The following is a 112572-nucleotide window of genomic DNA, read 5'->3' as shown; positions in this document are numbered from 1 at the left end:
GACCGCGTTCATGCCATGACCTCCATCGAGGTGTCAGTGGTGGCCGCTGCGTCATTGACGTGCGGCGCGATGAGCGAGAGGTAGGTGTCCTCGAGCGACGGCCTGCTGACCGCGAGCTCGGGGACCTCGCCGCCGAGCCGCTGCGAGAGCCGGGCCACCTCGAGGGTGGGGGTCGCCGAGCGGAGGCTTCGCCGCCGGCCCCCTTCGGTCCACGAGACCGTGGCCTCCTCGGAGGCGCGGCCGCCGAGGTTGGCCGGGGTGTCGAGCGCGAGGAGCGTGCCGGCGGCGATGACGCCGACCCGGTCGGCGAGCTGCTCGGCCTCGTCCAGGTAGTGGGTCGTGAGCAGGATCGTCGTGCCCTCGGCGGCGAGGCTGCGGATGAGGCCCCAGAAGTCCCGGCGCGCCTGCGGGTCGAAGCCGGTCGTGGGCTCGTCGAGGAAGAGCAGCTCGGGTCGGCCGATGATGCCGAGCGCGACGTCGAGCCGCCGACGCTGCCCACCCGAGAGCCCGGCGATCCGCGCATCGGCCTTCTCCTCGAGACCGACGGCCGCGATGACCTCGTCGACGGTGCGAGGCGTCGAGTAGGTGCGGGCGGTCGACGCGAGGATCTCGCGCGGCGTGAGGAGGTCAAGCCCGGACGAGCTCTGCAGGACGATGCCGATCCGGTTGCGCCACAACCGGTTTGCGGACTGAGGATCCTCACCCAGGACGCTCACCTCACCGGAGTCGCGGGTCCGGAAGCCCTCGAGGATCTCGACGGTCGTCGTCTTGCCGGCACCGTTGGGACCGAGGAGCGAGAAGACCTCACCGGCCTCGATGTCGAGGTCGAGGTCCGCCACGGCCCGTTTGGTGCCGTAGTCCTTGACGAGGCCACGCACGCTGATCGCTGTCATGTCCTCAGCATCGCGCGCTCAGGTGCGCTGCCGCACCGACCGGCGGGTGGATACGTCGTCCACCGATCGGTGGACTCCCGCCCGAACCCGGAGGGCGGCCGTGGCCGCGATGAGGAGCCCGACGACACCACAGACGACGTATGCCGTCCGCGCACCGACCTGGGTGCCGAGGACTCCGCCGATGGCCAGGGCACCGATGGTCGCCGTCCGGGACAGGCCGCTGACGAGCGCGAGCACCTTGCCGCGGTCGCCCTCGGCGATCTCGCGCAGGAGGAGCGCGAAGATCGCAGCGTTGACGACGCCGAGAGCGAGGCCGACCGCAAAGGCGGCCACGGCATACACCCAGACCTCCGGAGCCAGACCCTGTCCGATCTGCAGCAGCGGGACGACCGCGAGGCCGATGAGGATGGCACGGACCCGGTCGTCGCGTGTCCGCAGCGCCGCCGCGGCAAAGGCGCCGACCACGGCGCCCACCCCACCGGCGGCTTCGGCAAGACCGAACTGCGCCGGTGAGGCCCCGAGCTCACCTCGCACGAGGAAGACCTCGACGGCGTTGACGGCCTCCAGCGTGAGGATGATGGGGATGACACCCAGCACCAGCGCGCTCATGACTGGGTCCGCACGAAGGACCCGGAGGCCGTCTCGGGGCAGCAGCGAGTGTCGGCTCTCGACCGTGGAGCGGTTGACGCGCAACGCCAGGGCAGCAGCGATGACTGCGAGGAAGGTCGCCGCGTTGACCCCGAGTGCCGCCCGAGTCCCCCACTGCTGGACGACGACCCCAGCCAGTGCAGCACCCAGCGGCGAGGCGACCGCTCGCAGGCCCTGCGCCAACGAGACGTAGGTGCCGGAGAGCTCGTCCCCGACGACGAGGGGCATCACGGCATTCCAGACCGGCATGGCGAAGGCGAAGCCGGTCTGCATGACGAGGACGCCGATGCACGTCCAGACGAGCGACGGCGCCATGACGAGTCCCAGGGCACCCACGGCCTGCGCCGACAGGGCCACGAGCAGGACCAGACGCGGCGGGTGGGAGTCGGCGACCGAACCGGCGAGACCCATGGTGAGGACGAGCGGGAGGGCGAAGCAGATGAGCAGAGTCATGACGGCATACGGGCCGTGGCCCCGGTCGTGCAGGTGAAGCAGGAGCGCCACCATCGCCATGACGTCTCCGATAAGCGACCCCACCGTGGCACCGAGCACGAGGCGTGCCTGACCGATCGTCAGGACCCGATGATATTCGTGAAGTAGTTGCTTCATAGTTGTGAAGGTAATGCTTCACGTTTCCCGCGTCAACACCTAGACTCGAACCATGGCGACCAAGCGACCCGACGAGCTGCGGATCACCGACCCGCGAGCGCTCCGTGCGCTGGCCCATCCCGCCCGGCAGCGCCTCATCACCGAGCTGTTCTCGGGCGAGGTCCTCACCGCGACGGAGGCGGCGCGGCTCGTGGGCCTCACACCGTCGGCGACGAGCTATCACCTGCGGGCGCTCGAGAAGTGGGGCGCCGTCGAACGTGACTCCTCGAGCGACGGACGCGAACGACCCTGGCGTTCGACCGCGAACACGATCTCGATCCTTCCCGAGGCGCACCGGGCCGCCGGGCGTGACCTCAGCCGGACCTCGCTGGCGAAGTGGTTCGTCGGGCTCGACGCGGGACTCGACCGGCTCGCCGCCTCCCTCGAGTCCGCGACCGAGACCGGCATGACCTCGCGCGGGCGGCTGTGGATCACCGACGACGAGCTCGTGGAGCTCAAGGAGCAGCTCGACGAGCTGTTCCGCAAGCACCGCGGCCGCACGCGGCGCGACCACCCCGAGGACGCGCAGCCGTGGGACGTCTACGCGCTGATCCTCCCGTCGGAGAAGTGAACGGAACCGATCGGGTGCGCGCAGAGGTCCAAGCACCATGAGAGCTTCAGTTAGGCGCGCCTGGACCGTGGTCGCGGTGGTCGCGGCAGTCCTGCTCGGTGCTGCGTATGCCGTGTCGTCCACTCGTGGTGTGGCATCAAACGACGCGGGCTGGCTCGACTCCCTCGACGGCGTGCAGGGCGAGTGGGTGTCGAACGCCGGTTTCGCCTACGACGGCACCGAGCCCTGGTCTGCGCCCGTGCGGCTCTCGATCTCGGGCGACGACATGCGTTTCCATGCCGGTTGCAATCAGCTGAGTGCAGAGGTGGCCGTCGAGGACCATCGACTCGTCGCGGTCGACGGCATCGTGTCGACGGAGATCGGCTGCCCCGCCGAGCTGACCGCACGGGACGCGTGGCTGGCCGCCCTCATCGACGACCGTGCCACCGTGCAGCTCAAGGGGCCGATGCTCGCGTTCGACACCGACGCGGGATGGATCGGCTTCGCACGGGGCGACCAGTAGCCGGCGAGCCGACCACCTCTCCCTGCCCGGCTCATCAAGAAGTGGTCGCCTCGAGTCCTGGGTCACAGTCAGACGGGCGCGCCCTGGCGGAGGACGATGCGGGTCCACGACCCGAGGTAGAGCACGGCGCCGGAACCGATCGGAAGACCGGCGTCGATCGGGTCGTCGGGGATGTCGCCGACGACGTTGCTGACATAGGTGCCGTTCGCTGACCCCAGGTCCTCGACGACCCAGCCCAAGTTGTGGCGCGTGAGCTGTGCATGCCGGCGGCTCACCCCGGCGTCGAGCTCGCAGTCGATGTGGGGCGTGATCGCCTTGATCTCACTGTGCCGGCCGATGAGGACCTGGCTGCCGCGCAACGGGACGACCGTCGGCGGGCGCGGGTCGGGAAGGCGGTCGGGGCTGCTCTGGCACTCATACCACTGCGGGTCGACCCAGACCTCGGCCACCCATGGCTGTGCCGCGCCTGCTTGGCGCCCTCCCCCCAGGACCGACATGCCGAAGTCAGCCGCGCGGCGGGGGCGGGACGTCGCCGGGCGTCGTAGCGTCGATCGGCTGCGTGGCCTCCACCGGGGCGGACGGAGCGGCCGGGGTGGCTGGGGTGGTCGCCGGGGACGCCGGCGCAGGCGGGGTCGACGCGGAAGGTGACGGGGCGGCATACCCGCTCGGCGGCGGGATCGTCGCGTCGCGCTGGCCGAAGTCGACCCTGGGTGCCTCGCGCTGCTCGCCGACGGCCTCGAAGTACTCGGCCTGCTTGATGCCGAAGACCCGGGCCACGAAGTTCGTCGGGACCGTCTCGACCTTGGTGTTGAGGTCACGCACGGTCGCGTTGTAGTAGCGACGGGAGGACGCGATGCGGTCCTCGGTGCTCGTGAGCTCCTGCTGCAGCGCCATGAAGTTCTGGTTCGCCTTGAGGTCGGGGTAGGCCTCCGCGATCGCCAGCAGACGCCCCAACGCCTGGCTGAGCATGTTCTCGCTCTCGGCCTGCTGGACCGGCGACTGGCCCGGAGCCATGGCCGCGCTGCGCGCCTTGATGACGTCCTCGAGCGTGCCTCGCTCGTGCGCTGCGTAGCCCTTGACCGTCTCGACGAGGTTGCCGATGAGGTCGTGGCGCCGGGTCAGCTCGACGTCGATCTGGCGCCACGCCTCCTGGACGAGATTGCGCAGCTTGATGAGGCCGTTGTACATGCCGACGACGACCAACCCGAGGACGACGACGACGGCAACGATGATGATGGTGGTGATCATGGGAGCTCCCCTGTTGATGGCCTCTCGGTCGCGATCCTAGAGCCTGTATGCCGTGTGGTCCGGGATGCACGGACGGTCAGGTCCGGTGCCGGGCGAGGCCCAGGCGGGGCCTCAGGCGAGGCCGAGGTCGGTGAGGCCGTAGGCGTGCCGATACTCGAGGCCGGCGTCGGCGAAGACCTGTGCCGCACCGGTGGCGCGGTCGGCGATGGTCGCGACGGCGACGACGGTGGCCCCGGCGTCCTGGGCGGCCTTCGCGGCGTCCAGCGGGGAGGCCCCGGTGGTCGAGGTGTCCTCGACGATGAGCACGCGACGACCCTCGATCGAGGGACCCTCGATGCGCTGCTGCAGACCGTGCGCCTTGCCGGCCTTGCGCACGACGAACGCGTCGAGCCGCTCACCGGCGGCGGCCGCGGCGTGGAGCATCGACGTCGCGACCGGGTCGGCGCCGAGCGTCAGGCCGCCGACGGCGTCGAAGTCGAGGTCAGCGGCCAGGTCGCGCATGACTCGCCCGACGAGCGGGCTGCCCTCCCCGTCGAGCGTGATGCGGCGCAGGTCGACGTAGTAGTCGGCCTCCTTGCCGGAGGAGAGCGTCACCCGGCCATGGACGATGGCCTTGTCCCTGATGATCTCCAGCAGGCGGGCCCGGTCGGCGGCGATGTCAGTCACGGCCCCGAGGCTACCGATCGCTCGCGGCCCGGGCGAGAGCGGTGATCGCGGGCCAGTTCTCGGTGATGACGAGATCGGGTGGGGTGAGCCACGAACCGCCCACACACGGAACCCGGTCGAGCTCGAGGTATGCCGGTGCGCTGGCCTGCGTGATCCCTCCCGTCGGGCAGATGCGGACACCGGCGACCGGTCCCAGCAGGGCCTTGAGGAAGGCGGGCCCACCCAACGGCTCAGCCGGGAAGACCTTGATCTCGGCGTGACCGGCATCCCTGAGCTCGAGGACCTCACTCACCGAGCCGGCACCCGGCAGCACGGGGACGTCGACGTCGCCGAGTGCGGCGCGCAGGGCCTGTGATGTCCCGGGCGTGACGATGAACTGGGCTCCGGCGGTGAGGGACGCGTCCAGCCCGCCGACGTCGAGGACACTGCCCGCCCCGACGAGGATCTCCGGAACCTGCTCACGGATGGAACGGATCGCCCGGACCGCGCCCTCGGTCCTCAGCGTCACCTCGATGATGGCGACGCCACCGGCGACCAGCGCTCGAGCCAGCGCCACCCCGGCCACGGAGGGGTCGGGGTGAGTGGGGAGCTGGACGACGGGGATGACCGGGGAGACGTCCAGCGGCGAGGCGACGCTCATCCGGCGTCCTCCTCGACCACCGGGCTGCCGAGGATCGCCGAGATGGCGCCGGCGGTGGTGGCGACCATCGAGCCGAGCTGTTCGACCTCCGCCCCGGTCACGTCGAAGGCCAGGGACGACACCGACACCCCTCCGATCGGCTCCCCACGGTGGTTGACCACGGCAGCGCCGACGCAACGGGTGTGTGCCTCGTTCTCCTCGTCGTCCACGGCATACGCCCTCTTGCGCACCTTGGCGAGGTGGCGCAGGAGCACGCTCACGTCCGTCATCGTGCGAGCGGTGAGAGGGGGCAGACCCGTCCGGGCGGCAAGCTGGCGCACATCGGCATCGGCCATCTGCGCCAGCACAGCCTTGCCGATCGCCGTGCAGTGCAACGGAAGCGTCATCCCGATGCGGGACCTCATCGAGTAGGCGCGAGTGCCCTCGTGCTTGTCGAGGTAGACGAGCTGGTCTCCGTCGAGGACGGCGAAGTGCACCGTGCGTCCGCTCGCCTGGCAGAGCTGCCGCAGCTGGGGGCGCGCCAGCCTGGCGAGGTCATCGGTCCCCGTCGAGCGTGAGGGCAGGGAGAGCAGCCGTGCGCCCATCGCGTAGGTCCGGCCGTCCTCCTCGCGTGCCCACCCCACGCCGACGAGCTCCTGAAGGATCCGATGCACAGTCGAGACCGGGAGGCCGGTGTGGCGCGCGATGTCGCTGAGCCGGCGCTCGTGGGCCAGGGCCTCGACCACGGCGATGGCCTTCTCGAGGGCCGAGAGCTGGGTCATCGGGCCATCCACCCACCGTCGACCGTCAGCACGTGACCATGCACGTATGCCGCTGCCGGACTCGCGAGGTAGACGACCGCTGGCGCGATGTCGTCCGGTGTCGCCCACCGTCCCGCCGGGATGCGGGCCGAGATGGACTCGAAGCGGTCCTGGTCCGCCCGAAGTGCCGCGGTGTTGTTGGTCTCCACGTAGCCCGGTGCCACCGCGTTGACGCGCACGCCCGAGGCGGCCCACTCGTTCGCGAACGCCTTGGTGAGACCGGCAACGGCATGCTTCGTCGCGGCATATCCCGGCACGTTGACGCCGCCCTGGAAGGTGAGGAGAGAGGCGATGGTGACCACCGCGCCGTCCCCTCGAGAGACCATCGCCGCACCCAGTGTCTGGGTGAGGATCCACACCGAGTCGAGGTTGACGACGCGCACGAGGTCCCAGTCGGCCAAGGACATCTGGGCGGCTGGTGTGCGCCGGATCGTGCCGGCGTTGTTGACGAGGATGTCGACCTGGTGCTCGGCCGCGACCTCGGAGGCACGTGCCTGCACGGCGTCACGGTCCGCGATGTCGGCTGCCACGCCAAAGGCCCTGCGCCCCAACGCTTCCACTTCGGCGGCGACCTCGTCGCAGTCGCCCTCGGAGCGACCCCAGAGCACCACGTCCGCCCCGGCCGAGGCCAGCGCGAGGGCGCAGGCACGACCGATGCCGGTGCGTGCGCCCGTGACGAGAGCCGTGCGCCCGGACAGGCCGAACTGCTGCTCGAGCCAGCTCTCGCCCTGCGGCTCGACGGTCATCGCAGGTCCGTCGTCGCCACCGCGTCCATGTCGTCGTAGGCGAGGTTCTCACCGGCGGTCGACCAGACGAACTTGTAGGAGGAGGTGCCCGCACCGAAGTGCACGGACCACGGCGGCGAGATGATCGCCTGCCGGTCGGCGACGACCATGCTCTTGGTCTGTCCGGGCTGACCGGCGATGTGGATGACCCGCTCGTCCTCCGGGAGGCCGAAGTAGAGGTAGCACTCGGTCCGCCGGTCGTGGGTGTGGCACGGCATCGTGTTCCAGACGTTGCCGGGCTCGATCGTCGTGATGCCCAGGGCGAGCTCGCACGACGCGACCCCCTGGTCATGGACGTACTTGCGGAGCGTCCGACGGCTGGCCTTCTCCTCGTCACCGATCTCGACCGCCTGGGAGTCAGCCCGGCGGATCAGGGTTGACGGGTGCGCGAGGTGGGCCGGGGCACTGACGAGATAGAACGCCGCCTCCCCCGACAACGTGACCTGCCCAGTGCCACAACCGATGTAGACGATGTCCTCGGCCTCGACGGCATACGTCTCGCCGCCTTCGACGGCCACCGAACCGGAGCCGTCCAGGCAGACGACACCGAGCTCGCGGCGGTCCGTCAGCGTCCCCTTCGAGCGGATCTCGTGGGGAGCCTCCAGGGTCAGCGACCCGCCGCCGGGGAGGGCTCCGCCGAGGAGGATGCGGTCACTCTGGCTGAGCATCCACCGGACCTCGCCCTCGACGAACAGGCCCTCCACGAGGAAGCGCTCACGCATCTCGTCGGGCGTGAGGCGGACGAACTCCGTCGGGTGCGTGGCGATACGGACGTCGGTCATTGCTCTCCTGGGCTCGAGGATTCTTTTCCGTCCAGCGGGAATGACTTCCCTTGACGCTGAATATGGAACCACTATGCACCAACGGCAACGTCGCCGCCAGAGCCCTCCGGCGGACGGCCCGCGCACAGCACAGGAGATTCCGATGCGTTCGACCCTCATCACCGGCCTGGCGGCAGTGAGCATCGCCGCCCTTGCGGCCTGTGCCCCCGGCACCACCGAGTCCGACTCCCCCGATGCGGCGGCGCCCAGCGCCTCCGGCTCCGTGGACCTGAGCTCGTTCAAGGGCAAGACGATCACCTACCTCTACTTCACCGACGGCCCGGACGAGGCAGCGACCCGCAACCTGCTCAAGGAGTTCGAGACGAAGTCCGGCGGGAAGGTGAACCTGCAGATCGTCCCGTTCGCCGACCTCCAGCAGTCGCTCCAGGCACGGCTCTCCGGCGGCAACGCCCCGGACGTCGCCCGACTCGCGGACCTCGGGCCCTTCCGCGCCGACCTCATGGACCTCTCCGGGGTCGTGGGCAAGGACTACGCCAACGAGTTCCTCGCCGGACCCGCAACCGCCATCAAGGACGGCGAGAAGATCATCGCCGTCCCCAACGACCTCACGATGAACGGGCCCTTCGTCAACGTCGACCTCTTCAAGAAGGCCGGCGTCCCGGTGCCCACGAAGTGGAGCTTCGACGAGATGGTCGCGGCCGCCAAGAAGGTGCAGGCCGCCACCAAGACCGAGGCGGGCATCGCCATCGACAAGTCCGGGCACCGCCTCTCGACGATCCTCAGCCAGAACGGCACGACGATGGTCGGCAAGGACCTGACCAACACCCTCGACGTGGCCAAGGCCACCAAGGCCATCGACAGCCTCCTCACCCTCATCGAGGACGGCACGATCCCCAAGGACTTCTGGATCGAGTCGGGCAGCAAGTACAAGGGCGCCAACGAGATCTTCCTCGCGCAGCAGGCCCCGATCTACATCTCCGGCAACTGGCAGGTCGCCCAGTTCGCGAAGTCGGCGAAGTTCGCGTGGCAGGCCGTCCCCAACGCCTGCGCAGAGCGCTGCGGCGGCTTCCCCGGCGGCAAGTACACCGTCGGTCTGAGCCAGTCCAAGGAGCCGCAGATGGCAGCCGCGCTCGTCCAGTTCCTCAACTCCAAGGAGTCGCAGGCCAAGATGGACGCGCAGTCGATGTGGCTGCCCACCCGCAACGACCTCATCGAGGGTGACGGTGTCACCTACCCCGAGCGTCAGGCCGACATGGAGGTCTTCACGGCGGACGTCGCCGAGACCCCTGCCGACACCTACGACGCCGTGGCCTCCCCGGCCTTCGGACCGTCGGCGACGGTGCTCGTCGAGGAGTTCGCCAAGGCCGTGGCCGGACAACAGGACGCCGCGACGACGGCCAAGAACCTCAAGGCGGGGATCGAAAAGGTCATCGCCGACAGCAAGTGAGCGCGACCACCGTCGCGGGCGGCCCGGACACCGGGCGCCCGTCGGCGGAGTCGGGGGCGCCTCGCCCCAGCCGCATGAGGTCCAGGTCGCGCTGGGCGCCCTACCTGTTCGTCGCGCCCAACATGATCGTCTTCGCGATCTTCACGATCTACCCGGCGATCAACGGCTTCAACATCTCGTTCTTCGACAGCCGCAACGGTCGCACGTTCGAACCCGTCGGCACGGGCAACTACACCCGGATCCTCGGTGACGGCGAGTTCTGGGGCGTGGTGCGGCACACCGCGATCTTCGTCATCGCCTTCGTCGTCGTAACGATGGTGCTGTCGACGGCGCTGGCGCTCATGCTCAACTCGCAGCAACGCGGTCGCGGTGTCCTGCGAGCGGCATACTTCCTGCCCGTCCTGCTCTCCCCCGTCGTCGTCGGTCTCATCTGGGGCTGGGCCCTCGAGCGCCGCGTCGGCCTCGTCAACACGATCACCGACGCGATCGGTCTCGGGCAGCCCGGCTGGCTCATCGACCCCACCCTCGCGATGACGTGCACGGTCCTCGTCGGGGTCTGGACCCACCTCGGCTTCTACGCCCTCATCCTGCTGTCCGGGCTCCAGGGCATCGACGGCAACGTCTACGAGGCGGCGCGGCTCGACGGCGCCGACACCGGGCAGACGATCCGGCTCATCACCCTGCCGCTGCTGCGGCCCACGATGCTCGTCGTCCTCATCCTGTCGACGATCGCCGGGTTCCAGGCCTTCGACTTCATCTACACGCTGACCGGTGGCGGGCCGACCGGGTCGACCACCCTCATCGTCCAGTACATCTACGAGCAGGCCTTCGAGTCCCCGATCCGCTACGGGTTGGCCAGTGCGGCCGGCGTCATCCTCTTCATCACGATCTTCGGGATCACGCTGCTCAACTACCTGCTCGGCCGACGTCAGGAGGCGGTGTGAGCACCGCGACCGAGACCGCCCCCACGGCGGCCACCCCCGCACCCGTCAGCTCCGGCGTCCGCAAGCCGCCGAGCACGGGCACGATCATCCGGACGACCCTGCTCATCACGGGCGCGATCATCATGCTCATCCCCGTGGTGTGGGCCGTGCTGTCGTCCTTCAAGGACACGTCCGAGCTGGCCCAGCGCCCGCCGACGATCATCCCCAGGGACCCGACGTTCTCGAACTACACCGAGGCGCTCACGAGCTTCAACTTCCTCACGTACTTCAAGAACAGCGTCATCGTCACCGTTGCCGCGACCGCGCTCACCCTGCTCATCAACTCGATGGCGGCGTTCGCGCTCTCCAAGTACAACTTCCGAGGCCGCAACGCCCTCTTCCTGCTCACGCTCGCGACGATCATGATCCCGCTGCAGGTCATCCTCCTGCCGGTCTACCAGGTGGTCGCGAACCTCGGTCTCGTCAACAGCCTGTGGGGTCTCATCATCCCGCCGGCCGCGACGCCGACCGGCGTGTTCCTGCTGCGGCAGTACATGCTGACGATCCCCGACGACCTCATCGAGGCGGCCCGGATCGACGGCGCCTCGGAGTGGCGGATCTTCTGGCGGATCATGATGCCGCTCTGCCGTCCGGCGCTGGCGGTGGTCGCGATCTTCTCGATCATCTGGCGCTGGAACGACTTCCTCTGGCCGCTGATCATCGCCCAGGACGAGAGCGTCTACACCTTGCCCGTGGCGCTCGCCCGCTTCAACGGCCAGCAGGTCGTCCCGTTCAACCTCGTGCTCGCGATGTCGGTGCTGACGATCCTCCCGGTGGTCATCATCTTCCTCGTGCTCCAGCGCCACATCCTCACCGGAATCGCCCAGACGGGCCTGAAATGACAGGACTGAAGTGAGCCGTACCGTCCATCGCCTCGGTCCCGACGGAGCGATCCTCGACTGGCTCGTCGGTCCCGTCTGGGAGGCACCCTGCACGGCACTCGACGAGGTCGTCCCACCCGACGGTCCGCCGTGGGACGACGACGGTCGACCAGGCCGGTGGAGGTTGACCAACGGCCCGGACGCCGCCGTCGTCAAGGACGCCCTGTATGCCGTCCGCGCACCTTCCGTCCCCCCGTCGCCTCCGTCGTCGGAGCCTGCCGAGGGCGTCGACTTCACGTGGCCCTCACCCTTCGCGGACGAGGAGCTGCACGGGACCTGGGAACGGCACCGGACGGCACGCGACGGAGTCCTTGAACGAAGCACGTTCTGCTACACCCCGACGGAGCGAGCCTTCGTCGCCGCGACCCGGGTCGAGGTGGACCAGCCGGAGGTGCGACGCCTCGTCGTGCGGAGCACCGGCCCGCTGCGGGTGTGGCTGCGGGGCGAGCTGGTGCTCGACCATGACGAGTTCGGCTACATGCAGCCGTGGACCCGGGTCGTCGAGACCCTGCTGCCCTCGGGGACGAGCGACCTCCTCGTCGCCTCCTGGAACGTCGCGCTGCGCGAGGTCCGCCAGACCGTCTCGGTGCGGGTCGAGGGCCTGCCCCTGCGGGTCGTCATCCCGTCCGAGGGTGCGGACGAGCACCGCGACAGCGTCGGCGAGGGACTCCTCGACGCGGTGGCCGTCCGGCAGTGGGAGACGGCCGATGGCGTCGCCACCCTGCACGGCCCACCCGGGCTCCGAGTGCGGGTCGACGTCGGCGGCCGGCCGGTCCCACCTGTCACCTTCGACGAGAGCGGCTCTGCCGAGGTCCCGCTCGTGGCAGCCGACGCGGACAGCGAGCAGGCGTCGATGCTCGGCACCGGTGAGGTCACCCTGACGGTGCAGGTCGACGACCAGACGTGCCGCTCACGGCGCCAGCTGCTCGTGGGCCACCTTCCGTGGCGACAGCGACACGAACCCGAGGGCGCACCGGAGACATGGCGCACCGAGCTGCTCGAGCACGTGAAGGGCCGCAGCGGGTCGGCGCGGGCCCTGGCCCGTCACGCCCTCGCCGGGGACAGCGCTGCCGTGAGCGTCCTGCCCGAGGACCTGACCGCGGCGCTGCGGTTCATCACCAGCAGGTCCGACTGCGCCGACTTCGAGGCCGTCGGGCTCATGCTGCTGTGGCACCGGGTGCCTGAGACGCGCTGGGACCCGTCCGCGCGGACATCGGTGCGAGAGGCACTCCTCGACTTCAAGTACTGGATCGACCAACCCGGCAACGACGCCATGTGCTACTTCACCGAGAACCACCAGATGGTGTGGCACACCGCTGAAACCCTTGTGGGAGAGGCTTTCTCGGACGAGAAGTTCAGCAACACGGGCTGGACCGGCACGGAGCATGCCGACCACGGGCGCGAGCTGGCCCGCGCCTGGATCCAGCGCAAGCTCACGTCCGGGTTCAGCGAGTTCGACTCCAACGCCTACCTGGCCATCGACGCGCTGGCCCTCGTGGCGCTCGTGGACCATGCCGTCGACGAGGACCTCCGGCGCTCGGCCGAGGCTCTGCTCGACAAGATCCTGCTCACCCTGGCCTGCAACTCGTGGCGAGGCACCCACGGTTCTGCCCATGGCCGCAGCTACACCCCCACGCTGCGGGCGTCGTGCCTCGAGGAGACCGCCGCCATCATGTGGCTGTTCTGGGGCCTGGGCGCGCTCAACGAGGCGGCCCTGCCGGCCACCGCACTGGCGACGAGCACGGCATACGTCCTCCCGGAGGCGGTCCGGGCGATCGCTTCCGAGCCCGACCACGAGTGGACCGGCACCCAGCACTACCGCGGCGACTACGCGATGGAGCGCGACCTGCTCACCCGCAGCTATGCGTCCACGGTGGTCGTGCGACGCGGGCCGGGCGGAATGGTGTCCTCGGCCCAGGACTACCGCGTCGGGCTTCCCGGCCTCCAGGAGCACATCTGGGGAATCACGCTGCCCGGGTCACTGCAGGTCTGGGCGACGAATCCTGCTGCGGAGAACCACGGCTCGCACACGCGACCGAGTGGTTGGGTCGGTCACCGGGTGCTGCCGCGGGTGCGCCAGCACGGTCGGACCGTCATCGCCCTGCACCGCGGCGACCGGCTCGCCGAGCAGGTCCACCTATGGTTCCCGGCTGCTCGGTTCGACGAGTGGGAGGCGCGCGGTGAGTGGCTCATCGGGCGCAAGACCGACGGGCTCGTCGCGGTCGCCACTCCGGGAGGTTTCGACCCCACCACGACGGGCGACGAGGCGTGGCAGCGATGGGTTCCGCGCCAGGCACCCCTGCTCGTCGCCATGCACGCCCACACCGGTCAGTGCGCCGACCTCGCCGAGTTCGCCGAGTCGCTGCCCGAGGTCGGGTGGCGGGTCGAGCACGGCGGTGTGCGGGTGAGCCCGCTCGACGGCCCGACCCTCGAGCTGGCCTGGACCGGACCGTTCCTCGTCGACGACCGTCCCGTCGACGTGGCCGCTGGGCTCCCGGTCGTGCCGCCGCACCTCGACAACCCGGCCACGACGGTGGCGGCCCCCACCGACCCGGTGCTGGTCGACTGGGCCGGGCACCGCCTCGAGATCGACCCCGTCGCAGGACGCCGGCTGGTCCCCGCGAGCGGCATCGACGGTGAGCCCCGTGGCGGCTGAGGACACCGACAACGCCCGGCTGGCCGTCCCACCCCGGCCCGGCTGGGCCGTCGAGGACGTGGCGCCCGACTCGTTGCGGCGGGTCACGAGCGAGGTCGCAGCCGCGACGTGGCGACTCGGGCTGCGCCGTTGGTTCTGGGGCGAGGGGGTGTGCCTCCTCGGTCTCGTGCGCGCGGCCGAAGCCTTCGACGAGCCGGTGCCACAGCCCGTCCTCGACTGGTACGACACCCACCTCGCCGACCCGTCGTCCGACCCGACCGCCCTGCTCGACCACGTCAACGAGGTCGCCCCGGGCACAGCGGCCGTCCACCTGGTCACGCACGCCGGGCGGACGGCATACCGGCCGGCCCTCGACCGGCTGCTCGACTGGACCCGCCGACCCGAGGTGACGCGCGACGGCACCGGCGCGATCGAGCACTGGCCGGGTGGGGTGTGGGCCGACACGATGGTCATGGTCGGTGCCTTCCTCCTGCGGCTGGGCGAGGAGCGGCGGGACCGCGACCTCGTCGCCGACGGAGTCGCCCAGGTTCTCGCCCATGCCGAGGTGCTGCAGGCCGACAACGGCCTGTTCGTCCACGGCTCGCACCAGGGTGCGGCGATCCCGTGCCACTGGGGACGGGCCAACGCCTGGGCCGCCCTCGCCATCGTCGAAGCCCTCGAGATCGACCGCGACCTCGTCGACCCCGGGGCGCGCGACGAGCTGCGTCGTCGGCTCGACCTGCAGCTCTCGGCCCTGGCCAGCACCCAGCCCGGGCACGGCATCTGGGACGTCCTCGTCGACGGCCACCCCGAGACGTCCGGCATCATCGAGACGTCTGCCGCCGCCGGCATCGCTGCCGCCATGCTCCGCTCCGTGCCGTTGCTGGGGACGGACCGGTATGCCGCTCCGGGATGGCGCGCGCTTCGCGGAGTCCTCGGACAGGTCGACGACGGGGTGCTCACCCGCGTGAGCGCCGGCACGGTGTTGCAGCTGATCCCGTTCGGCTACAGCGTGATCCGAGACGACCGCCCCCAGCCCTGGGGCCAGGGACTGCTCCTCCTCGGGCTCGCCGCCGCGGGCGAGTCACTGGCTCGCGGGGAGTCCGTGCGATGACCCCACCGACCATCCTGTGCTGTGGTGAACCGCTCGTCGTGGTGACACCACACGCTGGTGAGGACCTCGTGACCGCGCACGAGCTGTCGATCGGAGTCGCCGGAGCCGAGCTCAACGTCGCGCTGCACCTTGCCCGGCTCGGCCTCGACGTGCGCTACGCCGGTGCGGTGGGCACCGATCCGTTCGGCAAGCGCATCCGCAGCGTGCTCGTCGCCGAGGGCGTCGACGACCGCGCCCTCCACGAGGTGGCCGACCGCCCGACCGGCGTCTACTTCAAGCAGGCCGCCGGTGATTCCGGCAACGGCAGCAGCGTGCACTACTACCGCGAGGGGTCCGCCGCAGCCGGAGCCTGGGAGCTGACCGGTGAGGACCTCGCGCCAGTCGGACACGTCCACGTCAGCGGCGTGGCGGCAGCCGTGTCGGACGAGTTCGTCGCGCGGCTCGAGGCGCTGACCGCTCCCGGTCGGACGTGGACCGTCTCGTTCGACGTCAACCACCGACCCGCCCTGTGGACGCCCGGGTCGGCGCCCGAGGTGCTGCTCCGGATCGCCCGCCGCTGCGACATCGTCTTCGTCGGGCTCGACGAGGCCGCCGAGGTCTGGGGAGCGCAGACGCCGGACGCGATCCGCGCGCTCATGCCTGGCGTGAGGGAGCTCGTCGTCAAGGACGGCCCGGAGCCGGCCGTGGTGTGGGTCGACGGCGCCTGGTCAGCGAGCGAGCCGGTGCCGGTGGTCGTCGTGGAGCTGGTGGGAGCGGGGGACGCGTTCGCCGCGGCCTACCTCGCCTCCCGGCTGTCGGGTCACGGTGTGGGGGCGTCCATGCAGGCCGGCCACATCCTCGCCTCCCACGTCATCTCGGAGACCGGCGACCAGGGCTCGCCCGAGGCCGAGGCCTACGCCCAGATCCGCGACATCCTGCCGGCGCGCACCGTCGCCCGTTAGCCGCTCGGGCGGTGGGCCGAGCGGGCCCGCGACCGCACGAGGGGACGCGGGAGGACGCGCAGTGCCGTGACGATCGCCTTGTACTGACGCCCCGGCACGGACACGACCTTGCCCTTGTCGACATCGGCGAGGGCGTCGCGCACCAGCCGCGGCGCGTCCAGCCACATGAACTTCGGCAGCCTCGACATGTCGAGCTCGGCCCGCTCGTGGAACTCGGTGTGGGTGAACCCCGGGCACAGTGCCGTCGCGGTCACCCCCGACCCCGCGAGCTCGGACGCCAGCCCCTCGGTGAAGACCGTGACGAAGGCCTTGTTGGCGCTGTAGGTCCCGGACGTGATGAACGACGCCACCGACGAGACGTTGATGATCGCGCCATGCCCCCGAGAGCGCATGGCCCGGCCGGCCGCGTGGGACAGCACGAGCACGGCCCTCGACAGCACGTCGAACAGCGCCTCCTCATCGGACACCTCGTTGTCGAGGAACGACTTCTTGAGCGAGTAGCCCGCGTTGTTGACGAGCACGTCGACGGGCGCATCGCTCGAGGCGAGCCGGTCCGCCACCCTGGCGACGTCCTCCCGACGGGTGAGATCGGCCGAGAGCACCTCGACCTCCACGCCGCGTGAGGTCCGGAGCTCGGCAGCCAACGCCTCGAGACGCGCCACGTCCCTCGCCACGAGGACGAGGTCGTCGCCACGCGCAGCGAGCTGGAGGGCGAACTCGCGGCCGATGCCGGCGGTGGCGCCCGTGACGAGGGAGGTGCTCATGCCACGACCCTAAGCACCCGGCATACCCGTGGGTAGGGTGAGGTGGTGCGCATCGCCACCTGGAACGTCAACTCCATCCGTTCACGCATCGACCGCGTGGAGGCGTGGCTCCAACGCACCGACGTCGACGTCCTGGCGATCCAGGAGACGAAGTGCCGCGAGGACCAGTTCCCGCACGATCGCTTCGAGGCCCTCGGGTATGCCGTGGCGCACCACGGTCTGAGCCACTGGAACGGCGTCGCGATCGTCTCCCGCGTGGGTCTCGACGACGTGAGCCGCGGCCTACCGGACCTGCCGCACTGGGGCGAGCCGGCCGTCGCAGAGGCGCGCGCGATCGGGGCCACCTGCAACGGCGTCCGCCTCTGGTCCCTCTACGTCCCCAACGGCCGCGCGCTCGGCGACCCGCACATGGACTACAAGCTCGCCTGGCTCGAGCAGCTCCGCGTCCAGACCGCCGCGTGGGCTGCCACCGACCAGCCCTTCGCGCTCATGGGCGACTGGAACATCGCACCACAGGACGAGGACGTGTGGTCGATGGAGTACTACCTCGACAAGACCCACGTCAGCCCGCCCGAGCGAGCCGCGTTCCAGGCGGTGCTCGACGCTGGTGTCAGCGATGTCGTGCGACCCCACACCTCCGAGCCGGGCACCTTCACCTACTGGGACTACACGCGCCTCGCCTTCCAGAAGCGCCGTGGCATGCGCATCGACTTCATCCTGGCCTCGGACCCGCTGGCGCAGCGCGTCCGCGGCGCGGCGATCGACCGCGAGGAGCGCAAGGGCAAGGGCGCGAGCGACCACGCGCCCGTCGTCATCGAGGTGGAGGACTGATGACCACCCCACAGGGGGGCGGCACGACGACCGCGCCGAGTCGCACGCTGTCGATCCCAGCGGCCCACGGTGGCATGCTCGCGGCCACCGAGTTCCTCCCCACGTCCCCGCCCGTCCCCGACGTGCCGACGCTGGTCCTGGCCCACGGCTGGACGCTCACCCGCGCGGCGTGGGAGCCGGTGGTCCGAGAAGTCCAGTCGCACAGGGCTGTTCGCGTCGTCACCTATGACCAGCGCGGCCACGGACGATCCACGTGGGGCTCCGTTAGGACCCAATCGATCAAGGCCCTCGCCGACGACCTCGCCACCGTGATCGCCGCGACGGCCTCCACCGGGCCGCTCGTCCTCGGCGGCCACTCGATGGGAGGCATGACAGTCCTTGCGTATGCCGGTGCGCACAGCTCCGACTTCCGCGAACGTGTCCGTGGGGTCGCCCTCATCGCGACGACCGCCTCGATCGACGGCCGCCCCGACGTTCGCGGCGAGGCCCTCGCGATGGCCCTCGCCGCGCGAGTTCCGTTGCTGCGCACCGGGATGCTCATCCCGCGCCGGGTGCTGCGCGACCTCAACTTCGGCGCCGACGCCGACCAGGCCAGCGTGCGCGCCATGACCAGCCTCATGCGCAGGACCTCGCTGGCGACGACAGGTCGCTACTTCTCCTCCATCCGCGACCACGACGAGACCGACGCCCTGACCGAGCTCGCGCAGACCCCGACCCGCATCCTCGTCGGGAGCAAGGACCGGCTCACCCCGGCCAGGTGGGCACGCAGCCTGCACGACGGCATACCGGGTTCTCGACTCACCGTGCTGCCCGGCAAGGGGCACATGCTCACCCACGAGGCGACCGACGCCGTCGCCGACGCGCTCATCGAGCTCGTCGACGAAGGCCGGGCCTCAGCGGGATCCGTAGCGTAGGAGCGCGATGCCCGAGACGAAGGCCTTCGTCTCGAGGAGCTCCAGACCTCCGAGCTCGAAACCCTCGGGGAAGAGCCTGCGCCCTCCCCCCTGCACGACGGGATAGACGAACAGGCGGTACCCGTCGACCAGGTCGGCAGCGATCATGGCGTGCCCGAGGCGGATGCTGCCGGTGAGGACGATGTCCTTGCCGTCACGCTCCTTGAGGGATCGCACCTGCTCGACGACGTCACCACAGACGACCTCGGTGCGGTCCCAGTCGGGGTCGGTCATCGTCGAGGACACGACGTGCTTGTCCACTGCGTTGAGGTGGTCGCTGACGCCCGTCTCGTCGTCCTGCAGGTCGCGCCAGTAGCCGCGCATGTCCTCGAACGTCCGACGACCGACCAAGAGAGCACCGGACTGCCTCTGCTGGCGGCCGATCTCCTCGAGCACGTCCGACATGTCGGCCTGGCCTTGGGGGTCGAACCAGTCGCCGAGCATCTCGATCGACCCGTCGAGGGTGATGTTCTGGGTGATGACCAGCCGGCGCACGACGCCCCGGTCTCAGGGCCGCGCCGTCGACGCGAGGGCGTCCCCGGCTCCGAAGGTGCTCAGGAGGACGTTGGCCGCACCGATCGCACCGTTGGGACCGGTCCAGAACTGGGCCGCCCGCGGGTCGAGGGCGACGACCGACCCGTCGCCGGTCACCGTCGCCGAGGCACCGGCCGGGATCCGGAGCGCGGTGTCCTCACTAATGCCCCACGCCACCTGCCCGGGTGCGAGCGCACCGAGGTCGTAGAGCTTGCCCCAGCGGTAGTCCAGCGTCAGCGACGGGACCAGCGAGCCCGTCACGAGGCCGAGTCCGCGCTGCCAGGCACCATCGCCCGTGCGGAAGTTCGCGATCGCCTCGTCCTCGTAGTTGGTCTCCGTCGGGTCGGCCTTCGTCGAGAACCACGTACCCAGACCGGCGGTGAGGTGACGGTCGGCCAGGACGACCGGCAAGGTGAGGACGGCCGTGCGCACCATCGCGGCGAAGGTGGGATCGGCCAGCGCCGTGGCGACGCTCGCCGGGGTCTCACCGACGAGGACGGCACCGGCGGCGCCGCCGAGCACCACGCGGGACTTCCTGCCCTGCTCGACGACCTCGGTCCGACCGGTCCACCCGGCTGCCACGAGCGCGTCCGTGTAGGCCCTGGTCGCCTTCTTGTCCTTGGACGACGCAGCGAGCACGACGATCCGCGGCTGCGCACCCGCAGCCACTGCCGCCGTGGCGTCCGCGACCACCTGGCTCACGACGGCCGTCGAGCCACCTCCGACGACGTCACCACCGAGATGGACGGCGCCCGCCGCACCCGGGACCGTCGGACCGGTCAGGGGTGCCGGGGTCGGCGTGGCGACGGGGGCTCCTGCCCGGGTCACCGTCCGCGTCGTGAGGTCGTATGCCGTCGCGTTGCCTGCGCTGTCCGGTGGCAGCAGGTGCGTGACGACGTTGCGGGTCGAGAGCACCTTGTGGGGCCCGACCCATGCGATGGGCGACGACAGCGACTCGAGGTCGAGGACGGCGGTCGAGGAGGCGCCGAAGGTCCGCGCAAGGGTCGTGTCGGCGGTGTTGTGGATGCCCGTGGCGTAGTCGACCCCGACGCCGACCTTGCTCACCCCGCCGAAACGGGCGTCCGAGGTCGCCAGGGTCGAGAGCAGGCGCCCGAAGCGCCCACGCTGGTAGAAGTGCTGGTCGTAGATCGCCCGGTCGGACCCGAACCGCAGGCCACGCTCACGGTCGGCGTCATCTCCCCACCAGATGATCGAGCTGCCCTGTCGCAGACCGTCCCACGGCCCGAGGTCACCGACGTAGCCGTTGATCATCGTGCGCGACTCGACCGCCGCCCCGGCGCTCGTGCCACCCACGGCCGCACCGCGGTTGAAGGCCGCCTCCATCGCCGCCTCCGCCGGAGAGTCCGCGAGGATCGACATGGCCAGGCCCTGGTCGCCGCCGAGGATGAAGAAGCCGTCGGTCTGGTCGGTGATCATCGCCGAGCTGGTTGGGTCGTCGGCGTCGGCGCGGTTGAGCAGGGGCGCGAGGACAGCCGTGCAGCCGGTGAACGGCGCTGCGACGACCGCGTCGCAGGCGGCGTCGACCTCGTCGGTCCGCTGCTGCGCGAGCACGAGGTTCTCCTCGCGGTCGGCGGGCGCGTCGCCGTAGGACGAGGGGACGACGACGATGTCGACGGTGGGACCGCTGGCTCCGTCCGCCGCCGCCCGGCCGAAGCCCTGCAGCGTCTCGAGGGTGTAGCCACCCCCGATGGGGGTCATCGTCGTGGGATCGGCGGCCTGGGCCGCGCCTCCCCCGAGGGCGAGTCCGCACGCGGCGACGGTTGCGAAGGCAAGGACGTGGGCTGCACGGGAGCGAGAGGTGAGGGCCATGGACCCAACCTAGGTCGGCCGGTGAAGTTACGCCCGGGTAGAGCCGGACCCGGGCAACCTCCGGTTGAGCGAGAACAGTCGACCCAGCACGGGCATGAGCACGATGTTGAGCCCGTGCAGGATGCCGATGACGAGCAGGATCCCGCCGATCCGCTGGAGCTCGAACTTCACCTGCGCGGCGGTGACGTCGTCGATCGGCTGCACCACCGACCAGTCGGTCTCGGGCGCGACCTTGAGGGTGAAGAGGATGTAGGCCGCGAAGATCAGGTAGTAGACGATGTCCGTCAGCACGATGTAGCTCTTGCCCGTGAGCGGGTTGTCGTGGAAGACGTCGGCGGCGTACGCCCTGCCGAACCGCTTGATGAACGGGCCGAGCCACAGGGCGATGGCGACGAGGACGAGGTTCGTGGCGACTTCGAGGATCCACCAGGGCATGGCGAGGGTTCCGTTCACTCGGGGGGTGAGGATGAGGACGGCCGTGGTGGCCAGGACGACGACGAGCAGCCCGGCGACCGACCACTGAAGGACGGCGCGACGGCGGACCCGGTCGGCCGCGATGCTCTCGACGACACGGTCGAAGAGGTCAGGTGAGGGTTCCATCGGATACTCGGACAGGGCCTTGGTGAGCCGGTCTTCCAGGTTGCTCATCGGTTGGCCTCCAGGGTCTGGGCGAGGGTGGCGAGCCCGCGTTGCAGGTGGGTCTTGACGGTGTTGGCGGACAGTCCGAGCGTCTCGGCGATGTCGGGGATCCCGAGGTCGAGGTAGTAGCGAAGGGTGACGCAGTCACGCTGGCGGCGGGGCAGGGACCGGAGCGCGTCGATGACTGCCTGCCGTTCGGCGCGGGCGTGCGCGTCCTCCTCCGCGGAGGGTGCGTCCGGGACGGCCGGGGGCCGGTGACGCAGGGAGACGAGTCCGCGGCGGTTGTGGTCACGGGCCAGGTTGATGACGATCGAACGCAGGTATGCCGCCGCGCTGCCACCGTGCCGGATCCGTCCCGACGAGCGTGACAGCCGGATGAAGGCCTCCTGCACGAGGTCCTCGGCAGCAGTGCGGTCATCGAGGTAGAACCGGGCCAGCCGGGTGAGGGAGCCAGCCTCCACGGCGAACAGCGCGACGACGTCGAGGCCCGGCACCCCGACGTCGATCGGGTCGATCTGCATCTCGGCGACGGTCTCCATCGCCCCGACAGACGGTTGGGCGGGGCCGTTCGGGTGACGTGGTGGACCACCTTTTTCTCGTGGGTCCGGGCTGTCACCCGAGGGCACCGCAGGTGCGTCTGCATCCGTGTCGACACCCTGTCGACGTCGAAGAAGGGACACCGCGATGCTCACCTCCTCACCGCTCAGGACTGCCGTCGGCGCCACCGCCATCGTCCTCCTGACAGCCACCCCCGCGCTGGCACTTGGCCCGTTCCTGCGCACCAGCGGTCTGCTCAGCGACTTCGCGCCCAGTGCGCCGGGACCGTTCGACGGGGCGAGTGCCCGCGTCCAGCTGGTCGAGTCGGCCCGCGGCAGCCACGCCGTGCTCACGGTCAACGGAATCGACCGCTCGGCTGACGGCCGGACGTTCGGGGCCCACCTGCACGACGGGCCGTGCGTGGCCGGCAACGGCCCTGCTGCCGGTCCGCACTACAACTCGCACGTCCACGGCCAGACACCGGTCGCCGGCATCAACGACCGAACCGAGGTGTGGCTCGACTTCACCGCCTCGGAGGGCTCGGGGACGGGCACCGCGAGCGTGCCGTTCGTGCCCGAGCCCGGGTCGCGGTCGGTCGTCATCCACGCCCTGCCGACCAACCCGGCCACGGGCGGGGCCGGCGACCGCCTCGCCTGCCTCACGGTGGCGTGGTGAGGTTCATCCGGCACCTCGGAGCCGGTCTGGCGCTCGGAGTCCTCACGGGAGTGGTGGCGCGCGGCTTCATGGCGCTGCTCACGGCCAACCCTCAGTTCAGCTGGGCTGGCACGGGCTTCATCCTCGGCGTCTTCGCGCTGGCCGGTCTCAGCCTCGCTGCGACCCGTGCCCTCAGGACCAGCGGACGGTCCCGCTGGTGGGCGCTGGTGGCACTCCCCACCGCCGTTCTCGGCTTCGGCCCGGGCGCGCTCATGGTCCCGCCCATCGCCGGCATGGTCCTCGTCGGGTCGCGCCGCCGCTGGGTCCAGGCCTGCGGGGTCGTGGTCCTCCTGGCCTTCCTGGCCCTCATGCCCAAGATCGTCGAGTCGTCGGACGAGCCGTTCACCGCCCGCACCGCCGTGGGCTTCGTCGTCATGTTCGCTGTGTGCGCAGCGGTCGCCGTCGGAGTCCGGAGCGCCCTGGCGGGTTGGGCGCCCCGAGGCTCAGGCGCGGCGGTGGCCCCTGCCGAGGCCGAGCGCGAGGGAGGCGAGAGCACCGACGGCGGCCGCGACCGCCGCGCCGCGGAAGACCCACTCGACCTGGACGACCGCCGCGTCGAGCAGGGCCTGCCCGTCGGTCTGGTCGGGCAGGTCGGCGACGGCGGCGTAGTACTGGTGGAGACCGATCGCGGTCAGTAGGGCGAGGCCGACGACCATGCCGATCATCCGGGCGACGACCACGAGCGCACTGGCCGTGCCGTGGGCGTCCCCGGGTGAGTCGGCAAGGGCTGCGTTGTTGACGGGCGCGAGGGCAAGGCCGATGCCCAGGCCCACGAGCGCCAGGACCAGGGTCGACGTGAGCTCGGCCAGGGACCCGCGACCCCAGGTCGACATGACGACCAGCCCGGCGGCCGTGAGCGCCAGCCCCACCCCGCTCACCAGCCCATCACCCAGCCAGCGCAACGACCAGCCGCCCAGGAGCGCGCCGACGGGCACGGCGACGAGGAAGCGGACGAGCACGAACGCCGCGACGGTCTCGCTCTCGGTGTGCACCAGGCGGGCGAGCAGTGGCACATCGACGATGACCGCGACGAGCGCGATGCCGACGCAGAGGCTCACGAGCAGAGCCCAGCGCGCCCGGCCGACGACGACGCCGCGCGGGACCAGGGGCTGCGCCGCCCGCCGGTGGTGGAGCAGATAGAGCCCTGCGAGCACCGCAGCCACCGGCAGCAGCGCGAAACCGAGAGGGCCGACGACCTCCTTCTCGGGGTCGGCGGCGGCAAAGGTCAGCACGACGCACCCCAGCGCACCCCCCAGGAGGAGGGCTCCGAGGAGGTCGGCACGACGCAGCACCGGCCAGGCACCCCGGACCCACAGCGCGACCGCGGCTGCCACGAGCACGAGCGCGACGACCCCGACGGGTGTCGTCAGGCGTGAGGTGGACGAACCGAACGGCACGAACGGCACGCCCAGCGACACGCTGGTCACGAGCGCCTCGGGCGCGGCCAGCGCCAGCCAGCCGACGAACGCCGCCACGAGCGAGACGACCACCGGGAGCAGACGGGGGCGCGACGGCATACCCCCTCCGACGACGACCACGGCGCCGGCGAGTACGACCCCGAGCACGGCGTTGAGCCAGAAGATCGCCCGCCAGTCGGCGACGGCAAGCACGGCGGCGCCGAGCACCGGCCCCACCACGGAACCGAGCTCCTGCACCGCGCCCACGACCCCCAGCGGGGTGCCTCGCCGGTCGCGGTCCCACAGCTGCGCGACGATCGCCAGGGTGGCCGGCACGAGACCACCGCCGCCGATGCCCTGGATGACGCGGCCGGCCACCAGCACGGGCAGCTCGACCGCGAGCGCCGTGATCGCCGATCCGACGACGAAGATCGCCAGGCATCCGAGCAGCACCCGCTGTCGCTCGGTGAGGTCGGCCAGGCGACCGATGAGCGGCAGCACCGCGATGTAGCCGAGGAGGAAGCCCGAGATGATCGGCGTGGCCCGTTGCAGGGAGTCGATGCCGATGCCGACCCCGGACATCATGTCCGTCAGGGCGAGGACGACGACGTAGGTGTCTGCGGCCGCCAGGGCCACCGCGACGGACGCCGTCGCGAGCAACGCCCTAGGGGCGGGTGATCTCAACAGGCTTCCCGTAGTCCTTGAGCCGCAGGGTGAACGTCGAGGTCGACCCCTTGAAGAACGGACCGACCACCTCGGCGAGCTGCAGCCGGTCCCCCTCGGCGATGCCGTAGGTCACCGTGAACTCGCCCTTGCCGTCGCCGAGGTTGAGCAGCGACTTGACCCGCGCGCCGGGCAGCGTGCCGGTGTACTGCTGCAGCACCGTCGCTCCGTCCCGGATCTTGTCGCCGACGGTCGGGTCACCGGTCTCGACGAGGAGCTGGGAGATGCCCTGCGCGGGGTGGAAGAAGTTCGACGGGTTGGGGGCGCCGAGCTCGGCGAGGTCGGCAGGGTTGTAGGTCGGCGTGAAGAACTTCATGTATGCCGCGTCACCGATCGTGATGACCTCGGCCGAGCCCCCCACGCCCTTGATCGTCGCAGTGACCGTGCCCTTGAACTTCGGCTCCGTGGCACTGATCGCACCGGTGCCGAGGGCGCCGGTGACGCCGTTCTCCGTCTTGGGCACGTCCTTGCTCGACAGCGTGAGCCCGACGAACTTCGCCTCGTCGAAGACCTTCTTGGCCGCTGCCAGAGAAGCCTTGGGATCGGTCGCCGCCGCCGGCTCATCGCCCCCGGAGCAGCCGACCAAGAGGGCGACGACCAGGGTGCCCGAACCGGTCAGCAGAGCGCGTCGTCGCATGACGCCCACCCTACTGGCCGGTCAGTCCCGCAGAACCAACCCGCCGCCATCGCGGTCGACCGTCACCTTCTGGCCGTCACGGACCTCGCCGGCGAGGAGGGCGCGCGCGAGCCGGTCGCCGATCTCCTTCTGGACGAGCCTGCGGAGCGGACGAGCCCCGTATGCCGGGTCGTAGCCGGCCTCCGCGAGCCACCCGCGTGCCGCGTCGGTGACCTCGAGGTCGATCCGTCGGTCGCTGAGCCGCATGGCGAGAGAGCGCACCTGGAGCTCGACGATGTGCGCGAGCTCGTCACGGCTGAGGGGGTCGAAGATGACGACCTCGTCGAGGCGGTTGAGGAACTCCGGCTTGAAGGCGGTGCGCACCGCAGCCATGACGGCGTCGCGCTTGACCTCGGGCTCCAGCGTCGGGTCGATGAGGAACTGGCTGCCGAGGTTGCTCGTCATGACGAGGATGACGTTGCGGAAGTCGACGGTGCGACCCTGGCCGTCGGTGAGGCGTCCGTCGTCGAGCACCTGGAGCAGGATGTCGAACGTCTCGGGATGGGCCTTCTCGACCTCGTCGAGGAGGACGACGGAGTAGGGGCGTCGCCGGACGGCCTCGGTCAGCTGCCCGCCCTCCTCGTGCCCGACGTAGCCGGGCGGCGCACCGATGAGGCGGGCGACGGCGTGCCGCTCGGAGTACTCGCTCATGTCGATCCGGACCATCGCGCGCTCGTCGTCGAAGAGGAAGTCGGCCAGGGACTTGGCGAGCTCGGTCTTGCCGACACCGGTCGGCCCGAGGAAGAGGAAGCTGCCGGTGGGTCGGTCCGGGTCCGCGATGCCGGCGCGACTGCGCCGCACGGCATCCGACACGGCCTGGACGGCGCTCGCCTGCCCGATGAGGCGCGAGCCGATGATCGACTCCATCGACAGGAGCTTCTCGGTCTCGCCCTGGAGGAGGCGGCCCGCGGGGATGCCGGTCCAGGCCGAGATGACCTCTGCGATGTCGTCGGCTCCGACTCGCTCCTTGACCATGAGGTCGGCCTGTCCGGACTGGTCGGCGGCGCTGTCCACGGCCGCGGCGAGCTGCTGCTCGAGCTCGGGGATCTCGCCGAATTCGATCCGGCTGGCGGTCTCGAAGTCGTACTCGCGGCGAGCCTTCTCGAGGCGGGTGCGGGCCTCGTCGACCTGGGCCTTGAGGTCGCCGACGCGGTTGAGGCCGGACTTCTCGGCGTCCCACCGGGCGTTGAGGGCGGTCAGCTCCTCAGACTTCTCGGCGAGGTCCGAGCGGAGCCGGGCCAGCCGCTCGACGCTGGCGTCGTCGGTCTCGCGCTCGAGGTGCAGCTCCTCCATCTTGAGGCGGTCGACGGCGCGGCGGAGCTGGTCGATCTCGACCGGACTGGAGTCGATCTCCATGCGCAGGCGCGACGCAGCCTCGTCGACGAGGTCGATGGCCTTGTCGGGCAGCTGCCGCCCGGTGATGTAGCGGTCGGAGAGCGAGGCGGAGGCGACGAGCGCGGCGTCCTCGATCTCGACCTTGTGGTGGGCCTCGTAGCGCTCCTTGAGACCGCGAAGGATGGCGATGGTGTCCTCGACGGAGGGCTCCCCCACATAGACCTGCTGGAAGCGACGTTCGAGCGCCGGGTCCTTCTCGACGTGCTCGCGGAACTCGTCGAGCGTCGTCGCCCCGACGAGCCGCAGCTCGCCCCGGGCGAGCATCGGCTTGAGCATGTTGCTCGCGTCCATCGCACCCTCACCGGTGGCGCCGGCACCGACGACGGTGTGGAGCTCGTCGATGAAGGTGACGATCTGCCCGTTGCTCGACCTGATCTCCTCGAGGACCGCCTTGAGGCGCTCCTCGAACTCGCCACGGAACTTCGCGCCGGCCACCATCGCGCCGAGGTCGAGGCTGATGAGCCGCTTGTCGCGGAGCGACTCGGGGACGTCACCGTCGACGATGCGCTGCGCCAGCCCCTCGACGACGGCGGTCTTGCCGACGCCGGGGTCGCCGATGAGGACCGGGTTGTTCTTGGTCCGGCGCGAGAGCACCTGGACGACCCGGCGGATCTCGGAGTCCCTGCCGATGACCGGGTCGAGGTGGCCGTCACGAGCCCGGGCGGTGAGGTCGGTGCCGTACTTCTCGAGCGACTCGCTGCCGCTCTCCTGGGCCTCGGACGTGACCTTGCGTCCGCCGCGCAGCTCGTCGATGCGAGCCTCGACCGCTCCGGCGACACCGGGACCGCCCACGCCGGGAAGTGCGCCCTTCTCGATGAGGGCCAGGACGAGCAGGTCGGTCGCGAGATGGGTGTCGCCCTTGGCGGACATGAGCGTGCTCGCCTGCTGGAGCACACCGAGCGCCGCCTGGTCGAGCGAGGGTGTGACCGCGCTGGGACCGGAGCTGACCGGCAAACGGGAGAGCGCGGAGCGCGCCGCGGAGGCGACCGCTGCAGCCGTGGTGCCTGCAGCGTCCAGCAGCGCCGGGGTCGACGTGTCGGGCTGCTCGGCGAGGGCCAGGGCGAGGTGGTCGGGGGTGATCTCGGGGTGACCGGCGCTCTGCGCGAGCCGCTGGGCGACGGCGAGAGCCTCGGCGACCTTGGTCGTCGGGGTGAGGTCCATGTGTTCGGTCTCCTGAACGGGTGCGTGAGGTGACGGATTCCTCCGTAGCAACGAGCACAGAGTTGAGTCCATTCCACTCAACTTCACTTTTCAGCAGGCGGTCGCGATGTCCTCGATCTCGTCGGTCGGCTCGGACGGTGTCGGGGTGCTTCCGGGGGTGCTCGGCGTCGCGCTCGGGACCGACGTGCTCGGCCTCGCGCTCGGCGCGGGTGCCGGGTCGATCGCGGACTGGACGAGGTCGCGGATCTTGTCGTAGTCGGGGTCGGCGACCTTGACCACCTTGTTGGTGATGGGCAGGCTCCGGATCGACCCCTTGCTCTGCAGGGTTCCCACGAGCTGCGCCCAGGCCGGCAGCTCGGACTGGGGGATGTCGAGGGTGATGTTGTCCTTGACCACCTCGGCGAGGGACGGGTAGTTGCGCAGGAGCTGGACCGGGTTCGCCTGGTTGAGGATGGCGCCGGTGACGCAACGCTGGCGGCGCATGCGGCTGAAGTCGTCGCTGCCGGCACGCGACCGGGCGTACCAGAGCGCGAGGTTGCCGTTCAGGTGCTGCTCACCCGTCTCGATCCACTTCTCCTGGCCCCGCGCGAAGACGATGCGGCCGCCCACGAGCTTGCAGTCGACGCAGACCCGCTCCTTGACGTTGATGTCGACCCCGCCCATGGCGTCGACCAGCGCACGGAAACCCTGGAGGTTGACGACGAGACTGCGGTCGATCTCGAGACCGAGGATCTCGCTGATGACGTCGCGGGTCGTCGTGAGGCCGGGGTTGTCGTCGCCCGGGAAGAGGTCGAGGTTGTCGGTCGCCAGCGTCCACACGCCGTTGAGCAGGCACTCGTCGCCACAGTCGTAGCCGTTCGGGTAGAGCTTCGAGAGCGGGTTCGACGACGGGATGGGGGCGAACTCGAGGTTGCGGGGCAGGCCGAAGAGCACCGTGTCACCGGAGCTGGTGTCGATCGAGGCCACCATCATCGAGTCGGTGCGCACGCCGACCCGGTCATCCCCGGCATCGGAGCCGAGGAGCAGGACGTTGACGCGGGGCTTGTCCGCCCACGCGTTGGCCTCGGCACCACCCCCGCCGCCGCCGCCGGTCTCGTCCGCGCCGTCCGTGAGAACGCTGATGACGTCGCGCTGGATCGTCAGGTAGCGCACGGCCGTGGCCGCCGGCGCGATGACGATGATGCAGCAGAGCGCTGCGAAGGCCGCGCGCCAGCCGGCCCCGGGGCCGCGGGGTAAGGTCTCGCGGGCGGTGAGCAGGATGCCCGCACACCAGAGCAGCGCGATCGTGACCGTGGCGAGAAGCATCGCCAGGAGGACACGCGGTCGCACGGCGAGGTCGAGAGCCGCCGTGACGAACCCCTTGCGCCAGGCGTAGAAGAGGAACAGGGCGCCGAGGAGGAGGGTGCCCAGCAGGAGCGCGAGGCCGAACGCCCGGCGTCGCGTCGGGAGAAGTCCCGCGCCCGGCAGCAGCGTGCTCAGCGCGGTGAGCCCGAAGAAGCGACCGGCACCCTCGCGACCGTCGTACTCGTCGTAGTCGTCGTAGCCGTCGCTGGCGTCGCTGGCGTCGTCGACGTCCTCGTGGGTGGGCACCCCGCCATCATGCCGCCCGGACGCCGAAGTTCACCGAGTCGACGCAGAACTCGCCGTCAGATCGTTGCCGACGTCGAACCACGGGAAGGTCGCAGCCGGCCGCACCGGAACCGACCACTTGGGGGCGGCGAGCTCGCGCCGCGAGGCGCCGGTGGCCCAGCGGGCGAGGTGCGGTGCGGCGTGGACCCGCCACCACTCAGCCTCGTCGGCCACGACCCGCGCCCACTGCGACGGCGCCGCAGGCTCGAGGTCGGGCGCTCGTGACATGTCGACCCCGAGGAGCTGCGACACCTGGACGGCCAGACGTCGGTGACCGAGCGGTGACGGGTGGACCCGGTCCCCCGCCCACAGGCGCGGATCCCTCCACACCCCGCGCTCCGAGACGTCTGCGACGAGGGCGCCGCGATGACCGGCGATCTCGCACAGGTCGGCATTGAGAGCCCGCACCCGGGCACGCAGCGGAGCCAGGACGGGTGACCCGCTGACCTCGAAGCCGGTGAACACGATGACGGTCGCCGTCGCCGCGAGCTGGGCGAGCGCCTGGTCCAGCGGCTGCAGCACGTCGTCGAGCCTCAGTCGCGGCCGCAGGATGTCGTTGCCACCGGCCCAGATCGAGACGATGTCCGGCTTCATCGCCAGCGCGGCGGGGAGCTGTTGCTCGGCCATGTCACGAGCGGTCCTGCCGCGCAGCGCGAGGTTCGCGTAGTCGGTGCTCGGATCACGGTCGGCGAGCGCAGCCGCCACGAGGTCGGCCCAGCCGCGCCACCCGTTGGGCCACGCGGGATGGGGGTCACCGACCCCTTCGGTGAGTGAGTCGCCGAGGGCGACGAACCTGGCCACGAGCGGACGGTATGCCGTGTGCCGGCTGTCTTCGTGACGCCCGGGCGACGGGAGCCGCACACTTGCGCGAACAACAGCCGACGAGGGGTGCGCGGGGTTGAGCTCCGACGGGCTCTGTGAGAGTGATGTCCCATGCAGCCCGGTCGCTTCGTCGCCCTCGGCGACTCCTTCACCGAGGGCGTCGGCGACCCGAACCTCCACTACCCCAACGGCTTCCGGGGGTGGGCCGACCGGATGGCGCGACAGCTGGGACGAGCCGACCGGCGGTGGGAGTACGCCAACCTCGCCATCCGCAGCAAGGTCCTCGACCAGGTCGTGGCCGACCAGCTGGACGATGCGCTTGCCCTTGCCCCGACCCACGTCTCCTTCTATGCCGGGGGCAACGACCTCCTGTCGCTGCGGTCGGATGTCGACACGCTCATGGCTCGCTACGAGGACGCGCTGGCCCGGCTCACCGCCAGCGGTGCGCACGTCCTCGTGTTCACGGCCTTCGACACGCGGACGACGGCCCTGCTCGAGCCGCTCCGGCGTCGGGTGCTGACCTTCAACGACGCCGTGCGCGATCTCGCCGCCACACACGAAGCGACCTTGCTCGACCACACGGTGATGCGTGAGTACGACGACCGCCGCCTGTGGGCGCCCGACAAGATCCACATGAACCGGTTGGGGCACAAGCGGATGGCGGCATTCGTCCTGGGCCGGCTCGGGGTGCCGCACACCCTCAAGGTCCGCGACCTCGACGACTGGGAGCCGAGGGGCTGGCGACGGGCCATCGCCGACGAGGGGCGGTTCCTGCGCACCGAGGTGGCTCCTCTGGTGCGCCGACGGCTGACCGGACGGTCCGAGGGCGACCTGGCGCTGCCCAAGTGGCCCGAGCCCATCCGGCCCGCCGACGGCATGAAGCGGCTTGCCCGCGAACGCGCCCTGGCGAGAACCGACACCGAGGCACTGCGCCGCGCGGGCGGCATACCCCGTCGTTGACCTACGCGGTCAGCCTGCGGAATAGGCCTTCGGGAGACGCATCCCACGCTCGGCGAGGATGTCGCGCAGGCGGTCGGGGTAGTCGGTGATGATGCCGTCCACGCCCATGTCGATGAGCGCCTCCATCGTCGCGGGGTCGTCACACGTCCACGGGACCACCTTGAGCCCGCGCGCGTGCGCGTCGGCGACCATCTGCTCGCTCGGGTAGAAGCGGAAACCGGGGTCACCGACCTTGCCGCTCTGCGGGAATCCGTAGTTCGGCGACAGCGCCGTGACGCCCTCGACCGAGTCGGCCGCGGCGACGAGGTCCCCGCCGAAGTCGTCGGCGTCGATGCCCCCGAGCCACGGTGACGCCCCGGGCCTGCCCACCTGGAGGAAGTCGAAGTTCGTCAGTGCCACGAGCGGGCGGGTCGGTGCGAGGCGGTGCATCTCCATGAGCGAGCCCCAGTCGAACGACTGCACCGTCACCTGCCGGGCCAGCCCGCTCGCCTCGATCTCCTCGTGGACGCGCCGGACGAAGAGCTCACGCGGGGCGGTCTGCTCGGGCGCACCGGCCTCGACCTTGGTCTCGATGTTGAGGGTGACCTGACGGGCGTTGTGCGCCCTGACGACATCGAAGACCTCACGCAGCTCGACGATGCGGGCGCCGTCGACCTGCTCCTGCTGCGGGTGACCGGGCAGCTGCTGGAAGCCGCAGTCGAGCGTCTGGACCTGGGCCAGGGTGAGGTCCTTGACGTAGTCGCGGACGTAGGGGAACTCGGGGTCGCCCGCGAACGCCGGTGCCGTGTCGACGCACTTCTGGGCGCTCACCTGGCGGTCATGGGTGACGACGACCTTCTCGTCCTGGGTCACCTGGGTGTCGAGCTCGAGGGTGGTGACTCCGAGCTCGAGCGCCTTGGCGAAGCCCTGCGGTGTGCTCTCCGTGGTGAGGCCGAGCCCACCCCGGTGGGCCTGCACGTCGAAGTGCGCCTTCTGGGGCAGGACCACGGTGCCGGTCGGTCGCTCCGGGGAGGCGAACGCGGGTCCGGCGACGAGGGTGAGCGGGAGGCAGGCAGCGGCGAGGGTGGCAACGGAGCGCAGTGGGGTCATGGCGTGACGGTAGGCCGGGCCAGGCGACCGGGAAGCGGCGACGAGGTGACGTCCGGCCGAACTTCAGCGAGCGTCAGCTGCCCGCGGCCGAGTCGCGACGCACGATGTCGAGCCACGTGAGCGCACGCTCGACGAGGTCCTCGGGCGGCTGCCCGATGTCGAGGACGAGGCCGCTCTCGTCGGGCTCGAGAGCCTCGAGTGTGTCTATCTGCGACTGGAGCAGGCTGGCAGGCATGAAGTGACCCTCACGCTTCGACATCCGCCCCTTGATGACCTCGACCGGTCCGTCGAGGTGCAGGAAGTCCACCGAGGGAGGCCCGTCCCTCAGCACGTCGCGGTAGGTCCGCTTGAGCGCCGAGCACGTGATGATCGTCGAGACTCCCGCGTCCGCCTTCTCGTCCATCCACGCGGCCAGCGAGCGCAGCCAGGGCCACCGGTCCTCGTCGGTCAGGGGGATGCCGCGCTCCATGGTGGCGATGTTCGCGGCTGAGTGGAACGCATCCGCCTCGGCGAACTCGAGACCGGTCGCGTCGGCGACGCCACGCGCGATCGTCGTCTTGCCGCTGCCCGACACCCCCATGACGACGACGTGTCGCGTCCGGTCACCAGTCATGAACCGTTCCGTCCTTCAGTCGGTTGAACGGCAGGTAGGCCGCCTGGTACGGGTGGGCGGCCGCCGCCTCCAGGTCGATCTCGACCCCGAGGCCGGGCTGCTCCCCCGGGTGAAGGTACCCATCCTCGAAGCTGAACGACTGCTGGAACACCTCATTGGTGAGCGCGCCGTGCTGCATGTACTCCTGGATCCCGAAGTTGTGGATCGCCAGGTCGAGGTGCAGCGCTGCCGCCATGCCCACGGGCGAGATGTCGGTGGGGCCGTGGATGCCGGACTTCACCTGGTACTGCGCGGCGAAGTCGAGGATCTTCTTGAGCGCCGTGATGCCACCGGTGTGCGTGACGGCCGAGCGCACGTAGTCGATGAGCTGCTCCTGAATGAGCGTCTGGTAGTCCCACACGGTGTTGAAGATCTCGCCGATCGCGAGTGGGGTCGTCGTGTGGTGGCGGACGAGGCGCAAGGCGTCCTGGTTCTCGGCGGGCGTGCAGTCCTCGAGCCAGAACAGGTCGTAGGGCTCGAGCGACTTCCCGAGCCTCGCGGCCTGGATCGGCGTCATCCGGTGGTGCCCGTCATGGAGCAGCGGCAGCTCCGGACCGAACTCGGAGCGGACCGCCTCGAACACGCTGGGGATGTGCCGGAGGTAGGCCCGGGTGTCCCAGTCCTCCTCGGCGGGCAGCGGAGTGCGCTGGGCCGGCTCGTAGTCGTAGCGCGTCCCGTCGGCACTGGGCTGGGCGGCGACGCCATAGACGGCGTTGATCCCCGGCACCGCCGTCTGCACCCGGATCGACCGGTAGCCGAGGGCGAGGTGCTTCCGGATGGAGTCGAAGAGCTCCTCCGTGTCGCGACCCGACGCGTGGCCATAGGCCATGATCCCGGTCCGGGACGCTCCGCCGAGGAGCTGGTAGAGCGGCATACCCGCGGCCTTGGCCTTGATGTCCCACAGCGCGACGTCGACCGCTGCGATGGCCGCCATCGTGACCGGTCCGCGGCGCCAGTAGGCCGACCGGTAGAGGAACTGCCAGGCGTCCTCGATCCGGTGCGGGTCGCGGCCGATGAGCAGCGGGACGACGTGGTCCTTGAGGTAGGACGCGACGGCGAGCTCGCGCCCGTTGAGCGTGCCGTCACCCAGGCCGGTGATGCCCTCGTCGGTCGTGATCTGCAGCGTCACGAAGTTGCGGTCGGGGCTGGAGACGATGACGTCTGCGGCGACGATCTGCACGAGCTGTCCTCTCGAGTTGCGTTGTGGTCAGGTGACATTCATCTTGTATGCCGTGTGCGGATCGGCCGCTCCGGTCTCCATCACCACTCCGCGAACGTTCCGTCGGGGTGACGCCACACCGGGCCCCGCCACGCGTGCCCGGTCTTGTCGGCGGCACGCACGGCGGTCTCGTCGATCTCGATGCCGAGTCCGGGACCGGTGAGGCGGGCGACGTGACCGTCGACGAACTCCAGCGGCGCGGTGTCGACGAGGTAGTCGAGGACGTCGGCGCCGAGGTTGTAGTGGATGCCGATGCTCTGCTCCTGGATGAGGTGGTTCGTCGTCGCGAACGCCACCTGGAGCGAGGACGCCAGGGCCAGCGGCCCCAGCGGGCAGTGCGGCGCCAGGGCCGCGTCGAAGGTCTCGGCGAGCGAGGCGATCTTGCGCACCTCGGTGATCCCACCGGCGTGCGACAGGTCCGGCTGGACGACGGCGACCCCGGCCTGCAGCACCGGCAGGAACTCCTGGCGGCCATAGAGCCGCTCCCCCGTCGACACCGGAGTCGTCGTGGAACGGACGAACTCCCCGATGAGGTGCGAGTTCTCCGGCGTCACCGGCTCCTCGAGGAACATCGGCCGATAGGGCTCGAGCAGGGGCGCCACCCGGCGGGCGTTGGCCAAGGTGAAGCGACCGTGGAAGTCGACGGCCACGTCGCCGTGGTCACCGAGCACCTCCCGCGCCGCCGCCACGCGAGCGACCACGCCGTCGATCTCGGCCACCGTGCCAAGCGGCGACATGCGCCCGCTCGCGTTCATCTTGACCGCGGTGAGGCCGGCCTCGACCTGCTCGGCGATGTGGTCACGCACCTCGTTCGGCTCGTCACCGCCCACCCAGCCGTAGACGCGGACCCGGTCACGCACGGCCCCGCCGAGCAGCTGGTGCACCGGCACGGCATACCTCTTGCCCTTGATGTCCCAGAGCGCCTGGTCGATGCCGGAGACAGCGCTGCCCAGGATGGGGCCGCCGCGGTAGAACGACCCCTTGGTCATCACCGCCCAGTGGTCCTCGATGCGCTCCGGGTCACCACCGAGGACCATCTCGGCGAGCTGGTGCACTGCGGTGCGGACCGTCTCGGAGCGGCCCTCACACGTGGCCTCGCCCCAGCCCACGAGACCGTCGGAGGTCTCGATCCGGACGAAGAGCCACCGGGGTGCCACGAGGAAGGTCTCGACCCGCTCGATCGTCGACGCCATCGCCGATCAGCCCTTGGTCGCACCGGCGGTGAGGCCGGAGACGACGTACTTCTGGGCGAGGAGGGCGATGACCATGATCGGCACCGTGACGACGGTCGCGGCAGCCATGAGGCCACCCCAGTCGATCGCGGCATACCCGACGAAGTCGAAGATCGCGACGGGCAACGTCTTGGTCTTGGCACCGGAGAGCACGAGCGCGAACATGAAGTTGTTCCAGGAGAAGATGAACGCGAGGATGCCCGCGGTCGCGATGCCGGGCGTCGACAGCGGCAGGGTGATCATGCGGAACGCGCCGATGGGGGTGAGCCCGTCGACCTGCCCCGACTCCTCCAGCTCGAGCGGCATGCCGTCGAAGAACCCCATCATGATGTAGACGACGAGGGGCAGCGACACGAACATGTGGCTGAGGACGAGGACCGTGAAGCCGCCCACGAGCTTGAGGTTCGAGAAGACGTAGAACCAGGGCACGAGCAGCGAGACGCCGGGGATGACTCGCGCCATGAGCACCACGAGCGCCGAGCGCTTCATCGTGAAACGGCTCATCGAGTAGGCCGCCGGGACACCGAGAAGCAGCGACAGCACGGTCGACGCGAACGCGACCCAGAGGCTGTTGATGATGAAGGTGACGTAGTTGGCCTGGTCGAGGACGGTCGTGTAGTTCTCCATCGTCGGCGAGAAGAGCAGCGCCTTGCTCGTGTCATAGATGTCGACGTTCGTCTTGAGCGATGCTGCGACCATCCAGATGAGGGGCAGAAGCAGCCCGACGACGACGAGGACCAGCGCCCCGACGCGAAAGACCTTGTATGCCGTTCCGCTGCGCATCAGTGGTCCGCCTTCCGACGCGAGGTGAGGACCCACATGGAGCCGATGATGAGGAGGAAGAAGATGATGAGCACGGTCGAGCTGGTGCCGTACTCGTTGTAGTCGAAGCTCAGGCCGTAGGCGTAGACGTTGAGCGTCTCGACCTCGTGGTAGCTCCCGCCGCCCTTGCCCTTGGTGGCATAGAGGATGTCGAAGGTCTTGAGCGCGTCGATGCCACGGAGCAGGATCGCGACGATGACGGTCGACCTCATCAGCGGAAGGGTGATGTAGCGGAAGCGCTGCCAGCCGTTCGCGCCGTCGATGAGGGCGGCCTCCTGCGGCTCGTCCGACAGCGACGTCAGGCCGGCGAGGAGGATGAGGACCACCATCGGTGTCCACTGCCAGATGTCGATGAACATCGTCGTCCACAGCGCGGAGGTCTCACCGGCGAGCCACGGCTGCGCCGGGATCCCGAACCAGCCGAGGACCTGGTTGGCCAGGCCGATGTTGGGGTCGAAGATGAGTCGCCACATCATGCCGACGGCGACGGGCGTGGCGACGAGGGGCATGAGGATCGCGACCCGGACCCACTTCTCCCCACGGAACGGCCGCCACAGGAGCAGGGCGATGGCCATGCCCAGGACGACCTCGACGAGGAGGACGACACCGGTGAACTGCACGGTGCGCCACACCGCCGGCCAGAAGCGGGCCGTGTCGGTGAGGACGTCGAGGTAGTTCTGGGCCCCGACGAACTCCTTCTCGGCCCGCACCGACCCCTCGGCGTCGGTGAGGCTGAGATAGAGGGTCCAGGCGACCGGGAAGATGATGAGCACTGCGACGAACGCCATGGCCGGGGAGGCAAAGAGCCACTTGCGGTGGGTGTTCGCCCAGCGCGAGAACCCCGAGGTTCCCGTCACGGGGAGCGCGTCAGCTGACATGAGTGGTTCGCCTTCGATGCGGTGGGATCGGGTGGATCGTGCCGGGGTCCGGTGCCGGGCGCGCGCTGGCGCCCGGCACCGGGACCCGTGACCTCAGGACCGGGGTGAGGTCGAGGCGGTCACTTCGCCTCGTCGTCGAGCAGGGCCTGGAAGGCCTTGGCGGCCTCGTCCGCAGCAGCGGCCGAGTCCTTGCCGGTGATGGCGTCGACGATCGGCAGGCCGACGAGCTCGCGGGCCTCGGGGACCTTGACGACCTGGGGCCGGTCGAAGCCCACGCCGTTCTTGGCGCCGGCGGCGGACGCCTCGACGAGGTCCTTCGGGTAGGTCGACGTCGCGTCCGCGTCACTGGCGACCGACGTGCGGGCACCCGGGACTCCGGCCTTCTGGTTCGCGAGGGTCTGCTCCTTGGTGGTGGCCCACTCGATGAACTTCCACGCGTTGTCCTTGTTCTCGGACGCCTCGTTGATCCCGAGGGCCCACGAGGGGACGTTGTAGGGCTTGGAACCGGCCGGACCCTCCGGGAAGGGGGCGAAGCCGACGGTCTCGGCGACCTTGGACTTGGCCGGGTCGGTGGCGTTCTTGTAGAGCGAGCTCGCCTCGGGGTAGAAGGCCGCCTGACCCTGCGTGAAGATGGCCATGGCCTCGGGCCAGCTCATGTCGGTGCTGACGTTCTTGGGGCCGTGGTCGTGCAGCAGACCGCCGTAGTAGGCGTAGGCCTGCTTGGCCTCGGCCGAGTTCACCGCTGCCTTGCCGCTGTCATCGACCCATCCGCCACCGAAGCTGTAGAGGAAGCTCGAGAACTGGGTGACGGCGGCGGTCTTGCCGGTGCGGGCGACGAAGCCGGCGACCCCGGGGTTGGCGGCCTGGACCTTGGCGGCCGCCTCCTTGAGCTCGTCGAGGGTCTTGGGCGGTGCCGAGTAGCCGGCCTTCGCGAGGAGGTCCTTGCGGTAGTAGAGGACCTCGGTCTCGGTGATGAGCGGGACGCCGACGACCTTGTCCTCATAGGTAGTGGCCTCGACCGGACCCGGCTGGAAGTCACCCCAGTTCCAGTCGCTGGCGCCCTTGACGTCCTCGGAGAGGTCGGAGAGGTAGCCGTTCTTGCCGAAGAGCTTGCCCTCCTGGAGGGGGCGGTACATCATCACGTCGAGGTCGCTCGTGCCTGCGTTGAGCTTGACGTTGTACTGGTCCGAGAGCTGGTCCTCGCCGAGCTGGGTGAGCTCGACCTTGAGGCCCGAGGACTTCTCGAACTCCGGCAGGGCCGCCTTGAGGTTCTCGGTCCACACGTGGTTGGCCAGGGTCACCTGGATGGTCTTGGAGCCGGTGCCCTCCTCGTCGCCGCCGCCGCAGGCCGACAGGCTGAGCGCCGCGGCGAGGGCGAGAACGGATCCGGCTGCTGTGCGTCGCAACACGTCGATCTCCTTGGGTGTCGTGGCCGCCCCGTCGTTGGAGCCGTCGCCGCAGCGGACCACTACGTCCGTCTAATTCGGAATCCTAGGTTCATAAGTATGACTTAGGCAAGGGTTGCCCGTGGATGCGTATGATTTGTCGCATGGCCTCCGCCCCCCTTCCCGTCGCCGACGTCAGCGGCCTGCACGGGCGGCTCATCGAGAGCCTCGGGCTGGCCATCTGCGGCGGGTCCCTGACACCCGGCACCGTGCTCTTCATCGACGAGCTCGTCTCCGAGCACGCGGTCTCGCGCTCGGTGGTGCGCGAGGCGCTGCGGGTGCTCTCGTCGATGGGCCTCGTCGCCTCACGACGCCGCGTCGGCACCCTCGTGCTCGACGCGGGCGCGTGGAACGTCTATGACCCCCTGGTCATCCGCTGGCGCCTGGCAACCTCGGGACGCCTCATCCAGCTCCGGTCGATCACCGAGCTGCGGACGGCGGTCGAGCCCCAGGCAGCACGGCTCGCGGCCGAGCGCGCCCAGCCGCTCGAGGCGAGTGGGCTGGTCACCCTCGCCGGCCAGCTGTGGGCCGCCGGGCAGGACGGTCGCATGGATGACTTCCTCGAGCTCGACATCGAGTTCCACCGACGTGTCCTCGCCGCGTCCGGCAACGAGATGTTCGAGCATCTCCACCGGCAGGTCGCCGAGGTGCTCACCGGCCGGCACGCCTACGGCCTCATGCCGCACCACCCCCACGTCGACGCGCTGCAGCTGCACACCGACGTCGCCTCGTCGATCCAGCGGGGAGATGGCGACATGGCCCATGCCGCAATGGTCGCCATCATGAACCGCACCATGGGCGAGACCAAACAGCTCTGGGCCGAGCAGGAGCAAGGCCCGACCTCGCGAACGTGAGCGGACGGCATACCGCGGCAGCTCGCCCGGTCCACAACGCGATCGGCCCCGTCACCGAGAAGGTGACGGGGCCGATCGAGTCGTGGACCGAAGCGGTCTCAGCTCACTGGGTGAGCTTGGACAGCGTCGGGTCGTTGGCGTAGGCCTCCTTGGCGTTCGCCTTGGTGACGATGAGCGGCTTGAGCAGGTTCGCCGGGACGACCTTGACCTTGTTGTTGTAGGACTCGGTGTCGGTGACCGTGGGCTTCTCACCCTTCTGGAGCGCCTGGACCATCTTGATGGTCTCCGCGACGAGGTTGCGGGTGTCCTTGTTGATCGTGGAGTACTGCTCGCCGGCCATGATCGACTTCACCGACTCGACCTCGGAGTCCTGCCCGGTGATGACCGGAAGCGGCTTGCCGGCTGCCTTCACCGAGGTGATCACAGCGCGGGCGAGGGTGTCGTTCGGGGACAGGACACCGTCGAGGGCTGCGGACGAGTACGACGCCGAGAGCAAGGTGTCTGCGCGCCGCTGCGCGTTCTCTGCCTTCCAGCCCTGGGTGACGGCCTGGTTGAAGCTCGTCTGACCCGAGACCACCTTGAGGGTGCCGTCGTCGATCTTCGGCTTGAGCACGCTCATCGCGCCGTCGAAGAAGACCTTGGCGTTGGCGTCGTCGGGGGAACCCGCGAACAGCTCGATGTTGTAGGGACCGGCCGGCTTCTTGGCGGCCATGCCCTCGAGGAGCGCGTTGCCCTGGAGGACTCCGACCTCGAAGTTGTCGTAGGCGACGTAGTAGTCGACGGCGTCGGTGTTGAGCAGGAGGCGGTCGTAGGCGATGACCGTCGCGCCGGAGTCCTTGGCGGCCTTGACCTGGGTGCCGAGCTGGGCACCGTCGATCGCGCCGACGACGACGACCTTGGCGCCCTTGGTGACCATGGACTGGATCTGGTTCTGCTGCTCGCCGACACCACCGTTCGCGAACTGCACGTCGCCCTTGAAGCCGGCCTCGGCGAGGCCGTCCTTGAAGAGGCTCTCGGCGAGGACCCAGTTCTCGGAGGTCTTCTGTGGCAGCGAGACACCGATGAGGGCGTCCTTCGGGAAGGCCTCGGCTGCGCCGCTGGCGCCACCGCTGGCCGTGTCGGTGGGGGTGTCCTCGTCGGCCCGGCCGCAGCCGGTCAGCGCGAGTGCGGCGACGGCCGAGGCCGCCATCAGCTTGGTGAGGGAACGCATGTCGTCTCTTTCTTTCGTATGCCGTGACGCGCCCGGGGCGGAGACGTCACCTGTGCTGCGTATGAAGTTGTGTGGCGCGGCGAGCCCGGGTCAGGACTCCTGCTTCACCGTCTCGGTCGTGTCCTGGGTCGCTCGTCGACCGAAGTTCTGGGTGAGCAGGCCGGTGATGGAGCGCCGACCTTGGGACTTGTTGTAGACGTCGAAGGCGACGGCTGCGAGGAGGACGAGGCCCTTGATGATCTGGGTCATGTCGGCGCCGACTCCGAGCAGCTGGAGCCCGTTGTTGAGCACGGCCATGACGAGGCCACCGATGACGGCCCCCACGACCGTGCCGACACCACCGGTGACGGCGGCACCACCGATGAAGACGGCGGCGATGGCGTCGAGCTCCCAGCCGACACCGTCGAACGGGCCGGAGGCGTTGGAGCGGGCGACGAACATCATGCCGGCCAGCGACGCGAGGATCGCCATGTTCATCATCACGAGGAAGTTGACGCGCTTCGACCGCACACCGGACAGCTCAGCGGCGTGGCGGTTGCCACCGACGGCATAGATGTGGCGGCCGATGATCGTGCGGGTCGAGATGAACCCGTAGAGCAGGACGAGACCACCGAGGATGAGGGCCGAGATCGGCAGGGACGTCCCGCGCCGACCCGACGCCATGAGGAACGCGACCGCGAGGATGGCGACACTGATGAGGGCCAGCCTCATCCACATGACCATGGGGTCGCCGAGCTCGGCACCGATCTTCTTCTGGTTGCGGCGGTTGCGCAGCGTGCCGAACACGATGGCGGCGCAGACGAGGATCCCGATGAGCACGGTGAGGTTGTTGTAGCCGGTGCGGGGTCCCCACTCAGGGAGGTAGCCGGCACCGATCCTCTGGAACTCCTCGCCCACGGGGACGGTGTTGGACTTGCCGACGTACTGGTTGGCGCCGCGGAAGATGAGCATGCCGGCGAGGGTGACGATGAAGGCGGGGATGCCGACGACCGCGACCCAGAAGCCCTGCCAGGCGCCGACGACGGCACCGATGCCCAGGCCGAGGAGGATGCCGAGCCACCACGGGATGCCCCAGTCACGCATCGCGATCGCCACGACGATGCCCGCGAAGGCCGCGATCGACCCGACCGAGAGGTCGATGTGACCGGCGATGATGACGAGCACCATCCCGATCGCCATGACGAGGATGTAGCTGTTGCCCTGGAAGATGTTGATGACGTTGCCGGGGTCGAGCGTCAACCCGTCCGTGAGGAACTGGAAGAGCACGATGAGGAAGACGAGGGCGAAGATCATCCCGAACTGACGGGTGTCTCCCCCGAAGATCTCCTTGAGCTTGTTCATGCTGCGTCCTTCGGGGTGGATTCAGGGGCGGAGCTCGCTGAGCCGGTCTTGGTCATGAGGCGCATGAGGGACTCCTGGTCCGCTGCGGCCTTGTCGAGGACACCGGTGATCCGGCCCTCGCTGATCGTGTAGATGCGGTCGCTGAGCCCGAGCAGCTCGGGCAGCTCGGAGCTGACGACGATGACACCCTTGCCCTCGCTCGCGAGGCGCTGGATGATCCCGTAGATCTCGAACTTCGCACCGACGTCGATGCCGCGCGTGGGCTCGTCGAGGATGAGCAGGTCGGGGTCGGTGAAGAGCCACTTGGCCAGGACGACCTTCTGCTGGTTGCCGCCCGAGAGCTTGGCCACGCCGTAGTCGACCGACGGGGTCTTGGTGCGCAGCGCCTTGCGGTACTCGTCGGCCGCCGTGTGCTCGGCCCTGCGGTCGATGACGAGGTTGTGGGCGATCTTCTGCAGCTTGGCCGACACGGTCGTCGACTTGATGTCGTCGAGAAGGTTGAGGCCCAGGCTCTTGCGGTCCTCGGTGACATAGCCGATCCCGGCGTCGATCGCGGCCGGCACGGTGCGCAGGTCGACCCGCTTGCCGTTGAGCGTCATCTCGCCGCTCTGCCACGTGCCGTAGGAGTGGCCGAAGATCGAGCGCATGAGCTCGGTCCGACCCGAGCCCATGAGCCCGGCGAAGCCGACGATCTCACCGCGGCGGACGAAGAACTCGGACTGCTTGGCGACGAGCCGGTCGGGGACCTGCGGGTGAGCCACGGTCCAGTTCTTGACCTCGAACATCACCTCGCCGATGTCGGGCGTGTGGTCGGGGAAGCGCGACTCCAGCGAACGGCCGACCATGCCGCGGATGATGCGGTCCTCGTCGACGGCGCCCTCGCGCACGTCGAGGGTCTCGACCGTCTGCCCGTCGCGGATGATCGTGATCGCGTCCGCGATCGCCTCGATCTCGTTGAGCTTGTGGCTGATCATGATCGAGGTGATGCCCCGGCCCTGCAGGCCCCTGATGAGGTCGAGCAGGTGACGTGAGTCCTCCTCGTTGAGCGCTGCCGTGGGCTCGTCGAGGATGAGCAGCTGGACGTCCTTGGCCAGGGCCTTGGCGATCTCGACGAGCTGCTGCTTGCCCACGCCGATGTTCTTGATCGGCGTCTCGGGGTCCTCCTCGAGGCCGACCCGCGCCAGCAGGTCGCGAGCGCGGTTGTTGGTCTTCACCCAGTCGATGGCCCCGCGCCTGGTCTCCTCGTTGCCGAGGAAGATGTTCTCGGCGATGGAGAGCTCGGGGATGAGCGCCAGCTCCTGGTGGATGATCACGATGCCGGCGTGCTCGGAGTCGCGGATGTTGTTGAACGTGACGTCGGCACCGTTGAAGCGGATCGTCCCGTCGTAGGTGCCGTGGGGGTGGACGCCGGACAGCACCTTCATCAGGGTCGACTTGCCCGCACCGTTCTCACCGCAGATGGCGTGGACGTCACCGCGGCGCACGGTGAGGGTGACGTCGGAGAGGGCCTTGACACCGGGGAAGGTCTTGGTGATGCCCGTCATCTCCAGGATGGGCGCCGATCCAGCCACATCGTCTCCTCGTCGCGTCACACCCGAGGACCTCGCTGGCCTCAGTGAGCCGATGTTAGACCCGCGACCTGTTGATTCCTCAACGTTGGCGGGAGGACGCGCACCCTTGTCCGGTGGACAAGGACAATCGGACAAAAGCGGGCTCTTCGCCGCCTGACAGCGGGGTCTGCCTCATGACAGGGGACCGGAGAGGGTGACACGCTGCCTCGATCCACAAGCTTCGGATTCGGATCCACGCTCGAGTCGCCCAGTCACAGACCGACGGAGGTCACCTCGGCGAACCCGCTGGGAGGTGTTCTCAGGCGTCGGGCTCGGGGTCGTACCAGCCGTGGTGCTCCTCCGCGAGGGCGGTGAAGCGGTCGCGCAGGCCGCTCTCCACCGGGCCCGCCTGGTCCTCGACCATGTCCTCACGGACGTGCACGCCCCAGTCGTGGTCCTCGGAGTCGTCTTCACCCGCGTGAGCGACCCGCAGGACGCGGACCTCGGAGAAGCCCTCGTCGGCGAGCTCGCTCGCGATCTGCTCGGCGGTGTCGCGTTCGGGGAAGAGGAGGAGATGCTCGGTCACGGCGCCAGTATGCAGCTCACGGCCCTTCCAGCGCTGCAGCCAGCCGTCCGTCGAGCCGGCCGCCAGCGGGAACCACAGCCCGTGGCCGTCGACCGGGAGGGCCTCGGCGCTGTGACCGATCAGGGGCGCCAGAGGACGAGCGCCTGCGACGCCGACCCGCCACCGGGTCTGCGCCGCGGTCGCTCGCCCAGCCGGCTGGCGAAGATCTCGCCGCCCGGGCCGACGGAGAACACCCGTGAGCCGACCGCTGCGAGACGGAGCCGCTCGGCCTCGTCGCTGACCTCGGCGAGGCGCGCGCGCAGCTCGTCGACCTGGTTCTCGAGCTCGAGGATGCGCGCCACCCCGGCGAGGCTGACTCCCTCCTCCTGCGAGAGGCGCTGCACCTCGCGGAGGAGCTCGACGTCGCGCGCGGAGTATCGACGCCCGCCACCTCGGGTCCGTGAGGGGGTAACCAGACCGAGGCGGTCGTACTGACGCAGGGTCTGGGCGTGCATGCCCGCGAGCTCGGCCGCGACGGAGATGACGAAGAGCGGAGCCTCGTCATCTCGCCGCGGCCTGGGCTGGCGGGCAGCCACGGTCAGACCTTCGCCCGGTCGGCGAGCTCGGCTCGGGGGTCGAGACCCTCGCTCTCGGCCTGCAGGACCTCGACGGCCTCACGAGCCTTGTCGGACAGGGCATCCGGGACGATGACCTGCACCTTGGCCAGCAGGTCGCCGGTGGCGTTCTTGCCGGCGACGCCGCGCCCCTTGACGCGCAGGACCCGACCCGACGGAGTGCCGGGGGCGATGCGTACCTTGACCTGGCTGCCGTCGAGGGTCGGAACGGCCACGGTGGCGCCGAGCGCAGCCTCGGCGAAGGTCACCGGCAGGTCGATCGTCAGGTGGTCACCCTCACGCCCGAAGACCGGGTGCTTCTCCACCGAGACGGCCAGCAGCAGGTCGCCCGCCGCAGCACCGGGCTCGCCCGGCTGCCCCTTGCCCCGGAGGCGGATCTTCTGGCCGTCCCTGACGCCGGCCGGGATACGCGCGGTGATCGTGCGCCCCTCAGCCGTCCGCAGCGTCACCGTCGAGCCCTCGACGGCGTCGCGGAACGGCAGGGTCGTGGAGGCCTGGACGTCCGCGCCCTTGCGGGGTCCGCGGGCGGCGCCGTACCCGGCATACCCCGGCTGTCCACCCCGGCCGGGGGCACCCCCGGCAGCCCCACCGAACATCTGGGCCAACAGGTCGTTGATGTCCTCGCCGCCGCCTCCGCCGGGGTAGCCGCCGTAGGACGACCCGCCACCGGTGTCGAATCGGACGCGGGACCCGCCGCCGCCACCGAACGCGCTGAAGACGTCGTCAAAGCCGCCGTTGCCACCGGCGCCGCCGGCGGTGAAACGGGCGCCGCCCTGAGCCATCTGGCGCACCGCGTCGTACTCCTCGCGCTGCTTGGGGTCGGACAGCACGGCGTTGGCCTCGCCGATGTCCTTGAACTTCCGCTCGGCCGCCGCGTCACCGGGGTTCTTGTCCGGGTGATGAGTGCGAGCAAGCTTGCGGTAGGCCTTCTTGATCGCACCTGCATCGGCGTCCTTGGGGACGCCGAGGATCGCGTAGAAGTCCTTCTCGAACCAGTCCTGGCTGGCCATCAGCGCCTCCTTCCGGTCGCTCGAGTCACTCAGGGTCGGCGACGGCCACACGCGCGGGGCGCAGGACCTGGTCGCCGGTGCGATATCCGGGCTGCAGCACCTGGACGACAGTCGTGCTCGTCGCGTCGCTCGGCAGCTCGGGGTTCGTGCTGTCCCACGCGGCGTGCATGAGGGCCTCGTGCCGCGTCGGGTCGAACGCCTCGCCGACGCTGCCGAAGCGGGTCAGGCCGAACTTGCCGAGGCTGGCCTCGAGCTTGTCCGCGATCGCCGCGAACGGACCCTCGGTGAGGTCGCCGTGGTCACGGGCCAGCTGGATGTCGTCGAGCACCGGCAGGACCGTCTCGAGGACGTCGCGCACCGCCCGCTCCTGGACGGCCGCCCGGTCGCGGTCGACGCGACGCTTGTAGTTGACGTACTCCGCGTTGAGCCGCTGGAGGTCGTCGAGCCGCTGGGCCGCGAGCGCCGTGTCCGGGTGCCCACCGCCGACGTGACCAGCGTCGCCGGTGTCGATGGCGTCGATCTGGTCCGCGAGCGAGGCGGTGGCCCCGGGCGCTGCCGGGGCCCCCTCCTCGCCGTCGTTCACGGACTCGGTGTTGATCGCGTCGGCGTCCGACGTGTCGGACGTCTGCTCGGCGGCATCGTCTCCGTCCACGATCTCGGCATCCACGATCTCGCCGTCGAAGACCTCGTCCTCACCCGGCATACGAGCGTCTGTCACTTCTTGTCCTCGGTGTCGTCGTCCTCGACGACCTCTGCGTCGACGACGTCGTCGTCGGACCCAGTGCCATCGGAGGCCGGGGCACCCTCGGAGCCGTCGCCGGCCGGCGCGTCACCGGACTCGCCCTGCTCGGCCGCCGCGGCATACATCGCGGCGCCCATCTTCTGGGACTCCTCGTTGAGGGTGTCGATCTTGGACTGGATGTCCTCGCGCGACGTCTGCGCCTCGGGCTTGAGAGCGTCCTTGAGGGCGACGAGCGCCTCGTCGACGGGCCCCCGCGCTTCGTCGCTGAGCTTGTCGCCGGACTCGGCGAGGAACTTCTCGGTCGAGAAGACGAGCGACTCGGCCTGGTTGCGGGTCTCGGTCTCCTCGCGGCGGGCCTTGTCCTCCTCGGCGTGGGCCTCGGCGTCCTTGACCATGCGCTCGATCTCCTCCTTGGACAGCGCACTGCCGCCCGAGATGGTGATCTTCTGCTCCTTGCCGGTGCCGCGGTCCTTGGCCGTCACGTGGACGATGCCGTTGGCGTCGATGTCGAAGGTGACCTCGACCTGCGGCACGCCACGGGGGGCGGGCGCGATGCCGGAGAGCTCGAAGGTGCCGAGCGCCTTGTTCTGCTGGGCGATCTCGCGCTCACCCTGGAAGACCTGGATGAGGACGCTCGGCTGGTTGTCCTCGGCCGTCGAGAAGACCTCGGAGCGCTTGGTCGGGATGGCCGTGTTGCGCTCGATGAGCTTGGTGAAGAGCCCACCCTTGGTCTCGATGCCGAGCGAGAGCGGAGTGACGTCGATGAGGAGGACGTCCTTGCGCTCGCCCTTGAGGACACCAGCCTGGAGGGCGGCGCCGAGCGCCACGACCTCGTCGGGGTTGACGCCCTTGTTGGGCTCCTTGCCACCGGTCAGCTCCTTGACGAGCGAGCTCACGGAGGGCATGCGGGTCGAGCCACCGACGAGGACCACGTGGTCGATGTCGGCGACGTTGATGCCGGCGTCCTTGATGACGTTCTGGAACGGCTGCTTGGTGCGGTCGAGCAGGTCCTTGGTCATCTGCTCGAACTGGGCGCGGGTCAGCGTCTCATCGAGGTGGATGGGGCCGTTCTCGCTCATCGAGAGGTACTGCATCGAGATGTTGGTCGAGCTGGCCGAGGAGAGCTCCTTCTTGGCCTGCTCGGCGGCGTCGCGCAGCCGCTGCATCGCGATCTTGTCCTTCGCGAGGTCGACGCCGGTGTTGTTCTTGACCGTGGTGAGGAGGTGCTGGACGACGCGGTCGTCCCAGTCGTCACCACCGAGCTGGTTGTCACCGCTCGTCGCACGGACCTGGATGGTGGCGAAGCCGTCCTCCGGGTCCTTGCCGACCTCGAGGAGGGACACGTCGAAGGTGCCACCACCAAGGTCGAAGACGAGGATGAGCTCGTCCTCCTTGCCCTTGTCGAGGCCGTAGGCGAGGGCCGCGGCAGTGGGCTCGTTGACGATGCGCAGGACGTTGAGGCCCGCGATCTCACCGGCCTCCTTGGTGGCCTGGCGCTCGGCGTCGTCGAAGTAGGCGGGGACGGTGATGACGGCGTCGGTGACCGGCTCACCCAGGTAGGACTCGGCGTCGCGCTTGAGCTTCTGGAGCGTGCGGGCGCTGATCTCCTGCGAGTTGTACTTCTTGCCGTCGATGTCCTCGCTGCGCCAGTCGGTGCCGATGTGGCGCTTGACGGAGCGGAGGGTGCGGTCGGCGTTGGTCACGGCCTGGCGCTTCGCGATCTCGCCGACGAGGACCTCACCGCCCTTGGTGAAGGCGACGACCGACGGCGTGGTGCGACCCCCCTCGGAGTTCGCGATGATCGTGGGCTCGCCACCCTCGAGGACGGCGACGGCTGAGTTCGTGGTTCCGAGGTCGATACCGACTGCACGGGCCATGGTGGGATCTCCTTGTGTTGCTGGGTTGAGTTGCCTGCACTCAAGTTAGGAGCCGGTATGCCGCTTGGCAAATTCGCGCTTCCAAACTTGCGTTCACTCGACTCAACTCTCAACGGCGGGCGGGTGTTCCCGGACCCTGGCTGCGCGTGGGCGGCCGCGGCTGACAGGGTGGCCCCATGTCTTACGACCCCGGCCCTCGGTTCCTCGGCTCGCTCGTCCTCGTCACCGGGGCCGCCCACGGCATCGGGCGCGCCTGCGTCGAGTGGTTCGCCGCAGAGGGTGCCCGTGTCGTCGTCGCCGACCTCGACATCGAGACGGCCCGCGAGGTCGTCGAAGCGCTCGGCGGCTCCGGTCAGGAGCACCTGGCCGTCGAGGTGGACGTCACCGAGGACGGCTCGGTCCGAGCCTGCGTCGAGGCCGCGTCGGACCATCTCGGCGGCATCGACGTCCTCGTCAACGTGGCCGGCGGTGGGATCCCGAACAAGGACTTCGAGAGCACGGGCGACGACATGTGGGCCCGGGCAATGGAGCTCAACCTCATGGGCACCGTGAGGTCCATCCGCGCGTCCCTCCCCCACCTGCGGCGCAGCACGCGACACCCCGCGATCGTGTCGGTGAGCTCGGTCAACGCCCTGGTGGCGCTCGGGGGTGAGCCCTACTCCGCTGCGAAGCTCGGGCTCGTCTCGCTCACCCGCGGGCTCGCCGTCGAGCTCGGGCCGGCCGGCATACGCGTCAACGCGGTCGCACCGGGCACCATCCGCAGCCGCGTGTGGGACAACCAGGAGGGCGGCGCCGACCGCATGCTGCCGCTCTACCCGCTGGGCCGGGTGGGTGAGCCCGACGACATCGCTGGCGCGGTCACCTTCCTCGCCTCCCGGGACGCGAGCTGGATCACCGGCCACACCCTTCCGGTGGACGGCGGACTGCTCACCGGGCACCGCCAGGTGTGATCCGCCCGGCCTGACGGCGGCATGCGTTTCCGACGGCATACCTGTGTGCAGTCGTCCCGCGTGTCCCTAGAATCCGTGCCATGGGGGAGAACACCACCGCGAGTCGCGGGGTCCTGGGCCGGGCGCGCGGCTTCGTCGCGGGCCGTCCCGCGACCCAGAAGGTCGGGGGCGGCGTGGCTGCCGCACTGCTCGCGAGCGCGCCGTTCGGTGGGCTGGCCAGCACCCCCGAACCCGGACCCGAGCCCCTGCGACTCGACCAGCCGATCATGGTCGGCCCCTACAAGGTGGTCATCGACCAGGTCGTCGAGATCCCCGACCTCGCACCGGCGGTCAAGCCCGAGCCACCCGAGCGGCTCCTCCTGCTCGACGCCGAGGTCACCCTCACGGGCGACCGACCGGAGTATGCCGTGACGCTCACCCAGAACCTGCACGTCGCCGGGGGTGACGTGGAGGTGTCCACGCAGCCGGAGCTCTACTTCGTCGAGGACGGAACGCAGCCGCGGAGCTTCAACCCCGGCATCACCTACCGTCTGGCGATCACCTGGACCACGTCGGGCGGGTGGCAGGGCGACACGGCTGAGGTGAGTGCGGACCTCGTGGAGTTCCGCGAGGAGGACAGAGCGACCCTCAACCCGAATGCCTGGGTCGGACGTGACGAGATCCTCTGGCAGGGCACCCTCCCGGTGGTGAGGAGATCATGAGGCGCAGCATCGGGACAGGCGCGTTCGTCATCGCCGCCATGGCCCTGGGTCGCCTCATCACCGACCACGTGCCGCTCGACGAGGCCGCCGACAAGCCGTTCGTCCGCACCGGCGCCGTGGGCAGGGGCGTGGCCCTCGAGTACGCCGACGTGACCGTCACCGGGTTCCACGTCACTCCGACGATCATGGGCGACCCCGCCTCGGCCGCGGGCGGGCGCTGGCTCGTCATCGACACCGAGCTCGTCGCGCGCGACAAGCCGCTGACGATGGCGGGTTTCTTCCTCGTCGACGGGCAGGACCGGCGCTACGTCGCGTCCAACCGTGGTAGCGAGTGCGCGACGAGCGCCAACCTGTCCACGGGTGTGCGCACCTACGCCAGCATCTGCTTCGACATCCCCGAGCGCGCCCTCGAGGGTGCGCGCCTCTTCGCCACGCGTGGCCAGTGGGACAGCCACGAGTCCGAGTTCCGGCGCGACGACCTCGCCGACATCGACCTCGGCATCACGGCGTCCGAGGTCGACACGCTGTGGGCCCAGAAGGACGCGGTCAACGTCAAGGCGGTCAGCGTGATGCCACCGTCGAAGGACCGCCGATGAGCACCGCCACAACGCCTGACGTGGAGGAGCCGGACCCGGCACCGTCCGTCACTGCCCCTCGCGGTCCGAGCCGCTGGTGGATCGCCGCGGTCCCGGTCGCCATCGTGGTCATGCTTGCCGCGAACGGCTACCGCGTCCCGGTGTTCTGGTACCAGTCGGGGCTGCACCATGAGATCGCGAGCGCCGACTCCGGCACGTGGGCCCGGGTCACGGAGAAGTACGCCGACGGCCAGGGCGACACCACCCGGCGCTACTCGGTGAGGTTCGCGGGGCTGGGAGGTGCGGACCCGGCATACGAGGACCGCTCCGGGGACGACATCACCCTCCCGGACGGGATGGTCGCCCGGACGGTCACCCTCGACTTCGAGGCCGAGCCCGACCAGGTCCTCAAGAACTGCGCCGTCACGCTGATCGACGACCGCGGACGCGAGTACAGGGTGGGCGGTGCGTCCGACGCCATCGGACCCGGCACCACCGCCTGCGTCCCCGAGGACACCCCCGGCCCGAGCCTTCCCGTGCTCAGGAACGAACCCCGCGGAGCCATCCCGGAGGACGAGGAGCCGCGGCCACGGACGTGGTCGACGGCGACGAGGATCCCGGTCCCGGAGGATGCCACCTTCGTCGAGCTGCGGATCTCGTTCGAGAACCCGGACTACGTCACGCTCCGGCTTCCGCGCTGACCTGACGCGCGGCGCCCGGCGCCGGGTCGCCCGCCGGGGCAGCCGCGAGCTTCGGGGCGAGCAGCCAGTCGATGGCCGCGGCCAGCAGGGCGGCAGCCAGGACCATGGTGACCGCGAGACCGACCGACTTCTCCATCGGCGAGATCGCCAGCCAGTTGTCCGTCTGCTGCGGGCCGATGGCGAGCCGCAGCAGCTGACCCACGGCCCACGGGATGCGGATGACGAGGAGGAAGGCCAGGCAGAAGGTGAGCATCGGCAGCAGGCCGGCGGTCGCCATCATCCGCAGGCCGTTCCAGAAGGCCGAGAAGCGCTCGCGCAGGTCGCCGACGAGCCCGCTCCCGACGCGGCGGACCGGGGCGGGGATGCGCTCCCAGCGCTCGCGGTGCGGCAGCCGGGGCTCGGGCGCCTCGGGGGGCTCGAGCTTGTGGCCCAGGACGACGGCGCCGACGGTGAGCCAGGCGAGCGGCACGATGACGACGGCGTCGACGGCACCCAGCAGGCCGAAGAGCCAGGCCGTCGCCGTGTCGACCGGGTTCGCGAGCGGCCCGAGCGTCGAGACCACCTGGTCGTACTGCTCCAGCACGAGCTGGGAGGCTCGCCGGTCCTGGACCCACGCGAGCCCGGCCTCGCGCATCTCGGTGACCTTCTGCGCGACCTGGGACGTGTAGTAGACCTCCACCAGCGCCCCGAGGAACGCCAGACCGAGGAAGCGGGTGGCACTCTCGATCTTGCCGAGCGCGAAGCGCAGCACCCACGCGATGGCCACGATGGCGACGACGACCTGCCAGTCATAGATCGCCAGGCGGCTGGCGAAGTCGACGTCGGGCGGACCGTCGAGGCTGAACTGGTTGAACTCGTCGAAGGCCGCCTCGTTGGTGAACCGGTAGAGGTCCTCCTGCAGCAGCCCGTAGGACACGTAGACCGCGAGGAAGGGCACCAGCACACTGACCGCGACGTCGACGAGCCGCAGCTCGCGCTTCTCGGTGGTCGCCTGGCGGGCCTCGCGCTGCGACAGCTCGGCCACGTTGGGCAGGGCGCCACGGGTGAGGTAGAGCATGGCGATCATCGCGAGCAGGAAGCCGAGCGGTGCGATGACGAGGATGAGCTGGGCGAGGAACGCGTTGTGGTCGCTGACCTCGACGGCGACCCAGAGCGCCCCGCTGCGGACCGCGAGCCCCAGACAGGCGATGACGACGAACGGCGCCCAGTAGCGGCGCAGGATCCGTGCCGCCGACACGAGCACGGCCGGGATGTCCCTGACCCGCATCTCGTCGTTCATCGCGCACCCCCGACCGTCGCCCCCAGGGGCACTCCCAACCTGACGACCGGAGCATATCCACTCGAGGCTGCCGCAGGAGCCGGGCGGACGACACCGGGTCCGGGTGGGATCGCGGCGTGTCCGCCCCGGGCTGACCCTAGCCGCGGGCCATCAGTCCGGCGATGGCCGAGTGCCCTGCCAGCTGGCCACCCGCCGCCGCCATGACGACCGACGCCATCGGCATCGGGAAGGCGGCGAGGTGGGCGAGGTCACCGCCAGCAGTCACACCGGGCACGCTCGTGCGGCCGAACTCGTCGATCCTGACGGCGCCCGAGGGGTTGAGCTCGAGGCCGAGCTGCTCCGCGAACGGCGCGGACTGGTGCAGGGTCGGCACGACGAACAGCACGGCCACGTCCTGCGTCGAGCCGTCGTCCAGGCTCACTCGCAGTGCTTCTCCGACCCGCTCGATGCCCGTCATCCGCGCCTCGATGACCGGCGCATCCGTGGTCACCCCCTCGGGCAGCTCCTGGCCCTCGGCGAAGACCACGAACTGGCCCGCGACGGGGCCCATGAGTGCCGTGTAGTGACCGGCAGCAGCCGCACCGATGATGCCGATGCGCTGGCCCCGGAACTCGAACGCGTGGCAGAACGGGCACTGCGCCGCCAGGTCGCCCCAGATCTCCTGTAGGCCGGGGATGGGCGGAAGCTCGTCGCGGACCCCGGTGGCGAGCACGACGGCATACGCAGAGAGCACCTCACCACTGGTGAGGGTGAGCCGGAAGGCGTCAACGTCCCGCTCGATCGTCTCGACGCGCTCCTCGCGCACGGAAACCGTGTCGTATGCCGTGAGCTCACGCCGCGCGGTCGCGCGGAAGTCGGCGGGCGGGGTGCCGTCGTGGGTGAGCACGTTGTGCATGTGGCTCACCGTGGCGTTGCGGTAGGTGCCGTCGTCGAACACGGTCGCCTGGCGGCGGACCCGCCCCGCAGTGAGTGCTGCCTGGAGCCCGGCTGGGCCCCCGCCGATGATCGCGATGTCGGTGTGTTGGAGGTTCATGACTCGATCGTGAACCTTCAGGTTGACCTGAAGGCAAGTGGAACCTGCCCACCCGTGCAATCGTTGACTCCTGAAGATCCCGACTCAAGGAGCGAAAAAACCATGGCCGGTCTCAAGAAGCTCGGTGCTCTCGCCGCAGCGGCGAAGGCTGCACAACGCTATGTGCGAGAGAACCCCGACAAGGCGGACCAGTACATCGGCAAGGCGGCGGAGTTCGCCGACAAGCGCACCAAGGGCAAGTACTCGCGCCAGATCAGCGGGGCCTCGTCCAAGGCCCGCAGCGCGGCCCTCGGCAAGAACCGGGCGGTCGGCGGCGATGCCGCTCCGACCCCCACGAACCCGGTGAACCCCGAGCCCGGCAACCCCGGCTCGCCCGATCCGCAGGGCCGCACGCAGCCCGGAGGCTGGTGACCCCGGCCTAGGGTGGCGCTGCCGCCGGACCACCCCGACCGGTCGTGCGGGGCTGCTCGTAGCCGCCCACGGGCGGGACCATCTCGGCGCGGACGCCCAGCAGCCGGATCGGCCGCTGGTCATCGAGCCCGCGCAGGAGATCGACCGCCGTCGCCGCGATGAGGCCCGGGTCGAACGTCGGCTCAGGCAGCTTGCGGATCCGGGTCGTCGTGAAGAACGGCGCGAACCGGACCTTGAGGTGGACCCGCACGCAGGCGCGCTCCTCGCGTCGGATGTCGCCGACGACCTGCTCGGACAGGGACAGGATCGCCGCCTCGATCTCGGCGGGCTCGGTGAGGTTGGTCTGGTAGGTCGTCTCGCGGCCGTGCGCCCTCGCGACCCACGGGGTGTCGTCGATGACGTTCGGGCCGAGGCCGCGGCCGAGCCGGCGGTAGTGCGGCCCCATGCGTGGTCCGAACTCCGCGGTGAGGACCTCGTCGTCGGCGTCGGCGAGCTGCTGGACCGTCGCGTAGCCGTGCGACGTCAACCGTGTCGCGATGCGGTTGCCGACACCCCAGAGCGCCGTCGTCGGCCGCTCGCCCATGACCTCGAACCAGTTGTCCGCGGTGAGGACGAAGGTGCCCTGAGGTTTGCCGAAGTCCGTGGCGATCTTGGCGCGCACGGTGGTGTCGCCGACGCCGACCGAGCAGTGCAGCAGGGATGCCTCGAGCACCTCGGCCCGGATCGCGTCCGCGTGGGCGACGGCGTGGGCCAGCGCCTGCGCCGGGTCGTCCCCGACCGTCTCGATCCCGACGAACGCCTCGTCCCACCCGAGCACCTGGACGACCGCACCCTCGTGCGCCCGCAGCGTCTCCATGACCACGGCCGAGGCGGCGTCGTAGGCGGGGCCGTCGACCGGGAGGAACACGGCATCGGGGATCTTGCGCACGGCCGTCCTGAGCGGCATACCCGATCGGACGCCGAAGGCGCGGGCCTCGTAGGACGCCGTCGAGACCACTGCCCGCTCGGTCGGGTCGCCGCGACCACCGACGACGACGGGCAGACCGGCGAGCTCGGGGCGGCGCAGGATCTCGACCGCCGCGATGAACTGGTCGAGGTCGACGTGGAGCACCCATCGGGCCATGGCCCCAGTCTGCCGTCCCTCTCCGACACAGGCAGGGCACAAAGGCAGACGGCCCAACGTTGAGGTTCACGTGAAGGATGCCCCGGACGACAACTGGACCATCAGCGACCTGGCCCGCCGCTTCGACCTGCCGACCCACGTCCTGCGTCACTGGGAGTCGATCGGGCTGCTCGAGCCACGGCGCGACGTGTCGGGCTATCGCCGCTACGGCCAGGACGACCTCGTGCGCATCGCGATCATCCAGCGCAACAAGCTCGCCGGCATGTCGCTCGAGCAGATCCGGGTGCTCCTCGACGCCGAGGCCAAGGACCGGCACGAGGTGCTGGAGGGTCACCTGCGCGACCTCGACGAGCGCCTGCTGGCCCTTGAGCGATCCCGCGAGATGACGGAGCACGCCCTGCGCTGCCGCGCCCACGACATCACGTCGTGCCCCCGTTTCGTCGCGGCCGTCCAGGACGTCATCGACGGGCGCGCCCACTTCGAGGTCACGACGGCCTGACCGCTGCCCAACCGCCACGGAGATGGGATTGGATGGGTCCATGCGTGACGTCATCGTCGTCGGAGGCGGGATCGTCGGTCTCGCGACGGCATACGAGGTCCTGCGCAGGCGACCGGGCGCGGACGTCCTGGTCGTCGAGAAGGAGACCGAGGTCGCCCGACACCAGAGCGGCCACAACAGCGGCGTCATCCATGCCGGCGTCTACTACGCCCCCGGCAGCCTCAAGGCGCGCTTCTGTCGTGAGGGCGCGGCCCGGACCCGGGACTACTGCACCGAGAAGCAGATCCCGTTCGCCGACACCGGGAAGCTCGTCGTGGCGACGACACCCACGGAGGTCCAGCGACTGCAGGACCTGACCGAGCGGGCCCGCGCCAACGGGCTCACCGTCACCCCGCTGACCGCCGTCGCCCTGCGTGAGCGCGAGCCCCACATCACCGGGCTGGCCGCCCTGCACGTGCCCGCCAGCGGGATCACGGACTACGCCGCCGTCTGCCGTGCGCTCGCCTCCGACATCTCGGCCGCCGGTGGTGTCGTGCGCACCTCCACCGCAGTCACCGCGATCACCGAGTCGGTCACGTCGGTGGCGCTAAGCCTCGACGAGGACGGCTGGCACAGCGTCGAGTCCGCGCGCCAGGTCATCGTCTGTGGTGGGCTCCAGGCCGACCGCCTCGCGGCGATGTCGGGCCTCAACCGCGGCGCCGAGAGCTTCGAGATCGTGCCGTTCCGCGGGGAGTACCACCGCCTGCCCGCGTCCCGGAACCACCTCATCGACTCGCTCATCTATCCCGTCCCCGACCCGGACCTGCCCTTCCTCGGCGTCCACCTCACGCGCACCATCGACGGCGGCGTGACGGTCGGCCCCAACGCCGTGCTCGGGTTCAGCCGCGAGGGCTACCGCAAGGGGTCGCTGAGCCCCCGCGACACGGCGGCGTTCGTCCGCTTCCCCGGCATGTGGCAGGTCGCCCGGACGCACTGGCGGACAGGGCTCGCCGAGCAGCGCGCCTCGTGGCGGCGCCGGGGCTACCTCGAGCTCGTCCGCCGCTACTGCCCCGAGCTCACGGTCGAGGACCTGCTCCCGGAGCCGGCCGGCATACGCGCCCAGGCGGTGCTGCGTGACGGGACGCTCGTCCACGACTTCCTCGTCCGAGCGACGGAACGCACCGTGCACGTGTGCAACGCGCCCTCCCCCGCAGCGACGTCGGCCTTCCCCATCGCCGACCACGTCGTCGACCTCGCGACGTCCGCCGGGCTCGCCGGGTGACCAGCCAGGAGCTCCTCGACCTCGCTGCCCGCGTCGGACCGGTCATGGTCTTCCTCGTCGCCATGACCGTCGTCGCCGAGGTGGCCGAGATCGCCGGGGTCTTCGACGTCGCGGCGCACTGGACCGCACACGCCGGGCGACACCGGACCTGGCTGCTCTGGCTGCTCGTCGTGGGGCTGGCTGTCGCCTGCACCATCGTCCTCAGCATCGACACGACTGCGGTGCTGCTGACCCCGGTGGTCATCGCCATGGCTCGCCAGCTGGGGGTCGCGGCGATGCCCTTCGCCCTGACGACCGTCTGGCTCGCCAACACCGCATCCCTTCTCCTCCCCGTGTCGAACCTGTCCAACCTCATTGCGCTGCACCGGTTCACCCAGCTCGGCCTGGGCACGCACGAGTACGTCGCCCTGGCCTGGCGACCCGCCCTCGCGGCGATCGTCGCCACGGTCGTCGTCCTCTTCGTGCTCCACCGTCGAGATCTGCTCACCCGCTACACCCTCGACCCCCCGCCCGACCCGCACGACCGTGTCCTGCTCTGGGTCGCCGCCGTCGTCTGCGTCGCGCTCTGTCCGGCCTTCGTCAGCGGCGTCACCCCCGCGATCCCCGCCGTCATCGCCGCGGTCGTGCTTGTCGTCACGCTGGCCTGGCGCTGGCGTCCGAGGCTGCGCACGGTCCAGGTGCCCTGGCTCATGGTGCTCGCCGTTTGCGCCCTCTTCGTCGCCGTCGACGTCGCGATGCGACACGGCCTCGAACCCCTCCTCGCCGGCCTCGTCGGCACCGGCGACGAGGGCGGCCTCTGGCGGGTGGGCGCCGTGGGGGCGGTGAGCGCCAACGTCGTCAACAACCTGCCCGCCTACCTCGCGCTCGAGCCGGTCGCGGACGACTCGCCGGTGCGGCTCATGGCCCTCCTCATCGGCGTCAACGCCGGCTCGATCGTCACCGTCTGGGGGTCGCTCGCGACCTTGCTGTGGCGAGACCGGTGCCGTCGCGCCGGAGTGACGATCGACGCGTGGCCGTATGCCGTCCGCAGCCTGCTGTGCGCAGCCGCGGCCGTGTCGGCCGCGCTGCTGGCGCTCAGCCCGGGGTGAGCCGGCTCAGTAGATCCAGACCTTGCGGCCGACGACCGGCCAGCCCTCGGCATACAGCTTGTCCATGGCCGAGGTGCTCACCCGCAGGCAGCCGTGTGAGGCGGGGTACGCCGGGATGGACGTCGACCCGTGGATGGCCCAGCCGTTCTTGAAGTACGCCGGCCGCCACATGGCGCCGAGCGAGCCGTACTGCCAGCCGGAGGTGAAGCGCCAGTAGACCGAGAACTGACCCCTCGGCGTGTAGGCGGTGCGCCACATCCCGCGCGAGTAGTAGCGCTCCCCGCTCCCGGTGCTCGTGTTGAGCGTGTAGCGCAGTCGCCCGCCCTGGACGAGCATGAGCGTGTTCTCGGCGAGGTCGCACTCGATCGTCGTCCCGGACGTGGTGCGCGGGTTGGCCCGCACGCCACGGTCGAGCAGCCCCCAGGTCGTCGGGCCGACGACGCCGTCGCGAGACACATGACCGACCTTCTGCAGCGCCCACACCGCCTGCTGGGTCAGGTGACCGAAGGTCCCATCGGCCCTCCCACACCAGTAGGTCAGCAGGTTGAGCCGGTTCTGCAGTGCCACGACGTGAGCGCCGGTGGACCCGCGCCGGAGCGTCGGCCGCGTCGCTGCACCGGCTGGCGCTGCGCCCATCACGGCCAAGCCGAGGAGCCCGGCCCCCGCTGCCGTCGTGAGGGTCACGCGTCGCGTGACCGGGTTTGCGTTGTCGTCCATCACGAAGCACCCCTGCTTTCGTCGGCCCCGGTTGGGCCTGTTACGGATCAGACGCGGGACTCCCGTGAAAGGTTGCGTCGTCACCGAGGAGGAGTCGTCACCTCCCGCTCAGATACACCCGCGGGTATGCCGCGCGGCTCGCTGCGTGGACCAGGCAGAGGTCAGGCGACCCGGGTCGCCCGGCGCAACCACGCCGCGACCTCACCAGCGAAGGCGCCGGGATGCCTGGCCCACACGAAGTGGTCGAAGGCCGGCCCGTCCTCACCGTCGGGGCGGGTCACGAACCGGTGCTCGACGCGAGAGCCCGTGAGCTTGTCGGCGAGGTTGTCGACGGAAGCCTGCGGTGCGAGCGGGTCGTTGTCGAGGGTGATCGCGAGCACGGGCAGCTCGATCCTCGCGAAGTCCGGCTCCGCGACGTCGTCGCCGCGCTCGACGACCAGGCCACCTCGTCTCGCGAAGCGCGCCCACTCACGCATGAGCTGCCGCGGCTGCCGCCCACCGAACCCCATCCGGTCGCCGGGCCAGTGGCCGCGCAGGGCCGCGACGGCGCCGATGAACTGCGTCTGGGCGAGGAGCGTGCGGCGCCTGTCGTAGCCACGCCAGTAGGGCGAGCCCGAACCGATGAGCACCAGAGCCTGCACCGGGGAGTCGTGCGAGGCGAGGTGCACCATCGCGACCTGACCGCCGAAGGAGTGACCGAGCAGGACGAGCGACCGGCCGGCGTGCCGCTCCCGAGCCACAGCGACAGTGGCGGCAACGACGTGGTCGGACAGTGCGGCATACCCGAAGTCGTTGCGCCGGCTCGCGAGCGGTCGGCTCGTGCCCTGTCCCGGGAAGTCGGTCGCGAGGACGGCCACCCCCTCGACGGCGAGTGCTGCGGCGAAGGGTCCGTAGTAGCCGGTTGCGACGCCCAGCGCCGGCAGCAGGATGACGACGGGATCGTCGGCGCCTCCGCCATCCGCACCGACGACCGAGGTGCGTCCACCTCCGGGCAGCTCCAGGTCGGTGACGTGATCCACGCGAGAACCGTATGCCGTGCGCGCTGCGCTGTCCGGTGAGGTCGTCGGGTCAGAAGGCGGTCGCGCTCCGGGTGACCAGGTGTGAGAGCACGATGTTGGTCTCGGTCTTGCGAACGCTGGGAATGGCGCGCAGTGCCTGGACAGCGGCCTCGAGGCGGTCGGTGTCGGCGGCCACGAGCCGGACGATCGTGTCCGCGTCGCCGGTGACCGTGACGGCCTCGACGATCTCCGCGATGGGGCCGAGGGCTCGGCGCAGGCGGTCCACCCCCAGGACGCCGTCCGTGTGCAGCTCGACGAGCGCCTCGATCGGGCGACCCAGCCGCTTCTGGTCGATGAGGACCGTGAACCCGGTGATCACCCCGGCCCTGCGCAACCTGTCGACACGGCGCTTCACGGCCGCCGTCGACAGACCCACCTCGAGCCCGATGGAGGCGAAGCTGCGTCGTCCGTCGGCTGAGAGCGAGCCGAGGATGAGGTCGTCGGTCTTGTCGGAGCGGAGATCCGGAGCCACGCAATGATCGTCCACCACGTCGCACGACGGCGCAACAATATGCGTTGCGTCGCAACGTTCCGGGCGCGACGTTGCGTGTGGATGCGCCCTAGCGTGAAGTCATGACCTCCCTTGGAACTGCCGAGGTCCAGCCCCTCGACCTCAGTGACGTCGAACGCCGAGCGCTGGACACGATCGACCCCGACGAGATCCGGTCCGAGCTGGTGACGCTGATCGGCATCCCCAGTGTCGGAGGCTCGGACGCGGAGTGCGAGATCCAGCACGTCCTCGCCCGCCGCCTCGACGAGTGCGGGCTCGAGGTCGACCTCTGGCAGGCCGACCTCGACAGCCTCCGGTCGGACCGGGCCTTCCCGGGCGAGGAGGTCGAGCGATCCGAGGCGTGGGGACTCGTCGCCACCAGCGGCCCGGGGGTGCCGGCGCTCGTCCTGCAGGGCCACGTCGACGTCGTCCCTCCGGGAGATCTCGACCGGTGGCGGGGCGACCCCTACGTCGCGCGCGTCGCCGACACCCGGGTGCAGGGCCGCGGTGCGTGCGACATGAAGGCCGGGCTGGTGGCCAACCTGGCGGCGGTCCGAGCGGTGCAGCGGGTCGGGCTGCCCTCGGCCCGACCGATCGGGCTTCACTTCGCGATCGGCGAGGAGGACGGCGGGCTCGGTGCGTTCGCGACCCTGCGTCGGGGGCACGTCGCCGACGCATGCATCATCACCGAACCCACGTCGGGTGGCATCGTGACCGCGGCCGGCGGCGCTCTGACGTTCGAGATCCGGGTCGGTGGGGTCGCGAGCCACGGCAGCACGGCATACGCCGGACGCAGTGCCCTCCACCACTTCGTTCCCCTCCTCACGGCGCTCGGAGACCTCGAGCGCCGGCGCAACGAGAGCGTCGACCCGTTGATGGCCGGGCTCCCTGTGGCCTACCCCATCTCGGTCGGGCGGGTGCGGTGCGGCGACTGGGCCAGCTCCGTGCCCGACCTGCTCGTGGCCGAAGGGCGCCTGGGCGTCGCACTGGACGAGGACCCCGCTCAAGCGAGAGCAGCGCTGGAGGAGGCGATACGGGTCACCGCCCGGGGCAACACCTGGCTGCGTCACCACCCACCCACGGTGAGCTGGACGGGTGGGCAGTACGCCAGCGGACGTCTCGTCGACGGCGCCTCACTGCTCGGCCTCCTCGGGAGCTCCCTGGACGCGGTCGGTGCCACCACGCCACGCCAGCCGCGAGGCGTCCCCTATGGCAGCGACCTCCGGCTGTACTCCGGCGAAGGTGTCCCCACCCTGCACTACGGGCCGGGCGACGCCCAGGTGGCGCACTCCCCGCGTGAAGAGGTCGACCTGCGCGAGGTGGTGCAGGTCGCGCAGACCCTCACCGTCGCGCTGCTGCGGGCCGCCGGAGGTGTGGACGGCCCGGTTGCCTCTTGACGGCCTTCTGGTGCTGGGAGAACCTTTCGGGGTGCGGGCAACGCAGCTCGTCGCGGGAGAGAGAGTGGTGCAGCGCATGACGTCGACAGCGCCGGGCAAGCACGCACCTGCATCGGCCGAGGATCTCGAGCAGCTGTCGCGTGAAGGGATCGTCGCGCGACGAGGCGCCTTCGACGTCGCGTGGGTGGACCGCCTCCACAGTGACGTGCTTGCTGCGTTCGAGGAGGCCCGTCACCGCGAGGGTGGTGCCATCGGACGGGGACCGCAACGGTGGTACGTCGAGGTCCACCCCGAGCAGCTCGACGGTTTCGTCGACCTGGTCACGCACCCGTGGGTGACGGGGATCTGCGAGTCCGTCCTTGGGCCGGACTACGAGATCGTCGAGATCGGGTTCGACATCCCGTTCCCCGGGTCCGCCGACCAGCCGTGGCACCGCGACTTCCCGTCACCGCCCGAGACGCACGAGCAGCGTCGCCTGACCTCGCTGGCGTTCAACATCAGCACCGTCGACACCACGGCGGACATGGGCCCGTTCCAGATCGCGCCCGGCACCCAGTACGAAGCCGGCCTGGACTGGCCGCACCAGATGTTCCCGCCCCGGTCCGAGTGGCCGCGCTACCAGGAGCTGTCGCAGCTGCGCATGCCTCAGCGAGGCGACATCTCGGCGCGCTCGGCACTGACGCTGCACCGAGGAACGGCCAACCACAGCGAGCTCGCCAGGCCCGTGGTCGTGCTTGGCGTCGATGCGCCCGGCGCGGGGCACGCCGAGCTGCACGACCTCATGGTCACGCAACCCTTCTGGGACAGCTGCCCCGAGGAGGCGCGCCGACACCTGGACGCGCGCGTCGTGGAGACGTTGGAGCCGATCGTCCAGAAGCACGACATCGAAGGTCTCGTCATGGGCGTGACGGACGGCTGACCGGGCGAAAGGCTCCTCAGATCGCGAAGTCCGTGCCATCGGGGCGCTGCGGCTCGCTCTCGGAGCCAGCAGCGTCCTCCACCTGGTCCATTGCGTATGCCGCGTCGCGACTGCCGATCTTGCGCGCGGCGGTGAGGTGGCCCCCGAGGTAGCCCGAGGCGCCGGCGACCGCTGCTCCGGCCAGCGCCGTGGCGACGCCGAGGCCGTGGCGGCGCCGCCCGCGTGCCACCCAGGAGGTGAGGTAGAGAGTGGTCGCCACGACATTGAGTGCGCCATGGAGCGCGCCGACGCGCTGCGCCTCGCGTCCGGTGCGTGACCACTCCGCCAGGCCGGTGATCGCGGTGGGCCCGACGGCAGCCAGACCGACACCGACCAGTCGCCGGCTCGCTCCACGGTCCTGCGGGCGGCCTGCCAGGTCGAGGATCGAGGCCGCCGTCCAGCACCCGAGCGGCACGTCGGTCAGCAGCGGATGCAGGGCGTGGCCGATGACTCCGGAGCGGAGCAGCTCGCTGCCCGACCAACGGTCCAGGGGCTTGGCGGCCACGGCATAGACGGCGCGCAGGCGGTCGAGGGCCGGGTTCTGCTCGAGGCGCTGGGTGGCGGCGACGAGGGCAGGAGTGGTCGGGAGCGCGCCCCCTGTGGTCACGGCGTCGGAAACTGGCTCCATGACGTCAGGACAGCACGGCGTCGACGGTCTTCTTGAGCGCGCTCGGCTGCTCCGGGCGACGAGGCGCCCCTTCCTTCGCCTCGGCGAGCTCGGCCCCGATCTCGCGCAGCTGGGTGCGGGACAGACCCTCGCGGACCTTGGGGAACCAGTCCTGCTCCTCTTCCTCGATGTGGTGCGTGACGTTCTCGATGAGCACCGTCGTCTTCGCCTCGAAGCGCTCGTCCTCGGGGGTCATCGTGGTGAGCTCCATGACGAGCACGTCGGCGACGTGGTGCTCCTCGTAGGACTCGAGCACGTCGTCCTCCAGCTCGGGCAGGAGCTCGCGCACCCTCGGGTACATCACTTCGTTCTCGATGTAGGTGTGCACCGTGAGCAGCTCGATGATCTGCTCCACGAGCTTGCCCTTGCGGGCGTCGGTCGTCGTGGACTTCTGGAACTCGCGGAACAGCGCCCGGACCTCCTTGTGGTCTGCCTTCAACATGACAATCGCGTCCTGCGACATGGGTCTCCTCGAAGCACTTGTGGTCGGGCTCAGTTGAGCCGATCATCACGCATGGCGTACCCCGTGGTCGAGCCACCGAAACGCGTGTGACTGAAGGCGTCAGGAAGGGAAGTCCGGCCCGGCATCCAGACGAAGCTGGAGCAGGACGTCCAGAGCCACCGATTCACCGTCCCGGCCACCCGCCCCGACCTGGAGCGGGGCATCGCTGGGCTCGACGTGGACGCCGGCCAGCCGTCCGCGCAGGCTGGGCGCCACGACGAGGACGTACCAGCGGCCGTCCGTGCCGACGGCAGCCCGGCGGTCCCGTCGGACGTACCAGCCGACGACGTCGGTGCGGAGGGTCCCACCACCGCTGTAGGGGACTGCCCGCAGCCGGGAGGGTTCGACGCCGGCCGACCGCATCGCCTCGGCGAAGGCCGCCACCATCGGCGCCGTCCGTCGAGCCTCGGCCTCCGCCGCCCGCGCTGCGGCCGCGTAGTGGTACTCAGCGTTCTCCCGCGCCTCACGACGACGGGCGGCGACCGGGTCTGGCGGCTCACTCTCCGGGCTCATCGCCCGATTCTCTCAGCGAGTGGGCCAGCTGCCGGCAAGAGTGTCGGCAGGGAGCGGGCGAAGCGGTCGATCGCAGGTCAGTAGGCGTAATCTCCGTGCATGTTGCTGACCTTCGGCTTGGCGGCGTGGTCGACGGGGTCAGGCACCTGGATCGTTCCCACCTGCTCACCCGGACGAGCGACCACGAACTGCCCCATCAGGCCCTGATCCTCGTGCCGCAACAGGTGGCAGTGGAACATGTAGGGGCTCTCGGCATCGGCGAAGTCGGTGAAGCGCATCCGCAGCTCGACGCTCTCGTTCGGCGCGATGAGGATGGTGTCCTTCCACCCGGCAAGGACCGCGGGAGGTGGGCCGCCGGCATACCGGATCACCTGGAACTGGAGGTCATGGATGTGGAAGTTGTGCACCTGACCGTCGGAGTTGGTGACGTCCCAGGCCTCGGTGGTGTCCAGGCGGGAGACGACGTCGACGCGCTCCAGGTCCATCTTGCCGAAGTTCGTGTTGCTCCCGCCGAGGCTGATCTGGCGCGTGGCTCCGACCGTGTCGTCGGCGAGGTCGGGAGCGGGGGCGAGGGTTGCCGGGAGGGCAGGGCTGGGGCGCAGGGTGCTGGCACCTCGCAGCTCGAGGATGTCGAGCCGATCCTTGTCGCCGGTGAAGCGGTTGCTCTCGATGAAGGGTGGGGTGCTGCGCAGGACCGTCCGGTCGCCGGGCCGCACATCGACCACGATCTCAGCACGTTCTCCCGGCGAGAGGAGCAGTTCCCTCGCCTCCACGGGGGCCGGGAGGAGGCCACCGTCTGTGGCCACGACGGCATACGCACGGTTGTCGTCGAAGTGGAAGCGGTAGACGCGCGCGTTCGACCCGTTGAGGACGCGCAGGCGCACCCGCTCGGTCGTGACGTCGAGGAACGGGCCCGGGGTGCCGTTGACGAGGACCGTGTCGCCGAGGATGCCAGCTGACTGGAAGAGACCGTGCGTGTCGTCGAGCTTGCTGCCGTCAAAAGCCTTGTCCTGCACCAAAACCGGGATGTCGTCGACTCCGTAAACCTTGGGGAGGGCGATCTCTCGCTCGTCGTCGACGATGAACATCCCTGCCAGGCCTCGGTAGACGTGCTTGGCGGTCTCGCCGTGCGGGTGCGGGTGGTACCAGAGGGTCGCGGCGGGCTGGTCGACCTGCCAGTGGGGCGACCACCGCGCGCCGGGCGCGATCGGCTGGTGCGGGCCGCCGTCCATCGCCGCTGGGAGGTGCATGCCGTGCCAGTGCACGGTCGAGGTCTCGTCGAGCCGGTTGGCGACGTTGACCCTCACCTGCTCGCCCCGGGTCGCGCGCAGCGTCGGCCCGAGGAACGAGCCGTTGAAACCCCACGTCGGGGTGGGCGCGCCGCGCCCCAGGTCGCTCTCCCCCGCCTGCATCGAGAGGTCGAAGGTGCGCACGCCCTGAGCGTCGACGGTGGACGCAGCGAGAGGCGGGATCGCGAGCGGACGGTCGAAGTCGACCTCGCCGATGGTGTCGACGCTCGCCTGTGCGAACGACCAGGCGACGTATGCCGCGAAGCTCCCGACGGCGAGGACGACGACGGTGACGACGGCGGCGAAGAGCTTGAGGGCGGTGCGCATGCCTCCACCGTCGCGGCTGCTTCGGGCCACGGACAGGGCTTTCAGGGTGCCCTCAGGGACGCGGTCGGGGGCTGCTCAGGGCCAACCCCCACTGCCTGCCGACCCCCAGCGCAGGGTTCAGCGTGCGGGCGATGCAGCGGCCTCGATGGCCTCGCGCGGCAGGGTCTCGCGGGCTCGCGCCCACGGGATCGTCGCCAGCAGACTCAGCACTCCGGTCACGCCGAAGGCCAGCGCGAAGCTGCCGGAGTCCACCAGTGCCCCGGCGAGGATCGGACCGATGATCGCGCCCGCATCGGCGGACATCTGGAACGCCGCGAGCGCCGGCCCACCGTTGCGGTCACGACCGACGACGTCGGCCATGCTCGCCTGCTGCGCCGGGTTGAGCGCACCCGAGCCGAGGCCGGCGATGATGGAGAAGGCGACGAGGACGGGGAAGGTCGTGGCGAAGCCCGTCGCGATGGTCGCGACCCCCGCCACGGCGAGACCGCCGATGATGAACGGGCGTCGACCGATGGTGTCGCTGAGCCGCCCGGCGACGTTCATGCCCACCGCATTGCCACCTGCATAGATCGCGAGGACGGCACCAGCGAGCCAGGGCTCCTTGCCGATGTTGGCGGCGACGAAGAGCGGGATGATCGCGTTGCGCACCCCGAAGTTGGCCCAGCCGTTGGCGAACCCGGACACGAGGCCGGCGCGATAGGCGCTGTCCTGCCAGCCCTCTCGCGCCGTCATGACGGCAAGCACAGGCGCATCGGGAGCGGGACGCAGCGCGTGCCCACTGATGAAGATCGCGACGAGAGCCGCAGCGACGACGAGCGCGGCGGCATACGCCAGGAAGGGCACCCGCAGACCGAACCCACCGAGAGCGCCACCGACGGCAGGGCCACCGATACCACCGATGAGAAACGCCGAGCCGTAGGCCGACGAGACGCGACCACGGATGGCGGGCGGTGCGAGGCGGACGATCAGGGCGGTCGCCGAGATGGTGAACATCACCGAGCCGATGCCACCGAGGCCGCGGAAGACGAGGAGCTGCCAGTAGCTCTGCGCGAACGCCGTGGCCGCCGTGGACGCGGCGACGATGAGCAGGCCGGCAAGATAGATCGGCCGCTCGCCGAGGCGGACGATCAGGCTTCCACCGGCAGGGGCGAAGACCAGCCGGAAGAACGCGAAGACGCTGACCACCACGGCGCTGGCCGTGGCCCCGACACCGAAGCTCTGCGCGAACTGCGGCAGGACCGGCGTGATGAGTCCGAAGCCGAGGGCGATGACGAACGCAGAGGCGACGAGCACCCAGATCTCGCGCGGGATGCGGGCACGCTCGACCGGCGCGGGAGTAGGGGTGGTCATGAGGGTGTCAAGTATGCCGCCCGCCCCCGACATTCCCTCTCGCCCATTCCTGTCCCGAAGCCACCCAGCTGCACGGTTGGGGCCGTTGAAGTTCTTGGTCCCCACCGTCCAACTGGCTGAGCTGGGGACGCGCGAGGGTCAGAGGAGGAGAGCGGCGGCGATCGGGACCAGCGCGCCGAGGACGACGAGGGTGTCGGCGAGGTGCCACGGGGCGGTCGCGAACCACGTCCGCCTCGAGGCCGAGGCAAACCCCCGCGCGTCCATCGCCACCGCGAGGTCGGCGGCCATCCGCAGGGTGCGCACGAGCAACCCGAACGTCACGGTCGCCAGGTCGCGCACCATCGCCACCGGTCGACGGGCATCCAGCCCCAGCCCGCGCACCCGCCGGGCCAGCGAGATCTCCGACCACACCGCGCCGAACGTGTGGACCCTCTGCAGCGCGGCGGCGAGGGCGACGACGGGCCGGGCCGGCATCCGCAGCCGTTGGGCGAGGTGGTCACCGAGCCGGTCCGGGTCGACGAGCGGCAGGAGCACCGCCGACGGCAGCACGATGATGAGCACGCGCAACGCCGCGGTGAACGCCGTCGTCGTGTCGTGCCCGCCGAGCAGCCACGTCGACCAGCCGACCGAGAGCCCACCCAGCACGCCGGGCAGGAGCCGCAACACGACTCGCCGCAGCCGGCCCGTCGGACGAGCACCAGCACCGGGAGCCGACAACGCCAGGCACGCCAGCACCACCTGGACGGCGAGCACGAGGAGCGACGTGTGCCAGTGGTCGGGGATGATGCCGGCGGGGATGGCGACGAGTGCGCCGAGCATCAGCGCCAACGGACCAGCCCGGCCGGCGAGCACCCGTCTCGGCTCCGGGGGCCGCGGCGCCTTGGGTGGCGGTGTCAGCTCGACGACGTGGTCCGAGCGCTCGATGAGCGCGGCGTCGTGGGTCGAGACGAGCACCGCCCCTCCGCCTGCCCGATAGGCGTCGAGCAGCCCGACGACCGCGGCCCACGTGTGCCGGTCCTGACCGACGGTGGGTTCGTCGGCCAGCAGCAGGGGCGGTTGGTGGAGGATCGCAGAGGCGATGGCCAGCCGGCGCTGCTCGCCGCCCGAGAGCTCGCGCGGGTCGGCGCCCGCCAGATGGCTCAGACCGAGGGTGGTGAGCAGCGCGTGGGCCTCGACGACCCGCTCGGCCGACTCATCGCCCAGCGCGTGGCTCGCGACGAGCACCTCGTCGAGGACGGTGCGGCCGATGATCGTCGAGCTGGACCACTGTGGGACCCAGCCGACGTGGGTGGCGAGCTCGCGGGACGAGAGCTCGGACACCGGCGCACCAGCCGCGTCGATGGAACCCTCCGCAGGCTCCAGCGCCCCCGCGAAGCCGAGCAGCACCGTCGACTTCCCCGAGCCGCTCGGTCCGACGAGCGCGGTGGCCGTGCCGGCGGTCGGCTCCAGCTCGCGGTCCAGCCGGGCAGCCGTGTGCGTGCGCGTCGAGCCGTCGAGGAGCCGGGTGGTGCGGTCGATGCTCAGCGAGGTCGCCGCGACCTCCTGCGTCCGGCGGTTCGGCGGCCTTGCCACCACGGCGCCGGACGCAAGGGGGTCGGGCGGCGGAGCGCCCGGAACCCAGATGCCCATGTCGAGCAGCCGCTGCCGCTCACCGACAAGCACGTCCCCCACGGGCCCGTCGGCGACGAGCGCCCCGTCCGCGTCGAGGACGAGCATGCGGTCGACGAGCTCGACCCAGGGTCCGAGGACGTGCTCGACCACGACCGTCGTGATCGGGTATGCCGCCAGCGCACCTTCCACACTCGCCCTCACCTGGGCGGCGTGGCCGGGATCGAGCATGGCCGTGGGTTCGTCGAGGAGGAGGACGCTGGGCGCAAGAGCCAGCGCCCCGGCCAGGGCCAGCCGCTGCGTCTCGCCGCCCGACAGAGCCCCGGTCGGGGTGTCGAGGGGCATCGACAGGCCCACCGCGGCCACAGCAGCGGTGATGGCGGGTGGCATGTCGGCACGCGGCATACCCACGTTCTCGAGACCGAACGCGACGTCGCGCCCGACCGAGGAGGCGACCACCCCGGCACCCGGCTCCTGGAGGACGAGACCGATCTCGCCGGCGCGCGCCCCGGGTCCGTGACCGTCGATGGCGACGGAGCCCGACAGCTCGCCCGCGTCAGCGGTCTCGAGCAGCCCGGCAACCGCCCGCAGCAAGGTCGACTTGCCCGAACCGCTGGGGCCGACGAGGAGCACGCGCTCCCCGGGGACGAGTGAGAACGAGACGTCTCGCAGCACCGGTTCGCGCCGACCGAACGGGCGCCACGTCACCCCCTTGAGGGTGACGTGGCCGCCCTTGACGCGGGCCGTGCCGTCGACGGTGCCGACCCCTCCACGGGCGCCGGCGCCGGGCTGGGCCACGTCAGACAGCGCGGTTCTCGCGGTGCTCCTGGCCGGGTGGGAACGCGTTGAGCGCACCCGCCGCCGCCAGGGCCCGGGTGAGCAACCACCCACCGACGCCGGCTACCACCGCACCGGAGAGGGCGAGAACCGCGGCGTAGGAGACCTTCCACGCGAAGGACCAGTCCTGGATCCAGGTGAAGGACTCGTAGAAGGCAGCGAACGGACCGGCCATCGCGCCCGCGAGCATGGCGGCGGCGATGCCGAACGCGCGGTAGCCGAGGAGGGCGAAGACGAGCTCCGTGCCGAGTCCCTGCACGATCCCGGAGACGAGCGTGGTCGCGCCCCACTCCGTGCCGGGGATCATCGAGACGAGCGCCGCGGTGACCTCGCAGAACAGCGCGGCACCGGGGCGCCGCACGACGAGGCCGCCGACGACCCCGGCAAGGAACCAGGGCCCGGCGAAGAGGCCACCGAGCGGGGCGAACCCGAAGGTGATGGCGCTCAGGGGGCCGTTGTAGAACACGCCCCAGCCCCAGAAGGCGATCCCGAGGGCGGCGCCGAGGAAGGCGATCGTGAGGATGTCGACGGTCCGCCACCCCAGGAGGGGACGGGTCGCGAGGATGCTCCGGGCGCGCAGGAAGCCGCCCGAGGTGGTGCCCGAGGAGTCGGTGGTCGCCGGCTCCGTGGTGTGTGTAGCCATGAAATTTTCTCCCGTGGTCTCCGGCGCAGGGCCGATGGATACCTCGGGGAGGTGACTTCGCCGACAGACATCTCGTCTGTCGCCAAGTCCCCTGAGAACTCAGACTCCCTACGCCGGTGCGAACCGGATCAGGTGTGAGGGTCTGCGGTTGCCCGCACTCTCAGCGCGTTGGTGCGCTCCCCTGTCATTGACGATGACCACCCTACTCCCTGGGCTGTGGCAGGGTGGCACGGGAGAAGGCCCGCTCCGTGCGGGCACTGCAGACTGAAGGAGTCCTCGTGGGCAGCTTGGTGTGGAAGATCCTCGGAACCGGCTCGGCGATCCTGGCCGGCATCGCCGCGACCAAGGTGGCGGACAAGGTCTGGGAGCGGGCCGGTCAGGACATCTCGGCCAATCCCAAGGACCCGGACTCGCCCTTCGTGGCGGCCTTGGGGTATGCCGCCCTCACCGGCCTGGCGGCCGGCGTCGCCAAGACGTTGGTGACCCGCAAGGCGGCCAGGATCTACGCCAAGTCTGCCGGCCACAAGCCGGACGCCGTGCGCCCCGGCGGCCTCTGACAGCTTCTGACGGCTACTGCACCGTAGGTGGGGTGATCACCGCACCTACGGTGCAGTAGCCGTTTGGGTCGGCGCTCAGGTGAGAGCGCGGGCGATGGGGACACCGGCGCGGTAGGCGAGGTGCAGGTGGCTCGGTGCCTCGAGCACGGCGAGGTCCGCCGGTCCGCCCACCGCGATCCGACCGATGTCGGTGCGGCGCAGCGCCTTCGCCGAGCCGGCGGTCGCGGCCCACACGGCTTCGCCGGGCGTCATCCCCATCTCGCGGACGGCCAGGGCGATGACGAACGGCATCGAGCTCGAGTAGCAGGTGCCCGGGTTGCAGTCCGTGGCCAGCGCGACCGAGACACCAGCGTCGATGAGGCGCCGCGCGTCCGGATAGGTCGAGCGGGTCGAGAACTCCACTCCCGGCAGTAAGGTCGCCACGGTCGTGTCGGCCGCCCCGACGAGCGCTTCGACATCGGCATCGGACAGGAACGTGCAGTGGTCGACGCTCGCCGCTCCGACCTCGACAGCGAGCTGGACGCCCGGCCCGTGGCCGAGCTGGTTGCCGTGCACCCGCAGTCCCAGACCCGCATCGCGGGCCGCCGACAGGACGGCTCGCGACTCGTCCTGCGTGAAGGCGTGGGGTGAGTTCGGCTCGCAGAAGACGTCGGCCCACTTCGCATGGGGCGCACAGGCCTGCAGCATCGGTCCCGTGACGAGCTCGAGGTATGCCGCCCGCCCACCCCTCGCTTCCGGTGGCACGACGTGCGCCCCGAGGAAGGTCGTCTCCGTCGTGAACTCGCTCGCGATGCGGAGAGACCGAGCCTCGTCCTCGACGGTCAGGCCGTAGCCGCTCTTGATCTCGACCGTCGTCGTGCCCTGGTCGCGCATCTCGGCGACCCTGCCGGCCACGAGCTCGCGCAGGCGGTCGTCGGAGGCAGCACGGGTGGCGGCGACCGAGACTCCGATGCCGCCGCCGTCGTAGCGCTCCCCCGTCATCCGGGCTGCGAACTCGGCGGAGCGGTCCCCGTCGAAGACGAGGTGGCTGTGGCTGTCGACGAAACCGGGCAGGACCGCTCGGCCGGCGAGGTCGACGCGGCGGTCGGCGTCTGGCGCGGAGGCGAAGTCCCCGACCCAGGCGATGCGGCCGTCCTCGACGACCACGGCCGCGTCATGACGCAGGCCGAGCCCGGCCTCGCCGGTGCCGTCACACGTCACGAGCTCGCCGATCCCGGTGAGCACCGTCGAGGGCTCAAGGGTCACGTGGCCGCGCTCCTCACGGCGACGATGGCCTCACTGACGATGTCGTCGACCGGCCCCAGCGGGTGGACCCCGCTCGACACGATCCGACGGCCACCGACGACGACATCGGTGACGTCGGCACCCGTCGCGCCGAAGATGATCTGGGCCGGTGCGACGCCACCGGTGCGACGGCTGTCGGTGCGCACCGCGACGAGGTCGGCGAGCGCGCCGACCGCGAGGCGTCCGCCGTCCCAGCCGAGGCTGCGGTAGCCCGCCGACGTGCCCATCTCGAGCAGCGGCGTGACGCCGAAACGACCGCGTTCGTGGCTCTTGAGCCGCTCATGCATCTCGATGCCGCGGATCTCCTCGAAGGGGTCGATGACGGCATGCTGGTCCGAGCCGAGGCTGATCGGGACGTCCTTCGCGGCGAGCTCGCATGCCGGTCCGATACCGTCGGCGAGGTCGCGCTCCGTCGTCGGGCAGAAGCAGGCCCCCGCGCCCGAGCGGCCCATGAGGTCGAGGTCGACGTCGGACAGGTGCGTCGCGTGGACGGCGGTGAAGCCCTCGCCCAGAAGCCCGGCGTCGGTGAGGTGCTCGACCGGGCTCGCGCCATAGACGAGCTGGGTCGTGAGGTTCTCACCCATCTGCTCGCTGACGTGGGCGTGGACGGGCCGGTCCCCGACGACCGTGGCAAACTCCGCGAGCTGCTCACCGGTGAGGGCGCGCACGGAGTGCGCCGCCGTGCCGATCCGCACCAGTGCGCTGTCGTGCATCGCCTCCACGCGTTCGGCCCAGGCCTGCACGGAGCCGTCGGAGAAGCGCAGCTGCACCTCGTCCAGCGGCAGGTGACCGGCGGAGTCCAGGCCCCCGGAGAGGTAGCACGTGTCGAGGAGCGTGAGCCTGATCCCGGCCTCCTCCGCCGCGGCGATGAGGGCGACACCCATGGCGTTGGGGTCGTCATAGGGCTTCCCGTCCGGCCCGTGGTGGAGGTAGTGGAACTCGCCGACAACCGTGTAGCCCGATGCCACCATCTCGGTGAACACCCCTCTCGCGAGGGCGAAGTAGGTGTCGGGATCGAGACGGGCCGTCACGGCATACATCTGGTCGCGCCACGTCCAGAAGTTGCCTCCGTCGCCGTGGGTGCGGCCCCGCAGCATCCGGTGGAAGGCGTGGCTGTGCGCGTTGGCGAAGCCGGGCAGGACGACCCCTCGCAGCCTCGTGTCGGTGTCGCGCGGCTTGGTGTCCGACACGACCTCGGTGAACCGACCGTCGACGACGGTGAGGCGCACGCCGCGGTGGATCTTGTCGGGCAGCTGCGCGTGCTCACACCAGTAGGTCGTCATGCGGACGCCCCGGCGAGGTCCGTCAGGACCGTGGTGAGTGCCTCGACCCCGGCCAGGCAGTCCTGCGACGTCGCGAACTCCTCGGGCGAGTGGGAGATGCCGGTGGGGTTGCGGACGAAGAGCATCGCCGTGGGCACACCGGCGTTGGCGAGGATGCCGGCATCGTGTCCTGCTCCGGTCCCGATGACAGGTATGCCGCCCAGCCGGGTTGCGAGCCGTCTCACCAGAGCGGGGTCGAAGGGGGTGGGTCCGGTCCAGGAGTCCTCGGTGAGGAGACCCTCGAAGTCGGCGACGACCTCACGCACCTCGTCGACGACCAGGCGCACGGCGGTCTCGTCGGACCCGCGGGCGTCGAGCCATCCGGTGACCTCGCTGGGGATCGCGTTGACCCCTCCCGGGGTGACGACGACCTTGCCGACGGTCGCGACGCAGCCGTTGGCCTCGGCGGCGCGGCGGGCAGAGATGACGGCGGCCGCGAAGCCGAGCATGGCGTCCTCACGGTCCGCGAGTCGCGTCGTGCCGGCGTGGTTGGCCTCGCCGAGGGTGCGGATGCGCCATCGTCCGTGCGGCCAGATGTCGCTGCCGACGGCGAGAGGCTGGTCGACCTCGGGGAGGGAGAGATGGCGGCCCTGCTCGACGTGGAGCTCGACGAACGCCCCCACCCGGCGGACCGTCTCGGCGTCGGGACCAAGGCCCTCGGGATCCCGGCCGGCCGCCCGCAGCGCCTCGGCCATCGACACGCCCTCACCATCGGTGAGGGAGCGGGCCCGGTCGGCCGTCATCGCGCCGGTGAGGATCCGCGAGCCCGCGCAGGCCACTCCGAACCGCGCACCCTCCTCGTCGATGAAGTTCACGACTCCGATGGGTCGATCCGGCTCAAAGCCGTCGCGCCGCAGCGCATCCAGTGCCGCGAAGGCCGACACCACCCCCAGCGGTCCGTCGAACGCCCCGCCGTCGGGCACGGAGTCGAGGTGTGAGCCGGTGACGATGCCGGGCCGTCCGGCAGCCAACGCCTCATCGGGATCCCCCCACCACGCCCACTGGTTGCCCACCCGGTCGACGACGACGTCGAGCCCGCGCCGCTCCGCCTCGCCGACGAACCACTCGCGCAGGGTGTGGTCCGCACGGGTCCAGGCGAAGCGGTGGTAGCCGTGGGTCCGGTCGTCGCGCCCGATCGGTGTGAGATCGCGCCACATCGAGTCGAAGCCCCCGACCTGCGTGGAGGCCGGACCGTGGGCACTTGCTTCGCTGGGGCTCACCCCGCCATTCCACACCCCGGAGGCGGTCTCGCGCGGCGACGCCACGGCATACCTGTCTGGAATGTCAGACCGGCACCGCGCCTAGAGTGCTGGCATGACCGAAGCCAACGAGACCGAAGGGGCGCGGCGGGCGCGGTCCGCCCTCGAGGCCAGCGGGGTCGAGCACCAGATCCTGGTGGCGACCGAGCGCGCGTCGTCACTCGCCGAGGCTGCCGAGCAGCGCGGGATCGAGCCGCGCGACATCGTGAAGTCGCTCGTCGTGCGTCGCGGGTCAGGGGACTACGTCTTCGTGCTCGTGCCCGGCGACCGCGAGATCTCGTGGCCGAAGCTGCGCGCCCACCTCGGGGTCAACCGGCTGTCGATGCCGCCTGCCGACAAGGCGAAGGACGCGACGGGCTACGAGCGCGGCACGATCACGCCCTTCGGCTCGACGACGGCCTGGCCGGTCATCGTCGACGCGACGGTTGCGGGGCGGACGATCTCGATGGGCGCCGGCGCGCACGGCACCTCGGTGACCCTGGCCGCCGACGACCTCGTGCGGGTGCTCGCCGCCGAGGTCGTCGACGTCACCGACCCCACCTGAGCAGCCCTCCAGCGAGAGTGAGGAGGTTCAGCTGCCCCTGACGACGTCCTCGACGAGCTGGGGCGGGAGGTAGTCGTAGCGGGCGAACCGGCGGGTGAACGTGCCCGTCCCGTGCGAGACGGAGCGCAGGTCGATCGGGTAGCGGGACAGCTCGAGTGCCGGGACCTCGGCGTGGATGAGAGTGCGCCCCTCCTGCGCTGCGGGCTCGGTGCCGTGCACCTGCCCGCGCCGGCCCCGCAGGTCCGCCAGTGCAGAGCCCACCGACTCGTCGGCCACCTCGATGTCGACGGCGTCGATCGGCTCGAGCATCGACACGGTGCTCTCGTTCGCGGCCTCTCGCAGCGCCTGACCAGCGGCCGTCTGGAAGGCCATGTCGGACGAGTCGACCGGGTGCGACCTGCCGTCGAGCAGGGTCACCCGCACGTCGACGGCGGGGTAGCCGTTGAGCACGCCCCTGTCGAGCTGAGCGCGGGCGCCCTTCTCGACCGAGGCGACGTACTGACGGGGCACCGAGCCACCGACGACCTTGTCGACGAACTCGAAGCCGGCACCACGAGGCAGAGGCTCGATCCGCAACCGGCAGACCGCATACTGCCCGTGCCCACCTGACTGCTTGACGAGGCGGCCCTGCACCTCGCACGGGCTGACGAAGGTCTCCCGCAGCGCCGTCCGCAGCGGCTCGGCCTCGACCGCCACATGGTGCTGCTCCTCGAGAGCGCGGGTCAGCAGCGCGAGGTGCGCAGGCCCCATCGTCCAGAGCACGACCTGGTGGGTCTCCGCGTTGAGGTCGAGCCGCAGGGTGACGTCCTCGGACACCAACGTCTGGAGCACCGAGGCGAGCTTGTCCTCGTCACCCTTGCTCCTGGCGTGGATCGCGACGGGCAGCAGGGGTTCGGGCAGCACCCACGGCTCGACGAGAGCGGGCTGCCTCGGTGACGAGATCGTGTCGGTGGTCTCGGCGCCGCTGAGGCGGGAGACGAGCACGAGGTCGCCCGCGATCGCCCTGGCCTTGGGCCGGGACCCGTCACCGACGGGGGCGGTGAGGGCACCGACCCGGTCGAGGTCCTCGTCGTGGTCGTCATGGCCACCGAGCCGCCCCTGCGCGAACTGCTGGAGGTGGCCGGAGACGTGCACGGGGTCGTCCGGCCGGAGCGTCCCGGAGAAGACCCGCACCAGCGACTGCCGCCCGACGAACGAGTCGGTCGTCGTGCGCACGACCTCGGCCACGAGCGGTCCGGCGGGATCGCACCCCACCGCGCCGAAGTCGCCGCCGTTGGTCCGGTAGACCCGGGGCAGCGCGACGTCGGCGGGCGAGGGCAGCCCCTGCTCGATGAGGTCGAGGATCTCCTCCATGCCGATGCCGCTCGTCGCGTGCGTGGGCAGCACCGGGAAGAACCGCGCCGTCGAGACCGCGGCGTGCAGGTCCGCCGTCAGCGTCTCGACGTCGACGTCCTCCCCGTCGAGGTACCTCTCGAGCAGCGTCTCGTCCTCGGACTCCTCGATGATCGCCTCAACGAGGGCGCTGCGACGTCCGGTCTCGTCCCCCGGTGCACGAAGCAGGTCCACCAGCCCGGCGACGGTGGTCCCCGGCCCGCCCGGCTGCACCGGCACCGCCAGCGGTTGCGCCTCGCCGAACACCCGTCGGCAGGTCGCGACGGTCTCGTCGAAGTCCGCCCGCGCCTGCTCGAGCCGGGTCACGACGATGGCACGCGGCATACCCGTCACTCCGCACTCGCGCCACAGCATCCTCGTGGCGACGTCGAGACCGTCCGCGCCGGAGATGACGAACAAGGCGGCATCGGCCGCTCTCATCCCCGCTCGTACCTCGCCGACGAAGTCCGGGTTGCCCGGCGTGTCGATGAGGTTGACGACCACCTCTCCGCTGGCGAAGCTCGCCGCGACCAGGCCTGTCGACGCCTGGCGGTCGTCGTCCCGGGGGCGCCGCCCCTCGACGCGGGCAGCGACGAGGTGCTCGAAGAGCGTGCTCTTGCCCGCACCCGCCGGCCCGACGAGCACGACGTTGCGGATCTCCCGGGGGCTGGCGGGAGACGGTGCGTTCTCGGGGCCAGACGGTCGGTTCACCTGTCACACCCTGCTCTGGCTCCCGCTGTCACACAAGGGCCAGGACCAACGGCACGGTATGCCGGGTGGCGAGCACCCGGCATACGCCGGCCTGGTCGTTCGGCTCGGTCGGTTGATGTCGTCGGACAGCCTCCGGGCGAGGGGCAGGCGCGTAACGTGACGGGAGGGCGGAGCCACCCCGCCGCACCGATGGAGCAGTCATGAGACGGACACCGAGACCGCACTGGGACAGGGCGGTCGGCAGGGTCAGCAGCTGGGATCCTGAGACCACCCGGAGGATCAGCTGGGGTGCCGTCGCGGTCATCGCTTCGGCGCTCGTGTGGCCGCTCCTGGTGTCTGACGGTGAGGTGCGGTCCACCCCCAGCAGCCTCCGGACCACGACCGAGGTCGTGGGCCCTCCGGCGACCGCCGACAGCACCGAGCCGGACTGCGTCGTGGTGGACCAGCCGCAGGATCCCCCTCCGCCGGGCCTTGCGGCCGTCTCGACGAGTGTGGTCGGTCGCAACGCCATCGTGGAGTCGATCCGCTGGGCCCAGAGGAGCCGTGCAGGACTGTGGGGTGTGGCCGCGGTCGCCGAGTGTGGCGCAGTCCGCCTGGATGCGGTCTGGGTCGGGCCCACCGGCCAGAAACGCCGCCACAACGTCAGTCACACGGGGCGGCCCGTCATCGGCGTCGTGGCCGACGGCCTGGACGGAGCGATCTCGGTCTACACCGTGCGCGGGGGAGCCGGGGGGTCGCTGTCGGCGACGCTGCACATCAGCACGGACCTGGGCGTGACGTGGCAGCAGCGTGCAGTTCCGCCGTCCGCCGAGCCCCATGTCCGGGCTGGCGTGCTCCCCCCGAGCTGGCAGGAGTGGAGCGTCCTCGCGAGCTGACGCCTGGGCCAGCCGTCTCAGCCCTCGCGCATCGGTATGCGGACATCGTGCTCCGCCGCGGTCCGGTCGGCGATGTCGTAGCCGGCGTCGACGTGGCGGATGACGCCCATCGCGGGGTCGTTCGACAGGACGCGGGCGAGCTTCTGCGCGGCGAGGTCGGTGCCGTCGGCGAGGGAGACCTGACCGGCGTGGAGCGAGCGGCCCATGCCGACGCCGCCACCGTGGTGGATCGAGACCCAGCTCGCGCCGGAGCTCGTGTTGACCAGTGCGTTGAGCAGGGGCCAGTCGGCGATGGCGTCGGAGCCGTCCGCCATCGACTCGGTCTCGCGGTAGGGCGAGGCGACGGAGCCGGTGTCGAGGTGGTCGCGGCCGATGACGAGAGGGGCGCTCACCTCGCCGGTGCGGACGAGCTCGTTGAACGCCAGACCCGCCTTCTCGCGCTCACCCTGGCCGAGCCAGCAGATGCGAGCAGGCAAGCCTTGGAAGGCAATTCGGTCCTGGGCGCCCTTGATCCACTTGTGGAGGCGCTCGTTCTCGGGGAAGAGGTCGAGCACGGCCCGGTCGGTGGCGGCGATGTCCTTGGGGTCACCGCTCAGGGCCGCCCAGCGGAACGGTCCCTTGCCCTCGCAGAACAGGGGACGGATGTAGGCGGGGACGAACCCGGGGAACTCGAACGCCCGGTCGTAGCCGCCCTGCCGCGCCTCGTCGCGGATGGAGTTGCCGTAGTCGAAGACCTCGGCGCCGGCGTCCTGGAACTCGACCATCGCCTGGACCTGCCTGGCCATCGAGGCACGAGCGCGGTCGGTGAACTCCTCGGGCTTCTTCGCGGCATACTCCGGCCAGTCCTCGAGCTCGATGCCCTCGGGCAGGTAGGACAGCGGGTCGTGCGCCGACGTCTGGTCGGTGACGATGTCGATCGGCACGCCTCGACGGAGCAGCTCCGGGAACACCTCGGCAGCGTTGCCCGCGACACCGACGGACCAGCCGCGCTTCTCGCCCTTGGCCTTGAGGGCCTTGTCGATGGCCTCGTCGAGGTTCGCGGCGACCTCGTCGAGGTAGCGGTGCTCGACGCGACGACGCAGCCGAGCCTCGTCGACGTCGACGATGAGGCAGGCGCCCTCGTTCATCGTCACGGCCAGCGGCTGCGCGCCACCCATGCCGCCACAGCCGCCGGTGAGGGTCAACGTCCCGGCGAGCGTTCCACCGAAGCGCTTCTCGGCGATCGCGCCGAACGTCTCGTAGGTGCCCTGGACGATCCCCTGCGTCCCGATGTAGATCCAGGAACCGGCGGTCATCTGGCCGTACATCGTCAGGCCGAGCTGCTCGAGCCGGCGGAACTCGGGCCAGTTCGCCCAGTCGCCGACGAGGTTGGAGTTGGCGATGAGCACGCGCGGCGCCCACTCGTGAGTCTGCATGACACCGACGGGCCTGCCCGACTGCACGAGCATCGTCTCGTCCTGCTTGAGCGTGCTCAGCGTGCGGACCATCGCGTCAAAGCTGTTCCAGTCACGCGCTGCTCGTCCCGTCCCCCCGTAGACGACGAGGTCGTCGGGCCGCTCGGCGACCTCAGGGTCGAGGTTGTTCATGAGCATCCGCAGCGGCGCCTCGGCGCCCCAGTGGGTCGCGTGGGTGAGGGACGTGCCTCGCGGGGCTCGAACGGGGCGGGCGCCTTGCATGGATCCTCCTGGGAGAGAAAGGGACTGAGCGCGGGTATGCCGTTGCGCACCTTCATTCGACACCCGCCGGGCTGCGTGGTGGGAGCCCGAAGCGACGAACGCGTCTGAGATACCAGACCAACCAGTCACCCCCGACGGTGCCGTTCGAGGATGGGGCCAGTGCTGGGACACAGCCGGGCGTGGGCGCGCGGACCGGGAAAATGTTTTTGTCGATGGTTTGTGGGGCATAACACTCACAGCAGGTGATCGAGCGGCACGCAGTCTCGGTTTCAGTGCGAACGCTCGACTCCAACAGCGTGGGTCGAGGACAGGCCGTACCTGCCGTCTTGGGGTACGGCTTGTTCTCTACGGCCAGCACAACGTTGAGGCTTCAGATTTCCTGACCGCCGACCCGCAGGGGGCGCCCTTGGATCACTTAGGGTTCCTCGCATGGGTGAGGATCGACCTTCGGGCAGGCCTGAGGTGCAGGAGCAGCTGGATGAGCTGCGTGCGCGTGCCGACGCGGCCGAGGAGCGAGCTGGTGCGAGTGAGTCCCGCGCCGACAAGGCTGAGCTGCGAGCCAACGACAGCGACCTGCGGGCCGACGCAGCCGAGCGACGGAGGGATGCCGAGGATGCGCGTTCGAAGGGTGACCGCCAGAGACTCACGGACGCGGAGAAGCGACTCGACCTCCACGAGGAGATGATCGGCGAGCTGCAGGCCGAAGGGCTCATCAGCACTCAGCAGGCGGCGCAACTCGAGATCGCGCTCGGGACCGCACGAACGATCGGGATGGCCGTGGGGATCACCATGACCTCTCACAGCGTCAGCGACACCGAGGCCTTCGAGCTTCTGAGGAAGGTCAGCATGGACGGCAACCGCAGGCTGCGGCTCGTGGCCGAAGAGGTCGTCCTGACGGGTGATGCACCCACACTTCGGTCGGGTTAGCCCACGACCAGCACATCACTGAGCGTTGCCGGCTCGCTCATCGGCGAGCGCGCCACGGTCCGGTCAGCCGAGGATGGACGCCCGTCGAGCGTGCGCGAGGACTCTGTCGCCGTCAAGCTCACGGTTCACGAGCTGGGTCGAGACGTCGGTGAGCTTGTGGCCATGGTCGCGGGCGTAGCGGCGCAGGACCGTGAAGGCGTCCTGCATGTCGAGGCCGCTGATGTTGGCGATGATGCCCTTGGCCTGCTCGAGGGCGACGCGGCTGACCAAAGCGTGCTCAAGCTGGGCGTTGACCGTGGAGAGGTCCGAGGCCGACTTCTCGTTGACCAACGCGACGCTCGCGACATGCGCCATGGCCTGGGCGAGGTCCAGGTCATCGTCGTTGAGCTGGCCCGGCCTGTCGCCGAACAGGCCGAGAGCGCCGAGCACGTTGTCGCGCAGCCGCATGGGGATCGCGTGCACCGAGGCGAACCCCATGGACTCCGCGCGACGGGAGAACTGGGGCCACCGCTCCGCCTCCTCGGCCACGGCGGGCACAATGACGGGCTCACCGCTGTGGTAGCAGTCCAGGCACGGTCCTTCTTCGCGTTGCAGCTGGAAGGTCTCGAGATGCTGGGTGCGCTCCGAGGACGCCGCGGCCACGTGCAGAACACCCCTACCGTCAGCGAGCAGCAGGCCGGCGGACGCGACGTCGAGCAGCGTGGCGCAGTTCGTGGTCAGATCAGAAAGCAGATCCACCACGTCGTAACCATCGACGAGCTCGTTGGACATCTCGACGAACACGCGGATGATGTCATGTTCCCTGGTGCCCGTCATCGGGGCCTCTTTTCGTTGTGACCGCGGTCATCGCGCTCGAGTACCAACCTACGCTCGACGATGGCCCAAGCCACCTCGCTCGCCGTCTGGTCGGTGGAGATGGCATGTGCTCGCAGACGCACGAGCGCCTCCGCGGGGCCGACGTCGAGCTGTGACATGAGCATCCCGGTCGCCTGGTACACCTCGATCCGGTCCAGGTCGACCACCTGACGCTGCTTGCCCTCCGACGTCTCGGCTGGGTTGACGGTCTTGCTGGCCATCAGGTCCATCAGCGGCAGCGAAGCAAGCTCGGCCACGAGCATTCCGCCCGCCATCTGGTCAGCGGTCAGGGGACCCGGGGCCTCGCGGAACAGATCCAAGGCGCCAACGCACGCTGAGCTGAGCCTGATGGGCATCGCGAACACGGCATGGATCCCCTCACCGAGAGCAGCGCCTGCAAAGCCGGGCCATCGTTGCTCGTCGGGCGAGTTGAGGTCCGGCACCAGCACGGCCTTGCCTTCCGCCGCGGCGTCGAGGCAAGGACCCTCACCGAAGGTGAACTGATGCTCATCGAGGCGACGGCTCATCTCGCTGCTGGATCCGAACGTCCCATGGGAGAAGCCGTCGTAGACCATCGATATCGCCGCCCCATCGACGCCCACCAGGTCCACGCATGCCACGCAGAGCTCGTTCGCCGCCGGCAGTCCGGCTCCAGCGGTGGACATGGCGGCATTGAGCTCGGTCCGCAGCTTTTGCAGTGATGCCGTCATCACACCTCCCAGTGGTCGAGCGTGTGGGCGGTACCCACCTCACCACACTCGGGAGTGGAACGGTCCATCGCTGTACCTGCCCACCCGATGAGAGCTCCAAACGGTGCCGCCTTCCACGCCTCGTGGATCTGGGGCTGCTCCCGAGGGTGGTCGACCGGCCACTGCGTTATGGTGAGCGTGTTGTGTGTCGCCCCGGACCCCGGTGACCTCCATGCCTTCCAGCGCAGGAGTGATCCCGGTGAATTCTGTTCGCGTTCAGCCAGTGCCGACCGTCGACGATGTGAACAGGCTGGCCTCTGACACGGTCGCCGCTGCTGCGCTGTCGACAGGTGAGCTGGTCGTGGAGCTGTCCCTGCTCGAGGCCGCGGTCCGTGCCCGAAAGGTCCCCAGCGCTCGTGGTGCGAAGGCGCTGCCCGATGGCGAGCTCGGCTCGCTGCTCGAGCGCAGGCAGGTGGTGCACGATGCGTTGCGCGGCCGCGGGCTGAACTTCCCCGGAGGCAGCTTCGATCCCCCGATGTCACGCGGGGAAGTCCCTTCCCCCGAGAACGCACGCACACCGCGTGGACCATCACAACCGGACACGGTTCTGGAGCAGCTGAACACGCTTCGTGCGCGAGCCGACGCCGCCGACCAACGAGCGGATGCCCTTGACGCCCGCGCCGCCAAGGCTGACCTGCGAGCTGACGACAGTGAGGCCAGGACCGATGCGGCCCAACGACAGACCGACGCGAAGGCAGCGACCTCCAGGGATGACCATCGAAGGATCTCGGACCTCGAAGGGCGACTCGACGTCCATCAGGAGCTGATCGCTGAGCTGCAGGCCCAAGGACTCGTCAGCAGTGACCACGCAGCGCACCTCGAGGACGCCCTGCAGACCGCACGTCTGATCGGTATGGCTGTCGGGGTCGTGATGAACGGGCGCTGCGTCAGCGAGGCCAGAGCCTTCGAGCTCCTCAGGAAGGGATGCACGGACAACAGGCGCGAGCTCCGGGTGGTGGCCGAGGAGGTCGTGCTGACCGGTAGGGCGCCTGCGTGGTTGCACCGCTGATGGGCCCGGCAGAAGCGGGGTGGCCTTGGCCCCCTGGGCCGTCCATCGACTCGGGCCGTCCAACGACACGGGCCGTCCCAGAATTCCGCCCCCTCTCGGCTAGCTGTCCGCGCTCGGCATAGAGCGAACTGACCACCGGCCACCGAAATGGCGAATGGTGCACCGACTGATGCACTCCTCTGCTGTGCGCGAGGCGCAATAGTCTTCGTTGGATGCGATGTCGCAGAATCCCTGCCTCCTCACCCACTTGGCGTGGTGGCGCGCATATCGTCACCCCCATCCGTCAGCAGTTGAAATAGCAACAGCAACGCCTCCGACAATTGTCGGAGGCGTTGCTGTTCGCGCGTGAGGGCATTGCGCCAGTCGGTCAGCGCGTGTTCGTGTTGCGGTTGTCGTGGTGGTCGTTCTTCTTCCTCAGTCCAGCGAGCCCTGCAAGGCCCAGGAGACCAAGCAGACCCCACCTTCCCGAGTCCCCACCTTCGTCGGTCTCGGTCGTCGACGTCGGGGCTGTGGTCTCCGTCGCCATGTCCGCCATGGCAGCGGATGGGACGAGCATGACTGCACCTGTCAGTGCTGCGGCTGCTGCGAGTCGAATACGCATTGTTGTCTTCCTTTTCACTGGTAGGGGGCATTCGAAGAGATACCCACGGCGCCACGAACTAAACACGTGCTGCTGTACGGATAGGTGACATGCGAATTGGCGTGCCCTGTCGAGCGGGGGGAATGTCGTTGTGAACGGTCCTCCGCCGACTGAGCAGACGGCAGTGCCGACAAACGTGCCAGCACCGAGTCTCAGCGCCCCTGCGCACTCTCGGAAGGGGAGTCGTTGCCCAAGGCTGGTCGCCGAGGTCGGCACTCAGGTCGTCCCGAAGGCACCTACCGTCACCTGGATCCCCACGAGGACCTGCCCCCTTGCCTTCCAGCAAGTGGAAGATATTATCCATCTATCGGAAACGTTTCTCACATTGGAGTGCTTCGTGGACACCGTCGACCCTCGTCTCATCCGCGAGCTCACCTCCGAGCTCGACGCCCAGCTGGCCTCGGCCGACGCCGAGCTCGCGGCCCAGTTCCCGGGTGAGCGACCCGGTCGCCAGCCGATCCACACGGTCTATGTCCCGGCCGACCGCTTCACGGCGGACCTCGCGCCCACGTGGGGAGCGGAGGCACTCGCGGCCATCGATTCCCATGACGAGACCTGGCACGGCCTCGTCGCCGATGACAGGGTGGATGACCTCGTGCGCGGCAAGCTCGCCGACGAGCCGATCGAGGACCTGCGCATCGACCTCGAGGACGGCTACGGCAACCGGGGCGACGAGGCCGAGGACGTCGACGTCACCCGCGCCGCCCGCGCGCTCGTCGAAGCCCAGGCGAGCGGCACCGCGCCGCAGCTGCACGGCATACGGTTCAAGTCCTTTGAAGCGCCCACTCGAGCGCGCGGCGTGCGATCCCTGGTCGGCTTCGTCTCCGAGCTCGTCGCGGGGGGCGGGTCGCTCGACCGGTTCGTCACGACCCTGCCCAAGGTCACGAGCGTCGAACAGGTGCGCGCGATGGTGCACGCCTGCGAGCGCCTCGAGTCCGCCCTCGGCCTGACGGCGGGAACGCTGAAGTTCGAGATCCAGGTCGAGACACCGCAGTCCATCCTCGGCCCCGACGGCACCGCCCTCGTTGCGCCGATGATCCACGCCGGCGCCGGCCGGGTCACGGCCTTCCACTACGGCACCTACGACTACAGCGCGTTCTGCGGCATCGCGGCGCAGTACCAGTCGATGGAGCACGCCGTCGCGGACCACGCGAAGCTCGTCATGCAGACGGCGGCGGCGGGCACGGGGGTGCGGCTCTCCGACGGGTCCACCAACATCCTGCCGGTCGGAGACGACGACGCCGTGCGCGACGCCTGGCAGCTGCACCACCGGCTGGTCGGACGGTCGCTCGAGCGTGGCTACTACCAGGGGTGGGACCTCCACCCGGCACAGCTGCCCACCCGGTATGCCGCCACGTTCGCCTTCTACCGCAACGGATTCGAGCCTGCCGCCCGCAGACTGCGTGACTACCTCGGGCAGGTCGGTGGCGGCGTCATGGACGAACCCGCCACCGCCCGGGCCCTCAGCGACTTCATCATGCGCGGTCGCGACTGCGGCGCCCTCACGGACCGCGAGGTCGAGTCGGGCACGGGACTGGACGCCCAGGCACTCACGGCACTGGCCCGGCCCGTCAGGTCGTGAGAGCAGGGGAACGGTGGCTGTCACGAGTTCTGCCCGGACCATTGACGGACGCCGGCATCGCCCCTACTATTTCCGGCAGTCGGTATAAAGTTTCCGTTTTATGGAAACATGGTTCCTCTTGATCACGACAAAGACGTCGGACTCGGCCGCGGGGGTCTGACGCACCAGGAGCGCATCGCCATGACCACCTTCCTCGGATCGAACCAGTACGGCAAGGCGGAGAACCGGGTCGTCCGCATCTATCGCGAGACCGACCGGCACGAGATCCGCGACCTCAACGTCTCGACCTCGTTGCGAGGTGACTTCGACGAGGCGCACACCACCGGCGACCAGGCCAAGATCCTGCCGACCGACACCCAGAAGAACACGGCGTTCGCCTACGCCAAGGAGCACGGCGTCACCTCACCCGAGGACTACGCCATCGCTCTGGGGACGCACTTCCTCGACGCCGCACCCGCAGCCACCGCTGCACAGATCCGGGTCGAGGAGTACGTCTGGGACCGCATCACGGTCGACGGCAGCGAGCACGACCACAGCTTCGTGCGCCGCGGCACCGAGACCCGCACCTCCGTGGTGACCGTGGAGGGACGTGGCGATGACCAGAAGGTCGCTGTGCTCGCCGGCCTCACGGATCTGGTCGTCCTCAAGTCCACGGGGTCGGAGTTCAAGGGCTACCTCAAGGACGGCTACACAACCCTGCAGGAGACCGACGACCGCGTCATGGCGACCTCGCTCACCGCCCGGTGGCGCTACGACCTCGACACGATCGAGGACGTGGACGGCTTCGACTGGGACGGCACCTACGAGAGCATCCGATCGATCCTGCTCGCCGCCTTCGCTCGCACCCACAGCCGGGCCCTGCAGGAGACCCTGTTCGTCATGGGTGACGACGCCCTCAAGGCGCACCCCGAGGTGGCCGAGATCCGGTTCGCCGCGCCCAACAAGCACCACTTCCTCTATGACCTCTCCCCGTTCGGCACCGAGAACAACGGCGAGGTCTTCATGGCGGCCGACCGGCCCTATGGGCTCATCGAGGCCACCGTGACCCGCGACGACGCGTCCGATCCCGGCTCGGCCTGGACCGCGGTACCCGCGTTCGTCTGACCGGCCTTCCGTCCGGCAGCACCCCGACCCGGACACCGCCGGACACCGCCGCGCCTCCCCTGGCGCGCGCCGTCTCCGCCTCGCGGGCCCCGCGGCTCCTCACCGCCTGGCGGCCCCTCCCCTCTCCACGATTGGACCTCGACATGACCACCACGCCCACCGCCGAACGCGTTCGGCCCAAGCACCCCGTGGACGAGGTGCTGCCAGCACCCAAGCTCGCGATCTACGGGTTCCAGCACGTCCTCGCCTTCTATGCGGGTGCCGTGATCGTCCCGATCCTGCTCGCCAACGCGATCGGGCTCAACCAGCAGCAGCTCATCCACCTCATCAACGCCGACCTCTTCACCTGCGGCATCGCCTCGATCATCCAGTCGGTGGGCTTCTGGAAGGTCGGGGTCAAGCTCCCGCTCCTCCAGGGCGTGACCTTCACGGCCGTCTCACCGATGATCGCCATCGGCACCGCAGCCGGCAGCGGCACCGACGGCCTGCTCACGATCTATGGCGCGGTCATCGTCGCCGGGCTCTTCACCTTCTTCATCGCGCCGTACTTCTCCAAGCTCATTCGCTTCTTCCCGCCCGTCGTCACCGGCACGGTCATCACGATCATCGGCATCGCCCTGCTCCCGGTCGCGGCAGCAGACGCAGCCGGTGGCGCCGGCCCGAACCTTGACCCGACGAACGGCAAGTACCTCGCCTACGCCCTCGGGACCCTCGCCCTCATCGTCATCATCCAGCGCGTCTTCCGCGGCTTCATGGCCACCGTCGCCGTCCTCGCCGGCCTCGTCATCGGCACGCTCGTCGCCTGGATGCTCGGGGACGCGAACTTCGACGCCGTCGGCGAGTCCTCCTGGGCCGGTGTGACCACGCCGTTCTACTTCGGCTGGCCGCAGTTCTCGGCAGCCGCGATCATCTCGATGATCGTCGTCATGCTCATCACCGCCGTCGAGACCACCGGTGACGTCTTCGCCACCGGCGAGATCGTCGAGAAGCGGGTCGGCCAGGAGGACATCGCCCGTGCCCTGCGCGCCGACGGTCTCGCGACCACCCTCGGTGGGGTCCTCAACTCCTTCCCCTACACCTGCTTCGCCGAGAACGTCGGGCTCGTGCGCCTCACCCAGGTCAAGAGCCGCTTCGTGGTCGCCGCGGCCGGCGCCATCATGATCGTCATCGGTCTCATCCCCAAGGCTGGCGCGATCGTCGCCGGGATCCCGCACCCCGTCCTCGGCGGCGCCGCACTCGCGATGTTTGCCACCGTCGCCGTCGTCGGCTTCCAGACCCTCTCGCGCGTGGACTTCCACGACCACCGCAACGTCGTGATCGTCGCGACCTCCGTGGGTCTGGCCATGTATGTCACGGCGCAGCCCGACGTCGCCAAGGCCGTCCCCGAATGGGCCCAGATCATCTTCGGCAGCGGCATCACCCTCGGCAGCATCACCGCCATCTTCCTCAACCTGATCTTCCACCACGTGGGCAAGAGCTGGGGCCCTGCCGTGGCCGGCGCCCCGGGTGCCACCATCCGTCTCGAGCAGGTCAACGAGATGTCCCGCGAGGAGTTCGGCGCCACGTTCGCCGGGCTCTACCAGGGGCCGGGCTGGGTCGTCGACGCCGCCTACGACCTGCGGCCGTTCAGCGACACCCACGACCTGCGGCGCGCGTTCCAGGAGGCCCTGTTCGGCGCCTCCGAGGAGGAGCAGAAGCAGCTCATCGGCGCCTACCCCGCGTTGGGTGCGACAGCCGTGGCCCACGGTGACGAGGGCGAGGAGTCCACCCGCGACCAGGGGACGGTCGGCCTCACCCGCCTCGCCGACCACGAGCACGACGAGCTCGCCGGGCTGACCCAGGCCTACCGCGACAAGTTCGGGTTCCCGCTCGTCATCTGCGTGCGCGACCACGCCTCGTTCAAGACCGTGCTCAAGCAGGGCCAGCAACGGCTCGAGAACGGCGCCTCCCAGGAGCAGGCGGCCGCGCTCGTCGAGATCGCCAAGATCGCGAACTACCGGTTCAACGACCTCGTGGCAACGGCCAACCCGATCCACTCGGCACGTCAGCGAGGGTCCACGAGCGATGTCTGAGCAGACCACTCTCGAGCGCTTCAACGCACTCGACCCGGCAGAGGCGAAGCGTCAGCTGGCCGCCTGCCTCGACGTCGCCCGCTGGGTCGACGACGTCGAGGCCGGGCGGCCGTATGCCGCGCGCCAGGCTCTCGTCGACGCCGCCGATCGCGCGGCCCGCCAGCTCACCGATGCCGAGGTGGAGGCTGCGCTCGCCGGCCACCCGCGCATCGGTGAGCGAGCCCAGGCCGGTCACAACGTCGAGGCCTCCGCCCGCGAACAGGCCGCCGTCGACCGCAGCGACGCGGAGGTGACGGAACGTCTGCGCGCCGGCAACGCGGCATACGAGAGAAGGTTCGACCGCGTGTTCCTCATCCGGGCGGCAGGCCGCACCGCGCCGCAGATCCTCGCCGAGCTCGAACGGCGTCTGGGCAACGATGATGAGAGCGAGCGGGCCGAGGTCGTCGACAACCTCCGCCAGATCGCCCTGCTCCGACTCGAACAGGTGGTGTAGCCATGGGAACCCTCAGCACGCACGTCCTCGACACCTCGCTCGGCCGCCCGGCTGCCGGACTGGCGGTCACCCTCGCCACCGACGACGGCACCGAGCTCGCCAGGGCGACCACCGACAGCGACGGGAGGGTCGGCACCCTGGGCCCTGAGGTGCTCGAGGCCGGCGACTACGCGCTCACCTTCGCCACCGGCGACTACTTCACGGCGTCGGGGGCCACCGGCTTCTATCCCAACGTCACCATCACCTTCACGATCAGCGACGGCTCTGAGCACTACCACGTGCCGCTGCTGCTCAACCCCTATGGCTACTCGACCTACCGCGGCAGCTGAGCCCACGCTCGTCGTCGACGGCTGCGCCGTCGTCACCATGGACGGCAACCGCAGCGAGTATGCCGTGGGGCACGTCGTCGTGGCCGGCTCCCGGATCGTGGCGGTCGGGTCCGGGCCGGCGCCACAGACCCCTGAGCTGGCGGGTCCGAGACGGGTGGATGGCCGCGGATGCCTGCTCACCCCGGGTCTGGTCAACACCCACCACCACCTCTACCAGTGGGCAACCCGCGGGCTCGCCGTCGACTCGACCCTCTTCGAGTGGCTGACCACGCTCTATCCGGTCTGGGCGCACATCGACGAGGACGTGGTCGGTGCGTCTGCGGCGGCAGGGCTGGCCTGGCTGGCCCGCACCGGCTGCACGACGTCGATGGACCACCACTACGTCTTCACACGCGAGGGCGGTGACGTGCTCGGCGCCGAGATCGAGGCGTCCCGCGCGGTCGGGCTGCGGTTCCTGGCCACACGTGGGTCGATGGACCTCGGCGAGTCCCGCGGAGGACTGCCGCCCGACCACGTCGTCGAGGACGTCGACGCGATCCTCGCCGCCAGCGTCGCGGCGATCGACGAGCACCACGACGCCTCGCCCGACTCGATGCTGCGGATCGGGCTCGCACCCTGCTCACCCTTCTCGGTGACCAAGGAGCTGCTCGTGGAGTCGGCGGCCCTCGCGCGCGACAAGGGCGTGCGCCTGCACACCCACGTCGCCGAGACGCTCGACGAGGACGCCTACTGCCGCGAGCACTTCGGTGCCTCGCCGGTCGACCACATGGGCTCCCTCGGGTGGCTCGGGCCGGACGTGTGGTTCGCCCACGGGATCCACTTCGACGACGCCGGGGTCGCGGAGCTAGCCCGCACCGGAACCGGTGTCGCACACTGCCCCTCGTCGAACTCCCGCCTCGGCGCCGGCATCGCCAGGGTGCACGACCTGCGAGCGGCCGGGGCACCCGTCGGCCTGGGCGTCGACGGGACGGCCAGCAACGAGGCCGGCTCGCTCATCACCGAGGTGCGCCAGTCGGTGCTCGTCGCCCGGGCTCGTGGGGGGCCCCGCGCGCTCACGGTGCGGGACGCGCTGCACACGGCGACGATCGGCGGCGCTCGCGTCCTCGGTTGGGACGACCAGATCGGCTCGCTCGAGGTCGGCAAGCAGGCGGACCTCGCCCTCTGGCGGCTCGACACGCTCGACCATGCCGGCATCGTCGACCCGGTGGCGGCACTCGTCCTCGGGGTCACGCCGCCGCTGGATCTCCTCACGGTCGCGGGTCGCCCGGTCGTCGAACGCGACCGGCTGGTCACAGTCGATGAGACCGCCGTGACCCGCGAGGCGCTGGCCGCACACCGTCGCCTTCTCGACGCACCGGGCTGACCGGACAACCGCATCAACCCGGTGCGCCACCTCGTCACAACTCGGCAGGCGCATCACGGCATCAGCCACCACATCGCTGATGCCGAGACAGCCGACGAGCGGGGCACCCTCGGACTCGACCGAGGGATCAGCAGGTGCAGAGCCGCCTGGGGCTCCGCGAGTCGGTCAAGACGTGAACCAGTCGTTCCTGCAGCCCGTGGTCGTCCGCATCTGCTGCGCCTGTGACCAGACCCAGTCGCAGACCGTCATCCTGACGCTCACACCATCGGCGACCCCACCAGCTGACACGCAGCCGTTGTAGACGATGTTGCCACCCCACGCCCATCCACCTCCTTGGATCGAGGCATTCGCCCCGTCGCCGTCCCCGCTGGCCATGTCGCAGATCACGAGTCGATTGTTCGCATCGTCGTACCAGCCGTAGGCCTTCCCACTCGCCGAGAACAAGGTGTGGTCTGCTGCATGGGCCGGCGCTGCCATCGTCACCACGGCCACGGACGCCGTGGCCGCGGCGGCGGCCACGGAGGCAAACTTCGAAGCCAACTTCATGTGCTGCTCCTTTGGTGATTGCGGGGGCGGGGACGCGCTCCCCGACGGATGTGGACGAGGGCTGCGGTACGACCATGACCCCCGGCGGGGAGCCTATCGGCCCCAGGAGCGCGCCATGCGGCTTCGAGTTCGGCGATCACGACGTCGTCCCACGCCCCGAGTTCTCCTGTCCGTGGGCCGTGAGCGAGGTCAGCACCCCGGGGGTCACGCACGGCCCCGTCTCATTCCCGATCCACCACCTTGACGCCTCCTGACCTCGACCCCTACTCTCTCACTTGTTGGAAATACTTTTCCATATTGTGGAATCAAGGAGACGACATGACACTCGACCACGGCCTGCGGTTCCTCGCGAACTGCTCGATGCTCTTCACCGAGCTGCCCCTGCTCGAGCGTCCCGCTGCCGCCCGGGCCGCGGGCTTCGACGCCATCGAGTTCTGGTGGCCCTGGCCGGACCAGCCCACCCCGCCGCAGTCGGAGGTCGACGCCTTCGTCGCGGCCGTGCGCGACGCGGGAGTGCAGCTCGTCGGGCTCAACTTCTTTGCCGGAGACCTCGCCGGCCCGGACGCCGGGGTCCTGTCGATCCCCACTCGTTCGGAGGAGTTCCGGGCCAACCTGCCGGTCGCCGTCGCCATCGGGGAGCGGCTCGGGGTGAGCGCCTTCAACGCGCTCTACGGCATCCGCGTCGACTCCGCGACACCGCAGGAGCAGGACGAGCTGGCCCGCACCAACCTCGGTCTCGCTGCGGACGCCGCCGCGTCGATCGGCGCCACCGTGCTCGTCGAGCCGGTGAGCGGCCCCAAGCCCTACCCGCTGCGCACCGCAGCCGATGCGGTGGCCGTCGTCGGGCGCGTTCGGGCCGACGGCCACGACAACGTCGGCTTCCTCTGCGACCTGTTCCACCTCGCCAACAACGGGGACGACCCCGCTGCAGCGGTCGCGGCCCACACCGGTGTCACCGCCCACGTCCAGATCGCCGACGCCCCCGGGCGGGGCGAGCCGGGCTCCGGTGACCTCGACCTCGACGGACTGCTCACCGACCTCGCCGCCCGCGGCTACGCCGGCTGGATCGGCCTCGAGTACAAGCCGACCACCACGACCGACGAGAGCCTCGCCTGGCTCCCGCTCGAGCGCCGCAGGGCGGCGACCTCCACCTCACGCACCGCCTGACCGCCACCTCCGAAGGAGAAACCACATGTCACGCATCGCCTTCATCGGCCTGGGCATCATGGGCAGCCCCATGTCGGTCCACCTGCAGAACGCCGGCCACGACGTCGTCGGCTACAACCTCACGCCGGACCGCACCGCGGACCTCATCGCCGCGGGTGGCACCGCCGCCGGCTCCATCGCAGAGGCCGTGTCCGACGTCGACGTCGTCGCGGTGATGGTCCCCGACAGCCCCGACGTCCAGGACGTGCTCACGGGCGAGGACGGTGTCTTCGCCTCCGCCAAGCCTGGCACCCTCATCATCGACTTCTCGAGCATCCGGCCCGACGTCTCGGCCGCCCTCGCCGACCAGGCCACGGCCCACGGCTTCCCCATCCTCGACGCCCCCGTCTCCGGAGGCGAGGCCGGCGCCAAGAACGCCGCCCTCTCGATCATGGTTGGCGGCACCCAGGACGTCTTCGACACCGCCAAGCCCATCCTCGACGCCGTCGGCAAGACCGTCGTGCTCGTCGGACCGCACGGCGCCGGCCAGACCGTCAAGGCCGCCAACCAGCTCATCGTCGCGACCAACATCCAGGCCGTTGCCGAGGCCGTCGTCTTCCTCGAGGCCTACGGCGTCGACATGGAGGCCTCGCTCGAGGTGCTCGGTGGTGGGCTCGCTGGGTCGGCGGTCCTGAACCAGAAGAAGCAGAACATGCTGACCCGCACGTTCGACCCGGGCTTCCGGATCGACCTGCACCACAAGGACATGGGCATCGTCACCAGCGCTGCCCGCGAGGCCGGTGTCGTCCTGCCCGTGGGCGCAGTCATGGCCCAGCTCATGGCCAGCGCCCGCGCCAACGGCGACGGCGGCCTCGACCACTCCGGCCTGCTCCGGGGCGTCGAGCGCCTCTCCGGCGCCGACCTCACCTGACAGAGACGACCACCGCCGGGTACGCCGCACAGCCGGCTTCGCGGCATACCCGCCCCTTTCGCAGCACACCAGACAGGACACGACCATGGCACGGATGAAGACCGCCGAAGTTGCAGTCGAGATCATGAAGAAGGAGGGCATCAGCAACGTCTTCGGACTCCCGGGCGCTGCCATCAACCCCTTCTACAAGGCGATGCAGACGCAGGGCGGGTTGCACCACACGCTCGCGCGACACGTCGAGGGCGCCTCGCACATGGCAGAGGGATACACCCGTGCCAAGGCCGGCAACATCGGCGTCTGTGTCGGCACGAGCGGTCCGGCCGGGACCGACATGATCACCGGCCTCTACTCCGCATCGGCGGACTCGATCCCGATCCTCTGCATCACCGGGCAGGCACCCGTGGCCAAGCTTCACAAGGAGGACTTCCAGGCCGTCGACATCGCCTCGATCGCGGGGCCGCTCACCAAGATGGCGGTGACCGTCCTCGAGCCGGCCCAGGTCCCGGGCACGTTCCAGCAGGCGTTCCACCTCATGCGCTCCGGGCGACCGGGCCCGGTCCTCATCGACCTTCCCATCGACGTGCAGCTGGCCGAGATCGAGTTCGACATCGACACCTATGAGCCGTTGCCCGCCTTCAAACCGGCCGCGAGCCGCAAGCAGATCGAGAAGGCGCTCGACATGCTCGCCGCGTCGGAGCGCCCCCTCATCGTCGCCGGTGGCGGCATCATCAACGCCGACGCCGCCGAGCTGCTCGTCGAGTTCGCCGAGCTCACCGGCGTCCCTGTCGTCCCGACGCTCATGGGGTGGGGCGCCATCCCCGACGACCACGAGCTGCACGCCGGCATGGTCGGGCTCCAGACCTCGCACCGCTACGGCAACGAGACGATGCTCGCGTCCGACTTCGTCCTCGGCATCGGCAACCGCTGGGCCAACCGCCACACCGGTGGCATCGACACCTACACCAAGGGCCGGAAGTTCGTGCACGTCGACATCGAGCCGACCCAGATCGGTCGCGTCTTCGCGCCGGACTTCGGGATCGTCTCCGACGCCAGGGCCGCGCTCGCGCTGTTCGTCGAGGTCGCCAAGGAGCGCCGCGACGAGCTGGCGGACCGTTCGGCCTGGGCGCAGGACGTGCGCCAGCGCAAGCAGAAGCTGTGGCGCAAGACCAACTTCGACGTCACCCCCATCAAGCCGCAGCGCGTCTACCAGGAGATGAACAAGGCCTTCGGCAAGGACGTCCGCTACGTCTCGACGATCGGGCTCTCGCAGATCCAGGCGGCGCAGATGCTCCACGTCTTCAAGGACCGCCACTGGATCAACGCCGGCCAGGCCGGGCCGCTCGGCTGGACCGTCCCGGCAGCGATCGGCGTCGCGACGGCCGACCCGGACGCGACCGTCGTCGCGATCTCAGGCGACTACGACTTCCAGTTCATGATCGAGGAGCTCGCGGTCGGCGCGCAGTTCAACGTCCCCTACATCCACGTCCTCGTGAACAACGCCTACCTCGGCCTCATCCGCCAGGCGCAGCGCGGGTTCGACATGGACTACTGCGTGCAGCTGTCCTTTGACAACATCAACAGCCCGGAACTGGGCGGTTACGGCGTCGACCACGTCAAGGTCGCAGAAGGCCTGGGCTGCAGGGCCATTCGCGTCTTCGACCCCGAGGAGATCCTGCCCGCCCTCGAGCTGGCCAAGAAGCTCATCGTCGAGCACCGCGTCCCCGTCATCGTCGAGGTGATCCTCGAGCGCGTCACCAACGTCTCGATGGGCACCGAGATCGACAACGTCGTCGAGTTCGAGGAGCTCGCAGACAGTGGCGCCGACGCCCCGACCGCGCTCTATGCCAACCTCGACTGAGCGTCATGACCCGGGTCCTGCTCGCCCCTGACAAGTTCAAGGGGACACTCACGGCTGCCGAGGTGGCCGAGCACGTCGGTCGCGGACTGCGGGCGGCCCTGGGCGACGTCGAGGACGGGGTCGTCATCACCCGGGTCGCCGTCGCAGACGGTGGTGACGGGATGGTCGCGGCTGCGCTCGAGGCGGGCCACACCGAGGTCGCCGTCACGGTGAGCGGCCCGACCGGGACACCTCGGCAGGGTGCGTATGCCGTGTCCGGCACCGGCGCGGTCATCGAGATGGCCGGGCTGTGCGGGCTCGCCCTGCTCGGCGACGACCTCGCGCCGCTCACGGCGTCCAGCCGTGGCCTGGGTGAGGCGCTGGCGCACGCGCTCGACGCCGGCGCCGAGCGCGTCGTCCTGGGCATAGGTGGGAGTGCCTCGACCGACGGCGGCGCCGGCATGCTCGCCGCCCTCGGTGCCCAAGTTTTCGACGCGTCCGGGCAGGAGCTCCCCGACGGAGGAGGAGCGCTGGCCTCGGCCGCTGGAGTCGATTTGACCGGCCTGCACCCTCGCCTCCCCGAGGTCGAGCTACACGTGGCCTGCGACGTCGACAACCCGCTCACGGGTGTGCGCGGGGCAGCCGCCGTCTATGGACCACAGAAGGGCGCCGACCCCGAGCAGGTCGAAGCCCTGGACGCGGCACTGAGCCGGTGGGCAGACCTCCTCGACACCGCGACCGGTGCCGAGGGACGGGACGTTCCCGGTGCAGGCGCCGCCGGTGGTGTCGGATATGCCGCACTGGTCGCCCTCGGCGGCCGGCTCCGGCCCGGCGTCGAGCTCGCGCTCGACCTCACCGGCTTCGCCCGCGCCCTCGAGGGCGCCGACCTCGTCGTCACCGGCGAGGGCTCCCTCGACGAGCAGACCCTCAACGGGAAGGCACCCGCAGGAGTGGCGCGCGCAGCGCGAGCACACGGCATACCTGTCGTGGCCGTTGCGGGACGGTGCGAGCTGAGCCCAGAGACGTTGGCAACAGCCGGGATCGAGCGTGCGTGGGCACTCACCGACCTGGCCACCGAACCGGACGAGGCGTTCCGCGCCCCCGGACCACTGCTCGAGCGAGCCGGGGCCGAGATCGGCCGCTGGCTCCTCGAACGAGACAGGAAGACCTCATGAGACTTGCCCGCATCGGCGAACCCGGTCGCGAGACACCGGTGGTGGAGATGGACGGCGTCCTACGCGACCTGTCGTCCGTGACTCCTGACATCAACGGCGCCTTCCTCGACACCGTTCTCCCGGGCCTGGATCCGCGCGACCTCCCGACGCTCGACCGCGCCGATGCCCGCTTCGGGCCCCCGGTCGCAGGGCCGAGCAAGGTCATCGGGATCGGCCTCAACTACCGGTCGTATGCCGCCGGGCTCGGTGTCGATCCGCCCGGGTCGCCCGTGGTGTTCCTCAAGGCGCCGTCGTCGGTGTGCGGGCCGACCGACGCCATCCGACCCCTGCCGGGCTCGACGAGCACCGACTTCGAGGTCGAGCTGGCCCTCGTCATCGGGCACCGGCTGCGCGGGCTCGTCGACCGCGACACCGCGCTGGCGGCCGTGGCCGGCTACACCCTCGCCAACGACGTCACCGACCGCGACCTCGCCGCCGGTGGTGGGCCCTGGGCCAGGGGCAAGTGCGCCGACACGTTCTGCCCGCTGGGTCCGTGGCTCGTGACACCCGACGAAGTGAGGGACCCGAGCTCGGTGGCTCTGCGGCTCTCGGTCAACGGAGTCGGGATGCAGGACGGCTCCACCTCGGACATGGTCTTCGACGTCCCCGACATTCTCGTCCACCTCAGTGGCCTCATGACCTTGGAGCCGGGCGACGTGGTCCTCACCGGCACGCCCGTGGGGACGGCGGTCACCCGGGCCGAGCCGCGGCCCTACCTGCGCGAGGGTGACCTCGTCGAGGCAGATGGCGGTGTTCTCGGGCTCCACCGCTCCCCCGTGGGCGCAAGTGGTCCACGATGAGGGGTGTGCAGGCCGATCTCGTCATCAGAGCACCGCGGGCGATCATCGACGGCCGGGAGCGGCCCGCTGTGGTGTCGGTGCGCGAGGGGCGCATCGTCGCGGTCGACGCCTTCGATGCTGCCGCCGGTGACGGCGGTGACGGCGGGGCCGATGGAGCACGGGTCGTCGAGCTGACCGACGACGAGGTCCTCCTGCCCGGGCTCGTCGACACCCACGTCCATGTCAACGAACCCGGCCGCACCGACTGGGAGGGCTTCGACAGCGCCACCCGCGCTGCGGCTGCTGGAGGCGTCACGACGATCATCGACATGCCGCTCAACAGCATCCCGTCGACCGTGACGGTGGACGCGTTGCGGGCCAAGCAGGAGGTGGCCGCTCCTCAGGTCCACGTCGACGTGGGCTTCTGGGGCGGTGCGGTGCCCGACCACCTCTCCGACATCGAGGCCCTGCACGAGGCCGGCGTCTTCGGGTTCAAGTGCTTCCTCGCCGACTCCGGGGTCGAGGAGTTCCCACCGCTGGACCCCGACCAGTTCCGGGCGGCCATGACGAAGACTGCCCGACTGGGTGCGCTGCTCATCGTGCACGCCGAGGACGCCGGGACGCTCGAGGCCGCTGTCCCCGCCAGCGGACGGGCCTACGGCGACTTCCTCGCCTCACGACCACCGACCGCCGAGGACGTCGCCATCGGCTTGGTCATCGACGTGACCCGTGAGACCGGGGGCAGGTCGCACGTCCTGCACCTGTCGAGTGCCAGCGCGCTGGGCAGCCTGCACGCGGCCCGCGCCGAAGGACTCGACCTCAGTGTCGAGTCGTGCCCGCACTACCTCGCGCTGGACGCCGACGAGATCGCCGACGGTGCCACCCAGTTCAAGTGCTGCCCACCGATCCGGGACCACACCAACCAGGACGAGCTCTGGGCGGGGCTGGCCGCCGGCGACATCGACTTCGTCGTGTCCGACCACTCGCCCTCCACCGCAGACCTCAAGCAGTTCGACGTCGGCGACTTCGGCCTCGCCTGGGGAGGCATCGCCTCCCTGCAGCTAGGGCTCCCCGCCATGTGGAGTGCCGCCCGCGAGCGCGGACACACGCTCGCCGACGTGGTGCGGTGGATGGCGACCGCCACGGCGGACCGCGTTGGCTTGACCCACAAGGGTCGCCTCGCCGTCGGTGCCGACGCCGACTTCGTCGTGTTCGCCCCCGAGGAGGAGTGGGTCGTCGACGTGACCGCCCTGCACCACAAGAACCCGGTGTCGGCGTGGGCCGACCACAACCTGCACGGCCAGGTCAGACAGACCTGGCTGCACGGCATACCCATCACGAACGACAGCGCACCCGGCGGCCGGTTGCTCACGAGAGGACAGCGATGACGAGCTACTACGCACCACACGGGGGCCTGCCGCCGCAGACCCAGCTCACGACCGACCGGGCCAGGTTCACGACGGCGTATGCCGTCCTGCCCAAGGGGACGATGACCGACATCGTCACGTCGTTGCTCCCGTTCTGGGAGGGCATGCGGATGTGGCTCATCGCGCGCCCGCTCAGCGGTTTTGCCGAGACCTTCAGCCAGTACATCGTCGAGGTCTCCCCCGGTGGCGGGTCCGACCGTCCCGAGCTCGACCCCGGCGCCGAGGGCGTGCTCTTCGTCGTGTCCGGGACGCTCGAGCTCACTCTCAGCGGCGAGGTGCACCAGCTCGCGCCCGGTGGCTACGCGTTCATCCCGCCCTCGAGCGAGTGGACCCTGCACAACCGCGGCGACGAGGTGGCGAGCTTCCACTGGATCCGCAAGGCCTACCAGCACGTCGACGGCATCGACGTCCCGCCGGCCTTCGTCACGTCCGACGCCGAGGTCGAGGGCCTCGAGATGCCTGGCACCGACGGGGCCTGGAGGACCCAGCGCTTCGCCGACCCCACCGACGTCCGGCACGACATGCACGTCAACATCGTCAGCTTCGAGCCCGGCGGTGCCATCCCCTTCCCTGAGACCCACGTCATGGAGCACGGCCTCTACGTCCTCGAGGGAAAGGCCGTCTACCTGCTCAACGAGGACTGGGTCGAGGTCGAGGCCGGAGACTTCATGTGGCTGCGGGCGTTCTGTCCCCAAGCCTGCTACGCCGGTGGGCCCGGACGGTTCCGCTATCTCCTCTACAAGGACGTCAACCGGCATGCGACGCTGAGTCGCCAGTTCGTCTGACCCCTGACCGGGACGCGCCTGTCCCACTTGATGGAAAAGTTTTTCCAGATCACTTCTCTTGGGCGCCATCGGTCGGTACCCTGAGGGCAACCCGTCGTTCGCATGGACAACCGGCGGGTCGCCACTTCGCAACCATGCTCCCGACGACACACGGCCGGGACGATGTCGATGAGGAGCTGGCAATGCAGCCAACGGTCTTGGTCAACGGGACGCCGCTGACGCTGGCGAGCGTCACGCCCCACACGACGGCGCTCGACTGGCTGCGCAACAGCGGCCTGACGGGAGCCAAGGAGGGCTGCGCCGAGGGCGAGTGCGGCGCGTGCTCGGTCATGGTGGCCAGGCCCGCCGTGACCGACGGCGCAAGCACCGAGTGGGTCGCCATCAACGCCTGCCTCATCCCCGCTGCTGGCCTCGACGGACAAGAGGTCGTGACCGCCGAAGGACTGGGAACCCCGGACAACCTCCACCCCGTCCAGCGCGAGATGGCAGACCGTGGCGGCTCCCAGTGTGGCTACTGCACACCGGGATTCGTCTGCTCGATGGCCGCCGAGTACTACCGGCCAGGGCGTTCCGAGGGCGCTGACGCCGAGCACGGCGAGGATGCCGAGCACGGTCCCAACGGCTTCGACCTGCACGCCCTCAGCGGCAACCTGTGCCGCTGCACCGGCTACCGGCCTATCCGCGACGCCGCGTACGCCCTGCCCGATGCACCGGCCTTCGATGATGCCCTCGCCTCCCGCGCCACGAACCCGACCCCCGCACCGGTGCACACGCGTCTCGAAGCCGACGGGGCGGCATACGTCCGCCCGGAGAGCCTCGACGAGGCGCTCGCGCTGATCGCCGAGCGACCGGATGCCCTGCTCGTCGCCGGCTCGACCGACATCGGCGTCGAGCTCAACCTCCGCGGCTCGCGCCCGCCACTTCTTGTGGCGATCGACCGACTGCCCGAGCTGCGGGGCCTCGACGAGGACGACGACGAGATCCGCATCGGCGCTGCCCTCACCTTCACCGAGATCGAGCGACGGCTCGACGGACGCGTGCCCCTGCTCGCCGAGCTCTTCCCCCAGTTCGCCTCACGGCTCATCCGCAACGGCGCCACGCTCGGTGGCAACCTCGGCACCGGCTCCCCCATCGGCGACGCACCACCGGCCCTGCTCGCCCTCGACGCCCGACTCGTCCTGTCGAGCCGGCGCGGCGAGCGGGTCGTGCCGCTGTCTGACTACTTCACCGGCTACCGGCAGACCGTCAAGCAGGCCGACGAGCTGATCCGCGAGATCCGGCTGCCCCTGCCTCTGGCCCAGCACACGGCGTTCCACAAGATGGCCAAGCGTCGCTTCGACGACATCTCCTCCGTCGCCGTCGGCTTCGCCGTGGACGTCGTCGACGGCATCGTGCGGCAGGCCCGGATCGGCCTCGGCGGGGTGGCCGCCACCCCCCTGCGCGCCACCGCCACCGAGCAGGCGCTCGTCGGCCGCCCCTGGGACACCCAGACCGTCGAGGCCGCCGCCCAGGTCCTGACAGGTGAGGGCACGCCCCTGGACGACCACCGCGCCTCGTCCCGCTACCGCGCCGCGATGCTCGGACAGTCCCTGCGCAAGTTCCATGCCGAGCACGCGGCCACCGAGGGGATCAGCGCATGAGCCACCTGTCTGCCCTTCCCGAGCAGGGCGTCAACGGTCAGAACGTCGTCGTCGGCACGTCGATGCCGCACGAGGCGGCCAACCTCCACGTGACCGGTGCCGCCCTCTACACCGACGACCTCGTCGGCCGGACCAAGGACTGCCTGCACGCCTACCCGGTGCAGTCGCCCCACGCCCACGCCCGAGTCCTCGACGTCGACACGAGTCCTGCGATGGCCGTGCCAGGTGTCGTGCGCGTGCTCACCGGCGCTGACGTCCCCGGAGTCAACGATGCGGGGGTCAAGCACGACGAGCCGCTCTTCCCCGACGAGGTGCAGTTCGTCGGGCACGCCGTCTGCTGGGTCCTCGGCGAGACGCTGGAGGCTGCCCGTCGTGGTGCCGCCGCCGTCGTCGTCGGCTATGAGCCCCTGCCGTCCATCATCTCGGTGCGTGAGGCCATCGCCGCCGAGAGCTTCCAGGGCGCCCAGCCCACCGTGGAGCGCGGCAACGTCGAGGCGGGCCTGGAGCAGGCTGCCCACGTCTTCAGCGGAGAGTTCGAGTTCGCCGGGCAGGAGCACTTCTACCTCGAGACGCACTGCTCGCTCGCTCTCGTGGACGAGAACGGCCAGGTGTTCGTCCAGTGCTCCACACAGCACCCCAGCGAGACCCAGGAGATCGTGGCGCACGTCCTCGGCCGCTCCTCCAGCGAGGTCACGGTGCAGTGCCTGCGCATGGGTGGCGGGTTCGGCGGCAAGGAGATGCAGCCCCACGGGTTCGCGGCGATCGCCTCCCTCGGCTCCATCCTCACCGGCCGCCCCGTGCGCCTGCGCCTGAGCCGCAACCTCGACATGACGATGAGCGGCAAGCGCCACGGCTTCCACTCGCAGTGGCGGGTCGGGTTCGACGACAGCGGTCACCTCCAGGCCCTCGAGGCCACCCTCACCTCCGACGGGGGGTGGAGCCTCGACCTCTCCGAGCCGGTCCTGGCGCGGGCCCTGTGCCACATCGACAACGCCTACTGGATCCCCGACATCAAGGTGAACGGCCGCGTCGCCAGGAGCAACAAGACGTCGCAGACGGCCTTCCGTGGTTTCGGCGGACCGCAGGGGATGCTCGTCATCGAGGACATCCTCGGGCGCTGTGCCCCCCTGCTCGGCATCGACGCCGCTGAGCTGCGCCGCCGCAACTTCTATGCCAACGGCCAGACCACGCCCTATGGCCAGCCGGTCACCCAGGCCGACCGGTTGGCGCGCGCCTGGGACCAGGTGCTGGAGTCGGCGGACGTCATCGAGCGCTGGGCGCAGATCGAGGAGTTCAACCGGGCCCACCCCCACACCAAGCGCGGACTGGCCATCACGCCGGTGAAGTTCGGCATCTCCTTCAACCTCACCGCCTTCAACCAGGCCGGGGCGCTCGTCCACGTCTACAAGGACGGTTCGGTGCTCATCAACCACGGCGGCACCGAGATGGGCCAGGGGCTGCACACCAAGATGCTCCAGGTGGCCGCCACGACGTTGGGTGTGCCACTGTCCACGGTGCGGCTCGCACCGACCCGCACCGACAAGGTGCCCAACACCTCGGCGACCGCGGCGTCGTCCGGTGCCGACCTCAACGGCGGCGCCGTCAAGAACGCCTGCGAGCAGATTCGCGAGCGCCTGGCTGTCACCGCCTCCGCCAAGATCGGCGTCCCGCCCGCGGACATCCGCATCACCGACGGTCTCGTGACCGGGCTCGGCTCGGACGTCCAGGTGCCGTGGGCAGAGCTGGTGCACGCGGCATACTTCGCCCGGGTCCAGCTCTCGGCGGCCGGTTTCTATCGCACCGAGGGCCTGCACTGGGACTCCCGGGTCATGCAGGGCTCGCCATTCAAGTACTTCGCCCACGGCGTGGCCGCCACCGAGGTCGAGGTCGACGGCTGGACCGGGGCCTACCGGACCCGCCGGGTCGACATCGTCCACGACGTCGGCGACAGCCTCTCGCCGCTCGTCGACATCGGGCAGGTCGAGGGTGGCTACGTCCAGGGCGCCGGCTGGCTCACCCTCGAGGACCTGCGGTGGGACGAGAGCGACGGGCCGGGGCGCGGTCGAGTCCTCACCCAGGCGGCCAGCACCTACAAGCTGCCGAGCTTCTCGGAGATGCCCGAGACGTTCAACGTCGCACTCCTGGAGCAGGCCCACGAGGAGGGCGCGGTCTATGGGTCCAAGGCCGTGGGCGAGCCTCCGCTGATGCTCGCCTTCTCGGTCCGCGAGGCCCTGCGCCAGGCGGCGGCAGCGTTCGGACCCACGGGGACCAGCGTCGACCTCGGCTGTCCCTCCACCCCCGAGCAGGTGTTCTGGGCGGTCGAGGAGGCGCGGGCCGCACACGGGCAGGCAGGCGGGCACGTCGACGAAGGCTTCCCGGGCCACCACCCCGATGAGCCCGACCCTGACGCGCCCACCCGGATGCCCGAGTCCGAGGTCGCCGTGCGCTCCCTGGCGGGTGGCTGACATGTCCTGGGTCGACGCGGTCCGCGCTCTGCGCACGAGCAGGGAGTCGGGCGTCCTCGTCACCCTCACCTCCGTGCGCGGCCACGCACCGCGCGAGGCCGGGACCAAGATGGTCGTCTCGGCCACCCGCACGTGGGGCACGATCGGCGGTGGCAACCTCGAGGAGGATGCCATCCGCCGTGCCCGAACCATGGTGCAGGACAACACTTCCGAGCCGGTCAGCTTCACCGCGAACCTGTCCGACAAGGCGAAGTACCAACACGGCGTGCAGTGCTGTGGCGGCGTCGTCGAGGTCCTCCTCGAGCCGCTGGCCGTGCGCCCCTCCGTCGCGATCTTCGGCATGGGTCACGTCGGGCAGGAGCTGGCACGAGTCCTCGCCCGTCACGACCTCGAGCTCCACCTCGTCGACTCACGCGAGGGCTTCCTCACCGACGACGTCCTCGCGCCATTGGCCGACGCCGAGGCCGCGGTCCATGTGCACCACGTCCCGGTCCTGCCCGAGCTCGTCCTGTCGGAGCTTCCCCGCGGCAGCCACGTCCTCGTCATGACGCACGACCACGCCGAGGACGCCGCCCTCATCGACGCAGCCCTGCGCACCGAGGAGCTCGCGTCCATCGGCCTGATCGGGTCGAGCGCCAAGTGGCAGCGCTTCCGCCGCAAGCTGCTCTCCGAAGGCCACGACGAAGCCGACCTGTCCCGGATCACCACCCCCATCGGACTGACGACGCTGAGCGGCAAGGACCCGGCGACCATCGCCGTCAGCATCGCCGCCGCCCTGCTCCAGTCGTTCGCACCGACCCGCCACGCCCCACCCGATGACACCGACACAGAGGGCACAGCGGGCACGGAGGACACAGCGGGCACGGACACGGAGCCAGGCCGTCACGCCCAGGAGAGCACGCGATGACCCTCTTCCGAGGCACCTTCTTCGACGTCCCGGACAACCCCTTCACCGGCGGCGTCCTGCGCTCGGAGCAGGACGGCGGCATCCGCGTCGTCGACGGCACGATCACCGACCGTGGACCCTGGGCCGAGGTCCGCGAGCGGCACCCTCAGGACGACGTCGAGGACCTCACCGGAGGGCTCGTCCTGCCCGGCTTCGTCGACACCCACGTGCACTACCCGCAGATCCGGACCATCGGCGCGCTCGGCATGCCACTGCTCGACTGGCTCGAGAAGTCCGCACTCCCGGAGGAAGCGCGTCTGGCCGACACGGCATACGCACAGGAGATCGCCACCGAGTTCACTGGCGGGCTGGTGCGCTCCGGGACCACGACGGCACTCGTCTTCGGCTCACACTTCCCGGGCGCCGTCGACGCACTGTTCACCGAGGCCGACCGGGTCGGGCTGCGGGTCACGAGCGGGCTCGTCGTGAGCGACCGCATCCTGCGCGAGGACCTGCACACCGACCCCGACGAGGCCTACACCGCCGGCAAGGCCCTCGCCGACAAGTGGCACGGCACGCGACGCAACCGGTATGCCGTCATCCCGCGCTTCTCGCTCTCGTGCAGTGACGAGCTGCTCGACTCCTGCCGGGCGCTGCTCAAGGACGTCCCCGACGCCTGGTTCACCTCGCACATCAACGAGAACATCGCCGAGGTCACCACGGTCAAGGAGCTCTTCAACGCGGAGGACTACCTGCAGACCTATGCCGCGCACGGCCTCGTGGGGCGCCGGAGCATCTTTGCCCACAACGTCCACCCGACCGATGGTGAGCTGCGCGACCTCGCCGCCGCGGACGCGACCGTCGCCCACTGCCCGACGAGCAACTCGGCCTTGGGCAGCGGCCTCTTCCCGCTCAAGGAGCACCTCGACCACGGTGTGCGGGTGGCCCTCGGCTCCGACGTCGGCGCAGGGACCGGCTTCTCGATCCTCAAGGAGGGGCTGCAGGCCTACTTCATGCAGCAGCTCCTCGGTGACCGCGGCCGCCCGCTCGCCGCATCCGACCTGCTGCACCTCGCGACGATGGCCGGAGCCGACGCCCTCGGGCTCGCGGACACGGTGGGTGACTTCTCGGTGGGCAAGCAGTTCGACGCCGTGTGGGTCAACCCGGCGCAGGGGTCGACGATGGACGTCGCGCTGCGGCACGCGTTCTCGCCCGAGGACGCGCTCGCCAAGGCCTTCGCTCTGGGCACGTCACCGTCGGTGACCGCGAGCTGGGTTGCGGGACAACAGCTTCAGCGTTGAGCTGGCGCTGTCGGCTCACTCGCCTGCGCGGAGGACCTCTGCGTATGCCGGGAGCGTGAGGAAGTCCGCGTAGTCGTCGTCGAGCGCTGTGCGCACGAAGAGCTCACGCGCCAGCGGGAGGTGCTCGGCGTAGGCACCCGCCTCGACCAGCCCGGCATACTCCTCCTCGACGACCCGCTCGACGAGCTCGCGGGTGATCGTCTCGCCGGTGTCGAGGCTGGCCCCGTTGTGCGTCCACTGCCAGATCTGCGAGCGCGAGATCTCGGCGGTGGCGGCGTCCTCCATGAGGTTGTGGATGGCTGCGGCACCGTTGCCCGAGAGCCACGCCGCGAGATAGGTGATGCCGACCGCGACGTTGCCCCGCAGGCCGGCCTCCGTGCGCTCGCCCGGTGTGCGGTCGAGGGCGAGCAGGTCGGAGGCCGTGACCGAGACGTCGTCGCGCTGGCGGTCAACCTGGTTGTCGCCCTCGAGGACGCTGTCGAAGATCTCGGTGCACACCGGCACGAGGTCGGGGTGGGCGACCCACGACCCGTCGAAGCCGGCCTGCGCCTCACGGGTCTTGTCGGCGCGCACCTTCTCGAAGGCGACGCGGTTGACCTCCTCGTCACGGCGCGAGGGGATGAACGCAGCCATGCCACCCATCGCGAACGCGCCCCGGCGGTGGCAGGTCTGCACGAGCAGGTCCGAGTAGGCCTTCATCATCGGAGCGTCCATCGTCACCGCGTTGCGGTCCGGGAGCGTGGTGTCACCGGGGGCGTCGCGGAAGTTCTTGATGATGCTGAAGAGGTAGTCCCAGCGTCCGGCGTTGAGGCCGCTGGCGTGCTCGCGCAGCTCGAAGAGGATCTCGTGCATCTCGAAGGCAGCGGTGATGGTCTCGATGAGGACGGTGGCGCGGATGGTCCCCTGCGGGATGCCGAGCCGGTCCTGGGTCCACACGAAGACGTCGTTCCAGAGCCGGGCCTCGAGGTGGGACTCCATCTTGGGCAGGTAGAAGTAGGGGCCGCTGCCCCGCTCGACGAGCTCGCGCGCGTTGTGGACGGCATACAGGCCGAAGTCGACGAGCGCACCCACTAGCGGCTCGCCGTCGAGGGTGAGGTGGGCCTCGTCGAGGTGCCACCCGCGCGGGCGCGGCAGGATGACGGGGACGCTGTCGGGGTCCTTGAGGGCATAGTGCTTGCCCTCGGGCGTCGTCAGCTCGATGGTGCGCAGGTTGGCGTCGCGCAGGGTGAGCTGACCGCCGATGACGTTGCGCCAGTGGGGCGTGTTGGCGTCCTCAAGGTCGGCCAGCCACACCTTGGCCCCGGAGTTCAGGGCGTTGATCCCCATCTTGCGGTCGGTCGGACCGGTGATCTCGACCCGGCGGTCGCGCAGGTCGGCGGGCGCGGGCGCCACCTGCCAGTCGGCCTCGCGCACCGATGCCGTCTCGGGCAGGAAGTCCAGCGTGCCGGTGCGGGAGATCTGCTCGCGTCGCTGCACCCGGGCGGCCAGCAGCTCGGCGCGCCTCGCCCCGAACTCGCGGTGCAGACCGGCCAGCAGATCCAGAGCCTCCGCGGTGAGGATCTCGGACTGCCCGTCGACGTGGGGGCCGGTGACAACGATGGAGGGCACGACAGGGTCTCCTTGGACTCATGAACGGAAGAACTGTTCCAATATACGGAATAGACTGGGCCCGCACAGTCCGTTCCCCACCGAGGAGCCACCGTTGACCGCACCGCAGGCCGACACCAGCATCGATGACGCCGCCCTCGAGGCCGCAGCCGACACCAAGGACCAGGTGCCCAAGGGCGGGGTCCAGTCGATCGACCGCGCGTTCGCCATCCTCGAGACCCTCGCCGAGTCCGGGGGCGTCATGGGCCTGTCCCAGCTCGCCGAGCGCTCGGGGCTCCCGCTGGCCACGATCCACCGCCTCGTGCGCACCCTCGTCGACCTCGGCTACCTCCGTCAGGAGGAGTCCCGCCAGTACTCCCTCGGCCCGCGGCTCATGCGCCTCGCCGATGCCGCCTCCAAGCGCGTGGCGGCGTGGGCGCACCCGCACATGCTGGCCGCCGTCGAGGACCTCGGCGAGTCGGTCAACCTGGCGATGATGGACGGCGACGAGGTCGTCTACATCGCGCAGGTCCAGCCGTCCAAGAACTTCATGCGGATGTTCACCGAGGTGGGCCGACGCACCCTGCCCCACAGCACGGCCGTCGGCAAGGCCATGCTGCTCGACACCGACCCCGGCACGGTGCGCTCCCTGCTGAGCCGGACGGGTATGCCGCAGCGGACCGAGCACACGTTGACGACGCCCGACGCGTTCCTCGCCGCCCTGGACGTGGCCCGCGAGCGCGGCTACGCCCTCGACGAGGGCGAGCAGGAGGTCGGGGTGCGCTGTGTCGCGGTGGCCGTCCCCGACGCCCCCCGGCCCATGGCCCTGTCGATGTCCGGTCCCACGACTCGGGTCACTGATGCGGCCGTCGACGAGGCCGCGGCCCGGCTCCAGGAGGCGGCCCGCCTCATCGGCGCCGACCTGTCCTACGCCGGACGCTGACCTCTCACCAGGCCTTGTGTGTCTGCGGCCGCGCTCTGACGTGGCCTCAGGCACACAAGGCGGGGGTCTCAGCTGAGGCGACCGGTCACCGACTCGGCTGACCTCACCACGGCGCCGTCGAGAACTGCCTCGTACGCCGCTTCCAGGTCCGGTGCGAGGAAGCGGTCCGGCCCCGGAGCGACGTTGCCGAGCTCGCCCAGCCCGGCGATGACAGCGCCGGTGGCGGGAGCCGGCTGCAGCGGTGCGCGCAGCTGGATCCCGCGCGAGGCGGCGACCAGCTCGATCGCCAGCACCCGCGTCAACGCGTCGACCGAGCGACGCAGCTTGCGGGCGGCGGACCAGCCCATGGAGACATGGTCCTCCTGCATGGCGCTGCTCGGGATCGAGTCGACGCTTGCCGGGACGGCCAGGCGCTTCATCTCGGAGACCATCGCGGCCTGGGTGTACTGCGCGATCATGAGCCCCGAGTCCACCCCGGGATCGTCGGCGAGGAACGGCGGCAGGCCGTTGCTGCGCGCCTTGTCGAGGAAGCGGTCGGTGCGACGCTCCGAGATCGAGGCAAGGTCGGCGGCCACGATCGCGAGGAAGTCCAGCACATAGGCGACCGGGGCACCATGGAAGTTGCCGTTCGACTCGACCCGACCGTCGAGCGTCACGACCGGGTTGTCGATGGCCGAGGCGAGCTCCCACTCAGCGACGCGAGCGGCATGGTCGATCGTGTCGCGCACTCCCCCGGCCACCTGGGGAGCGCACCGCAGTGAGTAGGCGTCCTGGACGCGCGTGCAGGCCTCGGGGTCACGGTGCGACTCGCGAATCGGACTGTCGGACAGCACCTTCCGCATGTTCTCGGCCGAACGCGCCTGGCCCGGCTGGGGGCGCAGGGCGTGCAGGTCAGCCGCAAAGACGTCATCGGTGCCGAGCAGACCCTCGACGCTCATGGCCGCGGAGATGTCGGCGGTCGTGACGAGCCGGCGCAGGTCGGCGATGGCGAGGCAGAGCATGCCGAGCATGCCGTCGGTGCCGTTGATGAGCGCGAGCCCCTCCTTCTCGGCGAGCTCGACGGGCGTGATCCCGGCCGCCGCCAACGCCTGGGCCGCCTCCATCACCTCACCGTTCCCGTCGCGCACCCGACCCTCGCCCATGAGCGCGAGGGCACAGTGCGACAACGGAGCCAGGTCACCGGAGCAGCCGAGCGAGCCGTACTCGTGCACGACCGGTGTGATCCCCGCGTTGAGGATGGCGATGTAGGTCTCGAGCGTCTCGGCCCTGATCCCCGTGCGCCCGGTCGCGAGGGTGGCGATGCGCAGCAGCATGAGCGCCCGCACGACCTCCCGCTCGACCTCCGGCCCGGCACCCGCCGCATGCGATCGGACGAGCGAGCGCTGCAGCTGGGCCCGCAGCTCCACCGGGATGTGCCGCGTCGCCAGCGCACCGAACCCGGTCGAGACGCCGTAGTGCGCCACCGTGTCGTTGGCGAGGCCCTCGATCGTGCCGCGGGTCGCGCGGACGGCGTCGAGGGAGGCCGGAGTGAGCTCGACCTGCGCACCGTGACGCGCCACCCGGACGACGTCGTCGATGCTGAGGTGTTCGCCGCCGAGGGCGACCGGTTGCTGCTGCCTCTGGGTGTCCGTCATGTCTCAAGCAAAGCGCCGGTATGCCGGGAGCGGCAGCCACGCGACCGGCATACCGTCTCGGATTCCAGACGCTCAACCGCCGACTTTCACCGGTGACACGGCGCCAGCGGCGACGCTAGCGTGCAGGGATCGAGACCGGAGGACTGGATGTTCAAGAAGCTCAAGGCGACCAAGGCCTATCTCGAGCACGGCGACGACCTTGCAGGTGCCCTCGTCCCGGACGACGCGGTCGTGTTCGACGCACCGTCCGATGCCGCGCGGCCCGCGATCGACGCGGCGCTCGACGGGCAGTTCGAGCCGGCGGCCGAGCTGCTCCGACGTTCGCGCGAGGGCAGAGCCTGGGAGGACCGCGACGTCGACGTCGCCAACCTCGGCCGACTGTCGCTCAGGGCTCCACAGTGGCTCGACGCCTGGCACGAGAGCGACCCCGACAACCCTGACCTTGCCGTCGTCGATGCTCGCCGACTGGTCGAGCAGGCGTGGGAGCGACGGTCGCACAACGACGCGAGCCAGGTGAGCCAGGAGCAGCTCGCTGCGTTCCACCAGCTCCTGGAGAGCGCCACCCAGCGGATCCAGCAGGCCGTGGATGGTTCTCCCGGCGACCCCGTGCCCTGGGCGCTCGCCCTGCGCCACGCACACGGCACGGAGGTCGACCGAGAGACGTTCGAGGGCTATCTCAGCGCCCTCGAGTCGACCGATCCCCACCACTACGGAGCTCGCTACGAGGCGATGCAGTTCGTCTGCGCCAAGTGGTTCGGCTCGCACGACGAGATGTACGAGTTCGCGCGGGCGAGCGTGGAGGCGGCGCCCAGGGAGGCCCGGGTCCAGTCCCTGCTCCTCGACGCCGTCCTCGAGCACCTCGGCGCCGAACCATCGGCCCTCACCCAGGACCCGGAGCGCGTCGAGGAGGCCATCGCGCGAGCCCGAGGTTTCCTCGACGCCAACCCGGAGGCGGGCCACCAGCTCACCGCCCAGACGCGCAACGTCCTGGCGCGCGTGCTCTTCCACCTGGAGCGGCATGGCGAGGCCTACGAGCAGCTGCAGGCCATGGGTCCGCACGCGACGTCGTACCCGTGGCGCTACTGGGGCGATGCCCGCGAGGAGTTCCTCACCCACCGCTCCCACATCGTCACGCTGGCGGCCGGCGCGTCGTGACCTCGATGATCCTGCTCGTCCGGGCGACGGCGGCCGAGCTCCAGCGGCCGGTCATCTGGGCGCGAACCCGTGTCCGGTTGGTCGACAGCGAGCAGGCGGGGTGGACCATCGCCGATGTCGGCGCGCCGAACCAGGCGGCGCTGGAGCGGGTCGCCGAGGAGGTCAGTGCGTTCGGCCCTGCCCTGCTCCTCGTGGTGGGCGAGCTCCGGACCGGTGTCCAGCTGTGGCACGGGGGACGGCGCCGGGCGCGGGTCGGCTGGACGTCGGGCGAGGTGAACGCCCTGTCGGCGGCGGACGCGGAGACCATGGCGACGCTCTTCGCGTCGGCCCTCGGCGTCGACCCCGGTCCGGTCGCGCGGGCACTGCGGGAGGCGACGAGCCCCGACCGGTCCTTCCGCGCGCTGATGTCGGCGCTCGCCGCCCCCGTTCCCAGCCACTTCGGCCGGCACCGGAGCGGCCCCCTCGACTCCGAGCGCACGACCGTCGTCGAGCGGCACGGCATCGTCGAGGCCATGGTCGAGGACCACTGGGGCCACTGAGGACTTCCGACGGGAGTGCAGGCCGGCCGGGCCGGCCCTGCGCTGACAGTCAGGCCGGGTTGCACCCCGTGGCTGCCGTGGCGAAGCGCTCGATGGCCAGCCGGGCCGCCGTCGGATCCGCGGCGCCGTTCTCGATGATCGAGAAGATCCGCTCGCGGCCGTCCACGCCGTAGGCGGTGCCCGAGAGG

General features: G+C 70.2%; 107 protein-coding genes, 1 pseudogene and 1 riboswitch (2 of these 109 running past the window's edge). Of the genes and pseudogenes, 48 read left to right on the top strand and 60 right to left on the bottom strand.

Features of this window, described 5'->3' with window-relative positions:
- The 3 genes in view from ACFQW8_RS09930 to ACFQW8_RS09920 are tightly spaced (at most 18 nt apart) and all read right to left on the bottom strand, a layout consistent with a single transcriptional unit that may run on beyond the window.
- Positions 1–12, bottom strand: the 5' portion of a protein-coding gene (locus ACFQW8_RS09930; protein WP_380086974.1) for an ABC transporter permease. 786 nt of this gene lie to the left of the window's left edge; 12 of the gene's 798 nt are visible here — the first part of the coding sequence; the start codon lies at positions 10–12; its stop codon lies beyond the left edge, outside the window.
- Entirely contained in the window at positions 9–893 is an 885-nt protein-coding gene (locus tag ACFQW8_RS09925) for an ABC transporter ATP-binding protein (protein WP_380086972.1), read from the bottom strand. The genes ACFQW8_RS09930 and ACFQW8_RS09925 overlap by 4 nt, the downstream gene beginning before the upstream one ends.
- Positions 894–911: 18 nt before the next feature.
- Complete coding sequence (locus ACFQW8_RS09920; protein WP_380086971.1) at positions 912–2150, bottom strand: MFS transporter; 1239 nt, start codon at positions 2148–2150, stop codon at positions 912–914.
- A gap of 52 nt (positions 2151–2202) precedes the next feature.
- Between ACFQW8_RS09920 and ACFQW8_RS09915 the strand changes: the two genes are divergently transcribed.
- Together ACFQW8_RS09915 and ACFQW8_RS09910 are read left to right on the top strand one after the other, a co-directional pair.
- Positions 2203–2760, top strand: a complete 558-nt coding sequence (locus tag ACFQW8_RS09915; protein WP_380086970.1) for an ArsR/SmtB family transcription factor — start codon at positions 2203–2205, stop codon at positions 2758–2760.
- 37 nt (positions 2761–2797) lie between these two features.
- Positions 2798–3262: an META domain-containing protein gene (locus tag ACFQW8_RS09910; RefSeq protein ID WP_380086969.1), complete on the top strand. Its 465-nt coding sequence runs from the start codon at positions 2798–2800 to the stop codon at positions 3260–3262.
- Positions 3263–3330: 68 nt separating this feature from the next.
- Here ACFQW8_RS09910 and ACFQW8_RS09905 read toward each other — a convergent pair whose 3' ends face one another.
- The 7 genes from ACFQW8_RS09905 to kduI all read right to left on the bottom strand — a co-directional run bounded on the left by ACFQW8_RS09905 (position 3331) and on the right by kduI (position 8183).
- A complete protein-coding gene (locus ACFQW8_RS09905) occupies positions 3331–3711 on the bottom strand; it encodes an FHA domain-containing protein (protein ID WP_380086967.1) in 381 nt (126 codons plus the stop codon).
- A gap of 55 nt (positions 3712–3766) precedes the next feature.
- A complete protein-coding gene (locus ACFQW8_RS09900) occupies positions 3767–4510 on the bottom strand; it encodes a LemA family protein (protein ID WP_380086965.1) in 744 nt (247 codons plus the stop codon).
- A gap of 111 nt (positions 4511–4621) precedes the next feature.
- A complete protein-coding gene (gene pyrE / locus ACFQW8_RS09895) occupies positions 4622–5176 on the bottom strand; it encodes an orotate phosphoribosyltransferase (protein WP_380086963.1) in 555 nt (184 codons plus the stop codon).
- Positions 5177–5186: 10 nt separating this feature from the next.
- Complete coding sequence (gene eda, locus ACFQW8_RS09890; protein WP_380086961.1) at positions 5187–5816, bottom strand: bifunctional 4-hydroxy-2-oxoglutarate aldolase/2-dehydro-3-deoxy-phosphogluconate aldolase; 630 nt, start codon at positions 5814–5816, stop codon at positions 5187–5189.
- Positions 5813–6577, bottom strand: coding sequence for an IclR family transcriptional regulator (locus ACFQW8_RS09885; RefSeq protein ID WP_380086959.1), 765 nt, complete (start codon positions 6575–6577; stop codon positions 5813–5815). Before ACFQW8_RS09885 ends, eda begins: the two co-directional genes overlap by 4 nt.
- Positions 6574–7362, bottom strand: coding sequence for an SDR family oxidoreductase (locus ACFQW8_RS09880; protein ID WP_380086957.1), 789 nt, complete (start codon positions 7360–7362; stop codon positions 6574–6576). Before ACFQW8_RS09880 ends, ACFQW8_RS09885 begins: the two co-directional genes overlap by 4 nt.
- Positions 7359–8183 carry a 5-dehydro-4-deoxy-D-glucuronate isomerase gene (gene kduI / locus ACFQW8_RS09875; protein ID WP_380086956.1) on the bottom strand — a complete coding sequence of 275 codons (825 nt, stop codon included), beginning with the start codon at positions 8181–8183 and terminating at the stop codon, positions 7359–7361. Before kduI ends, ACFQW8_RS09880 begins: the two co-directional genes overlap by 4 nt.
- A 142-nt stretch (positions 8184–8325) precedes the next feature.
- On the opposite strand from kduI, the gene ACFQW8_RS09870 reads away from it, so the two are divergent.
- From ACFQW8_RS09870 to ACFQW8_RS09845, 6 genes are all read left to right on the top strand, one after another.
- Entirely contained in the window at positions 8326–9630 is a 1305-nt protein-coding gene (locus tag ACFQW8_RS09870; protein ID WP_380086954.1) for an ABC transporter substrate-binding protein, read from the top strand.
- Between the two features lie 74 nt (positions 9631–9704).
- A complete protein-coding gene (locus ACFQW8_RS09865; protein ID WP_380086952.1) occupies positions 9705–10574 on the top strand; it encodes a carbohydrate ABC transporter permease in 870 nt (289 codons plus the stop codon).
- Positions 10571–11455: a carbohydrate ABC transporter permease gene (locus ACFQW8_RS09860; protein WP_380086950.1), complete on the top strand. Its 885-nt coding sequence runs from the start codon at positions 10571–10573 to the stop codon at positions 11453–11455. Before ACFQW8_RS09865 ends, ACFQW8_RS09860 begins: the two co-directional genes overlap by 4 nt.
- Before the next feature lie 10 nt (positions 11456–11465).
- The gene (locus tag ACFQW8_RS09855; protein WP_380086948.1) at positions 11466–14150 is read left to right on the top strand and encodes a hypothetical protein; all 2685 of its coding nucleotides are present in this window, start codon (positions 11466–11468) and stop codon (positions 14148–14150) included.
- Positions 14140–15243 (top strand): glycoside hydrolase family 88 protein, encoded by a 1104-nt coding sequence (locus tag ACFQW8_RS09850; protein ID WP_380086946.1) that lies wholly within the window; start codon positions 14140–14142, stop codon positions 15241–15243. The genes ACFQW8_RS09855 and ACFQW8_RS09850 overlap by 11 nt, the downstream gene beginning before the upstream one ends.
- On the top strand, positions 15240–16184 hold the full coding sequence (locus tag ACFQW8_RS09845; protein ID WP_380086944.1) for a sugar kinase: 945 nt from the start codon (positions 15240–15242) through the stop codon (positions 16182–16184). The genes ACFQW8_RS09850 and ACFQW8_RS09845 overlap by 4 nt, the downstream gene beginning before the upstream one ends.
- Here ACFQW8_RS09845 and ACFQW8_RS09840 read toward each other — a convergent pair.
- On the bottom strand, positions 16181–16948 hold the full coding sequence (locus ACFQW8_RS09840) for an SDR family NAD(P)-dependent oxidoreductase (protein WP_380086943.1): 768 nt from the start codon (positions 16946–16948) through the stop codon (positions 16181–16183). The genes ACFQW8_RS09845 and ACFQW8_RS09840 overlap by 4 nt on opposite strands.
- A 45-nt stretch (positions 16949–16993) precedes the next feature.
- Here ACFQW8_RS09840 and ACFQW8_RS09835 point away from each other — a divergent pair, with 45 nt between their 5' ends.
- Positions 16994–17779, top strand: a complete 786-nt coding sequence (locus ACFQW8_RS09835) for an exodeoxyribonuclease III (RefSeq protein WP_380086942.1) — start codon at positions 16994–16996, stop codon at positions 17777–17779.
- Positions 17779–18693: an alpha/beta fold hydrolase gene (locus ACFQW8_RS09830; RefSeq protein ID WP_380086941.1), complete on the top strand. Its 915-nt coding sequence runs from the start codon at positions 17779–17781 to the stop codon at positions 18691–18693. Before ACFQW8_RS09835 ends, ACFQW8_RS09830 begins: the two co-directional genes overlap by 1 nt.
- Here ACFQW8_RS09830 and ACFQW8_RS09825 read toward each other — a convergent pair.
- The 4 genes from ACFQW8_RS09825 to ACFQW8_RS09810 are packed head-to-tail and all read right to left on the bottom strand — an operon-like array spanning position 18673 to position 22274.
- A complete protein-coding gene (locus ACFQW8_RS09825) occupies positions 18673–19227 on the bottom strand; it encodes a dihydrofolate reductase family protein (RefSeq protein WP_380086939.1) in 555 nt (184 codons plus the stop codon). The two genes, ACFQW8_RS09830 and ACFQW8_RS09825, sit on opposite strands and share 21 nt — an antisense overlap.
- Positions 19228–19239: 12 nt before the next feature.
- A complete protein-coding gene (locus ACFQW8_RS09820; protein ID WP_380086938.1) occupies positions 19240–21096 on the bottom strand; it encodes a hypothetical protein in 1857 nt (618 codons plus the stop codon).
- A gap of 27 nt (positions 21097–21123) precedes the next feature.
- Complete coding sequence (locus ACFQW8_RS09815) at positions 21124–21744, bottom strand: hypothetical protein (protein WP_380086937.1); 621 nt, start codon at positions 21742–21744, stop codon at positions 21124–21126.
- On the bottom strand, positions 21741–22274 hold the full coding sequence (locus tag ACFQW8_RS09810; RefSeq protein ID WP_380086935.1) for an RNA polymerase sigma factor: 534 nt from the start codon (positions 22272–22274) through the stop codon (positions 21741–21743). Before ACFQW8_RS09810 ends, ACFQW8_RS09815 begins: the two co-directional genes overlap by 4 nt.
- Positions 22275–22419: 145 nt before the next feature.
- Between ACFQW8_RS09810 and ACFQW8_RS09805 the strand changes: the two genes are divergently transcribed.
- Positions 22420–22947, top strand: a complete 528-nt coding sequence (locus ACFQW8_RS09805) for a hypothetical protein (RefSeq protein WP_380086933.1) — start codon at positions 22420–22422, stop codon at positions 22945–22947.
- Positions 22948–23429: 482 nt separating this feature from the next.
- Here the strand turns inward: ACFQW8_RS09805 and ACFQW8_RS09800 are convergent, their stop codons facing one another.
- The 5 genes from ACFQW8_RS09800 to ACFQW8_RS09780 all read right to left on the bottom strand — a co-directional run bounded on the left by ACFQW8_RS09800 (position 23430) and on the right by ACFQW8_RS09780 (position 30768).
- Entirely contained in the window at positions 23430–25043 is a 1614-nt protein-coding gene (locus ACFQW8_RS09800; RefSeq protein WP_380086931.1) for an MFS transporter, read from the bottom strand.
- A gap of 4 nt (positions 25044–25047) precedes the next feature.
- Positions 25048–25743 (bottom strand): LppX_LprAFG lipoprotein, encoded by a 696-nt coding sequence (locus ACFQW8_RS09795; protein ID WP_380086929.1) that lies wholly within the window; start codon positions 25741–25743, stop codon positions 25048–25050.
- Positions 25744–25764: 21 nt separating this feature from the next.
- Positions 25765–28338 (bottom strand): ATP-dependent chaperone ClpB, encoded by a 2574-nt coding sequence (gene clpB, locus ACFQW8_RS09790; protein ID WP_380086926.1) that lies wholly within the window; start codon positions 28336–28338, stop codon positions 25765–25767.
- Between the two features lie 90 nt (positions 28339–28428).
- Positions 28429–29928, bottom strand: a complete 1500-nt coding sequence (locus tag ACFQW8_RS09785; protein ID WP_380086925.1) for an LCP family protein — start codon at positions 29926–29928, stop codon at positions 28429–28431.
- 30 nt (positions 29929–29958) lie between these two features.
- Positions 29959–30768, bottom strand: a complete 810-nt coding sequence (locus ACFQW8_RS09780) for an SGNH/GDSL hydrolase family protein (RefSeq protein WP_380086924.1) — start codon at positions 30766–30768, stop codon at positions 29959–29961.
- A gap of 132 nt (positions 30769–30900) precedes the next feature.
- On the opposite strand from ACFQW8_RS09780, the gene ACFQW8_RS09775 reads away from it, so the two are divergent.
- The gene (locus ACFQW8_RS09775; protein ID WP_380086923.1) at positions 30901–31749 is read left to right on the top strand and encodes an SGNH/GDSL hydrolase family protein; all 849 of its coding nucleotides are present in this window, start codon (positions 30901–30903) and stop codon (positions 31747–31749) included.
- Positions 31750–31758: 9 nt separating this feature from the next.
- Here ACFQW8_RS09775 and ACFQW8_RS09770 read toward each other — a convergent pair whose 3' ends face one another.
- From ACFQW8_RS09770 to ACFQW8_RS09740, 7 genes are all read right to left on the bottom strand, one after another.
- Entirely contained in the window at positions 31759–32838 is a 1080-nt protein-coding gene (locus ACFQW8_RS09770) for a glycerophosphodiester phosphodiesterase family protein (RefSeq protein WP_380086921.1), read from the bottom strand.
- 73 nt (positions 32839–32911) lie between these two features.
- Positions 32912–33451 carry a gluconokinase gene (locus tag ACFQW8_RS09765; protein WP_380086919.1) on the bottom strand — a complete coding sequence of 180 codons (540 nt, stop codon included), beginning with the start codon at positions 33449–33451 and terminating at the stop codon, positions 32912–32914.
- A complete protein-coding gene (gene manD, locus ACFQW8_RS09760) occupies positions 33441–34670 on the bottom strand; it encodes a D-mannonate dehydratase ManD (RefSeq protein WP_380086917.1) in 1230 nt (409 codons plus the stop codon). Before manD ends, ACFQW8_RS09765 begins: the two co-directional genes overlap by 11 nt.
- Positions 34671–34750: 80 nt before the next feature.
- On the bottom strand, positions 34751–35902 hold the full coding sequence (gene dgoD, locus ACFQW8_RS09755) for a galactonate dehydratase (RefSeq protein ID WP_380086916.1): 1152 nt from the start codon (positions 35900–35902) through the stop codon (positions 34751–34753).
- 6 nt (positions 35903–35908) lie between these two features.
- Complete coding sequence (locus tag ACFQW8_RS09750; protein WP_380086914.1) at positions 35909–36724, bottom strand: carbohydrate ABC transporter permease; 816 nt, start codon at positions 36722–36724, stop codon at positions 35909–35911.
- Positions 36724–37641, bottom strand: a complete 918-nt coding sequence (locus tag ACFQW8_RS09745) for a carbohydrate ABC transporter permease (protein WP_380086911.1) — start codon at positions 37639–37641, stop codon at positions 36724–36726. Before ACFQW8_RS09745 ends, ACFQW8_RS09750 begins: the two co-directional genes overlap by 1 nt.
- A 119-nt stretch (positions 37642–37760) precedes the next feature.
- Entirely contained in the window at positions 37761–39050 is a 1290-nt protein-coding gene (locus tag ACFQW8_RS09740; protein WP_380086909.1) for an ABC transporter substrate-binding protein, read from the bottom strand.
- A 140-nt stretch (positions 39051–39190) separates the two neighbouring features.
- Here ACFQW8_RS09740 and ACFQW8_RS09735 point away from each other — a divergent pair, with 140 nt between their 5' ends.
- On the top strand, positions 39191–39940 hold the full coding sequence (locus ACFQW8_RS09735; protein WP_380086907.1) for a FadR/GntR family transcriptional regulator: 750 nt from the start codon (positions 39191–39193) through the stop codon (positions 39938–39940).
- Between the two features lie 103 nt (positions 39941–40043).
- On the opposite strand, the gene ACFQW8_RS09730 is transcribed toward ACFQW8_RS09735, so the two are convergent.
- From ACFQW8_RS09730 to dnaK, 8 genes are all read right to left on the bottom strand, one after another.
- On the bottom strand, positions 40044–41150 hold the full coding sequence (locus tag ACFQW8_RS09730; protein WP_380086905.1) for a substrate-binding domain-containing protein: 1107 nt from the start codon (positions 41148–41150) through the stop codon (positions 40044–40046).
- 90 nt (positions 41151–41240) lie between these two features.
- Positions 41241–42491 carry a multiple monosaccharide ABC transporter permease gene (mmsB, locus tag ACFQW8_RS09725; protein WP_380086903.1) on the bottom strand — a complete coding sequence of 417 codons (1251 nt, stop codon included), beginning with the start codon at positions 42489–42491 and terminating at the stop codon, positions 41241–41243.
- Entirely contained in the window at positions 42488–44035 is a 1548-nt protein-coding gene (gene mmsA / locus ACFQW8_RS09720; RefSeq protein WP_380088641.1) for a multiple monosaccharide ABC transporter ATP-binding protein, read from the bottom strand. Before mmsA ends, mmsB begins: the two co-directional genes overlap by 4 nt.
- Positions 44036–44360: 325 nt before the next feature.
- A complete protein-coding gene (locus tag ACFQW8_RS09715; RefSeq protein ID WP_380086901.1) occupies positions 44361–44627 on the bottom strand; it encodes a ribonuclease E inhibitor RraB in 267 nt (88 codons plus the stop codon).
- Between the two features lie 119 nt (positions 44628–44746).
- Complete coding sequence (locus ACFQW8_RS09710) at positions 44747–45202, bottom strand: heat shock protein transcriptional repressor HspR (protein WP_380086898.1); 456 nt, start codon at positions 45200–45202, stop codon at positions 44747–44749.
- A gap of 2 nt (positions 45203–45204) precedes the next feature.
- Positions 45205–46251 (bottom strand): DnaJ C-terminal domain-containing protein, encoded by a 1047-nt coding sequence (locus ACFQW8_RS09705; protein WP_380086896.1) that lies wholly within the window; start codon positions 46249–46251, stop codon positions 45205–45207.
- Positions 46252–46276: 25 nt separating this feature from the next.
- Positions 46277–46969, bottom strand: a complete 693-nt coding sequence (gene grpE, locus ACFQW8_RS09700; RefSeq protein ID WP_380086893.1) for a nucleotide exchange factor GrpE — start codon at positions 46967–46969, stop codon at positions 46277–46279.
- Positions 46966–48870 carry a molecular chaperone DnaK gene (gene dnaK, locus ACFQW8_RS09695; protein WP_380086892.1) on the bottom strand — a complete coding sequence of 635 codons (1905 nt, stop codon included), beginning with the start codon at positions 48868–48870 and terminating at the stop codon, positions 46966–46968. Before dnaK ends, grpE begins: the two co-directional genes overlap by 4 nt.
- Positions 48871–49046: 176 nt before the next feature.
- Here dnaK and ACFQW8_RS09690 point away from each other — a divergent pair, with 176 nt between their 5' ends.
- The 4 genes from ACFQW8_RS09690 to ACFQW8_RS09675 all read left to right on the top strand — a co-directional run bounded on the left by ACFQW8_RS09690 (position 49047) and on the right by ACFQW8_RS09675 (position 51797).
- A complete protein-coding gene (locus tag ACFQW8_RS09690) occupies positions 49047–49820 on the top strand; it encodes an SDR family NAD(P)-dependent oxidoreductase (RefSeq protein ID WP_380086890.1) in 774 nt (257 codons plus the stop codon).
- Between the two features lie 80 nt (positions 49821–49900).
- Positions 49901–50521, top strand: coding sequence for a hypothetical protein (locus tag ACFQW8_RS09685; RefSeq protein WP_380086887.1), 621 nt, complete (start codon positions 49901–49903; stop codon positions 50519–50521).
- Complete coding sequence (locus tag ACFQW8_RS09680) at positions 50518–51117, top strand: hypothetical protein (protein ID WP_380086885.1); 600 nt, start codon at positions 50518–50520, stop codon at positions 51115–51117. Before ACFQW8_RS09685 ends, ACFQW8_RS09680 begins: the two co-directional genes overlap by 4 nt.
- A complete protein-coding gene (locus ACFQW8_RS09675; protein WP_380086883.1) occupies positions 51114–51797 on the top strand; it encodes a hypothetical protein in 684 nt (227 codons plus the stop codon). Before ACFQW8_RS09680 ends, ACFQW8_RS09675 begins: the two co-directional genes overlap by 4 nt.
- Here the strand turns inward: ACFQW8_RS09675 and ACFQW8_RS09670 are convergent.
- Together ACFQW8_RS09670 and ACFQW8_RS09665 are read right to left on the bottom strand one after the other, a co-directional pair.
- Complete coding sequence (locus ACFQW8_RS09670; protein ID WP_380086881.1) at positions 51775–53076, bottom strand: hypothetical protein; 1302 nt, start codon at positions 53074–53076, stop codon at positions 51775–51777. The two genes, ACFQW8_RS09675 and ACFQW8_RS09670, sit on opposite strands and share 23 nt — an antisense overlap.
- A 136-nt stretch (positions 53077–53212) precedes the next feature.
- Positions 53213–54109 (bottom strand): NAD(P)/FAD-dependent oxidoreductase, encoded by an 897-nt coding sequence (locus ACFQW8_RS09665; RefSeq protein WP_380086879.1) that lies wholly within the window; start codon positions 54107–54109, stop codon positions 53213–53215.
- Positions 54110–54211: 102 nt separating this feature from the next.
- Here ACFQW8_RS09665 and ACFQW8_RS09660 point away from each other — a divergent pair, with 102 nt between their 5' ends.
- Positions 54212–54520, top strand: a complete 309-nt coding sequence (locus ACFQW8_RS09660) for an antitoxin (protein ID WP_380086877.1) — start codon at positions 54212–54214, stop codon at positions 54518–54520.
- Positions 54521–54527: 7 nt separating this feature from the next.
- On the opposite strand, the gene ACFQW8_RS09655 is transcribed toward ACFQW8_RS09660, so the two are convergent.
- Positions 54528–55643, bottom strand: a complete 1116-nt coding sequence (locus tag ACFQW8_RS09655) for a DNA polymerase IV (RefSeq protein WP_380086875.1) — start codon at positions 55641–55643, stop codon at positions 54528–54530.
- A gap of 70 nt (positions 55644–55713) precedes the next feature.
- On the opposite strand from ACFQW8_RS09655, the gene ACFQW8_RS09650 reads away from it, so the two are divergent.
- From ACFQW8_RS09650 to ACFQW8_RS09640, 3 genes are read left to right on the top strand one after another with little or no spacing between them, the layout of a single operon-like run.
- Positions 55714–56142: a MerR family transcriptional regulator gene (locus ACFQW8_RS09650; RefSeq protein ID WP_380086874.1), complete on the top strand. Its 429-nt coding sequence runs from the start codon at positions 55714–55716 to the stop codon at positions 56140–56142.
- 40 nt (positions 56143–56182) lie between these two features.
- Positions 56183–57403 carry an L-2-hydroxyglutarate oxidase gene (gene lhgO / locus ACFQW8_RS09645; RefSeq protein WP_380086872.1) on the top strand — a complete coding sequence of 407 codons (1221 nt, stop codon included), beginning with the start codon at positions 56183–56185 and terminating at the stop codon, positions 57401–57403.
- Complete coding sequence (locus ACFQW8_RS09640; RefSeq protein ID WP_380086871.1) at positions 57400–58491, top strand: SLC13 family permease; 1092 nt, start codon at positions 57400–57402, stop codon at positions 58489–58491. The genes lhgO and ACFQW8_RS09640 overlap by 4 nt, the downstream gene beginning before the upstream one ends.
- A gap of 6 nt (positions 58492–58497) precedes the next feature.
- Here the strand turns inward: ACFQW8_RS09640 and ACFQW8_RS09635 are convergent, their stop codons facing one another.
- The 3 genes from ACFQW8_RS09635 to ACFQW8_RS09625 all read right to left on the bottom strand — a co-directional run bounded on the left by ACFQW8_RS09635 (position 58498) and on the right by ACFQW8_RS09625 (position 60738).
- The gene (locus ACFQW8_RS09635; protein WP_380086869.1) at positions 58498–59208 is read right to left on the bottom strand and encodes a L,D-transpeptidase family protein; all 711 of its coding nucleotides are present in this window, start codon (positions 59206–59208) and stop codon (positions 58498–58500) included.
- Between the two features lie 161 nt (positions 59209–59369).
- Entirely contained in the window at positions 59370–60227 is an 858-nt protein-coding gene (locus ACFQW8_RS09630) for an alpha/beta hydrolase family protein (protein ID WP_380086868.1), read from the bottom strand.
- Positions 60228–60276: 49 nt separating this feature from the next.
- Positions 60277–60738 (bottom strand): Lrp/AsnC family transcriptional regulator, encoded by a 462-nt coding sequence (locus ACFQW8_RS09625; RefSeq protein WP_380086867.1) that lies wholly within the window; start codon positions 60736–60738, stop codon positions 60277–60279.
- Between the two features lie 101 nt (positions 60739–60839).
- On the opposite strand from ACFQW8_RS09625, the gene ACFQW8_RS09620 reads away from it, so the two are divergent.
- Both ACFQW8_RS09620 and ACFQW8_RS09615 read left to right on the top strand, forming a co-directional pair.
- Positions 60840–62153, top strand: a complete 1314-nt coding sequence (locus tag ACFQW8_RS09620) for an ArgE/DapE family deacylase (protein ID WP_380086865.1) — start codon at positions 60840–60842, stop codon at positions 62151–62153.
- Between the two features lie 76 nt (positions 62154–62229).
- Positions 62230–63072, top strand: a complete 843-nt coding sequence (locus ACFQW8_RS09615) for a phytanoyl-CoA dioxygenase family protein (RefSeq protein WP_380086864.1) — start codon at positions 62230–62232, stop codon at positions 63070–63072.
- A 16-nt stretch (positions 63073–63088) separates the two neighbouring features.
- Here ACFQW8_RS09615 and ACFQW8_RS09610 read toward each other — a convergent pair whose 3' ends face one another.
- The 7 genes from ACFQW8_RS09610 to ACFQW8_RS09580 all read right to left on the bottom strand — a co-directional run bounded on the left by ACFQW8_RS09610 (position 63089) and on the right by ACFQW8_RS09580 (position 70847).
- Positions 63089–63739, bottom strand: coding sequence for a DUF2231 domain-containing protein (locus ACFQW8_RS09610; protein WP_380086862.1), 651 nt, complete (start codon positions 63737–63739; stop codon positions 63089–63091).
- A gap of 4 nt (positions 63740–63743) precedes the next feature.
- Positions 63744–64220, bottom strand: a complete 477-nt coding sequence (locus ACFQW8_RS09605; RefSeq protein WP_380086860.1) for a hemerythrin domain-containing protein — start codon at positions 64218–64220, stop codon at positions 63744–63746.
- A 120-nt stretch (positions 64221–64340) separates the two neighbouring features.
- Positions 64341–64793, bottom strand: coding sequence for a hypothetical protein (locus tag ACFQW8_RS09600; protein WP_380086858.1), 453 nt, complete (start codon positions 64791–64793; stop codon positions 64341–64343).
- A gap of 77 nt (positions 64794–64870) precedes the next feature.
- A complete protein-coding gene (locus ACFQW8_RS09595) occupies positions 64871–66409 on the bottom strand; it encodes a multicopper oxidase family protein (protein WP_380086856.1) in 1539 nt (512 codons plus the stop codon).
- 117 nt (positions 66410–66526) lie between these two features.
- Positions 66527–67759, bottom strand: a complete 1233-nt coding sequence (locus ACFQW8_RS09590) for an MFS transporter (RefSeq protein WP_380086854.1) — start codon at positions 67757–67759, stop codon at positions 66527–66529.
- 138 nt (positions 67760–67897) lie between these two features.
- Entirely contained in the window at positions 67898–70165 is a 2268-nt protein-coding gene (locus ACFQW8_RS09585; RefSeq protein ID WP_380086852.1) for an ATP-binding cassette domain-containing protein, read from the bottom strand.
- 1 nt (position 70166) lies between these two features.
- The gene (locus tag ACFQW8_RS09580; protein ID WP_380086851.1) at positions 70167–70847 is read right to left on the bottom strand and encodes an ECF transporter S component; all 681 of its coding nucleotides are present in this window, start codon (positions 70845–70847) and stop codon (positions 70167–70169) included.
- A gap of 88 nt (positions 70848–70935) precedes the next feature.
- Positions 70936–71040, bottom strand: a riboswitch (TPP riboswitch).
- A gap of 85 nt (positions 71041–71125) precedes the next feature.
- Here ACFQW8_RS09580 and ACFQW8_RS09575 point away from each other — a divergent pair.
- Positions 71126–71404 (top strand): DUF4235 domain-containing protein, encoded by a 279-nt coding sequence (locus ACFQW8_RS09575; RefSeq protein ID WP_380086849.1) that lies wholly within the window; start codon positions 71126–71128, stop codon positions 71402–71404.
- Between the two features lie 75 nt (positions 71405–71479).
- On the opposite strand, the gene hutI is transcribed toward ACFQW8_RS09575, so the two are convergent.
- The 3 genes from hutI to ACFQW8_RS09560 are packed head-to-tail and all read right to left on the bottom strand — an operon-like array spanning position 71480 to position 75167.
- Positions 71480–72649, bottom strand: a complete 1170-nt coding sequence (hutI, locus tag ACFQW8_RS09570; RefSeq protein ID WP_380086847.1) for an imidazolonepropionase — start codon at positions 72647–72649, stop codon at positions 71480–71482.
- Positions 72646–73971 (bottom strand): formimidoylglutamate deiminase, encoded by a 1326-nt coding sequence (locus ACFQW8_RS09565; protein WP_380086845.1) that lies wholly within the window; start codon positions 73969–73971, stop codon positions 72646–72648. The genes hutI and ACFQW8_RS09565 overlap by 4 nt, the downstream gene beginning before the upstream one ends.
- A complete protein-coding gene (locus tag ACFQW8_RS09560; protein WP_380088640.1) occupies positions 73968–75167 on the bottom strand; it encodes an allantoate amidohydrolase in 1200 nt (399 codons plus the stop codon). Before ACFQW8_RS09560 ends, ACFQW8_RS09565 begins: the two co-directional genes overlap by 4 nt.
- A gap of 157 nt (positions 75168–75324) precedes the next feature.
- Between ACFQW8_RS09560 and ACFQW8_RS09555 the strand changes: the two genes are divergently transcribed.
- Complete coding sequence (locus ACFQW8_RS09555; protein WP_380086843.1) at positions 75325–75813, top strand: aminoacyl-tRNA deacylase; 489 nt, start codon at positions 75325–75327, stop codon at positions 75811–75813.
- Positions 75814–75840: 27 nt separating this feature from the next.
- Here ACFQW8_RS09555 and ACFQW8_RS09550 read toward each other — a convergent pair whose 3' ends face one another.
- Complete coding sequence (locus tag ACFQW8_RS09550) at positions 75841–77895, bottom strand: elongation factor G (protein WP_380086842.1); 2055 nt, start codon at positions 77893–77895, stop codon at positions 75841–75843.
- Positions 77896–78095: 200 nt separating this feature from the next.
- Between ACFQW8_RS09550 and ACFQW8_RS09545 the strand changes: the two genes are divergently transcribed.
- Positions 78096–78770: a hypothetical protein gene (locus tag ACFQW8_RS09545; protein ID WP_380086840.1), complete on the top strand. Its 675-nt coding sequence runs from the start codon at positions 78096–78098 to the stop codon at positions 78768–78770.
- Between the two features lie 17 nt (positions 78771–78787).
- Here the strand turns inward: ACFQW8_RS09545 and hutU are convergent, their stop codons facing one another.
- Positions 78788–80446, bottom strand: coding sequence for a urocanate hydratase (gene hutU / locus ACFQW8_RS09540; RefSeq protein WP_380086837.1), 1659 nt, complete (start codon positions 80444–80446; stop codon positions 78788–78790).
- Positions 80447–80875: 429 nt separating this feature from the next.
- Here hutU and ACFQW8_RS09535 point away from each other — a divergent pair, with 429 nt between their 5' ends.
- On the top strand, positions 80876–81373 hold the full coding sequence (locus tag ACFQW8_RS09535; protein ID WP_380086835.1) for an ANTAR domain-containing protein: 498 nt from the start codon (positions 80876–80878) through the stop codon (positions 81371–81373).
- A 63-nt stretch (positions 81374–81436) separates the two neighbouring features.
- Here the strand turns inward: ACFQW8_RS09535 and ACFQW8_RS09530 are convergent, their stop codons facing one another.
- Together ACFQW8_RS09530 and ACFQW8_RS09525 are read right to left on the bottom strand one after the other, a co-directional pair.
- Positions 81437–82189, bottom strand: a complete 753-nt coding sequence (locus tag ACFQW8_RS09530) for a GAF and ANTAR domain-containing protein (RefSeq protein ID WP_380086833.1) — start codon at positions 82187–82189, stop codon at positions 81437–81439.
- Positions 82186–82938, bottom strand: coding sequence for a GAF and ANTAR domain-containing protein (locus ACFQW8_RS09525; protein ID WP_380086832.1), 753 nt, complete (start codon positions 82936–82938; stop codon positions 82186–82188). The genes ACFQW8_RS09530 and ACFQW8_RS09525 overlap by 4 nt, the downstream gene beginning before the upstream one ends.
- Before the next feature lie 280 nt (positions 82939–83218).
- On the opposite strand from ACFQW8_RS09525, the gene ACFQW8_RS09520 reads away from it, so the two are divergent.
- A complete protein-coding gene (locus tag ACFQW8_RS09520; RefSeq protein ID WP_380086830.1) occupies positions 83219–83986 on the top strand; it encodes an ANTAR domain-containing protein in 768 nt (255 codons plus the stop codon).
- A 367-nt stretch (positions 83987–84353) separates the two neighbouring features.
- On the opposite strand, the gene ACFQW8_RS09515 is transcribed toward ACFQW8_RS09520, so the two are convergent.
- Positions 84354–84587, bottom strand: a complete 234-nt coding sequence (locus ACFQW8_RS09515) for a WGxxGxxG family protein (protein WP_380086828.1) — start codon at positions 84585–84587, stop codon at positions 84354–84356.
- 376 nt (positions 84588–84963) lie between these two features.
- Between ACFQW8_RS09515 and ACFQW8_RS09510 the strand changes: the two genes are divergently transcribed.
- From ACFQW8_RS09510 to ACFQW8_RS09485, 6 genes are all read left to right on the top strand, one after another.
- Positions 84964–86208, top strand: a complete 1245-nt coding sequence (locus ACFQW8_RS09510; protein WP_380086826.1) for a DUF6986 family protein — start codon at positions 84964–84966, stop codon at positions 86206–86208.
- Positions 86209–86388: 180 nt separating this feature from the next.
- A complete protein-coding gene (gene pucL / locus ACFQW8_RS09505) occupies positions 86389–87312 on the top strand; it encodes a factor-independent urate hydroxylase (protein WP_380086825.1) in 924 nt (307 codons plus the stop codon).
- A 143-nt stretch (positions 87313–87455) separates the two neighbouring features.
- A complete protein-coding gene (gene uraD, locus ACFQW8_RS09500) occupies positions 87456–89384 on the top strand; it encodes a 2-oxo-4-hydroxy-4-carboxy-5-ureidoimidazoline decarboxylase (protein WP_380086823.1) in 1929 nt (642 codons plus the stop codon).
- A complete protein-coding gene (gene uraD, locus ACFQW8_RS09495) occupies positions 89377–89877 on the top strand; it encodes a 2-oxo-4-hydroxy-4-carboxy-5-ureidoimidazoline decarboxylase (protein WP_380086821.1) in 501 nt (166 codons plus the stop codon). The genes uraD (ACFQW8_RS09500) and uraD (ACFQW8_RS09495) overlap by 8 nt, the downstream gene beginning before the upstream one ends.
- Positions 89878–89879: 2 nt before the next feature.
- Positions 89880–90206, top strand: coding sequence for a hydroxyisourate hydrolase (gene uraH, locus ACFQW8_RS09490; RefSeq protein ID WP_380086819.1), 327 nt, complete (start codon positions 89880–89882; stop codon positions 90204–90206).
- Positions 90178–91569 carry an 8-oxoguanine deaminase gene (locus ACFQW8_RS09485; protein WP_380086818.1) on the top strand — a complete coding sequence of 464 codons (1392 nt, stop codon included), beginning with the start codon at positions 90178–90180 and terminating at the stop codon, positions 91567–91569. The genes uraH and ACFQW8_RS09485 overlap by 29 nt, the downstream gene beginning before the upstream one ends.
- Positions 91570–91734: 165 nt before the next feature.
- Here the strand turns inward: ACFQW8_RS09485 and ACFQW8_RS09480 are convergent, their stop codons facing one another.
- The gene (locus ACFQW8_RS09480) at positions 91735–92115 is read right to left on the bottom strand and encodes a hypothetical protein (RefSeq protein ID WP_380086817.1); all 381 of its coding nucleotides are present in this window, start codon (positions 92113–92115) and stop codon (positions 91735–91737) included.
- Positions 92116–92433: 318 nt separating this feature from the next.
- Between ACFQW8_RS09480 and ACFQW8_RS09475 the strand changes: the two are divergent.
- The 11 genes and pseudogenes from ACFQW8_RS09475 to guaD all read left to right on the top strand — a co-directional run.
- A pseudogene (locus ACFQW8_RS09475) lies at positions 92434–93222 on the top strand (hydroxypyruvate isomerase family protein); the annotation flags it as partial.
- Positions 93122–94192: a 2-hydroxy-3-oxopropionate reductase gene (locus ACFQW8_RS09470; RefSeq protein ID WP_380086815.1), complete on the top strand. Its 1071-nt coding sequence runs from the start codon at positions 93122–93124 to the stop codon at positions 94190–94192. The pseudogene ACFQW8_RS09475 and the gene ACFQW8_RS09470, both read left to right, overlap by 101 nt.
- An 85-nt stretch (positions 94193–94277) precedes the next feature.
- Entirely contained in the window at positions 94278–96050 is a 1773-nt protein-coding gene (gene gcl, locus ACFQW8_RS09465) for a glyoxylate carboligase (protein WP_380086814.1), read from the top strand.
- A 5-nt stretch (positions 96051–96055) separates the two neighbouring features.
- Positions 96056–97204 (top strand): glycerate kinase, encoded by a 1149-nt coding sequence (locus ACFQW8_RS09460; RefSeq protein ID WP_380086812.1) that lies wholly within the window; start codon positions 96056–96058, stop codon positions 97202–97204.
- Entirely contained in the window at positions 97201–98043 is an 843-nt protein-coding gene (locus tag ACFQW8_RS09455; protein WP_380086811.1) for a fumarylacetoacetate hydrolase family protein, read from the top strand. Before ACFQW8_RS09460 ends, ACFQW8_RS09455 begins: the two co-directional genes overlap by 4 nt.
- Entirely contained in the window at positions 98040–99410 is a 1371-nt protein-coding gene (gene allB, locus ACFQW8_RS09450; protein ID WP_380086808.1) for an allantoinase AllB, read from the top strand. Before ACFQW8_RS09455 ends, allB begins: the two co-directional genes overlap by 4 nt.
- Positions 99407–100234, top strand: a complete 828-nt coding sequence (locus ACFQW8_RS09445; RefSeq protein WP_380086805.1) for a bifunctional allantoicase/(S)-ureidoglycine aminohydrolase — start codon at positions 99407–99409, stop codon at positions 100232–100234. Before allB ends, ACFQW8_RS09445 begins: the two co-directional genes overlap by 4 nt.
- A 182-nt stretch (positions 100235–100416) precedes the next feature.
- Positions 100417–101874 carry a xanthine dehydrogenase small subunit gene (locus tag ACFQW8_RS09440; RefSeq protein ID WP_380086802.1) on the top strand — a complete coding sequence of 486 codons (1458 nt, stop codon included), beginning with the start codon at positions 100417–100419 and terminating at the stop codon, positions 101872–101874.
- Positions 101871–104339, top strand: coding sequence for a xanthine dehydrogenase molybdopterin binding subunit (gene xdhB, locus ACFQW8_RS09435; protein ID WP_380086800.1), 2469 nt, complete (start codon positions 101871–101873; stop codon positions 104337–104339). The genes ACFQW8_RS09440 and xdhB overlap by 4 nt, the downstream gene beginning before the upstream one ends.
- Position 104340: 1 nt before the next feature.
- Positions 104341–105246 carry a xanthine dehydrogenase accessory protein XdhC gene (gene xdhC, locus ACFQW8_RS09430; RefSeq protein WP_380086798.1) on the top strand — a complete coding sequence of 302 codons (906 nt, stop codon included), beginning with the start codon at positions 104341–104343 and terminating at the stop codon, positions 105244–105246.
- Positions 105243–106526 carry a guanine deaminase gene (guaD, locus tag ACFQW8_RS09425; RefSeq protein WP_380086796.1) on the top strand — a complete coding sequence of 428 codons (1284 nt, stop codon included), beginning with the start codon at positions 105243–105245 and terminating at the stop codon, positions 106524–106526. The genes xdhC and guaD overlap by 4 nt, the downstream gene beginning before the upstream one ends.
- A gap of 15 nt (positions 106527–106541) precedes the next feature.
- On the opposite strand, the gene aceB is transcribed toward guaD, so the two are convergent.
- Positions 106542–108134: a malate synthase A gene (aceB, locus tag ACFQW8_RS09420; protein WP_380086795.1), complete on the bottom strand. Its 1593-nt coding sequence runs from the start codon at positions 108132–108134 to the stop codon at positions 106542–106544.
- 166 nt (positions 108135–108300) lie between these two features.
- Here aceB and ACFQW8_RS09415 point away from each other — a divergent pair, with 166 nt between their 5' ends.
- Positions 108301–109056: an IclR family transcriptional regulator gene (locus tag ACFQW8_RS09415; RefSeq protein ID WP_380088639.1), complete on the top strand. Its 756-nt coding sequence runs from the start codon at positions 108301–108303 to the stop codon at positions 109054–109056.
- Positions 109057–109124: 68 nt separating this feature from the next.
- Here the strand turns inward: ACFQW8_RS09415 and hutH are convergent, their stop codons facing one another.
- Positions 109125–110690 (bottom strand): histidine ammonia-lyase, encoded by a 1566-nt coding sequence (gene hutH, locus ACFQW8_RS09410; RefSeq protein WP_380086794.1) that lies wholly within the window; start codon positions 110688–110690, stop codon positions 109125–109127.
- Between the two features lie 120 nt (positions 110691–110810).
- Between hutH and ACFQW8_RS09405 the strand changes: the two genes are divergently transcribed.
- Positions 110811–111845, top strand: a complete 1035-nt coding sequence (locus ACFQW8_RS09405; RefSeq protein ID WP_380086793.1) for a hypothetical protein — start codon at positions 110811–110813, stop codon at positions 111843–111845.
- Entirely contained in the window at positions 111842–112384 is a 543-nt protein-coding gene (locus ACFQW8_RS09400; protein ID WP_380086791.1) for a hypothetical protein, read from the top strand. Before ACFQW8_RS09405 ends, ACFQW8_RS09400 begins: the two co-directional genes overlap by 4 nt.
- Before the next feature lie 49 nt (positions 112385–112433).
- Here ACFQW8_RS09400 and ACFQW8_RS09395 read toward each other — a convergent pair whose 3' ends face one another.
- Positions 112434–112572 carry the end of a D-alanyl-D-alanine carboxypeptidase/D-alanyl-D-alanine-endopeptidase gene (locus tag ACFQW8_RS09395; protein ID WP_380086790.1) on the bottom strand. 1208 nt of this gene lie beyond the right edge of the window, so 139 of the gene's 1347 nt are visible here — the last part of the coding sequence; the start codon falls outside the window, past its right edge; the stop codon is at positions 112434–112436.

The organism is Knoellia altitudinis (genome assembly GCF_042666355.1).
Lineage (GTDB): Bacteria > Actinomycetota > Actinomycetes > Actinomycetales > Dermatophilaceae > Knoellia > Knoellia altitudinis.
This window is presented reverse-complemented; position numbering and strand designations above follow the sequence as displayed.

Excerpts from the sequence above, each read along its gene's own strand:
- ACFQW8_RS09525 (WP_380086832.1), bottom strand. The coding sequence starts at position 82,938 with ATGACGGCATCACTGCAAAAGCTGCGGACCGAGCTCAATGCCGCCATG.
- ACFQW8_RS09685 (WP_380086887.1), top strand. The coding sequence starts at position 49,901 with ATGGGGGAGAACACCACCGCGAGTCGCGGGGTCCTGGGCCGGGCGCGC.
- uraH (WP_380086819.1), top strand. The coding sequence starts at position 89,880 with ATGGGAACCCTCAGCACGCACGTCCTCGACACCTCGCTCGGCCGCCCG.
- ACFQW8_RS09670 (WP_380086881.1), bottom strand. The coding sequence starts at position 53,076 with ATGAACGACGAGATGCGGGTCAGGGACATCCCGGCCGTGCTCGTGTCG.
- ACFQW8_RS09545 (WP_380086840.1), top strand. The coding sequence starts at position 78,096 with ATGAGACGGACACCGAGACCGCACTGGGACAGGGCGGTCGGCAGGGTC.
- allB (WP_380086808.1), top strand. The coding sequence starts at position 98,040 with ATGAGGGGTGTGCAGGCCGATCTCGTCATCAGAGCACCGCGGGCGATC.
- ACFQW8_RS09820 (WP_380086938.1), bottom strand. The coding sequence starts at position 21,096 with ATGGCCCTCACCTCTCGCTCCCGTGCAGCCCACGTCCTTGCCTTCGCA.
- ACFQW8_RS09615 (WP_380086864.1), top strand. The coding sequence starts at position 62,230 with ATGACGTCGACAGCGCCGGGCAAGCACGCACCTGCATCGGCCGAGGAT.
- ACFQW8_RS09660 (WP_380086877.1), top strand. The coding sequence starts at position 54,212 with ATGGCCGGTCTCAAGAAGCTCGGTGCTCTCGCCGCAGCGGCGAAGGCT.
- ACFQW8_RS09560 (WP_380088640.1), bottom strand. The coding sequence starts at position 75,167 with ATGTGGCGCGATCTCACACCGATCGGGCGCGACGACCGGACCCACGGC.
- ACFQW8_RS09675 (WP_380086883.1), top strand. The coding sequence starts at position 51,114 with ATGAGCACCGCCACAACGCCTGACGTGGAGGAGCCGGACCCGGCACCG.
- ACFQW8_RS09915 (WP_380086970.1), top strand. The coding sequence starts at position 2,203 with ATGGCGACCAAGCGACCCGACGAGCTGCGGATCACCGACCCGCGAGCG.
- ACFQW8_RS09880 (WP_380086957.1), bottom strand. The coding sequence starts at position 7,362 with ATGACCGTCGAGCCGCAGGGCGAGAGCTGGCTCGAGCAGCAGTTCGGC.
- ACFQW8_RS09635 (WP_380086869.1), bottom strand. The coding sequence starts at position 59,208 with ATGGACGACAACGCAAACCCGGTCACGCGACGCGTGACCCTCACGACG.
- kduI (WP_380086956.1), bottom strand. The coding sequence starts at position 8,183 with ATGACCGACGTCCGTATCGCCACGCACCCGACGGAGTTCGTCCGCCTC.
- ACFQW8_RS09580 (WP_380086851.1), bottom strand. The coding sequence starts at position 70,847 with ATGGCTACACACACCACGGAGCCGGCGACCACCGACTCCTCGGGCACC.
- ACFQW8_RS09485 (WP_380086818.1), top strand. The coding sequence starts at position 90,178 with ATGGCTACTCGACCTACCGCGGCAGCTGAGCCCACGCTCGTCGTCGAC.
- ACFQW8_RS09705 (WP_380086896.1), bottom strand. The coding sequence starts at position 46,251 with ATGGCCAGCCAGGACTGGTTCGAGAAGGACTTCTACGCGATCCTCGGC.
- eda (WP_380086961.1), bottom strand. The coding sequence starts at position 5,816 with ATGAGCGTCGCCTCGCCGCTGGACGTCTCCCCGGTCATCCCCGTCGTC.
- ACFQW8_RS09885 (WP_380086959.1), bottom strand. The coding sequence starts at position 6,577 with ATGACCCAGCTCTCGGCCCTCGAGAAGGCCATCGCCGTGGTCGAGGCC.
- ACFQW8_RS09730 (WP_380086905.1), bottom strand. The coding sequence starts at position 41,150 with ATGCGTTCCCTCACCAAGCTGATGGCGGCCTCGGCCGTCGCCGCACTC.
- ACFQW8_RS09605 (WP_380086860.1), bottom strand. The coding sequence starts at position 64,220 with ATGTTGAAGGCAGACCACAAGGAGGTCCGGGCGCTGTTCCGCGAGTTC.
- ACFQW8_RS09920 (WP_380086971.1), bottom strand. The coding sequence starts at position 2,150 with ATGAAGCAACTACTTCACGAATATCATCGGGTCCTGACGATCGGTCAG.
- ACFQW8_RS09620 (WP_380086865.1), top strand. The coding sequence starts at position 60,840 with ATGACCTCCCTTGGAACTGCCGAGGTCCAGCCCCTCGACCTCAGTGAC.
- mmsB (WP_380086903.1), bottom strand. The coding sequence starts at position 42,491 with ATGAACAAGCTCAAGGAGATCTTCGGGGGAGACACCCGTCAGTTCGGG.
- ACFQW8_RS09745 (WP_380086911.1), bottom strand. The coding sequence starts at position 37,641 with ATGTCAGCTGACGCGCTCCCCGTGACGGGAACCTCGGGGTTCTCGCGC.
- ACFQW8_RS09590 (WP_380086854.1), bottom strand. The coding sequence starts at position 67,759 with ATGACCACCCCTACTCCCGCGCCGGTCGAGCGTGCCCGCATCCCGCGC.
- hutU (WP_380086837.1), bottom strand. The coding sequence starts at position 80,446 with ATGCAAGGCGCCCGCCCCGTTCGAGCCCCGCGAGGCACGTCCCTCACC.
- ACFQW8_RS09830 (WP_380086941.1), top strand. The coding sequence starts at position 17,779 with ATGACCACCCCACAGGGGGGCGGCACGACGACCGCGCCGAGTCGCACG.
- ACFQW8_RS09610 (WP_380086862.1), bottom strand. The coding sequence starts at position 63,739 with ATGGAGCCAGTTTCCGACGCCGTGACCACAGGGGGCGCGCTCCCGACC.
- uraD (WP_380086821.1), top strand. The coding sequence starts at position 89,377 with ATGTCTGAGCAGACCACTCTCGAGCGCTTCAACGCACTCGACCCGGCA.
- mmsA (WP_380088641.1), bottom strand. The coding sequence starts at position 44,035 with ATGACGGGCATCACCAAGACCTTCCCCGGTGTCAAGGCCCTCTCCGAC.
- ACFQW8_RS09925 (WP_380086972.1), bottom strand. The coding sequence starts at position 893 with ATGACAGCGATCAGCGTGCGTGGCCTCGTCAAGGACTACGGCACCAAA.
- ACFQW8_RS09770 (WP_380086921.1), bottom strand. The coding sequence starts at position 32,838 with ATGACCCCACTGCGCTCCGTTGCCACCCTCGCCGCTGCCTGCCTCCCG.
- clpB (WP_380086926.1), bottom strand. The coding sequence starts at position 28,338 with ATGGACCTCACCCCGACGACCAAGGTCGCCGAGGCTCTCGCCGTCGCC.
- ACFQW8_RS09680 (WP_380086885.1), top strand. The coding sequence starts at position 50,518 with ATGAGGCGCAGCATCGGGACAGGCGCGTTCGTCATCGCCGCCATGGCC.
- ACFQW8_RS09805 (WP_380086933.1), top strand. The coding sequence starts at position 22,420 with ATGCTCACCTCCTCACCGCTCAGGACTGCCGTCGGCGCCACCGCCATC.
- ACFQW8_RS09735 (WP_380086907.1), top strand. The coding sequence starts at position 39,191 with ATGGCCTCCGCCCCCCTTCCCGTCGCCGACGTCAGCGGCCTGCACGGG.
- ACFQW8_RS09845 (WP_380086944.1), top strand. The coding sequence starts at position 15,240 with ATGACCCCACCGACCATCCTGTGCTGTGGTGAACCGCTCGTCGTGGTG.
- ACFQW8_RS09690 (WP_380086890.1), top strand. The coding sequence starts at position 49,047 with ATGTCTTACGACCCCGGCCCTCGGTTCCTCGGCTCGCTCGTCCTCGTC.
- ACFQW8_RS09870 (WP_380086954.1), top strand. The coding sequence starts at position 8,326 with ATGCGTTCGACCCTCATCACCGGCCTGGCGGCAGTGAGCATCGCCGCC.
- ACFQW8_RS09775 (WP_380086923.1), top strand. The coding sequence starts at position 30,901 with ATGCAGCCCGGTCGCTTCGTCGCCCTCGGCGACTCCTTCACCGAGGGC.
- ACFQW8_RS09595 (WP_380086856.1), bottom strand. The coding sequence starts at position 66,409 with ATGCGCACCGCCCTCAAGCTCTTCGCCGCCGTCGTCACCGTCGTCGTC.
- uraD (WP_380086823.1), top strand. The coding sequence starts at position 87,456 with ATGACCACCACGCCCACCGCCGAACGCGTTCGGCCCAAGCACCCCGTG.
- ACFQW8_RS09795 (WP_380086929.1), bottom strand. The coding sequence starts at position 25,743 with ATGCGACGACGCGCTCTGCTGACCGGTTCGGGCACCCTGGTCGTCGCC.
- xdhC (WP_380086798.1), top strand. The coding sequence starts at position 104,341 with ATGTCCTGGGTCGACGCGGTCCGCGCTCTGCGCACGAGCAGGGAGTCG.
- ACFQW8_RS09810 (WP_380086935.1), bottom strand. The coding sequence starts at position 22,274 with ATGGAGACCGTCGCCGAGATGCAGATCGACCCGATCGACGTCGGGGTG.
- ACFQW8_RS09515 (WP_380086828.1), bottom strand. The coding sequence starts at position 84,587 with ATGCGTATTCGACTCGCAGCAGCCGCAGCACTGACAGGTGCAGTCATG.
- guaD (WP_380086796.1), top strand. The coding sequence starts at position 105,243 with ATGACCCTCTTCCGAGGCACCTTCTTCGACGTCCCGGACAACCCCTTC.
- ACFQW8_RS09445 (WP_380086805.1), top strand. The coding sequence starts at position 99,407 with ATGACGAGCTACTACGCACCACACGGGGGCCTGCCGCCGCAGACCCAG.
- ACFQW8_RS09865 (WP_380086952.1), top strand. The coding sequence starts at position 9,705 with ATGAGGTCCAGGTCGCGCTGGGCGCCCTACCTGTTCGTCGCGCCCAAC.
- ACFQW8_RS09900 (WP_380086965.1), bottom strand. The coding sequence starts at position 4,510 with ATGATCACCACCATCATCATCGTTGCCGTCGTCGTCGTCCTCGGGTTG.
- ACFQW8_RS09460 (WP_380086812.1), top strand. The coding sequence starts at position 96,056 with ATGACCCGGGTCCTGCTCGCCCCTGACAAGTTCAAGGGGACACTCACG.
- ACFQW8_RS09750 (WP_380086914.1), bottom strand. The coding sequence starts at position 36,724 with ATGCGCAGCGGAACGGCATACAAGGTCTTTCGCGTCGGGGCGCTGGTC.
- hutH (WP_380086794.1), bottom strand. The coding sequence starts at position 110,690 with ATGACGGACACCCAGAGGCAGCAGCAACCGGTCGCCCTCGGCGGCGAA.
- ACFQW8_RS09565 (WP_380086845.1), bottom strand. The coding sequence starts at position 73,971 with ATGACGACCTACTGGTGTGAGCACGCGCAGCTGCCCGACAAGATCCAC.
- ACFQW8_RS09440 (WP_380086802.1), top strand. The coding sequence starts at position 100,417 with ATGCAGCCAACGGTCTTGGTCAACGGGACGCCGCTGACGCTGGCGAGC.
- ACFQW8_RS09910 (WP_380086969.1), top strand. The coding sequence starts at position 2,798 with ATGAGAGCTTCAGTTAGGCGCGCCTGGACCGTGGTCGCGGTGGTCGCG.
- ACFQW8_RS09455 (WP_380086811.1), top strand. The coding sequence starts at position 97,201 with ATGAGACTTGCCCGCATCGGCGAACCCGGTCGCGAGACACCGGTGGTG.
- ACFQW8_RS09665 (WP_380086879.1), bottom strand. The coding sequence starts at position 54,109 with ATGAACCTCCAACACACCGACATCGCGATCATCGGCGGGGGCCCAGCC.
- lhgO (WP_380086872.1), top strand. The coding sequence starts at position 56,183 with ATGCGTGACGTCATCGTCGTCGGAGGCGGGATCGTCGGTCTCGCGACG.
- ACFQW8_RS09765 (WP_380086919.1), bottom strand. The coding sequence starts at position 33,451 with ATGACTGGTGACCGGACGCGACACGTCGTCGTCATGGGGGTGTCGGGC.
- ACFQW8_RS09655 (WP_380086875.1), bottom strand. The coding sequence starts at position 55,643 with ATGGCCCGATGGGTGCTCCACGTCGACCTCGACCAGTTCATCGCGGCG.
- ACFQW8_RS09815 (WP_380086937.1), bottom strand. The coding sequence starts at position 21,744 with ATGAGCAACCTGGAAGACCGGCTCACCAAGGCCCTGTCCGAGTATCCG.
- pucL (WP_380086825.1), top strand. The coding sequence starts at position 86,389 with ATGACCACCTTCCTCGGATCGAACCAGTACGGCAAGGCGGAGAACCGG.
- ACFQW8_RS09600 (WP_380086858.1), bottom strand. The coding sequence starts at position 64,793 with ATGAGCCCGGAGAGTGAGCCGCCAGACCCGGTCGCCGCCCGTCGTCGT.
- gcl (WP_380086814.1), top strand. The coding sequence starts at position 94,278 with ATGGCACGGATGAAGACCGCCGAAGTTGCAGTCGAGATCATGAAGAAG.
- ACFQW8_RS09530 (WP_380086833.1), bottom strand. The coding sequence starts at position 82,189 with ATGACGGGCACCAGGGAACATGACATCATCCGCGTGTTCGTCGAGATG.
- ACFQW8_RS09840 (WP_380086943.1), bottom strand. The coding sequence starts at position 16,948 with ATGAGCACCTCCCTCGTCACGGGCGCCACCGCCGGCATCGGCCGCGAG.
- ACFQW8_RS09480 (WP_380086817.1), bottom strand. The coding sequence starts at position 92,115 with ATGAAGTTGGCTTCGAAGTTTGCCTCCGTGGCCGCCGCCGCGGCCACG.
- dgoD (WP_380086916.1), bottom strand. The coding sequence starts at position 35,902 with ATGGCGTCGACGATCGAGCGGGTCGAGACCTTCCTCGTGGCACCCCGG.
- dnaK (WP_380086892.1), bottom strand. The coding sequence starts at position 48,870 with ATGGCCCGTGCAGTCGGTATCGACCTCGGAACCACGAACTCAGCCGTC.
- xdhB (WP_380086800.1), top strand. The coding sequence starts at position 101,871 with ATGAGCCACCTGTCTGCCCTTCCCGAGCAGGGCGTCAACGGTCAGAAC.
- ACFQW8_RS09555 (WP_380086843.1), top strand. The coding sequence starts at position 75,325 with ATGACCGAAGCCAACGAGACCGAAGGGGCGCGGCGGGCGCGGTCCGCC.
- ACFQW8_RS09535 (WP_380086835.1), top strand. The coding sequence starts at position 80,876 with ATGGGTGAGGATCGACCTTCGGGCAGGCCTGAGGTGCAGGAGCAGCTG.